Source organism: Microbacterium binotii, from assembly GCF_021398715.1.
GTDB classification, from domain to species: domain Bacteria; phylum Actinomycetota; class Actinomycetes; order Actinomycetales; family Microbacteriaceae; genus Microbacterium; species Microbacterium binotii_A.
In genome coordinates, this window is the sequence record NZ_CP090347.1 from 2,601,733 (window position 1) to 2,717,075 (window position 115,343).

Genomic DNA, 115,343 nt, shown 5'->3' on the forward strand with positions numbered 1-115,343 from the left:
CGCCCAGCGTCCCGCCGTCATCGGCTCGCCCAGCACCCACCATCCGATGAGGAACTGCAGCACCGGCGCGACGAACTGGACGATGCCGAGCAGTGTCAGCGGCGCCCGACGCGCGCCGGCGGCGAACAGCAGCAACGGAACGGCCGTCACGACCCCCGCCAGCGCCAGCGCCACCGTGGTGCCCGCCCCGGCGGACGCGAAGCCCAGCCCGGTCGTCAGAGCCACCACGACGAGCTGCACGAGGGCGAGAGGGGTGAGCCAGAGCGATTCCAGGGTGAGCCCGCTCACCGCATCCACGGAGGGGCCGATCTTCTTCTTCACGAGTCCGTAGAAGCCGAACGAGAACGCGAGGATGAGCGCGATCCAGGGCATGGCGCCGTACCCGATCACGATCACGACGACCGCGGCGGTGGCGAGCCCGATCGCGACCCACTGCGTCGGACGCAGCCGCTCGCGCAGCACGAGCACGCCCAGCAGGACCGTCACGATCGGATTGATGAAGTAGCCGAGGCTCGTCTCGATGACGTGGCCGCTCAGGGTGCCGATGAGATACGTCTGCCAGTTGACGTAGATCAGGATGCCGGCGAGCACCGTGAGGGCGACGAGCCGACCCTGGCGCAGGATCGCGCCGAGACGTCGCCACGAGCGCGTCACCGCGATCAGGAGCGCACAGAAGACGAGCGACAACAGGATCCGCCACGCCACGATCTCGAACGCCCCCACGGGCGCGAGCAGCAGGAAGTACAGCGGCAGCACGCCCCACAGCAGGTATGCGGAGAAGGCGTACAGGCCGCCGGCGAGGCCCTGCTCGGTGGGAGTGCGTGGGTTCACCGATCCAGCCTAGAACCGCGGGCAGGGTGCGGGGCGCGCCCGCAACGAACGAAGCCCCCGGCCGAACGGCCGAGGGCTTCGAGCAGGCGATGTCAGCGGACGACGACCGCGAGCACGTCGCGCGCGGAGAGCACGAGGTACTCGTCAGCGCCGAACTTGACCTCGGTGCCGCCGTACTTGCTGTAGATCACGCGGTCGCCGACGGCGACGTCGAGCGGAACACGGTTGCCGTTGTCGTCGATGCGGCCGGGGCCCACGGCCACGACCTCGCCCTCCTGGGGCTTCTCCTTGGCGGTGTCGGGGATGACCAGGCCACTAGCGGTGGTCTGCTCGGCCTCGACCTGCTGGATGACGATGCGGTCCTCGAGCGGCTTGATGGAAACCGACACGGTCTACCTCTTCTTTCTCGCTTCGTGAAACGGAAGACTCAGTTAGCACCCTCACACCGAGAGTGCTAATGGCAAGTCTAGAGGCGTCCTGGCACTCGTGCAACGCGAGTGCCAACACGACGTCACGCCTAGGCTGGAGCGATGGAGATGAGCGAGCTGCGCGCCCTTCTCACCCCCGAAGGCCTGCGCCTGCTGGATGAGACGGGGCCGATCGAGTCGACGGCCGCGGTCGCCACGGCCGTGAGCAGGCTCCGCGCCGCGGGACACGGTCCCGACCTCGTCTCTGCCGTGGTCGGTCAGGCGCGACTCCGCTCCCGTGCCGCGGCGAAGTTCGGGCCCTTCGCCGGGCGGATGCTCTTCACTCCCGCGGGCCTCGAGCAGGCCACGCGCCTGAGCGTGGCGGCCCGCCACGCTGGACGATTCCGGGATGCGGGACGGCGCCGGATCGCGGATCTCGGATGCGGCATCGGCGGCGACGCCCTGGGGTTCGCCGCCCTCGGGCTCGAGGTCACCGCCGTCGACGCCGACGAGCCGACCGCGGCCGTCGCCGCCTACAACCTGGCGCCCTTCGGCGACACCGTCACCGTCTCGCACGCCCGCGCGGGGGACGTCGATCTCGCCGACCGGGATGCGGTGTGGCTCGACCCCGCCAGACGCCCGGTCGGCGGCTCACACAACGATCGCCTGCGGGCCGACGAGTACAGCCCTGCGCTCAGCTGGGCGTTCGAGGTCGCGGCGCGCATTCCGACCGGCATCAAGCTCGGTCCCGGCTTCGATCGCGACAGCATCCCCGACGATGTGGAGGCGCAGTGGATCAGTGTGGACGGATCCACGATCGAGCTCGTGATCTTCTCCCGGGAGCTGGCCCGCGACGGAGTCCGACGTGCAGCGCTCGTCGTCCGCGGTGACGAGGTGCACGAGATCACCTCCGGCCACGACGCCGAGGACGTCGCGCCGCGCCCGCTCGGTGCCTTCCTGCACGAGCCCGATGGCGCCGTCATCCGCTCCCGTCTGATCGGCGACGTGGCGCGGTCGCTGGATGCGGGCACGCTCGACGAACGCATCGCGTACCTCACCTCGGACGAACCGATCACGAGCCCGTTCGTGCAGAGCTTCCGCGTACGCGAGCAGTTGCCCGTCGACGAGAAGAAACTCGCCAGGGCTCTCCGCGAACGCGGTATCGGCACGCTCGAGATCAAGAAGCGCGGCGTCGACGTGGACCCGGCCGGCCTGCGCACCCGCCTCAAGCTCAAGGGCGACCGATCGGCCACATTGCTGTTGACGCGGATCGGTGACAAGCGGACGGCGATCCTCGCGGACCGCGTCTGATCAGCCCTCGCCGACGGCCGCGCGTCTGCGGAAGACGGCCGCCGCGCACACGAACGCGGCGACAGCCGCGATCACGATGCCGCCGGCCGCGACGACCGCCGCCGCCCCCAGCAGCGGATTGTCTGCGAGAAAGGCCGATACGGCGATGAACACCGCGCTCGGCACCAACATGCAGGCCAAAACCCCGGCCGTGATCACGACCACAGGGTTGATTCGTCCCCACTCGATCCCCATGTCTGCGAACCTATCAAGCCCGTCGGGACCGAGAGCGTGCTCGCGGGGTGAGAATCAGCCGATCCACCCCGATTGGATGCCGGCGTACATGAGCCATCCCGCGCTGTAGACCAACGAGAGGGCACCGAGCGCGACACCCCACGCCGCGATCGGGCGGCTTTCCACGCGCCCGCGCAGGGACATGACCCCGAGCGTGACGGCGCCGACGCCGATCGGGAAGCCCCAACCAACCACGATGGCGACGATGAGGGCGACCACCGCGAAGCCGAGGGAGAGCGTCGCGAAGTTCGCGGGCGACGCGGCATCCGTCGTCCGCAGGGTCGCGGTCGTCGCCGGAAGCTCCTCGTGCTGGGCGAGCTGCTCCCGCACGTCCACGGGCGCCGTCGGCGGGCGGGTGAAGCCGCCGCGGTGTGTGCCCGGGAGGTCGGCGGCCTGCGTCGGAACGATGACGTCGTCCGAGGCAGACTCGACCCGGGCGACGACCGGCCGCGGCTCGACGACCGGCTCCTGCGGCGAGGGGTCCAGCGCCGCGGCGGCGGCCAGCAGCGGCTGAGCGGCCGCGTCGTCCGGCCCGAACGCCGACGACAGCGCCCCCGGCTCCTCCGGTGCGTCCTTCCCGTGTTCGCGGTTCACCGCTGCTCCGCCACCTGGATCTCGGTGACCGGCAGCGTGGAGTCCGCGCCGAAGCGGAGCGTCGACGGCGCGCGACCGGCGGAGATGAGCTCCGCAGCCAACGCCGCGATCATCGCTCCGTTGTCGGTGCACAGGCTCAGCGGCGGGATGCGGACGGCGACGCCGGCCGCCGTGCCGCGCTCCAGAGCCACGTCGCGCAACCGGCGGTTGGCGATCACGCCGCCGCCCAGCAGCAGTCGCGGCACGCCGTGGCGCTCGCACGCATCCAGCGCCTTCGTCACGAGCACGTCGACGACCGCCTCACGGAAGGATGCGGCGACGTCGGGCACGGCGGCGTCCGGCGTCTGCTCGAGGTAACGCGCGACAGCCGTCTTCAGCCCTGAGAAGGAGAAGTCGTAGCGGTGCTCGGCCATGTCGGAAGCCCGAGAGAGCCCACGCGGGAAACGGATGGCGGTCGGGTCTCCCTCGGCGGCGGCGCGGTCGATCTGCGGGCCCCCCGGGTAGGGCAGACCCAGAATGCGGGCGACCTTGTCGAACGCCTCCCCCGCCGCGTCGTCGACCGTCTCGCCGAGCAGCTCCACATCGCTCGTGAGGTCGCGCACGAGCAGGAGGGAGGTGTGCCCGCCGCTGACGAGCAGCGCCACCGTCGGGTACTCCAGGGGCTCCGCATCCGCGTCGAGGATGTCGGCCGCGATGTGGCCGACGAGGTGGTTCACGGCGTAGAGCGGCTTGCCCAGCCCCACGGCGAGCGCCTTCGCGGCCCCCACGCCCACCATGAGCGCGCCGGCGAGTCCCGGCCCCGAGGTGACGGCGACCGCATCCAGGTCGTGGAGGCCGACTCCGGCCTCGGCGAGCGCCGCGTGGATCGCGGGCTGCAGGGCTTCGAGATGCGCGCGCGCCGCGACCTCGGGGACGACGCCGCCGTAGCGGGCGTGCTCGTCCATGCTGCTGGCGATCGTGTTCGTCAACAGCTCGCGGCCGCGGACGATGCCGATGCCGGTCTCGTCGCAACTTGTCTCGATGCCGAGCACGAGAGGTCCGCTCACGAGCACCATCCTCCGTTCACACCGGATGCGACCGCATCCTCGCCGCGGGCCGCCGCCCACGCCGGCACGTCCACGCGCATGACGATCGCATCGACGTCGTCGGGCTGGTAGTAGCGCGGACGCCGGCCGGCCTCCACGAATCCCTCCGAGGCGTACAGCCCACGGGCGACGGGGTTGTCGTCGCGCACCTCGAGGAACACCTCGCGGACGCGTCGTTCGTGGGCCTTCGACAAAAGCGTGCGCAGCAGCGCCCGTCCGAGGCCGCGTCCGCGGGCCGACTCGTCCAGGGCGATCGTCTGGACGTCGCCGTCACGCGCTCCCGCGGGCGCACGCAACCCCGCGTAGCCGGCCAGTCGACCGCCGTGCTCGAGCGCGACGTAGTACCCGTGCGGTGAGGCGAGCTCTTCGCGCATCATGGCGTCGCTCCACGCATCCGTGGGAAAGCTCGCCCGCTCCAGGCGCATGATCGCATCGAGATCGGCGGGCGTCGCCGGGCGGATCACGAGCTCACCCGCTTGGGGGCGTGGGGACTCGTGACGTCGGGCGAACGCAGATACAGCGGCTCGTCCGCGGCGATCGTGCGGCCGGCGGCGACGGCACGTGCGCCGCACAGCGCCAGGACCGTCGCCGGGATCGCACCCGCATCGATGCGGGCGGCGCCGAGCGCCGCGAGCCGGTCATCCAGCTCGTCGCGCGGGCTGAGAGCGGGACCGGCGAGCCGTTCGGGCAGGCCGTCGTCGTCGAGGCCGCGGTACACCGTGTACGCGAACTCCCGACGCCGGGCGTCGGTGACGACGGCGAACGTGCCGGCGTCCGCATCCTCCATCGCCGCAGCGAGGAGCACGCCCAGCGCGACGGCGTCGTGACTGGCCACGGGTACCACCGGCACGCCGCGGGCGAGCGCGAAGGCGCGCGCGGCGGCGATGCCGATCCGCAGCCCCGTGAAGGGACCGGGCCCCATACCGGCGACGACATGCGTGATGCGCGCGTCGTCGGCCGCGCCCAGCCCCGAGCCGTGGGCGGCTGTGGTGCGCGCGGTCTCCGTCACCGTGAGCAGCAGGTCGCCGATGACCTCGGCGTGACCGAGCGGGTTGTCGCTGGAGACCTCGGCGCGCACGACGCCGTCGGGATCGATGACGGCGAGCGCCGTTCCGAGCGAGGTGTCGATGCCGAGGAACACCCCTCCAGGGTAATGCGGCAGGCCCGCCGTGCTCAGACGGCGTGGTGCGTGATCGTCACCAGGCGCGGGGTCTCCGCATCCAGATCGTCGTTGTGGCGCTGGTACGTGCCGCAGGCGCTGTCGACTCCGCGACCGTCCCACTCGCGGTCGAGCTCGACCTCCCACCAGGAGTCGGCGATCGCCTCGATGAGTCCGTGGCCCCATTCCACCACCACGACCGAGCCCGGCAGATCGATGTCGAGGTCGTCGAGTTCCGCCGCCGACCCCAACCGGTAGGCGTCGACGTGCACCAGGGGCGCTCCGCCCGTGAGCGAGGGATGCGTGCGGGCGATCACGAACGTCGGGCTCTGGATCGGACCGCGCACACCGAGACCCGCCGCGATCCCGCGGGTCAGGGTGGTCTTGCCCGCCCCCAGCGCGCCCGTCAGCACGACGACGTCGCCCGCGTGCAGGCGCTCCCCCATCTGCCGACCCAGCTGCTCCATGTCCTGCGGCGAGACGATCTCCCGTTCACCGAGCAACTCGTCCATCGCCCGCTCACCGACCTTGTTCGTCATGCCCTCTGGAACACCGGCGGTGCCGGATTCATGCCCGCTCACGAGGCGATGTGGTGCCGCGGCACGCGCGCGCCGATCCGCGTGACGATCTCGTAGTTGATCGTGCCGGCAGCGATCGCCCAGTCGGTCGCGGAGGGCACTCCGAGGGTGGGATCGCCGAAGAGCACGACCTCGTCCCCGACGTTCACCTCGGCGTCGCCCACGTCGACGACGAACTGATCCATCGCGATGCGGCCGGCGACACGGTGACGTTCGCCCGCGATGCGCACGGGCCCCGCTCCGGAGGCCTGGCGCGGCACTCCGTCGGCGTACCCCAGCGGCACGAGGGCGAGGGTCGTGTCTCCGCTCGCGCGGTAGTCGTAGCCGTACGAGACGCCCTGCCCCGCACCGACGCGCCTGACAGCCGCGACGCAGGCCCGCAGCGTCATGGCCGGCCGCAGGCCCAGGTCGGCGGAGGAGCGGTCGTCGAAGGGCGACAGGCCGTAGATGCCGATCCCGATGCGCACGCAGTTCAAGCGCGTCTGCGGCAGGGCGAGTGCGGCGTGGGTGGCGGCGATGTGCCGCAGGCGGGGGGTCAATCCCGCGAGGGACGCGGCGGCGACCGCATCCTCGAAGCGTGCGAGCGCTGCCAGGTCGTCCTCGGCGGATGCGTTGGAGAGGTGGCTGAAGATCCCGATCACGCGCACCCGGCCCAGCCGTTCCCACCGGGCGGCCTCCGCGAACAGCGCGGCGTAGTCGGCGGGCGATGCGCCGTTGCGCCCCAGCCCGGTCTCGAGCTTGAGGTGCAGCACGGCGGGTCGATCACCGCTTCCGGCGGCGGCGGCCGCGTTCAGCTGGTCGAGGCGGGAGATGCCCAGCTCGATGCCGCGCTCGACCGCTTCGCCGAAGGAGGCGCCGGGGGCGTGCAACCAGGCGAGGATGGGCGCGTCGATCCCGGCGCGCCGCAACGCCAGCGCCTCGCTGATGTCGGCGACACCGATGCGCGTCGCGCCGCCGGCGAGCGCCGCCGCGGCAGATCGCGCCGCTCCGTGCCCGTACCCGTCGGCCTTGACGACGGCGATGATCTCGACACCCGTCAAGCGCCGCAGGTGACGCACGTTGTCGGCGATCGCCTCGACATCGATGACCGCTTCTCGCATGACCCCGGCCGGCAGCGTACTCATGGGACCTCCCGTCGCCGCATCCACGGTACCGGGTGGCGCAGGACGCTCAGCGCCGCCACTTGGGTGCCGGCGGCTCCCATGCCGCGAATCCCGCGAGCAACGCCGCCGGGTCTGCGGCGACTCCGAGGGTGTCCCGGAAGGCCGCGGTGAGAAAGCCGGACTCGACCATCCCGTCCAGCATCGCGCCCAGGGGCGCCCAGTAGCCGTCGACGTCGTAGAGCGACACCGGCTTGCGGTGCAGGCCGAGCTGCAGCCAGGTCCACGCTTCGAAGAGTTCCTCGAGAGTGCCCGCGCCGCCCGGCAGGGCGACGAACGCATCGGCGAGCTCCGCCATCCGCATCTTGCGCTCGTGCATGTCGGCTACGATCTCGAGCCGGGTGAGGCCGGGATGGGCGAGCTCCGCATCCACCAGAGCCTGCGGGATCACCCCGTGCACCTCGCCGCCGGCGGCGAGGGCCGCATCCGCGACGATCCCCATGAGTCCGGCGCGCCCGCCGCCGTACACGAGCCCGAGACCGGATGCGGCGAGCGCCTCCCCCACGGCGGCGGCGGCCGCGGCGTAGGCGGGCGAGGCGCCGAGGGCGGAGCCGGTGTAGACGGCGATGCGGGCGATCATGCCGGCGCCGCCTCGGCGACGACGTACGCCGTCGCGAGCCCTGCGTCGTGACTCATCGACAGGTGCAGCGCCACGATGCCGCGCGCCGAGACGACCTCGGCCGTCGATCCCGTCAGCGCGAAGATCGGCCGGCCCGAGGGCTCCGATGCCACCTCGATCTCGACCCAGTGCACGCCGTCCGATCCGCCGAGCGCCTTGATCAACGCCTCCTTGGCGGCGTACCGCGCGGCCAGCGACCGCGGCTTCAGCACGCGCTCCGCCGGCGAGAACAGGCGGGTCAGCAGACCCGGCGTGCGCGCGAGCGTGCGCTCGAACCGCGGCACGTCGACCAGGTCGACGCCGACTCCGACGATCATGTGCCCTCCCGGATGCGGCTGCCCACCGCATCCGCCACCCTATCCGCGCCCCGGATACCCGAGTTGCGTCGCCTTTGCGCATCCGCCACAGAAATGCGCAAGCGCGCCTGTCGATCACAGGCGCGCTTGCGCAGAAGTGTGGCTCTTACTCGACCGTGACGGACTTGGCGAGGTTGCGCGGCTGGTCCACATCCAGCCCCTTCGCCGTCGCGAGGCCCATCGCGAAGATGTGCAGGGGGACGACCGCGAGCAGCGCCTCGAACAGGGGGCCGGCGAGCGGGATGTGCAGCACCTCGTCGGAGAACGGCAGGACGCTCGCGTCACCCTCCTCCGCGATCACGATGACGCGCGCACCGCGCGCGCGGATCTCCTGGATGTTGGAGACCACCTTGTCGTGCAGCACCGACGATTCCCGCGGCGACGGCACGATCACGAACACCGGCTGACCGGGCTCGATCAGCGCGATGGGTCCGTGCTTGAGCTCGCCGGCGGCGAAGCCCTCCGCATGGATGTAGGAGATCTCCTTGAGCTTGAGGGCGCCCTCCAGCGCGATCGGGTAACCGACGTGACGACCGAGGAACAGCACCGAGCGCGTGTCGGCCATCCAGTGCGCGAGCTGCGTGATGCGCTCCTGCTGCGTCTCGAGGATGGTGCTGATCTTGCCGGGCACCGACTCGAGCTCGCGCACGTGGTCCGCGATCTCGGCGGCCGTCAGCGAGCCGCGCACGCGAGCGATGTGCAGCGCGAGCAGGTAGATCGCAGTGATCTGCGCGACGAAGGCCTTGGTCGAGGCCACGGCGACCTCGGGGCCGGCGTGCGTGTAGACGATCGCGTCCGACTCGCGCGGGATGGTGGCGCCCTGCGTGTTGCAGATGGAGAGCGTGCGTGCGCCGCGCTCGCGGGCGTACTTGACCGCCATCAGGGTGTCCATGGTCTCGCCCGACTGGCTGATGGACACGACGAGCGTGCGGGGACCGATCACCGGGTCGCGGTAGCGGAACTCGTGCGCGAGCTCGACGTCGACCGGGATGCGGGTCCACAGCTCCAGCGCGTACTTGCCCGTCTGCCCGGCATAAGCGGCCGTTCCCGCGGCGATGATGACCACGCGGTCGATGTCGGCGAAGAGCTCGTCCAGACCGTCCAGCTCGGGGACGACGACGGCGCCGTCGCGGATGCGGCCGCGGATCGTGTTGGCGACGGCCTCGGGTTCCTCCGAGACCTCCTTCGCCATGAACGAGGACCATCCGCCCTTCTCGGCGGCGGCGGCGTCCCAGGTCACTTCGAACGGCTCGGGCTCGACGACGTTGCCGTCGAAGTCCGTGACTTCGACGCCCTCGGGCGTGATGGCGACGATCTCGTCCTGGCCGATCGCGAGCGCGTTGCGGGTGTACTCGACGAAGGCGGCGACGTCGGATCCGAGGAAGTTCTCACCCTCGCCGAGGCCGATCACCAGCGGCGAGTTGCGACGGGCGGCGACCACGAGGCCCGGGTGGTCCTTGTGCATCGCCAGCAGCGTGTAGGCACCCTCGAAGCGGCCGACGGTCGAACGGAAGGCGGCGATCAGGTCGCCGGATGCCGCGTACTCCCGGCCGATCAGGACCGCGGCGACCTCGGTGTCGGTCTCGCTGCGGAAGGTGTAGCCCTCGCTGACGAGTTCGGCCTTGAGGGCCGCGAAGTTCTCGATGATGCCGTTGTGGATGACGGCGAGCTTGTCGTCATCGGCCAGATGCGGATGCGCGTTGGCATCCGTCGGACCGCCGTGGGTCGCCCACCGCGTGTGGCCGATTCCGGTCGTGCCGTCCGTGAGGGGGACGCGTGCGAGGTCGTCGCGCAGCACGCTGAGCTTGCCCGCGCGCTTGCGCATCCCGAGGTCGCCGTCGGCGTCGATGACAGCGATGCCGGCCGAGTCGTACCCGCGGTACTCCAGACGGGCCAGGCCCGAGATCAGGATGTCCTGGCTCGGCCGAGGGCCGACGTATCCGACGATTCCACACATGGGTTCCATCGTAGTTGCGCCCAGCAGTGAAGCCGCCCGACGCCCGGCCGTGCAATCGAGGCCCCTGCCGCGGTGCTCGGTGCGCGTCTTGTGCCCCGCTCGTGTGCCGTCCGCGTGCCGTCTCGTGTGCCGCCAGCAGGAGCGACAGTTCTCCGCATCCGCGCCAGTGAATGACTGTGGCGGATGCGGAAAGGTGCGGCATCTGCGCAACTGCGACGCAACTCGGGTACCGGGCACCCGCGAAGCGGGCCGTCGCGTCAGAGCTTGCGCAGGAGCACCGTCTCGACGGCGTGCGAGGCGCCCTTGCGCAGCACGAGCGAGGCGCGGTGACGCGTGGGCAGCACGTTCTCGATGAGGTTCGGCAGGTTGATGCTGTTCCAGTAGTACGCGGCGCGCTCGCGCGCATCCTCGTCCGAGATGTCCGCGAGCCCGCGGAAGAACGAGTTCGGGTTGCTGAAGGCTGCGTCGCGCAGCGCCAGGAACCGGTCGGTGTACCAGCGCTGGATGTGCGCGGGGTCGGCATCCACATAGATCGAGAAGTCGAACAGGTCGCTCACCGCGACGTCGTGCGGAACGGGCGGCGGCTGCAGCACGTTGAGGCCTTCGACGATGAGGACGTCCGGCCGGTGCACGCTCGTGTGCGCGTCGGGGACGATGTCGTACCGCATGTGCGAGTAGTACGGCGCGTGCACCTCGGCGGCCCCCGACTTCACCGCCGTGAGGAACGCGATCAGCGCGCGGCGGTCGTAGGACTCGGGAAAGCCCTTGCGGTCCATCAACCCGCGCCGTTCCAGCTCCGCGTTGGGATAGAGGAAGCCGTCGGTGGTGACGAGCTCCACGTGCGGCGTGCCCGGCCAGCGACTCACGAGCTCGCGCAGCAGCCGCGCGATCGTCGACTTCCCGACGGCGACGGAGCCGGCCACGCCGATCACGAACGGCGTGGTCTCGTCGGGCTCGCCCAGGAAGGTGCTCTCCTCCGCGCCGAGACGCTTCGTGGCGGAGGCCCGCAGAGACAGCAGCCGACTCAATGGCACATACACCTCGCGCACCTCGGTGACGTCGAGCATGTCGCCCAGGCCCCGCAGCTGCACGACCTCGGCCTCGGTCAGCGGCTGGTCCATGCCGCGGGCCAATCGCGCCCAGTCGGCGCGCTCGATCTCGCGGTACAGGGACTCGGCTGACGCCGCCGACAGGGTGGTCTCCTCTGGCACCCGCCCATCGTAGTGGCGACGCACCGACGCAACGATGCCCCGGCCGCTCTCGCCGGGGCATCGTTGGGCGGGTCAGGCGGAGCGTCGACGCCGAATCGTGAGTGATGCGACACCCGCGAGCAGCAACGCACCACCGAGGACACCGAGTGCGACCGGTGCCTCGCTGCCGGTGGCCGCAAGCGCCGCGGGCGCCGACGTGATCGTGACAGCGGCGCGCGCGATCTCGACGCCGTCGACGAGCACGACGACCGCGTGCGCACCGGCGGGCGTCGCCGTCGGGACGACGGCCTGCAGACGGAAGCTGCCGTCGGCGGCGACGTCGTCGGTGCCCAGCGTCTGCGGCACGGAGTGCAGCTCGACGGTCACCCTGGTGTCGGCGGGGAGATGGGCCCCGGTGACCACGATGCTCCCGCCCGGACGAAGATCCCCCGTCACCGTCACGGTCGGCTCGAGCACCGGCTCCGGGCTCGGAGCCGCGTCCGCGACCGTGACGACCGAGGCGGCCGACGTGGTCGCCCCCACCGCATTCACAGCGCTCACGGTCACGTTGTGCGCTCCGGGAGTCACGTCGCGCAGCGTCAGCGTGGTCACCTCGGGCGCCACCTCGATCGGCTCTGCGCGGTCGAGGCTCACGCCGTAGGCGGTGATCGGCGAGCCGCCGTCGAACGGTGCCACCCAGCTGACCGTGATGTCACGCCCGGAAACAGTCGCCGACGGCGCGGCGGGCGCGTACGGCGCGGTCGCCGCCGGCGGCTGCTCGTCGTCCGCGAAGAAGAGGTCGATCTTCGCGACCGCCTCGTCCGCGAAGGCCCAGTTTGCAGCCTGACGAGCCGGCCACGCCTCCTCGGTGACGTTGTTCGGGCGCTTGCCGGGAAGGCCTGCCACCCACCAATACTCGGTCATGTACTCGGTGAACGAGCCGTCGCCGTTGTCCCGGATCCAGTCGTCCACGATTCCGCCCCGGTCCTTGTCGTAACGGACCAGATAGGGCACCTGAAGCTTCTGCGCCGTGGCGCGCGCGACGGTCGTATCGCCGCCCGGGTAGTAGTCGACCCGCTGACCGGCACCCGCCGCCGGCACGTACTGCGTACGCAGCACGGGGAAGTGCTCCGCCACGAGGTCGCCGTACAGGTGCGCGAAGGCGGAGTTCGTGTCGCGGATGTGCGCCTGCCCACCGCTCCAGCCGTCCAATCGCAGATCGAACACGTAGACGGTCTTGTCATCGGATGCGGCGGCCGCCCGGTCGATCTGGCTGATGACGGCACGGGTGTTGTGGCACCACGTGCCGCCGAACAGGATGACGTGTTCGCCATCGGATTCGAGGAGATGCACGAGCTCCGGGTAGGTCATCGACTGCAAGGCGAACCCGTCGCTGTCCTCGCCCGTGAAGATGTCTCCGCCGTACAGGCTGGCATCGGCGTACGTCGCGGAGTGCCGCGCGTTCACGGCGTTCGAGAAGAACTCGAACGAACTCTGCGTGTCGGCCCCGCCGTCGCCGAGACCGTCGAACACCTGCGCCACCTGGGCGCGGTACCCCGCGACGTCGGCGTCATCGTCGAGCCCGGCGGCGCTCACCGTGCCGCCGAGCGAGGTGACGATGCGGTCCTCGGCACCGCCGATCGTGTGGTCCTTGTCGTAGACGAACAGGTAGGGGTCCGTCGTGGGCACTCCGAACTGGGGCGTCGTGTCCTTGTTGAGGAAATTCGTCGTCAGGCGCGGATAGAGCGCGGCGAGCTCCGCATTGCCGGTCGTGCGGATGTCGAGGCTGTCGCCGTCGAGCCGCGGGTCGAACACGTAGACCTCGTCGACACCGTATTCGGCGGCGACCGCGTCGATGTGCGTCGCTGCGGCGGCGATGGTCGCATCCTCCGGCCCGCCGATGAGGAACGCGAAGCGCCCCGACGAATTGAGCAGACTCTCGAAACGCTCGAAGGTGACCGGGGTCAGCACGGAGCCCTCGCGGAGCCCCGGAATCGTGTCGGCGAAGTAGTCGAGGGCGCCACTCGGAGTCGGTGCCGCGTGAGCGGCGGGTGTGATGGCGACGGCGCCGCCGAGGCCGATGGATGCGGCCACGAGGGCGGCCGCGAACCTGCGAGGTCTGGTCATCTGTGTTCCTTCTTCGGAGTCGTCGTACGGGAGATGTCAATCGGCGGTCGCGACGGCGTGGCGCCGGCGGAGCCACCACAGGAGCGAACCGCCGCCGGCGGCGAGGAGGAGCACGACCGCGGCGATGCCGCCGGCGACCGGCGCCGCATCCGTCTCGTTCGACGCCGACGAGGCGTGGAGCACCGATGCGCTCGCACTCGGCGTCGGGGTCGCCGAGGCGGAGATGACGATGCCGGCGACGGCCGCGGTGGGCTCGGAGTCGCCGAGCGCATTGGTCGCGTAGAGCTGGGCCTCGTATTCGCCGGGGCCGAGCGTGATCTCGTACGATGTCGCATCGGCGCCGACCGCCAACGGGGTGCCGTGATTGATGACGAGCTTGTAGCCCGTGAGCGCCGACCCGCCGTCGGCCGGGGCGCTCCACGTGAGCGACAGCACACGGCCCGACACCGACGACGCCAGCCCGCCGGGAGCGGCGGGCACCGTCGCGGCGACGGCACCCGTCGCCGGCACCGTACCCGACGGCGCCCCGGAGTTGCTCGCCTTGCTGCCCGAATCGTTCTGCGTGGCGACCCCGGGCTGAGCCGGTTGGGGTTGAGCGGGCTGCGGTTGAGCGGGCTGCGGTTGAGCGGGCTGCGCGGGTTCGGGCTGCTGCGGGGGTGTCACGCCTCCGCCGGACACCGCTGGCGGCGCCGCTTCAAGAGTGGAGTCGTACGGCCAGCCCCCGATCGCGTCGCAGGCGTTCGGGTCGAAGTTGATCGAGCACAGATCGCAGACGTCTCCGGCCGCGTGCGCCGGCTGCGCAACGACGATGGGGGCGACGAGGACGACTCCGGTCAGAACGAGCGCTGTCGCCCAGCCCCGGGATCGCACCCGCAGGAGATCGATGAGTGGATGTTTCGCTGTCATGGAGTCCTCGATGCTCGGGAGACGGGTGGGATCTCGCACTGGCCGATGAGCGCGTCGTCGGGCAGTGGGATGGCTTCGGTTTCGGCGCCCGACTGGCGCGCGCTGGCGCGTGTGGGGGCGACCGGCACGGTCTCGGTGGGCGCGTCGAGCACCGCCGTATCGGCGGCCGGCACGGAGGAGCCGGCGGCCTCCGCGCGCGCTCCCGGACGCCGGTCTCCGGGCGATGCTCGGAAGACGGCGTCATCGAGCACGCCACGGCGACGAGCGACGATCGTCGCCACTGTCGCCGCGGCGCTGACGTTGGCCATCGTGCTCGCGGTTCCCGCTACGGCGCTGATGGGCACGAGGATGACGAGGATCTCGACGGGCAGACCCACGGCGGTGAGCACCGCCGTGGCCGTGATGATGGCGGTTCCCGGTACACCAGCCGTGCCGAGCGACACGAGCAGGCACAGGGCGGCGAGCACGAGATAGTCGGTCAGCGAGTAGTCGATGCCGAGAACGTTGATGGAGAAGACGGCGACGATGATCGGCCAGATGCCTGCGCATCCTGGCATGCCGATCGTGGTGCCGACGGGCGCGGCGAACGCCGCGACGTCCTCCGGTACTCCCACCTTGCGCACGAGGGTGGGGATCGTGATCGGCAACGTGCCGACGCTCGACTGCGTGGTGAATGCGGTGTACTGCGCGGGGGTGAGCAGGCGGAACCAGCGGAGGGGATTCACATCCGCCACGAGCCGCAGCAGGAGCCCGTTGACCACGTAGGCGTCGAAGAAGGTCACGGCGAACGCCACGATCAGCACCGCGAGCAGTGACAGAACAGTGTCGATCCGTATCAGGGCGACGGCCGTCGTCGAGGCCACGAGTGCCAGCACCGCGTAGGGCGTCAGCTCCACGACGAAGCCCACCGCGGTCATGACGACCTTCTTCGTTCCGTCGACCACGTCCTTGAATGCGCGAAGCTGCGGATCCTCGCGATGCGAGGCGACGATCCACGCCACGGCCAGGACGAGGGCGAAGAGGATGATCGGCACGATGTTGTTGCCGACGAAGTCTCCGGCCAGGTTCGCGGGGAACAGCCCCAGCAGGACGTCGTCGAGAGGCCGGAGCAGACCCGTCAGGGAGTCGGCGCCGCTCTGCGCGAGATCGAGCTGCACGCCTTTGCCCAGTCCGATCGTCAGCACGACAGCGAGTGTCAGGACGATCGCGATGGCGTTCGTCGCGAGCAGCCACAGCGTGCTCGAGAGCCCGATCGTGCGCAGCTTCGCGACAGAGCCGAGGGAGGTCACACTGGAGAGCACGGAGATGAAGATCAGCGGGGCCACGACTGCAGTGATCAGCTGCACGTAGATGTCGCCGAGGAACTCGACATACGAGAGGTGACCGCCGAAGGCGGCACCGACACCGACACCGAGTAGCAGCGCGATCAGCACCAGGCTCGTGAACCCCAAGCCGCGTCGACGGAGCACGACGAGCCCCCCGAAAGCGACGAGCACGAGGCCCAGGGAGACCGCGGCGAGCGGGTCGAAGTCAGCGAGCATCAGGAACCTCTGGGTCGGGGATGCCGCGAACCTATCAACGCCCTAAGAGATCACTATGAGCGCGTCACGACGTGACATCGGGTGACGGCGGATGACGACACGCATTGACGCACCGGCGCGGCGTTGCCCCTCGCAGCGCGCGCAAAGCCGGACGCCGCTACTCTCATCGGGTGCGGCTCGGAGTTCTCGACATCGGTTCCAACACCGTGCATCTGCTCGTCGCGGATGCACACCCCGGCGGAAGGCCTCTCGCGACGACGAGTCACCGCACCGTCCTGCGCCTCATGCGCTACCTCACCCCCACGGGCGCGATCAGCGAAGAAGGCGTGCGCGCGCTCGAGGATGCGGTCGCCGAGGCGCGGGAGACGGCGCGGCGCGAGGGCGTCGCGGAGCTGCTCGCGACAGCGACCTCCGCGGTGCGCGACGCCACCAACGGCGAGCTCGTCATCGCGCGGATCGAGGAGGCGCTCGGCCAGCCTCTCCAGGTGCTCGGCGGGGAGGACGAGGCGCGCTTCACGTTCCTCGCAGTCCGGCGCTGGCTCGGCTGGTCGGCGGGCCAGATCCTGCTGTTCGACATCGGCGGCGGCTCGTTGGAGATCGCCGCCGGTTCCGACGAGCTTCCCGAGCGCGCCGCATCCGTTCCTCTCGGCGCCGGTCGGATGACCGTCGGCTACCTCCCCGAGGATCCTCCGGGAGAGGAGGCGGTCGAGCGCCTGCGGGCGCACGCCGCGGAGGTGCTCTCCCCCGTGGCGGCCGGGTTCCAGGCACTGCCGCGACCCGACCACGTGGCCGGGTCGTCGAAGGCCATCCGTTCGCTCGCCCGGCTCGCGGGCTATCCGGCGCCGGGGTGGTCCGGGAGCGAACGGCTGCTCCTGCCGCGGCAGGCGCTGGGTTCCTGGATCCCGCGCCTGGCGCGCCTGCCCGCCAGTGCACGCCAGGAGCTCCCGGGAATCACCCCCGATCGCACGTTCCAGATCGTCGCGGGCGCGGTCGTGCTCCACACCGCGATGCGCACGCTGGACATCGACGAGCTCGAGGTGAGCCCGTGGGCGCTGCGCGAGGGCGTGCTGCTGCGCTACATCGAGGCCATGGCCTGGGGCTGATCGCCCATAGCCCGCATGGCCGGGGCGACCATAGACTGACCGCCGTGATCCGCGGGGGGTCATCTGCACCCGGCCCGCGGATCACGGTACCGACGTCCCCCCATTGGCGGCCGCCGTCAACTCGAGAGCAGGACCTTCCGTCGGTAGGAACGAAAATATGCCAACTCAGGACGAACAACAAGACTCTGGACGCAGAGTCCATAACGATTCGTCACAGACGGGCCGCGCGCGACGCATCCCTCGTGACGAGCTTCGCCGTCGCGTTCTGGATGCGGCGGCCGACCTGCTCGCGGACGGTGCCGTGAGCGTGGGGCTGCATCAGCTCAACATGGAAGAGCTCATCCGGCGCGTCGGTGTGCCGCGAAGCTCGGCGTTCGCGGCGTTCGGCGGCAAGGACCAGCTGCTCTCCGCGTTGATGCTGCGCCTGCTGGAGCCGCGCGGGCCGCATCCGATCGGCTACTCCGCCGCCACCATCCAGATCGCGACCGCGGTCTTCGAGCAGTATGCGGACCACCTGGTCGATGCGAAGGGTGAGCCCGACCCCGTCGGCATCGAGCGGGTTCTGAAAGAGTCCGTGCGCCGAGCCATCGGACAGAACGTGCTCGACACGATGGCCTCCACCGAGTGGAAGAACTACATGGCGCTCTCCGTTTCGGTGAGCTCGCTTCCCGCCGACCAACAGGCGGAGGTGCGCCGTGCGCTCGCGGCGAGCGAGACCCGATTCCTTGCGGAGATCGCCGACATCTATCAGCGGGTCCTCGCCCGCGTGGAGCGGGAGCCGGTTCCCGGAGTCACCTGGCTGCAGATCGCCGCGGCCGGAGCATCGCTCATCGAGGGCATGGCCAGCAAGCGTCTCGTCGGTATCGAAGGAATCGACGACGTCGTGCTGCGCGAAGGCATCGACGGCGAAGAGGTCCCGTGGGAGCTGCCCGCACTGGCGTTCTGGTCGCTGCTCATGGGCCTGACCCGTGCCGTGGGAGAACCCCGTCATACGGCCTGAGCGCATCCGGGTGAGCCGATAAGATACGGGGGCGCCCATCCCCACCATCCGTGCGCACACCCATCTGTCTGCGAAGGAACACCCGTGGCGAGACTGCGCATCGCACTCGTCGAGGACCAGCCCCTCTACCGCGACATGCTCGTGGGTCTCCTCCGCGCCGTCCCGGACTTCGACCTCGTCGTCGCCGCCGGCTCCGCTGCGGAGACCGCCGCCTTCCCCCGCGATCTCGACATCGCGCTGCTGGACATCACCCTCCCCGACGGCGACGGCATCGAGGTGGGCCGTCGGCTGCAGGAGCGCCAGAGCTCCCTGTCGATCGTGCTGCTGTCGGCCGTGGACCGCCTCAACACCCTGCTCGACGTGCCGGAAGAGCAACGCCGCCGATGGAGCTATCTCTCCAAGACCTCCGCGCTGTCGGCGCCGTCGCTCGTCTCCGCCCTCCGCGCAAGTGCGGGAGGGCGCAGCGTGCTCGATCGTGAGCTCGTCGAGCGTCGCCGCGCGCGCCCGCGCGGTCGCCTCGCGGGCCTCAGCAACCGTCAATTCGAAGTGCTCACACTCCTGGCCGAGGGGTTGACGAACACCGCCATCGCCCGCCGCCTCAGTCTCGCCGACCGCTCCGTCGACAACCACGTCAACGCCGTCTACAGCGCCCTGGGCCTCGGCGGGGACGCCGAGCGCAACCCCCGCGTGAGCGCCGTGCGCATCTTCCTCGAGGAGAGCGCGTGAGCGGAGATCCGCCGAGCGACATCGCTCTTGTGGATCGGGCCGCCGATCAGCGGCAGTTCTCCTTCGTCGCCCTGGCCCTCGGCGGCACCCTCTCCCTGGCCATCAGCGCCCAGGCCGTCCTCCTGCTCGGGATCAACGCCGTATCCCTGCGCGGCACGGACGCATCGCCGTTCGGCGATCTCGTCATCCGGGTGACCATCAACCTCTGCGGCGTCGCGATCGCCACGCTCCTCGCAAGCCGCGCACGCCTGATCTTCCGCACCGGGATCGTTCGCATCGCGGTGCTCGTCGGCTGCGCGGGGTGCGCGGCGGCGTGCCGAGCCGCCGCGCAGATCCTCGTCGGGATCTATCCCTCCGTGGCACTCGCGCTCGCTGATGCGGCCATTGCGACGCTCCTCATGTCGGTGACCTTCGTGTTCGCGCTGCAGAGCGTCGGGTCCCGGCGCCGCGCGCGCGAGTCCGAGCGGGCCCGCCTCGCGCAGGCGGCGCAGGCGACCGCGGCATTGGCCGCGCTGCACGACGAGGAGCTCCACGTCCGACGGGAGATCGCGGACACCCTCCACGGCACGCTGCAGGGGCGCGTCGTGATGCTGCAGGCCGACCTGCGTGATGTGGCCGCCGCGCTCGACGGCGATCAGCGCAGCAGGATCGAGCGGATCCGCGAGGAGTTGGACGCCCTGCGCGAGAACGAACTGCGCGCCGTGAGCGCGACTCTCTATCCCGAAGGCATCGACCGCGGAGTGGTCGCCGCCCTCCGGGCGCTGGTCTCCCGCATCCCGGCCGCGATCGACGCGTCCTTCACGATTGTCCCCTCGGGGGCCGAGCCCGAACTCGACCTCGGCCGTCGGCTCGCGCTCGTGCGCGTCGCGGAGGAAGGGGTCTCGAACGCGCTGCGGCACGGGCTGGCCGCACAGATCGACGTCGTCCTGCACGTCGGGCCCGACGAGGTGAGACTCAGCGTGCGCGACGACGGCATCGGAGTGGACCCGACCGCCGCGCTGAGCGGGCTGGGCCGCCTGACCGACCGACTGGAGGGGTTGGGCGGATGCCTGGTGCTGACTCCGACGGAGCCCGGAGCCGAACTCGTCGCCCGGGTGCCGCGAGGCTGAGACGCCTCAGAGAGCGAGACGCTCGCGCACGACCTCCGCCAGCCTCTCCGCGATCCGCTGGGCCTGCTCGGCATCCTCCGCCTCGACCATGACGCGCACGAGCTGCTCGGTCCCTGACGCGCGAAGGAGCACGCGTCCGCTGGATCCGAGCTCTGCTTCCGCCGCAGCGACGGCCTCCGCGACACCCGGATCGGCGACCCGGGTGCGGTCGACGTCCTTGACGTTGATGAGCACCTGCGGGAAGACGGTCATCACCGAAGCGAGCTCGGCCAGCGAGCGCCCCTGGCGAGCCATCTCGGACATCAGGTGCAACCCGGTCAGCAGTCCATCGCCCGTCGTGGCGAAGTCGCTCATGATCACATGACCCGACTGCTCGCCGCCCAGCGCGTATCCGCCGGCGTTCATCTCCTCGAGCACGTAACGGTCTCCGACGGCCGTCTGCAGGACACGGATGCCGTTGGCCGCCATGGCCCGGTGGAGCCCCAGGTTGCTCATCACGGTGGCGACGAGGGTGTCGTCGCGCAGCACGCCGCGATCACGCATCGACACGGCGAGGATCGCCATGATCTGATCACCGTCGATCACGCGGCCCGCCGCATCCACGGCGAGGCAACGGTCGGCGTCGCCGTCGTGCGCGATGCCGAGGTCGGCACCCGCCCGCAGGACCTCCGCCGCCAGGTGATCGAGATGCGTCGAGCCGACGCCGTCGTTGATGTTGAGCCCGTCGGGATCGGCACCGATCACGGTGACGCGCGCGCCCGCATCCCGGAACGTCTCGGGAGAGACACCGGCGGCCGCGCCGTGCGCGCAGTCCAGCACCACGTGCAGGCCGTCCAGGCGGTGCGGCAGAGACTGCAGCAGGTGGACGACGTAACGGTCCTCCGCGTCGGCGAAGCGACGGATGCGGCCGACCGCGGCTCCCGTGGGCTGGAGCTTCGGACCCGCGAGCGCGAACTCGATGCGCTGCTCGACGGCGTCGGGGAGCTTCACACCGCCGCGCGCGAAGATCTTGATCCCGTTATCGGGAGCGGGATTGTGCGACGCCGAGACCATCACTCCGAAATCGGCGTCGATGTCGCCGATGAGGAAGGCGGCCGCCGGCGTGGGGAGCACACCGGCGTCCAGGACGTCGACTCCCGAGGAGGCGAGGCCCGCGGCGACCGCCGCGGCGAGGAACTCTCCCGAGATCCGCGGGTCGCGCGCGACGACAGCGGTGGGCCGCTTGCCCGCCGCACGCCGGGCTTCCGCGGAACGGCCCTGGCCCAGGACGACAGCGGTCGCCTGGGCCAGGGATAGCGCCAGATCGGCGGTGAGGGGGCCGTTCGCCAGCCCCCGCACGCCGTCCGTACCGAACAACGCCATTCGGCGTGTCAGCGCTTCGAGTACTGAGGAGCCTTGCGGGCCTTCTTGAGACCAGCCTTCTTGCGCTCCTTCACACGAGCGTCGCGCGAGAGGAAGCCGGCCTTCTTGAGGGTCGGGCGGTTGTTCTCCTCGTCGATGCCGTTGAGCGAGCGGGCGATGCCCAGACGCAGCGCACCGGCCTGACCCGACGGGCCACCACCGTGGATGCGGGCGATCACGTCGTACGCGTCGGTGAGGTTGAGGATCGTGAAGGGGTCGGTCACGAGCTGCTGGTGCAGCTTGTTCGGGAAGTAGTCCTCGAACGTGCGGCCGTTGATCGTGATCTTGCCGGTGCCGGGAACGATACGCACGCGGGCGATGGCCTGCTTGCGACGACCCACGGCGGCGCCGGGGACGGAGAGCACGGGACGCTCGACGGCCGCAGCCTCGAGGTCGGCCGGAGTCTCGGTCGAGTAGTTGGTGGTTTCTTCGATGTTCGCCACGAGAGTGTCCTTAGTCTGAGCGGCGCTTACTGGGCGACCTGGTCGAAGGCGTAAGCCGTGGGCTGCTGCGCGGCGTGCGGGTGCTCCGCACCGCGGTAGACCTTCAGCTTCGAGAGCTGCTGGCGGCCCAGGCTGTTCTTGGGGAGCATGCCGCGAATGGCCTTCTCCACGGCGCGGACGGGGTTCTTCTCGAGCAGCTCCGAGTAGGTGACGGACTTGAGGCCGCCCGGGTAACCGGAGTGGCGGTACGCCTTCTTCTGCTCGAGCTTCTGCCCGGTGAGGGCCACCTTGTCGGCGTTGATGACGATGACGAAGTCACCGGTGTCGACATGGTTGGCGAAGGTGGGCTTGTGCTTGCCGCGGAGGAGGGTGGCCGCGTGCGAGGCGAGGCGTCCGAGGACGACGTCGGTCGCGTCGATGACCAGCCACTCACGCTGGATCTCGCCAGCCTTGGGGGTGAAAGTGCGCGTCACGTTAGTGCTGCTTTCTTGATCGAACGGAGAGGTTCGTGAATCCCGCTCCGGGGTGCTTCTCATGAGAAGACGCCAGTGGAGGGCTCACGTTCGCGGCACCGACCAGCAGGGATGCGGCACCAAACGAGAAGCCTAGCACGCCGAAGCCCCCACCCCCGCATCCGACCCCGCTTCGCAGCTACCGGGTTGATGCACAGAAGTTGTGCAAAGGAACTGTGTATGGCTAGAGTCGCGGCATGGACGAGCCCCGCACCGACAGCACCATCCGCCTCGACAGTCGCGCCGTGCGCGCGCTCGCCCATCCGTTGCGCTCGCGCATCCTGAGCCGGCTGCGCACCCACGGCCCCGCCACGGCGACCGAGCTCGCGAGCGCTCTCGGCACCAACTCGGGCGCGACCAGCTACCACCTGCGCGCCCTCGGCGAGGTGGGACTCGTGACCGACACCGGAGAGGGCGAGGGACGCCGCCGCGAGTGGCGTGCGGCGAGCGAGCGTCACTCGTGGGTCGACTCCGACTTCGCCGGCGACGAAGACGCCCGGACCGCGCTGGCGTGGCTGAGCCGCGACTACGTGCGTCAGTTCGCGGCGGGGGCCGAGCGCTGGCTGGATGCGGCCGAGCACTGGCCCGCGGAATGGGTCGACGTGCTGGGCCTGTCCGACGGCTTGCTGACCGTCACACCCGAGCAGGCCGCCGCTTTCTCCGCCGAGCTGGCGGAGCTCATGGCGCGCTACCGCGATGCGGGCGCGGCAGACGCACGGGCACGCCGCATCCACGTCACCTCCTTCGCGCGGCCCCTCGACCTGGACGACGCGTGATCGACGCCGCCGGCGCCCAGCGCCGGCTGCTGTGGCTGACCGCGCTGCGCTGGCTGCCGGTCGGAGTGACGTTCGGACTCACCGCGCTCCTTCCGCTGGAGCGCGGTCTCAGCCTCGTCGAGGTCGGCGCGATCCTGTCGCTGCAAGGGATCGTCGCGCTCGTCCTGGAGCTGCCGACCGGCGGACTCGCCGACACGCTGGGGCGCCGTCCGGTGCTGCTGATCGCCGCGCTGATCGGACTCGCGTCGACCGTGCTGTTCGTGCTCGCGCAGGATGTGGCGGCCTTCGCCATCGCGATGCTCCTGCAGGGCGTGTTCCGCACGCTCGACTCCGGCCCGCTCGAGGCCTGGTACGTCGACGCGGCGCACACCGCCGATCCCGACGCCCCCGTGGAGCAGGGGCTCGCCCGCGCCGCCACGGTGCTCGGCGTATCGATCGCGGCGGGAGCGCTCGGCGGCGGACTGCTCGTGGCGTGGGCGCCGCTTCCCGGCAGCTCCGCACTCGTGCTGCCGTTCCTCGTGAGTCTCGCGCTGTCCGCCGTGAGCGTCGTCGTCACGGCGGTCCTCGTCGTCGAGCCGGCACGCCCCCGCCGTCGTGTGCGCGGCGCGTCCTCCGGCACGTCGGGACTGCTCGGGGCGCTGCGCCTGGTCCGCCGATCCCCCGTCCTGCGGGCGCTGCTGGCGGTGGAGGTCTTCTGGGCCGTCGCGATGGTCGCGTTCGAGACCCTCACACCGGTGCGGCTGGCGGAACTCGCCGGCGGCGAGGATGCTGCGGGCGCGCTGTTCGGGCCCGCATCCGCCGCCGCCTGGGGACTCTTCGCTCTCGGCTCGCTCCTGGCGGGGCGTGCGGCCAGGCGATGGGGCGTGGCGGTCACCGCGGCGCTCGCCCGCATCCTGAACGGCGCGTTCGTGGTGGTCATGGGCGTCGTCGCGGGGCCCGTGGGCCTGCTCGCCGCGTACGGCGCCGCGTACCTGTCGCACGGAGCCGCCAGCCCCATGCACAACACGCTGCTGCACCGCCAGGCCGACGCGGGCACGCGGGCGAGCGTGCTCTCCGCCAACGCGATGGTCTCCGGCGGCGTCTACAGCGCGGGCCTGCTCGCCCTGACCGTGCTGGCCGAGCACACCGGTACGGGCATCGCCTTCGCGGTCGCAGGCGCCTTCAGCGTGTTCGGTGCGCTCTGCTATCTGCCGGCCTGGCGGGCCGAGCGCGCGGCCGGCCGAACGTGAGAGCCATGGACTCTGCGTCCACAGATCGACCCCGGCGCGGCCCGGGCACGCGGCCATTCCGTAACGTAAGGCTGTGATGCCCGACGCCGTCGCCCCCGTCCGCGCGTTGCGCACCGTCCCCTTCCTCGCCGCCGTCAACCTCGCCGCTCTCGGAGCGTTGACCGCTCCGGCGGTCGTGGGACTCCCGGTGCGGGTGGCGGCGCTGGTGCCGGCCGCCGATCGCGCGGGCACGCTCGCCGTGGTCATCGCCGCCGGCGCCCTCGCCGCGATCGTGGCCAACCCGCTCGTCGGGTTCCTCTCGGACCGCACACGAGTCGGGTGGGGCAGACGACGCCCCTGGATGCTGGCCGGAGCGGTCACCGGGCCGCTGGCGACCTGGTGGCTGCTGGGCGCGGGCGACCTGTTCACCCTCGTGCTCGCGTGGATCGGGATGCAGGTCTGCTACAACGCGGTGCTGGCCACGGCGGCCGCCCAGCTCGCCGACACGGTCGAGGAGAGATGGCGAGCGGGGGCCTCCGGGATCTTCGCGGCGGCCGCCTTCCTCGGCACGGTCCCCCCTCTCGTGATCGCAGCGACCCTCCCCAGCCAGCTGGCGCTCGCCTCGGCGATCATGCCCGCCGCTGCGGTGATCGCGGTCGTCCTGTGCGTCCTGTTCGTCCCGGATACCGCCGTCGCGACCGTCGGTCCCCCCTCCCGCCCCTCGTGTCGTCCTCGCTTCACCCTCGCCCCCGGCTTCGCCGTCGTATGGGTGCAGCGGCTCCTCCTGCAATCGGCGTTCTCACTGACCACCGCCTTCACCCTGTACTTCGTCATGGACCGCATGCTGCGCGATCAGGCGTCGGCCACGAGCATCACCTCTCTGTCCACCGTGCTCGGCGGCGGCGCCATCGTCGTCGCCGCCGTCACGATGGGACTGCTCGCCGGTCGCCGCGGCGACTACCGGCCGTTCCTCGCGGCCTCCATCGTCGGTCTCATGGCGGCCTCTCTGCTGCGCGCCTTCGCCGCGGAGCCGATCCAGCTGTGGACGAGTGCGCTCGTGGGCGGCCTCGCCATGGGCACCTTCTTCGCCGTCGACTTCGCCCTCGCGCTGCGCACGATCCCCGCCGAACGCACGGGCGCCTACCTCGGGATCCTCAACGCGACCGAGACCATCCCCCAGGTCGTCGGCCCGCTGGCGGCTGCGGCGCTTCTCGCCACGGGCGGCGATGCACTCGGCGGGCGCGGCGGCAACTACGTCGCCCTGTACGTGACCGCGGCGGCGGTGGCGCTCCTCGCGCTGGTGCTGCTGCGCCTCGTCGCTTCGTACGCGCGCCGCCCCGTCAGTGCTCCGACCCCGGCAGATCCAGCGCCGCGAGCGCACGAAGGGCGTCGACACGCGAGCTGACACCGAGTTTGCGGTAGAGACTGCGCAGCTGGGATTTCACGGTGTTCGGCGAGACGACCAACGCCGCCGCGATCTCGGCGACCGTTTCGCTGCGGGTCAGCTCGTCGGCCACCGCGATCTCGCGAGGCGTCAGCTGCACACGACGACGAGTAGCCGGGATCATGCCGATCCGCCCGGCACGCGCGATCAGCTCCTGCACATCGGGATCGACCGCGATCTCTGCGATGGCCTCGAGCGCGTTGGCCGGCACCATCGCCAGCGGCACCAGCAGGGCGCGCTGTTCGAGCACCACCGCGAGACGATCCAGCATCCGCCGGGCTCCGTCCGGGTCGGTGCCCCCCAGAGCGAGCGCGCCGACGGTGAGCGCGAGGTGCTCCGACTCGATGCGAGCGGATGCGGCCATGCCCGCCGAGGCCTGCAGCACGCGCACGGCACCCTCCACGTCGCCGGCGGCCAGCGCGATGCGTCCCAGGCTCACGCCGCGCCGCACGGGATCCTTGTCCTTCGCCACGACCCGCTCCGCCCCGGCGGCATCTCCCGCCGCGAGCAGCACGAGAGCGCGCGTGTGGCGCAGCCTGCTGAGCGTCAGCTCGGACGTCGCGTGACGCGCCTGCTGGGTGCGCAGCGCGTTCGCGAGCACGGCGTGCGCTGAACCCACCCGGCCCTGCGCCAGGGCGATGAGCACGTCCAGGTGCGTCAGCAGCGGCCAGTGCTCGATCGTCGCACGGTGCGCGTCCAGAATGCGGAGGGCGGCGTCCGCCGCATCCGGATCACCGCCTTCGAGGGCGGAGAAGCCGCGCGCGAGTTGGAGGAAGCTCCCCGGATACCCGTCGATCCAGCGCTCGGGCCATGCGCGCGAGAGCGCTTCGTCGATCACCTCTCGTGACTCGCCGACCTCGCCGGTCACGGCGAGCGCCCCGGCGGTCAGCGCCAGTCCCTGCAGCCCCGCGAACAGACCCTTCGCGTCGCTGACGGCCGTCGAACGGCGGAAGCAGTCGAGCGCCTCGGCGGTGAGGCCCCCGTAGAACAGCGACGTGCCGATCTGGTTGTACACGGTGGGCTCATTGCGTCCCAACCGGTCCCGTTCGGCCGCGTCCATCTCCTGCAGTGCGCGGTAGCCGTCGCGGGCGGCGGCGAGCGCACCGGAGCGCCCGGAGACGCGGTAGGACGTCGTCTCGATCGCCCGGAGCAGCACGCGGTCGGCGGGCGGTGCGCTGGCCCGCTGCATCCTGGCTCCGTAGATGGCCAGGCCGAAGTACTCGAGCGCGCGCAGACGCTGGGTGCCGCTCGCGTTCGCGACGATCGCCAGCACCATCGCCACGAGCGGCCGGGTACGCAACGACAGCAGCGGCACGTGAGCGAACAGCTCCGTCAGACGACCGCGGTACGTGAGCAGCTCGTTCCAGTGCCGCCGCAGGACCTCGTCCACGAGCGATGCATCGTCGATCTCCGCCGCGCGTCGCAACGCCGAGAACGCCAAGCCCCGCTCGAGCTCCCAGCGCGCGACCCGTCGGATGATCTCGCGCACCTCGGGTCGCGAACGCTCGCGACGCAGACTCTCCTCCGCGGCCAGACGGAGGAACGGTGAGAAGACGAACACGGCGGTGGAGTCTCTCGGACCGGGTGTCTCCCAGGAGCCGAGCCCCTCCGCCTCCGCCGTCTCGAGGAGTCGCAGCGCGTCGGCTCGGCCGGAGATCGCCTCGGCCAGGCGCACGTCGAGCGCGTCGGCGACGGCGACCGTCTCGAGGAACGCCACGAACGCATCGTCCCAGTTCCCGCCCCGCAATCGCAGCAGGGACCGGGCGGCCTGTTCGACGTTCACCCCTGGGGCACCGACGTCGCCGAGCGTGAGCATGCGGGCGAGAGCGGGCACGCCGCCGCCCGCGACGATCTGGTCCGCGGCCTGGGCGTCGCCGGTGAGCTCGAGCGCCTCGGATGCGGTCAAGGACAGCTCTCCCCTGCCCACGATGACGGCGTCGACGAGGACCGCGAGGCTCGGCTCGGTGAAGAGGGAGGCGCGACGGACCGTGACGCGCACGAGCAGCTGGGGGACGTCCGCGAGGAGGTCGATGAGCCCTCGGACGGTGACGTCGGAGAGCCGGTCACCATCGTCGAGGGCGACCACGAGCAGGCCGGGCCGGCGCCGGAGCCCGCGAGCGAGCAGACCCCACGGATCGTCGTCGACGGCGAGGGTCTCCGCGGCCGTGCGGAGCGGGTTCCCGTCGTCGAGGAGCCCGGCATCCACGAGCTGCGCGGCGAGCTGCTGGACGAAGGGTCGCGGTTCGCCGCCGCCGTCGCGCACCCGCATCCAGACGCCGCGGTGCGCGGTGCCGCGCGCCCACTGCGCCATCGCAACCGTCTTGCCGTACCCCATGGGGGCGTGCAGGACGACCAGCGGAGCGGCGTCGTCGAGCGCGGCCACCAGTCGGGGTCGCGCGAGGACGCCGACGCCGGCGCGCGGCACAGCGGACAGGCTCATCGGGTCGTCTCCGGCGACGTGCCCGGGTGTCGAGCACCCCGCCGCCGACTCCACCCTACGACGCCACCCGGACGTCGGCCCGATACGGCGGGCGGCGGCACGCCGATGCCCCCGTCCGCATCAGCGGACAGGGGCGGGCGTGCGCTCACCGAGTGCGGCATGTCGGCTCCGCGTCGCCACCCCGCACGTGACGGAGTGACGACGCGGGGATCAGGCGCCGGCCCGGCGTCGTCCTCGTCCGACCAGCACGACCATCAGGCCGATCGTCATGAGCAGCAGTGCCGCGAGCACCGCACCCGTGATCGACAGGGTCAGTCCCGTCATCGCCAGCGCTTCGGGTGCGTAGGCGTGGAACGGATCGCTGTCGGTCAGTCGCACGGGAGCTCCCGACGCATCGGTCACCGGGACGGGCTTGCCCGACCCGTCGACCTGCGGCTGCCCGGTGGGCACGCCATCGCTGTCGGCGGCAGGCACGAGGGGAGTTCCGCCGACGCTGACCGTGTCCGCGTGGGTGACGCCTTCGCCGAGGCGCAGCGTCCCCTCTGCGAAGAAGGACGCACCGGGCGGGATCATCCCGTGCCAGGTCCCGCTCGCGACGAAGTCGTACGCCGCCGGCCCGCCGAACGCCGACAGGTCGGCGGTCCAGCGCTCCACGTCGGGACCGGTCGCGGTGACGTCGGTCAGGTCGATCGCGGTCAGCCACGTCGAACCCGTGTTCGTGACCACCCAACGCACCTTGTGCTCGCTGCCCGCCTTGTACTTCACGGCGTGAGCGCGGTCGTTCGCGTCCTGGGCGTCGTCGACGAGGGGCTTCGTGGGCACCACCCAGTCGCCCGAGGCGTCCTTCACCGCAGGATCGGCCTTGTCACCGTCGTACTTGATGACCTGGATGCCGGACGTGAACGCGTTGTAGTCGTCACGATCCGTGACCGGGATGCCGCTGGCGACACCCTCGGCCTCGACCACCGCGCGGTCGACATGAGGTTCTCCCCCGTCGAGCGTGAGGGTCGCGGATCCCGTGATGACCTCACCCGGGCGCCAGACCGCATCGCCCGAGAACGTCTGCTCCCAGCGCGCGCTCCAGCCGGAGTCCTGCTGGGTGGCAGGCAGCGTCGAGCCGTCGGGCAGCGTCCACACGAGGGACTGGATCCCGGCGCCCGAGAGGTTCTCGTCGCTCAGCACCACGCGGTGCAGATCCTCATCGCCCGTGTTGGTGACGGTCAGCACGATCGTGCGGGTCTCGCCGTTCTCGTAGTTCTGGCCGTCCGCCATCGTGTCCGCGTCGTTCGCGATCGTCGTACCCTCGCCGTCACCCTTCTCGATGTCGACATAGGGGCCGACACCCGTACGGGCGTGGAAGGGGTCGTCATCGGTCAGCACGAACGGGATGCGCTGGGTCGGATCCGACGGGTCGGGCACGGTGGCGCGCACGGCGTCTCCGTCCACGATCAGCGGCTGGCCGTTCGGGGTCACCCCGTCGGCGGCGACCGCGGGGATGACGACGGTACCGGCGACGTCGACCGTGTCCGCGTGGGACTGCTCGGCGGGCAGGGTCAGGGTTCCCTGCGCGAAGAACGAGGCGCCGGGCGGCAGCAGGCCCCGCCACGGACCGCTCTCGGCGAACGAGTAGTCCGCCGGTCCGCCGAACGCCGACAGGTCGGCTGTCCAGTCGGAACCGATGGCAGGACCCGCATCCGTCGTGTCCGTCAGCGTGATGTCGGTCATCCAGGTCGTTCCGGCGTTGGTGACCACCCAGCGCACCGGCTCGGCCACACCGACCGGGTATTCGACGGCGTGGTCGGCGTCGTTCGCGTCCTGCGCGGGATCCGCCAGGGGCTTGGCGGGCGTGACCCACGCTCCCGCGTCGTCGGTGATGGCCGGGTCGGGCTTGTTGCCGTCGTACTTGATCACCTGGATCGCACCCGTGAACGCGTTGTAGTCGTTCGAGTCCGTGACCGGGATGCCGGAGAGCTGACCGACGGCGTTGACACTCGCGCGGTCCACGTGGACCTCGGAGGCGGTGCCCAGGGTGAGCGATGCCGTGCCGGTGATCACGTCACCGGGCTGCCATGGCCCTGCCCACGACGCGGACCAGGTACCGGTGGCGGGGTCCTGCGTCGCCGGCAGCGGTGTGCCGTCGGGCAGGGTCCAGCTCATCGAGACCACGGCACCGCCTGCGATCGTGACGTCGCCGAGCTCGACCGAGACGAGGGGCTCGTCACCGGTGTTGGTGGAACGGAACACGATCGTGCGCGTCTCTCCGGGCGTGTACGCCTCGCCGTCGGTCATCGTGTCGGCTTCGTGGGCGATGGCCGTCCCCGATCCGTCACCCTTCTGGATGTCGACGATGGGGCCGACCCCGGTCTTGGCGTGGAACGGGTCCTCGTCGGTCACGGTGAAGGGGGTGCCGTCGTCGCGCTTCGCCGTGACCGGCGTGCCGCCGGAGGTGGCGGGTTGATCGGTCGGCTTGCCGTCCGCATCCGCTTCGGGCACCACGACCGTTCCCACCACGGTGACCTGGTCGGCGTGCGTGGTCGATGCCGGCAGCGTCAGCGTGCCCTCGGCGAAGAACGAGGCGCCGGGGGCGAGAAGCCCCTGCCAGTTGCCGTCCTTCGTGAACGAGTAGTCCGCGGGGCCGCCGATGCCGGAGAGGTCCGCCGTCCAGTCGTCGCCCACGGCGGGACCGTCCTGGGTGAGGTCGACCAGCGAGAGGTCGGTCAGCCAGGTGTCACCCGTGTTGGTGACGACCCACCGCACCTTCTGCGGCGTGAGCACCGGGTAGGTGACCGCGGTGTCCTCGGTGTTCGCGTCCTGCGCGGCCGAGAGCAGCGGCTTCGCCGGCACGATCCAGTTGCCGGTCGTGTCCTTCACCGCAGGGTCGGGCAGGTTGCCGTCGTACTTGATCACCTGGATCGCCCCCGTGAAGGCGTTGTAGCCGTTCTCGTCGTCGACCGGCTGGCCGGAGAGCGCGCCCTCGGCCGTCACCGTGGCGACGTTCTGGTGCGCGCCGTCACCGACGCCAGGGGTCAGCACGGCCGTACCGACGATCACGTCGCCGACGGCCCACTCGGTCGTGCCCGGCGCGAAGGTGTTGGCCCACTCGGCCGTCCAGACGCCCGTGGCGGCGTCGTAGTCCGCCGCCGTCGTCGATCCGTCGGGGAAGGCGAAGTTCAGCTGGGTCACGGCGCCTCCGGCGACCGTGGCGTCGGTGAGTGCCACCTTGCGCAGCGGCTCGGGACCGGTGTTGACGAGCCGGAAGACGACCGCGCGAGACTCATCCGGGCTGTACGCCTGGCCGTCCGTGACGCTGTCGGCTTCGTGGACGATGGCGCCCGTCGCCCGGTCTCCGTCTCCCTTGCGGATCTCGACGGAGGGCGTGACGGTGGTGGGATTGGTGACCACGACGGCGACGGTCGTGGCGTCACCGATCGTGAGGGTGGCCCCGTTCGCAGCGGGCGTGCCGCCGATCGTGAGCGTGGGCGTGCCCCAGGCGGCGCCCGAAGGCAGTCCCGTCGTCGGCGCGACCTCGGTCACGGTCACGACGGTCCCGGTCGGCAGGGCCGGCGAGGTCGCCGTCTCGCCGTCGCGCACGGTGAGGGTGCCGTCACCACCCGACCAGGTGTAGTCGATGTCGAACGTGGTGCCGGGGTCGAGGAGCGTCGCACCCGGTCCCGTCACGTCCTTCGTCACAGAGAACTGGCCGTTGAGCGGCGTGGTCGGGTTCTGCATGGTCACCTGCACGGTCGTGCCGTTGCCGATGGTCACCGTCGCGGTGCCGTCGCCGTTGTCCACGACACCCGTTCCGGAGAAGGCGACCGCGCCCCAGGCCACGTCGGGCAGGGTCGGCGGTGTCTTCTCGCGCACCAGAACCGTCGATCCGGTGGGCAGCGCCGCGGGTCCCGTGACGGTCTCGCCGTCGGTGACCTCGGCGAGGTCGATCCAGGTCGTGCCGCCGTCGGTGGAGTACTGCGCGACGAACGCCGTCGCCGCGGGCACCCGCGGTTCTCCGGGCCCCGTGACGTCCTTCGTGACCGAGAACGTACCGGTCAGCAGTGTCGAGGGGTTGGTGAGCGTGAGTGCGGTGTCGGTGCCGTCACCGACGGTCACGGTGGCCGTGCCGTCGCCGTTGTCGCCGGAACTCCACGCGGGCGTCGCGAAGGAGACGCTCGGGTCGGCGCCCGTGATGGTGGGCTCGCTCAGCGTCACCACCGTGCCGTAGGGCAGCGGAAGGCTCGTCGCCTTCCAGGCTGCACTCTTCAGTTCGAGCGTTCCGCTGCCGGCGGCCGAGGAGTAGGCGACCGTGAAGACGGCGTCCTCGAGCTGGTCCGAGGCCAGCGTGAAGTCGCCCGTGACCTGCTTGGTCACCGTGATCGTGCCCGGCGCGAACAGGGTGTTCGTCACGACGAGCGCGAGGGTCGTGCCGGTGCCCGTGAGCGCACGGTAGCCGTCGGCATCCGCCGCGCCGGCCCCGGTCACCACGTACGACTTCACCTTGGCGTCGCTCTCGGAGAGCTTGATGCGGGTTCCGACGGGCACGGTGAACGTGCCCGAGACCTCACCCGCTTCAAGGGTCACGCTGTTCTGAGTGAGCGGGGGCGAGAGGGATCCGCCGCGGAAGTCGCGTGCGGCGAGATCGATCGTGAACTCCTGTCCGTCAGTGGCAGCACCGCCCGAGGCGTCGATGTCCTTCTCGACCGTGAACGGCACGTTCGCGACGAATCCGGCGTCGATCGTGTGGTCGTTGAAGCCGGCTCCTGCGATCGTCACCGAAGCTTGGCCGGATGCGTCGGCGTTGGAGTCGATCGCCCGGTCGCCGCCCTGGGCGGTCTTCGTGAACGACGCGTCCTGCCAGCGCACGGCACCGAAGCTCGTCGCGTTGGGCCCGCGCAGGTCCATGGTGCCCGAGGTGGGCTTCACGAACGTCACCGTGTAGGAGCCGGAGGTCGCGAAGCCGTCGGCGTCGGAGCGGAAGTAGTACTCGCCGTTCTCGTCCGTGACCTTCGTGGCGACGACGGTTCCCGTGCTGTCGCGCAGCTCGACCGTCACCCCCTCGATCGAAGGCTCATCGGCATCCTGGATGCCGTCCTGGTCGGCATCGAACCACACGCGGTTGCCGATCTCGACCGGCGCCTCCCGGGCGGCGAGAGAGACGGCGCCGAGGCCGCCGCCCTTCTGGAATGTCCCGTCGGCCGACGCGCTGCCTCCGCCGTCGGCGGTCTGCTCGTAGCCGGAGAGGGAGCGGCCGTTGCTCTGGTTGAACCACTGGAGGCCTGCCAGTCGGATCCCGCCGAGCGGGTCGTAGGTCGTCGCGACGACCTCACCCGTGCCACGCATGCCGATGACGGAGCCGAGCGAGGTCTCGTGGTGGAAGCTGCCGGAGCCGAGGTTCTGGCGGTCGTCGTAGAACTCGCGTCCGCCCGGGCCCTCGGGCGTCGCACCCACGGCCGCGGTACGGGTGCCCACGACACCGTTGTTCTCCATGACGAAGCCCGCGCCGTTGGGAGCGGCGATCAGCAGGTCGCCGCCCGAAGCGGTTTCGTAGAAGCCCGTGCTGACGGTGCCCCAGTTGCGGTTGCCGCCCTGGACGGCCGTGCGGTCGAGCAGTCCGAGGCTGAGGTAGCCCTGGTCATCGAAGTACATGCTCGAAAGGATCGGCTGGGGGTAGATGTGCCAGCCGCCGTTCGCCTCGCTGACCGAGCCGCCCGACCACGTCCACGTGTCGGTCCAGCTGTTCCAGCGCTTGGCCTGGGTGCTCAGCGCGCCGAGCGCGACGTCGCCCTTGGCGTAACCGAGCGATGAGGAGAGCACCTCGGTCCACGTTCCCGGCGCACCTGCGGGCGTGGAGAGCACGTGAAGCGACATGCCTGCCGCGGCGGCGGAGAGCCCGGGCCGCGGACCGGACGCGGTCTCGCCGGAGTCGACGTAGCCGACATAGATCGAGCCGCCATGCACCGTCACGGCCCAGGGACGCTGGCCGTCGCCGAGCCCCAGATCCCAGGACGTGTAGCCGGTCGGCGTGACGGAGGGGTCGGAGACGTCGATCGCGTAGAGCTTCTTGTCGTGGAGGTTGATGAAGAACAAGGTCGAGCCGTCGGCGGAGAGGGCGACGCCGCCCACGCCGATCTTGCCCGCCTTCTCGAAACCGTCGACGTCGTGGGTCGCCGTCGTCCCGGAGGTGAGCCCGCGGGAGGCGTTCGTCGCGGCCGTGCCGAGATCGATCCCCAGGTCGGTCAGATCGAGCCACGGCGTGACAGACCCGGCGGCCGAGGGCTTGCCGTCGGCGCCGAGCACATCGCTGACCCGGTAGACGCCGCCGATACCGAGAGACCCGAGCCCGCTCTGGCGCTTGTAGGTCGCGAAGGCGAACACGCTGTTGGACTGCGGCTGATAGACGACGCTCGAGACCGCACCGACCTCGCCGAAGGTCGCGAGGGTCGTGAGGTTCGCGAACCCGGCCGGCTGCGCGCCCCGGTAGCTCGCCTCGTACGGGAGTGCCGTGATCGCCGCTCCGTTGATGGCTGCCGGCGAGCCGCCCTGCGCCGCTGTCGGGGCGCCCGCCCGCTGGATGGAGGTGACGATCGGCGCCTTGGCCTGCGAGTAGTCGCCGGGCTGGTTGAGGGCGAAGTCGACGCCGGACTGGCCGACCTTGGCGAACTGCACGCTCGTGCCGTTCGTGCCCGCGGCGCTCGTGCCACTCGGCTCGTACGCGGTGGGCCAGTCGGAGAACTCGACGCGCACGTCGGAGCTCAGCGCGTCCGATGCGTCGATCGCGTAGGTGCCATCCGCAGCGGAGGTCGTCGTGCCCAGCAGCGTGCCGGCGCCGTCGACGACGGTGACCGTCACGCCGGCGAGCCCGCGGTCGTTCGCCTGCCCCGTTCCCGCGGCGTTACCGGTGTCGAAGAAGCCGTTGCCGTTGAAGTCGCGGAAGACGGTTCCCCGCACCTCGTCCTGCGGCGCAGCGGATGCGGGTGCCGCGGCGGCGAGGCCTGCGCCGGTGAGGGCGAGCGTCCATGCCATCGCCGCGCCGAGCAGGCGCCGGCGAGCGTGTCTAGGGCGGGCAAGGGCAGTGGGCATGACGATCCTCCGGCGGACTCTTGGGCGGTCTCGGGCGGGCGTGCGAGAACAGGGGATGTCCTCCCTCGGGCAGGGAGGACATCTCAGGCTCTCGTTCGGACCGAGCGTCCAGCCGGGTGAGCCGGGTATTTCACCCGCCCTTTCACCCGCATCCGATGCCGACGCAGGCACCTGCGCCGTGCACGGTTAGTATCCGGTCATGCCTGCTTCCTCGAGGGGCCGTCTCGCGGCCGCTCTCGCTGCCCTCGCCCTGGCCGCATCCGCCCTCGCCGCCTGCGCCGCCGAGCCCGCGGCGCTTCAGACGGTCGCCGTGCCGGCGGATGCGCCCACGATCTCCGAGGCCGTGGCGCGGGTCGCCGAAGGCGGGCTCATCCTCGTCTCCCCGGGCGTCTACCCGGAGCAGGTCCTCATCGACAAGCCGGGGGTGACCGTGCGCGGCCTCGATCGCAACGACACCGTCGTCGACGGCGAGGGGCAGCGTCCCTACGGAATCGTCGCGATCGCCGACGGCGTGAGCGTCGAGAACCTGACGGTGACGGGAGCCACCTTCTACGGCGTGCTCGTCACGGGACTCCACGACGAGAACGGGCCCACGGCGCACGGCGGCGGCGGATACACGCACCTGGACCCGGAGAAGTTCCCCCCGGTCCAGCGCTTCTCGATCGATCACGTCACGGCCTACAACAACGGTCTGTACGGGCTCTACGCCTTCGACGCCCAGCACGGCGTCATCTCCAATTCCTACGCGTCCGGCTCCGCCGACAGCGGGATCTACGTCGGGCAGTGCCGGGACTGCGACATCACCGTCAGAGACAACATCGCCGAGAACAACGCCGTCGGCTTCGAGAACGCGAACGCCTCCGACAGCGTGTACATCGTGGGCAACCGCTTCAGCCGCAACCGCGTCGGTCTGACGCTGATCTCCAACTACCAGGAGGCCTTCGTCCCGCAGGCGGGCAACACCGTCGTCGGCAACCTCGTCTCGGACAACGTCGAACCCACCTCCCCCGTGCAGGCAGACGGCGGGTTCGGGATCGGGATCGGGATCAGCGGCGGCACGGACAACGACATCCGCGACAACCGCATCACCGGCAACGCGCGCGCGGGCATCCTGCTGGCGGGCACAGAGGATCTGCGCGCGCAGGGCAACGTCTTCACAGGCAACGCCTTCGAGGCCAACGGCGTCGACACCGCGAACATCTCGGGTCCGCGCGCGCCCGCGCAGGGGAACTGCGTGGATGCCGCCGCTGTCACAGTGCTGCCCGCGACCCTCGCCGCGGATTGCGCGAGCGGCGTGGATCAGCCGGCCGCGGCGTCGGCGGAGCTTCCCTCGTCCGTCGCTCCGCCCGGCGTCAGCTTCCGCGCCGTGCCGCCGCCCCCGCCGCAGCCTCAGCTTCCCGACCCCGACGCCCCCGCGCGCTCGCTCCCCGCCTCCCTCGGCGCCCCCGACCTCAGCCGCTATACACTTCCGGCGGCCGATCTGCTCGCCGCCGGGGCTCGCGGATGAGGGGCCGTCTCACCGCCGCACTGGTGGTCGCCGCCGTCGCGATCGCGACCCTCTCCGGATGCACCGCGGCGGCCTCCGACGACTTCGCCGCCGGCGACGCGCGCCCGCTCACGAGCGAGGAGGCCCAGGACCTCGCGACGATGCGGCTGCGCAACCAGGACACCGGCGCCCGCGCGATCTCGTTCTCGCTCACCGAGAAGGGCAGCGAATCGCGCTTCGACGGCTGGTACGACTACGCCTCGGTCATCGGCTACGGGCGGTGGCAGAGCATCGATCCGCAGCTGCTGCTGTGGAACACGCAGGTCGCGGGCACGCATCCGGCTTCGACCGCGACCCCGGAGGCCGGCGACGGCCCCGCGCCGCTACCCATCCCCGACGCCGATCAACTCGACACGGCGTGGGCCGGCGGGGCACTGGATCCCAGCGGTTCCCGCCGCGACGCCCTCCTGGCGGTCATCGCGCAGCTCGGCGCCGATCGCCCGGACAACCCGCTGCTGCTGCAGCAGGGCGGAGCGCTCTGGCTCGGCACGCGAGAGGTCGACGGTGAGACCCTGACGGTCTACGCGGGGCCCGAGAGCGATCAGGTCGCCGCGACACCCGCCGCCGACCCCGCCGCAGCCACCGTCCGCTACTGGCTCGACAGCACGTCACTCCTGCGCCGGCTCGATGTGCGCCTGGGTGGAGCCACGGAGTGGACGACCGTCACGTTCGCGGATGCCGACGGCGTCTCGCTCCCCGACGTGTTCACCGCGGCGGCGGGAACGACGCCGTGAGCGGGACACCCGCATCCGGGCTCAGCCGGCGCGCACTGCTGCTGGGCGGCGGTATCGGACTCGGTGGCGCGGCACTCGGCGCCGCGGGCGGGTGGGCGCTCGCGCAGAGCGCGGCGCCCGTTCCCGATGCTGCTCCGACGGCCGGAAGCGCAACCGTTCCCTCGCGGGGGCGCACGCAGGCGGGCATCGCTCGTCCGGCCACGCCGCAGCGCAACGGGCTGGTGGTCGTCGCAGACACCCCCGAGATCACCACGGCGGACGGGGTGCTCGCGATGCTGGCATCGCTCGGCGATCGCATCGACGCTCTCACCGATCCCGCAGCCACCGAGCGCATCGTGCTGCCGGACGGCCCCGGCGACCTGACGATCACGATCGGCCTCGGTCCTCGACTGGTCGCCGCGATCGACACGTCGCTTCCGGGAGCGGCGACGCTCCCGCGCTTCGCGAGCGACGCGTCACTGTCCGACGACATGCGCGGCGGGGACCTGCTGATCTCGGCCTATGCGTCGGATGCGGGTGCTCTGCACGCGAGCATCGCCGATGTCCTCGCCGCCGCAGGCGGAGCCGTCCGCCGGTGGACGCAGCCCTGCGTCCGAGGCGCCGGCGAGGGCACCATCGTGCGCAATCCGTTCGGGTACCACGACGGGATCATCGTGCCGCACACAGGCGACGAACTCGACGAGAACGTCTGGATCGCCGACGGCCCGGCAGCCGGAGGGACGATCGCGGTCATCCGGCGCCTCCGACTCGACACCGCCGGGTTCGGCGCACTGCCGGGCGAGCGGCAGGATGCGGTCGTCGGCCGCGTGCGCACCACGGGCGATCCCCTGTCCGGCGGTGGCCCCACGGCCGAGGCGGACCTGACGGCGAAGAGCCCGGACGGCAGCTATCTCGTGCCGTCGCGCTCACACGTGCGCGCGGCCCACCCCTCGTTCACGGGCAGCCGGCTCATGCTCCGGCGCGGGTACGCGTACAGCAATGCCGCAGGCCCCGGGCAGGAGCCCGACGACGGCCTGCTGTTCATGTGCTTCCAGCGGGAGCTCGACGATTTCGTGCGCACGCAGCATCGCCTCGACGAGACGGACGATCTGATGACGTTCGCCACGCCGACCGCATCCGCGTCGTTCCTCATCGTTCCGGGGCGGACGGACGGCGCCCTCGGCGCGAGCCTCGGTCGCTGAGAGTCAGAGCGGAAGGGTGCCGCGCATGACGGCGATCGCGCAGAGCAGGACGCTCGCCGCGAGGACGAGCGTCAGACCGAGCATGGCCAGGCGCACAGCGGCGCGGGAGGAGCGGGGCATGGGGGCCTCCGGGCGGTGAGGGTGCGGCGCTGTCGGAGACCGACGGCCGAGCGTCGATCTCCGACAGACGGGATCGGGTGAACAGACGCTAACCTCGGCGCACGGTGCCGCGAACACCCCGGCGCCGGGTTTCACCCGCGGCTTCACCCCGGCCCGTTCAGGCCGCGACGATCCCCCCGTTCAGACCCGCGAGGGTGCCGACGACGGCGAGCGCGACGAACGAGCCGTTGAAGACGATGTGGGCGACGAGCGCCGCCCAGAATCTGCCGGTCACCAGCACCAGCACGGACGTCGCGAGTCCGAACAGCGCGATGGATGCGGCGCCGGCCGCGCCGTCGGACAGCGATCCCGTGAACTGGTGGAGCAGCAGGAAGATACCGGTGCTGATCAGGGCCGCCCCCGCGCCGGCGACGGACGGCGAGCGCGTGAGGCGACGGAACACGGTGTACAGCGCGACCAGCAGGAACCCGCGGAAGAAGAACTCCTCCACGACGGGCGAGATGACGACGGGCACGACGGCGTCGACGAGCCAGTCCACACCCGAGAGGCCGCCGTTGGTCGTGGACAGCGCAGGCCAGAGCGCGGTGCCGCGCTCCGCCTGCTCGAACCAGCCGCTGATGACGCGCAGGCCGAGTCCGAGGATCAGCCCGAAGAGCAGGTCCGTCGCCCGGAAGCGCAGGAGGCCCCGCGGCACCGAGCGGGAGTAGGCGATCACGACGGGCACGATCATCGAGGCCCAGAGCACGAGGCTGCCGACCCACCCGCCCAACGTTCCGCCGATCAGCGTCGACGCCGCCGTCGCGATCAGCAGACCGGCGCCGAGCCCCATGAGTGCGCCGCCCACCAGCAGCCAGCTCCACCGCTGCGTCGTGCTGCCGCCCTGCAGCCAGACACGCGGTGCGCGTGGACGGCGCCGGCGGGGACGACGCTCGGGTTCCGGCTGCTCGTCGATCTCCGCCTCGACGAGACCGAGGTTCTCGAATCGTCCTGCGCTCGCCGCTGCGTCCTCACGGCGAGCGGTCCAGGCTCCGTCCGAGGCGCGCTCGAAGCGCGAGGAACGATAGGCGCCGGACTCGCCGCGGTCGGGCTCGGTAGGATCGCTCACAGGGGCCAGGTTACCGGGCAGGGCCCGGCGGACAGGAGACACCCGCGATGCTCGAGGTTCTGACGGTGTGCACCGGCAACATCTGCCGCTCGCCGTTCGCCGAGGTGATCCTCCGCGACGAACTGGGCCGGGTGGGCGTCACGGCCGCGAGCGCCGGAGTGAAGGCACTCGTCGACCAGCCCATGACGCCCGAGGCGGCGGCGCTCGCCCAGGCGTACGGCGTCCCGCAGGATCTGATCGGTGCGCATCGCGCGCGCTGGCTGAACGAGAGCCATCTGCGCACCCCCGCACTCGTGCTGGCGATGACGCGGGAGCACCGCAGAGCGGCCGTGGAGCTCGCTCCCGCGGCGACCCGGCGCACCTTCACCGTGCGCGAGCTCGCTCGCCTGGCCGCGCACGTGTCCGACGAAGACGCCCGCTCGGTGGCCGACGCAGCGGGTTCCGACCCGCGCGCGCGGCTGGATGCGCTGCTCGCACACCTCGTGTCGGTGCGCGGCGAGATCGAGGCACCAGCCGATCCCTCGCTCGACGACGTCGTCGACCCGTACCGGCGGGAGTGGGAGGTGTACGAGCAGATGGCGTCCGAGCTGATGCCTGCACTGGGGGAGACGGTACGACTGCTCGCCCTCGCGACGCGTACGTGAGACTTCATGAGAGTTTTCACCCGTTTGTGTCAAGTGCTCTGTGCTGACTCCCAGACTTCTGCCAGAGTGGTGCGGTCAATCCGTCTCGAGCAAAAGGACTCTTCATGACTCAGCAGCCCGCTCCCGGCGTCGACTACCCGGGCAAGACTCTCGGCGTCGTCGGCCTTGTCGTCGCGATCTTCTTCAACGTCATCGGACTCATCATCTCTGCCATCGCCTTCAACCAGTCGAAGAAGGCCGGCTACAAGAACACCCCCGCCCTCGTCGGCATCATCATCGGCGCCGTGCTCTTCGGCCTGGGTGTCATCCTCTGGATCATCGCCATCGTCGCCGGCGTCGCCGCGGTGAACATGAACAGCTACTGAGACCCCTGAAAGACGAGGGGCCGCGGCCGTTCGGCCGCGGCCCCTCGTCTTTCCTCGGTGCGGTTGACGGCGCTCGCATCCCGCCTTCGTTATTCACGGTCCGCGGCGCGGATCCGCGCCGCGAAAGGGAGTTGAGTAGGGCACGTGGACGCAGAGAGTGCGACACGGGTGCCGGTGGAGACAGACCCCTGCGGTGGGTTGGCGGTCTCTCTCCCCGACACGCCTTCCGTGTCGTGACGTGTTCGTCGGTTCCCGCACAAGCGCAGACGTCGGGACCGGCCACGATCTGCACCCGCACTCGGACCGCTGCGCCGCGTTTCGACGCTGACGCAGCGGTCCGAGTGGTTCGATGTCGAGCCGGTCGTGTCGCGGTGGGGCGGGCGGGGCTCGGGATGCCGATCGCCCCCCTCACCGCGAGACGACCGGCCCGCGGGCGGCGTCAGGATGCGGCCAGACTCCCCACACCGCCGTCGTGATAGACGAGCGGCGCCGTGCCGCGGTGGCTCGATCCGCCGAGCACCTCCAGCACGACCAGCCGATGATCGCCGAGGGGCTCATCGCTGTGCACCCGGCACTCGAGCCACATGCGCGCGCCGTCGATGAGGATCGCGCCGCCGTCGGTCTGCGCCGTGACGAGGCCGGCGAACCGATCGCCCGCGCGCGACGCGAGCGTGCGCACCGCCGCCGCGTTCTCCTCACCGAGCACCGAGACCCCGATGCGGGAGGCGCCGGAGATCAGCGGCCACGTGCGCGAGGACTGCTGAGCGGAGAAGAGCACGAGCGGCGGGTCGAACGAGATGCCGAGCGCGAACGAGGTCGCCACCATCGCCTGCGGCCCCTCCGGCGTGAGCGCACAGATCGCCGCGATGCCGGTGGGATGCTGCGCGAACATGTCGCGCACCGCATCCGCATCCGTGGGAGCTGCGGGAAGGACGGTACGGGCGATTCCGTCGGGTCCGGGGACGATCTGCGCCCACGGGTGGTTCCAGGTCATTGCGGCTCTCCTTCACACCCGTCCAGCGCAGTCCGCGGGCGCACCGCCACGCTACGAAGCCGGTGTTACGCGGGTTTTACGCGGGAGTGAAGATACCTGACGACGATCATTCGATTACCGACAGCTATCGTCACGCCGCGGGACGCGCCGCGTAGTCGCGTACCGAGCCGTCGCCGGCGGCGTGCCGGTCACCGGCGGCTCGGATGTCGCGCACGGCCGAGCGGGGCGCGTCGCCCGGTGCGCGTCCGCCGTCGCCGTCGACGGGGAGCGTGATCGTGGCCGTCGTGCCCTCACCCACCGTGCTGCACAGCAGCACCTCGCCGCCCTGGCGTTCGATGAGCGCCTTCGTGCTCGCCAGTCCGATCCCGGTTCCGCCGTCGTCCGGGTTCGACAGCCGACCGCGTTCGAGGGGGTCGAAGATGCGCTCGAGGTCCTCCGGGGCGATACCGCGTCCACGATCCGAGATCGCGATGCGCGCCTGGGAACCGTCCACCTCCACCGATATCTCGATGGGTCCCTCGCTGTACTTCGCCGCGTTGTCGACGAGATTCGCGATCGCGCGCCGCAGCGCCACCGGGTCCGCCTGCACCGCGACCGAGCGCGGCGATCGATAGCGGATGCGTCCGTACGCGTCACCGGGGAGCACCAGCTCGGCCGCCTCCCGCACCGTGACGGAGGCATCCGCTCGGCTCCGCGCCTGGCGCGGGCGGGAGGGCACGAGCCGCGCGGACAGGTCCTGGATCATCGTGGCGAGGTGGTCGGTGACGGCGGAGATGCGTTCGACCGCGGCGACCGTGGCGCCACCGGGCTCGGCCATGAGGTCCACGTAGCCGCGCAGGGCGGTGATGGGCGAGAGGAAGTCGTGCGCGAAGGCTCGCAGGAAGTCGAGCTCCGCATCCTCCCGCTGTTTGGCGGCCGTGAGATCGGAGACGATCTTCACGAAACCGGCGACCTCACCCGCGTCGTCGCGCAGCGCCGTGATGATGACGTGGGCCCAGAACAGCGAGCCGTCGGCACGCACCCGCCAGCCGTTGTCCTCGACCGATCCCCGCGTCGCGGCGATCGCGAGCAGGCGCAGCGGCACGCCGCGCAGCTGGTCCTCCTCGCGATAGAAGCGCGTGAAGGAGGAACCGAGGATCTCCTCGGGCGTGTACCCCTTCAACTTCTCGGCACCCGGATTCCACCCCACGACCCGGCCCTCGACGTCGAGGTGCACGATGGCCACGGAGGTGACCTGCGCGGTCCAGTCCTGCACGAGCGCGCCCGTCGCGGCGTCCGCGGGGACGGCGGTGACGGGAACGGGCAGGCCGACACCGGATGCGGGCGCGGCCGCGACCGGCGCCTCGTCGATCGACGGTGCGGCGGAGGATTCGGACTCGGAGATATCGGCTCCCATCGGGACGTCGATCAGTTCATCGCTCGTCGGCTCGGCGCGTCGGGTACGCGTCATCTGGATTCTGCACTAAACATGCCCGCGCCGCATCCGCTCGACGGCTCACGACGTCAGTCTGCGTAGGGCCGCTCCCTTGTGAGCCGCCTCGGCACCGGTCTTCTCCGAGGCGACGATGTACGCGGGTTCTTCGGCGGAGGCGGTGAAGTGCTGTCCGTCGAAGGTGAAGTCACGGGTACGCGTGTCGACGATCCGCCCACGCGTGCGCCCCTGGGACGTGTTCCAGCTCACTCGATCGCCCACACTCAGCCGCTCGCCCATGTCGTCCATGTTGCGTCGGCGTCTCGTCGCCCGCAGCCGGGTTGACAGCACTCCACTCCGTACGCGTATCACATCCGCTCTCGCCGAGGAGGGCCCTCGACCGATCGGATCGACGCGCGTGACGATGGCGACACGCATCCGCAGAGGAGGAGACGGACATGTCCGAGAACGCACACGAAGAGCTCGCCGGTCTGATCAAGAAGTTCCGGTTCGCCATGGTCACCACCACCGAGGCCGACGGCAAGCTCGTGGCCCACCCGCTCACCGTGCAGGAGGCGGAGTTCGACGGCGACCTGTGGTTCATCGTCGGCACGGTGACCTCCGCCGCCGTCAACGTCGCGCGCGAGTCCCGCGTGAATGTGTCGCTCAGCAGCGACGACACGTGGGTGTCGTTGTCGGGGACGGCCGCGATGGTCGATGACCGGGCGAAGCTCGAGCAGCTGTGGAGCCCCGCCGTCGACGCCTGGTTCGAGGGCGGCCCGGCAGACCCCGCTGCGGGTCTCCTGCGCTTCCACGCCGACAGCGCGGAGTACTGGACGGCGCCGGGCGGCAAGATCGTCCGCGCCGTCGCCGCCCTCACCGGCCACCGCGTCGAAGGCGAGAACGAGACCGTCGAGCTCTGAGGCATCGCGCCCGGGCCTTCGAGGGTCCGGGCGCGACGGGTCACCTCGCGAACACCGCCTCGCCGTCCACGAGCACCAGCCGCACGTCGTCTGCGCGGGAGGCCAGGACGATCCGCGCCTCCGGCGACATCGCCGGGCCGCCGGAGGCGGCGCGAACGACCAGGTCGGCGCGCTTGCCCGGCTCGAGAGAGCCGATGACGTCAGACATGCCCAGCACCCGGGCCGCGTCGATCGTGGCGTGAGCCAGCAGCTCGGCTGCGGTGACCCGCCCGGCGCCCGTTCCGGCCGCCCGGTCGAAGGCGAGTGCGTGTCGCATCTCGGCGACCATGTCCGCGGGCGTGTTGAGGCTGCGATTGTCGAGACCGAGGCCCACCACGATGCCGGACTCCCGCAGCTCCCCCAGTGCGCTGCGGTGGGCGCCGGAATACATGGAGGAGGCCGCGCAGTGCACGCCGCCGCATCCGTGAGCCGCCAGCAGCTCCCTGTCGTCCGGATCCGTCGCGCTGAGGTGGGCTCCGACCAGGCTCGGACCCAGCAAGCCCAGCCGCTGCAGGCGGGCGACCGCCCGCTCGGGCCTTCCCGCGTGAACGGGGATGCCGGCCGCGCCCGCCTCGGACGCGCACAGGTGCGTGGTCATGCCGGGCGCGTCGAGAGCACCCAACCCCACCAGCAGCGCGTCGGAGGCCATCTCGGGCAGTTCCGTGCAGGCGAACACCGACACCCGCCCCGATCCGGCGTCCAGCGCCGACGCGGCGAAGCGCAGCGCCGTCTCCGTGGGGGCGACAAGAGCCTCACGTCGGAAACCACCCGCACGTTCGGCGGCGTCGAGCCACGGGTCCCACTGCACGGGGAGGCGGTCGGAGACCATCGGCGCCAGGACCCACCGGATCCCGGACCCCCGCGCGGCCCTCGCGCTCGCCGCGAAGGCGTCGTCCGCGCGCCGCGTGCCGACGTCGCCGACGCCCCAGCAGTCGAGCACCGTCGTGATGCCGGCGCGCGCCGCATCAGTCGCGAGGCTGCGCACCGCATGCGCCGCATCCGCCGGGGTGAGGGCGAGGACGGTGCGGTAGTACGTTCCGAACAACCAGTCGAAGAACGGCACGGACGCATCCAGCGAGCCGGCCGCGGCCGCATCCATGGAGTGCGTGTGTGCGCTGACGAACCCGGGGTGCACGATGCCGCCGCGGGCATCGATCCGCTCGCGCGCCGCCGGCGCGGGCCCCTCGCCCACGGCATCGACGATGCCGTCGCGGATCGCGATCCACCCCCGGGCGACGCGCCGCGCCGCATCCATCGTGACGACGAGGGCGTCGTCGATGACGGTGTCGACCACGCTCACGTGCGCGGGAACACCGGAATGCGGCCGAGCACCGCGACGCGGTCCTCGTATGGCGCGAGCGCCGCAGGCCACCCCTCCCCCTCGGCCAGGAGCGCACCGATCCCGACGATCTCGGCACCCGCCCGCTCGAGCAGGCGCAGCGCGGCGCCCGACGAGGAGCCGCTGGAGATCACGTCATCGACGAACAGCACCCGCTTGCCCGCGACCGCCGAAAGGCGCGCGCGGTCCAGGAGCAGGGCAGCGCCCGTCGTGCTGGTGATGGCGTGCACGGGTTCCTCCAGCGCGTCGCCGAGGTGCACCTTGCGGGTCTTCTGCAGGATCACGTAGTCGTCGAGGCCGAGCGCGCGAGTGACCTCGATCGCGACCGGGATCCCGAGCGTCGCGGGTGCCACGACGACATCGACGCCCGCATCCGCGAAGTGCTCGGCCAGCTCGCGCCCGGCGGTCTCGGCGAATCGCACCCCGTGATCGATCACCATCATCAGCGCGATGGACAGGTCGTCGGAGACGGGGATGATCGGCAGCGTGATCTGCTGGCTGCCGACCTGAGCGAGGTAGGTGTCTGCGGGCATGCCCGGAGGCTACGCCGCGCGTGTGTCGCCCCGGTTTCGTGCCCTGGTCTCGCGCCCGCCCCTTCCCGGTGCCCGAACTCCTGCAGAACCGCCACCCGCAGCCGAATACAGCCCCGAAGCGCCCCATCTGCAGGAGTTCGGGCACGCCCGACGCCGCACCCGGGGGACGGATGCCGAACGCGACCCCGGCCGCACCCCGGGCTGCGTGCCGCCGTCTGCCACCCACCCCCGGCAGCCCGAACTCCTGCAGAACCGGCACCCGCAGCCGCATCCAGCCCCGGACCGCCCCATCTGCAGGAGTTCGGGCACGCCCGACGCCGCACCCACCCGAGTCAGGGAACGGCGCAGGCGCTCTCGACCGGCACGCGGATCGGGCTCGCGGCCCGAGTCATCCGCGGAGGGCTGCGATGGGCTCGATGCGCGCGGCGCGCCGCGCAGGCAACCAGCCGGCGGCGAGCCCCACGACGGCGCCGAGGAAGGCCCCACCGACGGCGACCAGCGGGTTGATCACCGGACTCCACCCCGCGATCACCGAGACCAGGACCACCGAGAGCACCGCCACCGCCGAGCCCATGATCCCGCCGAGCATTCCGATGATCGCGGACTCCGCGATGAACTGCCCCGCGATCTGCCGCGGGGTCGCGCCCAGCGCCCGCCGCAGTCCGATCTCGGGCGTGCGCTCCATCACCGAGAGCAGGGTGACGTTGGCGATGCCGAGCCCTCCCGCGAGGAGCACGATGACACCGAGCGCGATGAAGACGACGTTCACGTCGGCCTGCACGTTCTGGCTCAGGTCACTGCGTCCGCTGGGAGCGGCCACCTTGATCTGGTCCGGGGCGTCGGGGGCCAGGGCGAGCGGGGCCTGCTCGCCGATCTGCGGCCCCGCCCCCACGACGACGCGTGCCTGGATGCTGCCGGGAGCCGCCAGCGAGAAGTCGGCGCGCGCGGTGCCGACCGGGATGATGACCGCGTCCTGCAGGTCCGCGCGCCGCTCGAAGGAGTCGACGATGCCGATGACGGCATACGCCAGCCCGTCGATGAAGATCGAGGGCTGGCTGTCGACGCGATTGATGGCGAGCCGGTCCGCCTCCCGCGCCCCGAGCACCGCGACGCGGTCGCCGCGCACATCGTGCCCGCCGTCGAACATGCGCCCCTCGACGACCCGGCCACCCAGCGCATCGAGCAGACCCGAGGATGCGGCGACGACCGGAGCGGGTGCCGAGGATGCGGCAGAGGGGTCGTACACGGGCACCGCGGTGATCGCGGAGCCCGCCGGAAGCGTCACCTCGGCGAGGGTCGCTGCGGCGACCACGCCCGCGAGTCGCTCGACGCGCTCGGCGCCGTCCCAGGGCAGGCGCGCGGTGGCGACGGAGGCGCCGGACTGCGTGCGTGCCTCGGCCGGCGTGATCTCCACACGTGTGGCCGCCGCCTGATCGAACTGGCGAGCGATCTGACCCGCGGCCGTCTGCGCGAACCCGAGGGTCGCGACGAGGGCGCCGATGCCGAGCACGGTGCCTGCGATGGTCATGATGAGCCGCGCGGGGCGCGAACCGATGTCGGCGGTCGCCTCGGCGACGAGGTCCTGCGACGTGAAGCGGTCGGCACGGGGCGTGGGCGGCACCAGCGCGCTGAGGTCGACGCGCTCCCGGGCGGCGGCACGGTGGCGTCTCATGCCACCTCGCTCAGGCGGCCGTCGGCGATCCGCACACGGCGGCTCGCCCGCGCGGCGACGGCGTCGTCGTGCGTGATGACGATGAGGGTGAGCCCGTCGGCGCGGAGCTCGTCGAAGAGGTCCATGACCTCGTCGGAGGTGCGGCGGTCGAGGTTGCCCGTGGGCTCGTCGGCGAGCAGCAGGCTCGGCCGACTGACGACCGCGCGCGCCACGGCCACGCGCTGGCGCTCACCGCCGGAGAGCAGCCCCGGCAGGAAGCCGGTGCGTCCGCCCAGCCCCACCCGGTCGAGCGCGGCACGCGCACGATCCTCGCGCTCACCGCGCGGCACGCCGCTGTAGAGCATCGGCATCAGCACGTTGTCGAGCACGGTACGCCGCGACATGAGGTGGAAGGCCTGGAACACGAACCCGATCCGGCGCGCCCGGACGGCGGCTCTGCTGTCCTCGTCGAGGGATGCGGTGAGCACGCCGTCGAGGTGGTACTCCCCGACGCTCGGTCGGTCGAGCAGGCCCAGGATGCTCAGCATCGTGGACTTTCCGGAGCCGCTGGGACCGACGATGGAGACGTAGTCGCCCCGCTCGACCGTGAGGTTGATCCCCTTCAGCGCCTGCACCTCCGGAGGGCCGGGGAAGGACCGGGTGACATCGCGCAGCTGCACGAGCGGCGCCGCCGAGCCCGAGTCGATCCCGGCCGCATCCGTCACGACCGTGGTCTGAGTCATCGTCCGACCACGACCAGGTCGCCCTCGCCGACGGCGCCCTCGAGCGGCGAGATCTCCACCGCGCCGCTGGCGGCGAGGCCCGTCTTCACGGTGACCAGGCGGGTCTTCGCGTCGGGGTCGCGGGGGTCGCCTTCGACGACCTCGACCCGCGCCTCGCCGCCGGGCCCCGCCGTCAGGGCGGCGACCGGCACCGAGAGGACCTCGCCCTCGGTCGCGCCCACGGGGATCGCGACGCGCACGTTGGATCCCTGCATCTGCTGGATCTGCTCGGGCGTCAGCGGGTCGGGCTCCAGCTCGATCGACCAGCGCCCCGACGAGTCCTTGCTGGTGCTGGGGGCGAGAGCGGTGATGACAGCGCGGTGGGGCGTTCCGTCGGGCAGCTCGAAGCTCGCCTCGCCGCCCACCTGCAACAGGGCCGCATCCGCTTCGCCCGCCGACCCGGTGAGGCGCACGGTGGCGCCGGAGACGGTCATCGCGGCGCCCTGCAGCACCGCGCCGCGGGTGACGTTGACCGTATCGACACGACGCGGCAGGCCCGTCAGGTACAGCACCTCGGACGAGGGCAGGAAGGCCATGGAATCCTCGCGCGCACGCTGCAGATCCTGCTGCGCCTGCTGCACCTGAACGTTCGCGGCGTCGATGGCCGCGCGCTGCGCGGAGGTGTCCGCGGGCGCATCCAACTGCTGACGCTGCAGCTGAGTCAGCGCGAGCTGATCCTGTGCCGCGGCGATCTCGGATGCGTTCCCCTTGGCGATCGCATCGTTCACCGCGCGCTGCGCCGCCGCCACCTCGTTGTCCGCCTGCTTGATCGCGACAGGATCGGCTCCCGACTGCGCCTTGCGCAGATCTGCCTGCGCCGCGGCGACCGCCTGCTGGGCCGAGCGCACGCCGGCTTCGGCGGCGCTCACGGCCTGGGCGGCCCCCTCATCCCCGGAGGGCGCCGGGTAGCCGACGGCGGCGTACAGCGCCGTGATGCCGGCGGATGTCTGGGCGTCGAACACGTTCGAGGCGGGGTCTCCGCCGTCGATGCCGACGCTGCGCAGCGCGTTCTTGAGCTGCACGACATCGGGCCCCGAGACGCCGAAGCGCAGGCTCCGATACGCGGGCAGGTCGCCGGGCAGCACGATCACGGGACGCCCCGCGACCTCCAGCGCGATCGACAGCGCGTTCAGCTCGGTGCCCACCTCGGGCACCTGACCGGTGACGACGGCGGGCCCCGACAGGGTGGCCGTGTCGATGGTCACCTCGACCGCGTCCGCATAGCCGACATCGGCTCGGATCGTCACGTCGTTGCTCAGCTCGCCGAACTCCACCGGAACCGTGATGAGTCCGGGCTCCGGCGCGTCGGCGCGGGATGCGGCCTCCACCGGTGAGACGACGAACGTCCCCACGAGCAGTCCGATCACGAGGCTCGCCACCGCGACGGCGGAGGTGATCCACAGCGGACGGTTGCCGCGGAACACGCGCCCCCACCCGCGCAGGGCGGCGAAGCGCCCACGGGCACCTCCCGCATCCTCCGCGTCGGTCGCGGCCGCGGCCGCGTCCTCGCCGAGCAGCTCGCGCGTGAGCGCGGAGTCGTCCGAGGCGTCGTCGGAGGCGGGATCGAGGTCCTTTCGCGCCACCTCGGTCAGCTCGCCTGCTCGGCGGCCGCCTTGAGGGCGTCGAGGTCGGCCTTGTTGTCGGCGATGAACTGCTCCTCGAGCGCGAACTGCACCTTCTCGTACGCGTCTCGGTAGTCCGTCTTCTCACGGCAATCGAGGTCGGCGAGGGCGAGGGTGATCTCCTCTTCACCGAGCTCCTTGAGCTTCGGGTCGTCCTCGACGTACGCGGTCTGTCCGCTGTAGTACTCGTTCAGCTTGTCGGACATGCTCGTCTGCGCATCGCCCTGCTTGGCGAAGCCGGACTGGCCGGCGTCGGCCATGCAGGAGGCCCACTCGGCGTCGATCTTCGCGAAGCCCGGGTCGTCGGCCATCTTCGTGTAGAAGTCGTTGATGGCGTCGTTGATGCCCTGGAATTCCTCGTCCATCATCGGGTTGGCGCCGGACTCGTGCTGCGCCCAGCCCTGACATCCGGCCTTCGTCCAGTCGTACTCGTAGGAGCCGTCCTCGTTCAGCTCCTCCTCCGTGGGGGACGGACCGTACAGTGCCTCGTAGAACGCGGTCTGCTCCGACTCCGACAGGCTCGAGACGTAGTCCTGGTTCGGGTCGACGTACTGCTCCTGGTCCGTGGGCGTCTCGTCGCGGCCGGGGTAGTTGATCATTCCGTAGCCGTACTGGGTCACCCAGTCGCGGTCGTCCGGCTTCCACTCGACGTCGCTGCTGCTGCTGAAGGACACCGATTGGATGTTGGGCGTGTAGTCGAAGCCTTCCTCCGACATGCACTGCGCCACGAGCTCCTCGGACTTCTTCTGCTGCTCGGTGAAGCGCGCTTCCTGCTCCTCGGTGGACAGATCGCCGCCCCAGATCGAGGAGAGGTAGGCCGACAGCGGCGACTCGGGGCGGTCATCGCCCTTGTCTCCGTCCGCGGCCGAGCAGGCCGTGAGAGCGAGCGCCGCGACAACGGCGAGCGGCGCGATGGCGAGCAGGCGTGAACGAACCATGATTCCCCCATAGGATCACCGGCGCCGATGCGACGACGCACATGCTCAGCTTAGGGATCGCATAGCGTCTTCCCATCTGGGAAGACGCCGCGCATCCTTCCCACACCATCGGATAGGGTGTCGCACCGCTCAGATCAGGGGCAGTCGCGCGCGCAGAACCGCGCCGCCGGTCGCCCCGGCGGCGAGCTCGAGCGCGCCCCCGACGACGTCGAGCTGCTGGTGCAAGCGGGCGAGTCCCGACAGCCGGACGTCCGCGGCGGGCGAGGCGCCGTCGCTGACGACCTCGAGCAGCAGCACTCCGCGCATCACGCGCGCGGCGAGACGGATGCGGCGCGCACCGCCGTGGCGCAGCGCGTTGGTCTGCCCCTCCTCCAGCACCCGCACCACGACGACCCGCATCCGCTTGTCGATGCGCGCACCCAGCACGGCGAGCAGCGGCGACGCGTCGTCGATGATCTCAACGTGCGCGGGAGTACGCGCCGCGAGCGCACGCACGGCGGGCGCCAGCCCCCGGTCGAGATCGACGGGGTACAGCCGTTCGCTCAGGGCACGCAGCTCGTGCTCGCGCAGGCGGGCGAGCGTGTCGGCCACCGCGACGATGCGCTGCGGCATCGGAGCGGCGGCAGCGATGTCGCGCAGCTCCGCCTCCAGCACGACGAAGGTGCCCTGCACGGAGCCGTGGATCGTGGCGGCCACGTCCTTGCGCACGCGCAGTTCCTCGGCGCGGACATCGTCCATGAGGGTCAGCGCCCGCTCCTGCGCCTCGATGCGGGTCAGATCCGCCTCGCGCGCGCGACGCCAGACGTCCGCGAACTGGAGTCCGCTGCCGAGCGCGAGCAGCGCCAGGAGGAAGGTCATCGCCGTCTCCAGGCCGACCACGCGCACGGCGCCTTCGGACGCTGTATCCACCACGCCGCTGAGCACCTGCAGGAGGGATCGGCTGAGGGCTGCGACGACTCCGAGCGAGAGCACGATGGCGGACCGCGCGCGCGTGCCGCGCCGTTCCGGATGCAGCAGGAACGCCCCGCCGACCACGATCGCGACGGCGGTGAAGTTGTACGCCCACCGCAGCACGATCTCGGAGAACGGATCGGGGGCGAGCTGGCGCATGTCGTCGGAGACCACTCCGAGCACGAGCACGGCCTGCACGCTGGCGAGCACCGCACCCAGACCCGCCACCAGGGCGGTCGCGCCGACCATGATGCGCGAGAGCGCGCGCTCTTCGGATGCGGCCGCCCGCGCCACCGGGGAGATGCTCACCGATCCGACGCGGCGGGCACGGCGGATCCATCGGTCGGAGGTGGGCGCGATCACTCTCGTTCGCGACGCCCGCGCACGACGATGATCACCAGCGTGGCGAATCCGAGCACGCCCAGCGCGCCCCACACCCACGGCAGACCTTGTGTCGCCGTGGCCGCCCATGCGGCAGCATTCGCGAGAGACATCGCACGCCCTTCCCCAGACAGGCGACTCCCCCAGGAGACCGCCGTGACGAATCTAGCCTCGACGCGGCCGGCAGGAGTGTGCGGCTGAGTAGTTTCCCCCGGCACCGCCGACATCCGAGAAGTCCGATGAGCGTTATCGTTCACCGGCCCGAAATAAGGCCTGTGGCAGGATGGTGCGCGATACTCCCGATCTGAGAGGCACCATGGAACTCAGCGACTACATCCGGGTTCTGCGGAAGAACTGGCTGATCATCGTCGTCGCAACTCTCGTCGGGCTGGGGGCGGCCGCCGGATACTCGCTGACCCGCACGCCCCTCTATGAGTCGCAGGCCTCGGTGGTCGTCTCGACACAGTCCAGCGGCAGCGTGCAGGAGATCTCGCAGGGATCGAACTTCACCCAGCAGCGCGTGGCGACCTATGTCAACGTGGCGACCAAGCAGCTCGTGCTCGATCCCGTGATCCGCGACCTGGGACTCGACATGAGCGCCGGAGCCCTCGCCAAGAACGTGAGTGTCAGCAGCGTGCTGAACACCACCTTCATCACGATCGCGGTGACCGATGCCGACCCGGTCAAGGCCGCCGACATCGCCAATGCCGTCGCCGCCCAGCTGCCGCTCGCGGTCGAGGAGATCGAGCCGTCCACGGGAGGCGAGAGCCCGGTGCGCCTCACGACGGCGAGCACGGCGGTCCCCACGAACGTTCCGGTCAGCCCGAACGTCCCTCTGAACCTCGCGCTCGGTGCACTCATCGGTCTCGCCGTCGGCATCGGTATCGCCGTGCTGCGGACGGTGCTCGACACCCGCATCCGCACCATCCGCGATGTCAACCAGATCACCGACCGCCCGATCCTCGGCGCGATCCCGTTCGACGCGAAGGCGGCGGAGCGGCCGATCATCATCCAGGCCGACCCGTACAACACGCGCTCGGAGTCCTTCCGGGCCCTGCGCACCAACCTGCAGTTCATCGAGATGGACGGCGGTCACTCCTTCGTGATCACCTCCTCCATCCCGAGCGAGGGCAAGTCCACGACGACGGTGAACCTGGCGATCGCCCTCGCGGATGCCGGGAAGCGCGTCGCTCTCATCGACACCGATCTGCGCAAGCCCAAGGTCGCCGAGTACCTCGGTATCGAGGGCGGCGCGGGCCTCACGGATGTGCTGATCGGTCGCGCGAAGGTCGGCGACGTGATGCTCCCCTGGGGCAAGCGCCCGCTGTTCGTCCTGCCCGCGGGCAAGGTGCCGCCGAACCCCAGCGAGCTGCTCGGTTCGCGCCAGATGGCACAGCTGCTCGAGGCGATCAGCCGCGACTTCGACGTGGTGCTTCTCGATGCTCCCCCGCTGCTGCCGGTGACGGATGCGGCGATCCTGTCGCGCGAGACGACGGCGGCGATCCTCGTCGTCGCCGCCGGTCGCACGACGACGGGTCAGCTCACCGCGGCACTCACGGCTCTCGAGACGGTCGATGCGAAGGTCGGCGGCATCGTCATGAGCATGGTCCCCACCCGCGGACCGGATGCGTACGGGTACGGCTACGGATACGGATACGGCGGCTACGGGACGTACGGCACGGCTCCGGAGCCGGCTCCCGCGAAGGCGAAGAACTCACGCAAGCGGGCGCCGGAGGACGACGCCGGCCTCGACGAGCTCGTGAAGGGCTCCTGAACAGAGAGGCGTTCGTGCGATGTCCTCACGTCGTCGCCCGATTCATCGCTCCACCCCCGTCAGCCGCGCGCTGACGGGGGTTCTCGTTTCCGCGCTGGCGGTCGCCGCCATCGCGCTCGCGGTGTTCGCGCTGACACCGCCCACCCCGCCCGAGACGCGCCCGCTTCGCACGACCACACCGTCCCCCGCGCCGTCCGCTTCGCCGTCGATCTCGCCGTCCCCCGCCGCGTCGGCCTCGTCTGCACCGCTCGCGCCGGTTGCGGCGCCCGGCGCCGCGGAGCGGTTCCTCGCCGTGGGCGAACAGGCCCTGTGGCGCGCATCCGCCGGCGACTGCGGGACGACCGCACCCCTGCTGGAGCGATCCACCGACGGCGGCCAGACCTGGAGCGACGTCACGCCGCGCTATCTCGGCATCGGCGAGATCCTGCACGTCGAGGCGTTCGTCGGAACGGAAGCGCGCATCGTCGCGCGCATGGGTGCCGCCTGCGAGACGCAGGGGCTGCGCACCTTCACACAGGGACGCTTCTGGGAACAGGATGCGGCGACTCTGGCCGCGGCGACCTACATCGACCCCGCGGCCCCCGCCGCGATCGTGACGCCGTCGGGTCGAGTCGAGGCGCCGTGCCCCGAGCCCTGGGGCGCGCAGGGCGACGCGGGCGCACTGACCCTCGTGTGCGAGGGCATCGCGCAGCAGTGGGACGGCGGCGGGTGGCAGCCCGTCGCGGAACGCGCGGTCGCCGTCATCGCGACAGCCGACGGCGCGCGCACCGCGCGCACGGACCCGTCCTGCGCGGGCCTCCTCGTGGGCGATACCTGCCTCGCGGACGCTCCAGCCGGCCCCGCCGCCTTCGCCGCGGCGTCCGACGCCCTGTGGCTCTGGGCCGGCGACACCGTTCGCGCCGTCGGCTGACCCAGCCGCATCCGGTCCCGGCGAGGTACGACCGAACTCCTGCAACACCCGCCACTCAGCGCCCTCCGCCTACCCCAGACGCACATCTGCAGGAGTTCGGCACGCCACGGAAGTGGAGGGCGCACCGATCTCGCCCTCCACCTCCGCCCTCGCTCAGTGCTCGGTAGCACTCCGGCGACGTCGAGCGATCAGGATGCCGCCCGCGACCAGCAGGAGTGCCGCCAGCGCTCCCACACCCCACGCGATCTGACCGCCGGTGTTGGCGAGCGGATCGCTGCTCGGAGCACCCGGAGCCGCCGCACCGCCGGCGGCGGTGACCGCGAGGTCGGCACGCAGCTCCACTCCCGCGACCCGCACGACGATCTCGTGCGATCCCACGGGCGTTCCCGCCGGGATGGTGACCGTGGCCGTCAGCGCACCGTCGGCATCGGTCGCCGCGTCAGCGAGGAGCACGGGATCGGAGTGCAGCCACACCTCGGCCGCGGCGGATGCGGGCAGCCCGCTGCCGGTGACGGTGATCCTCCCACCCTGCGCCACCGTCGACGAGGACAGCGACATCGCGGGGTCGACCCCCGGCTCCGGTACCACCACCTCGACGGTGAAGGTCGTGGTGAACGAGCGACCGGCGATCTCGGCGGCGACGGTGATCGTCTTCTGCCCCGCGGTCGTCGACTCGAAGCCCTGCAGAGAATATGCGTCCTCCGCCAGCGGGATGATCCGCTCGCCGTCTCGCACCGCCACCGCGAGCCCCTCCGCGGCGAAGACCTCGCCGATGACGTACCGCGTCTTGACCGGCGGGGAGACCACTTCCAAGGTGGCGGACTCCGACGGCGGTGCCGGCACGTTCGTCACCGCGAGCGAGAGCGGCGCGAGCGCGACCCAGTCGAGGTTCGGAGCGTACGACGTGGCATTGCCGAGCACGATGTCTCCGCTCTCGGTCGAGAGCGTGACGGGCATGCTGTGCGTCCAGAACCCCTTCCAGGAGTAGTTGTGACGGAAGGATCCCCGCGCCGTCTCCCCGCCCACCTCGCTGACGTCGAGGAACCGCGTGATGATGTCGGCGTTGTAGGCGTGACCGGTGTTCTTCTCGGCGTTGGAGTAGCGCACCTGCAGGTCGTAGTCGCCCGCCGGCAGCGCGTCGCCGCGCGCGATGGTCGCCGTGTTGGCGGCACCCCCGCCGAGCCAGCCGATCTGCTGACCGCTGACGTTCGTGGGTGCGGAGACGTTCTCGCGTCGGACACCGCCCGCGAGCGTCACAAGCTCCGCGTCCTCGACCTCGATGCGCGTCACGGCCTCATCCGCTTCAGCGACACGGGTCGTGCGGATACCCGCGAGCTGCGCCGCATCCGCCGTGACCGAGACCTGGTTGATCCCCTCCCGCAGGTGCACCCGCAGGGTCGAGGTCCAGCGCCCTGCGTACTCGGCCGCAGCGCCCTCGATGGCACGGCCGTTGAGCGAGACCTGCACGGATGCGGGCCCGTCGGTCTCGTAGCGCACGTCGACGTCGTGGTAGCCGCTCTCTCGTGCGGACACGAAGAACGTGGCCCCGGCGTCGGACGCGAGCGGAACGGTTCCGGATGCGGCGGGCGCCGCATCCGTGCGCGCGAGGAAGGCGGGGTAGTCGTGCGTCTCCGCGCCGTCGACCCGCTCGAGCTCCAGTCGGTCGAGCGACACATCGGCGCCCGGCAGCACCGAGGAGCCGTCACTGCTCGCACGCACCGAGATGGTGTGCGCCCCGGCATCCAGCGTCAGCATCGCCTCCGCGCGACCGCGGTAGGTCGTGTTGAAGCCGGGCTCGTATGCGAGGGTCGCGGCCGGTTCGCCGTCGACGAAGAACGCGTGGCTCCCCGGACCGCCGACGCCGACGATCACGGCGAAGCGGTAGGCGCCGTCTTCGGGCACCTCCACGTCCCAGCTCACCGACGCGTCGGCGCGGGTGAACCCGGTGACGTCCTTCTGACCTGATGCAGCGAACACCCACGCGTCGTTGGCGGGGCGGTCGTTCACCTGCAGCGAGCGCAGCTCCGCGTCCTCCGCCTCGATCTCGGTTCGCCAGGTGTCGTCGACGACCGGCTCCTCGCCGAGCGCGGGGGTGATCACCACCTGATACGCGGACTGCCTGTCGTCGTTCGGCACGGTGACCGCCAGCGCGTCGTCGAGCGTGACCCGCTCCGCCGCGACGACTCGCGGCGCCTGGGCCTCGCCCTCCTGCCCCGTCCAGCTGCTCTCTCTCACCTGCACATCGACGGTCGGACCGAACACATCGGGGTCCAGTCCCGCGAGGTCGAGCTGGATGTCGGAGGAGCCGCCGCCGACCAGCACGGTCGCCTGCCGGCGCTCGTCGTCGATCGTCGCGATCCCCTGCACCGTGTCCACCGCGTTGAGCTGCGGCGGTGTCAGCTGGACGGTGTCGCCCGAGAGATCCCCGTACCACTTGAGAAGCCACCAGGCGCCGTTCGCGGCGCCACCCTTGGCCATGTTGTCGTTGAGGTTGCCCGCGAACGTCCAGTACGCGGTCTGGGCGTCAACCTTCGCGTCTTCGAACATCGCGAGCCACTGCACGATCTGGCCGGGAACGGACATGTCCCGACGCATCGCGTACTCGGTGATGTTGACCGGAAGCGGCCCGACCCCGACCTCCTGCTCGATCTGACGGAACTCGGCCAGATGTCCGCGGAAGGTGCGGAGGTTCTCGACGCCGAGCTCGTGCCAGGTCCAGATGTCCGGCAGGGTGCCCGAGGCCTTCGCCGACTGCAGGATCTCCCGCGTGCTCCCGCCGTGCCACCAGGCGTCGCCCGGACCGGCGATACGCGCCTCCGGCATGATCTCCTTGATCGTGCGATAGGCGGCGTCCCAGTCGGAGAAGAAGTGATCCTTCATCTGGTCCCACTGACCGTACCAGTTGATGCCGTCGGGCTCGTTGAACGGGGTGAAGACGTAGCGCTCCGGATAGGCGGAGTTGTCGCGGATGTCGGTGACGACGGTGCGCACGATGTCGAGGTACGACTCGAAGTCCTCGGGGCGCTTCCCGCCGTTGTAGGGCCAGTCCGGGTAGTAGTCCTGGATGTTGACCATCAGGTAGTCGCCGCCGTTGCGGAAGAAGGAGCCCTCCACCTCCAGCGGGTCTCCGTTCGGGTGCTGCGCACCGCGCGGGGCCTTCTGTGTGACGTTCGAGGGACGCGCACCCGCGATGATCGCGTCGGTGGGCACGCCCTCGTCGCCGAGGCCGTAGAGCATGCCGGAGGCTCCACCGCGGAACTGGCCCGTGCGTTCGCTGAAGTCGATCTGAACCGTGTCCGCGGATGCGGCGGCGGCCGGTGTGGCCACGACCGCGCCCGTGAGGGCCAGGGCGGCGCACGCGGCGGTCGCGACCGCCCGGCGGAGGGAGCGCCCGGCGCGGCTGCGCAGGCGTGGTGAGGCGAGTGTCATCGTGACGTCCTTGTCGTGAGGGGATGCGGAAGAGGGGTGGGCGCCGCGTGCCGCGGCGCCCACCGGGTTGTCATCGGAACAGTGCGTTGATCTGGTCGTTGGCGCTGGTGAAGGCGCCCGCGTCCGAGCCGCCCTTCAGGAACGACTCGATCGTCGCGGTCATGGTGTCGTTGACGTCCGACCAGTGGTCGGCGATCGGAAGGAGCTTGGTGGTGCCGTCGGTCACCTGGACGGTGAAGCCGCTGACGTCCCAGCCCTTGTCGGCGAACGCGGTCTCCGCCTTCTCGGTGGAGCTCTGGATCGCCGGGAACACGACGGCGGCGGCGGCCACGACGTCCTGGCATGCGCTGGAGCCGAGGTAGCTGACCCACTGCCATGCCGCATCCGGCTTGCTGGTTCCCGCCCAGATGCCATCCGAGAGCCCGTTGAAGACGCTGGCGCGTTCCCCGTCGGGGCCGATGGGCGTCGGCACGACCAGCGTGGGCGTGTCCGTCTGCCCGAGGTACGAGGCCGTCATCCAGCTGCCGTCCGTGACCATGGCGTAGCGACCCGCGAGGTAGCCGTTGAGCGGGTCCTGCTCGGACAGCGCGATGTCGACGCTGGGCATGTAGCCCTTGTCAGCGAGGCTCTTGTACCAGGTCATCGTCTCGACGAACGACGGGTCGTCGAAGTTCCAGGTAGTGGTCCAGGGCGTCTTGTCACCGAAGTACCAGTCGTTGCCGAGAGCGTAGGGGGCCCAGGTCTGCTGACCGCTCGCGTTCAGCCCGTTGCCGCTCAGCGCGAGTCCGTAGACCGCCACCTTCGACTTGTCGAAGCCGGGCTCGTCGCCGTGGACGCCGTTCGCGTCGACCGTCAGTCGCGCGAGCGCGGCCTCGAAGCTGCCGCCGTCGGCGGGGTTCCACTCCAGCGATCCCAGTTGCTCGGCGGTCAGGCCCGCATCCGTCGCCATCTGCTGGTTGTAGAAGGTGGCGACGGTGTCGAAGTCCTTCGGCAGGCCATAGCGACCGCCCTCCTGGTCGGTCCAGAGCTCGGCGAGTCCGTCCTGATAGATGTCGAGGTCGATCGAGTCGGCTTCGACCCTGTCGCTGATGTCGAGCAGCTGACCCTGGGAGACGAACTGTGGGAAGTAGGAGAGGTGATCGGCGAACACGTCCGGCGCGGTGCCCGAGGCGAAGCCCGTGGTCAAGCCCTGCCAGTAGTCCGCCCAGCCGAACTGCTCGATCTTGACGCTGATGCCGCTGGTCTGCTCGAAGTCGGTCGCGCACTGCTGGTAGGCGGCCTGCTGGTTGCTGTCCCACAGCCAGTACGTGATGGAGTCGTCGGAGCCTGCCGCGTCACCGCCCCCGGCGCATCCGGCGAGGGCGAGAGGGACGGCGACGGCGACCGCGGTGACCGCAACGGTGCGGCGCACACGAGGAGAATGACGCATGACATGCCTTTCGTGAGGGTGTTTCTTCGGGTCGACCGAGCGACGGCGCCGTCGGTCAGGCGTACAGCGGCTACTTGATGCCCGAGTAGCCGAGGTTGTCGACGAGCTTTCGTCCGAAGAGGACGAACAGCACGAAGATGGGCAGCGCCGCGACGAGGGTTCCCGCCATGAGTCCCGCCCAGTCGGGCCCCGTCTGCGGTGTCTGCGAGCGGAAGATGCCGAGGGCGACGGTGAGCACACGGGATTCGTCGGCGCGGCCGACCAGCAGCGGCCAGAAGTACTCGCCCCAGGCAGTGATGTAGGTCAGCAGCGCGAGCGTGAAGATCGGCGTCGACGACATCGGCAGCACGATGCGGAAGAAGATCCGGAAGTGGCCCGCGCCGTCGATCTTCGCCGACTCCTCGACCTCGCGGCTGATGCCGAGGAAGAACTGCCGCATGAAGAAGATCGCGAACGGCGTCATGAAGAAGAACGGCAGGATGATGCCGGCGAGCGTGTTGAGCAGCCCCAGGTCGCGGATCAGGATGAAGTTGGGGAGCTGCACGAAGATCGGCGGGATCATCAGCGCCGTGAGGAAGAGGAAGAAGACCGCTTCCCTCCCCCGCCAGTGCAGTCGCGCGAAGGCGTAGGCAGCCATGGACGAGAACAGCACCTGCCCGAGGGTGATCACGGTGGCGACGATGACGGTGTTGCGCAGGTACAGCCAGAAGTCGATCGAACCGGTGGTTCCCCCCTCTGCCGCCGCCTGCTCGGGTGTCGCAAGCCCCAGCACACGTGCGAAGCCGCCCCAGCTGAAGTCCACCGGGAGCAGACTGCCCGCGTTCGTGTACAGCGCGGTGTTCGTAGACAATGCCGTGCGCAGCATCCAGTAGAACGGGAAGAGCGTCACGACGAGAAGGACTCCCAGGGCCCCCCACGCGAGGATGCGCCCCACGGGCAGCGGCTTCCGCGGTCGGCGTCGGACGGGGGATGCGGGTTCGGTCGCCGCCGGGCGCGGCGTCATCACAGCGGTCATGGCGGCTCCTTAGGCGAGGTCCGACTGGTTGGAACGCATGATCTTCAGCTGCGCCCACGCCACGGCGGCGAGGACGACGAGCAGGAAGACCGACATCGCCGACGCGTATCCCAGGTCGAAGCGTTCGAAGGCCTGTTGGTAGATGTAGTAGTAGATGACGCGCGTCGCGTTGACCGGGCCGCCCTGCGTGGTGACGGCGACGGTGTCGAAGATCTGGAACGAGCCGACCACCGTGATCACCAGCACGAGAGCGAGCACGGGACGCAGCAACGGCAGCGTGATCGAACGGAACATCCGCGTCTCCGATGCGCCGTCGAGTGCCGCGGCCTCGTACAGCTGGGTGGGGATGGTCTGCAGCCCCGCGAAGATGAGCAGCGCCGTGTAGCCGACGTAGCGCCACACGTTGATCAGGGCGATCGTGGGGATGGCCAGCTGCTCGCTGCCGAAGAACGCGACGCGATCGGTCCCGAGCCAGTCGAAGACGACGTTGATGATGCCGGTGGAGTAGTCCATCATCCAGAACCAGACGAGGGCGACGACGACGTTCGCGACCAGGTACGGCAGCAGGATGATGCCGCGGATGACGGCGGAGCGGGTCAGGCGGTGCATGAGCACGGCGATGCCCACCGCCAGCACCGTCTGCACTCCGATGTTGATGACGACGTACTCCGCCGTCACTCCGAGGGCGTTCCAGAACAGCGGGTCCTGGAACATCCGCTCGTAGTTCTCCGTGCCGATGAACTCGCCCGCGCCGATGAGGTTCTGATCGGTGAAGCTGAACCACACGCCGCGCAGCGAGGGGATCAGGTAGAAGGCCAGGAAGCCGATGGCTGCGGGCGCGATGAACAGCATGGCGACGCGGAAGTCGCCACGATGCCGGCGGCGCGACCCGGGCGCGATGATCGCACGGGTGTCGAGTGCGCGGGTCGTGATGCTCCGACTCATGACAGTGCCTCCACGTGCAGCAGGGCGACCTGGTCGGGATCCAGAGCGGGGACATGCACCCCGACCTCGGCCAGCGCCGCGCCCGTCAGAACCGTGCCGTCGATCCACCAGGAGGGATGGATGCGCTCGTCGTACGGTTCGAGCGCGGGCCCGGAGGCCCGCAGCCGGTAGCGCCGTCTGGGGTCCAGGCCGGGCAGACGGACCCGCCCCACGGGCCAGGTGATGTGACGCTCCCGCAGCGTCACGAGGTAGAGCGCCTCGTTGAGGTCGGCGGCGACCGCACCGTGCAGCCAGAGGTCACCGTCTTCGAGCGCGCGGCGCACGGTGGTTCCGCCGTGGATGAGCGGACGCATCCGCTTGTAGTACGCGACCCACTCCGCCAGCTCGTCCCGTTCTTCGGGCGTCGCGGTGCTGAGGTCCCATTCGATACCGAAGTGCCCGAAGAGCGACGTCGCCGCGCGGAAGGAGAGGTCCAGACGTCGACGCGTCGTGTGCGCGCGGTCGGCGCCGATGTGGCTGCCGACGAGCTCCGGCGGCAGCAGCTGCGCCGTCCACCGCTGGATCTGCTGACGCTCGCGCGCATCGATGCAGTCCGAGGCCCACACCCGGTCGGTGTGCTCGAGGATCTCGAGGTCCACGCGCGCGCCGCCCGACGAGCACGACTCGATCTCGAGATCCGGTACAGCCCGACGGATCTCATCCAGCAGCCGATACGCGGCGTGGGTCTGCGCGTGCACCCCGGCACGACCCGTGCGCGTGGAGCCGGCGTCGATGAGGTCGCGGTTGTGGTCCCACTTGATGTAGGAGATCCCGTACTCCTGCACGAGCGCCACGACCTGATCGCGCACGTGGACGAACGCGCCCGGATGCGTCAGATCCAGCACCTGCTGATGGCGGAAGGGGATGGGCAGCCTTCCGGGCACCTGCAGCATCCACTCCGGATGTGCGCGCGCGAGATCCGAGTCCGGGTTCACCATCTCGGGCTCGAACCAGAGTCCGAACTCCATCCCGCGAGCGCGGACGCCGTCGACGAGGTGCCGGAACCGGCCGTCTCCCCAGACCTGCTCCCCCAGCACCCAGTCGCCGAGGCCGGAGGTGTCGTCTCGACGGCTGCCGAACCAGCCGTCGTCGAGCACGAACCGCTCCACTCCGACGCTCTGCGCGAGATCCGCGAGCTCGAGCAGCCGGTCGAGATCGTGGTCGAAGTACACCGCCTCCCAGACGTTCATGACGACCGGGCGCGCTGAGCGCGGGTGATGCGGTCGGGAGCGGAGATGGGTGTGGAAGCGTGCGGCGACCGCATCCAGGCCCGCGCCGTATGCGGCGTAGATCGCCGGAGCGGCGTAGGACTCGCCCGGCGCGAGTTCGATCTCCCCGGGCAGCAGCAGCTCGCCGCCGAGTAGCAGCCGCTCGCCGGAGAACGCGCGTTCGGCGAGCGTGCGGTGGTTGCCGCTGAACGCGACATGCAGCCCCCAGGCCTCCCCGCGGTCGAAGTCGAGGTCGGGTGTCCCCGCCATCAGCACGAGTGCCGCATCCGCTCCCGTGCGACCGTGCCGACCCTCGCGCAGGTGGGTGCCGACCGTGAACGCACGCGTCTGGGGAACCCGCTCCTTCGCCCATCGCCCGGCGAGATCGAACAGCAGATCGGCACGGGTGGGCACCGGCATCGCGGAGGTCAGGGCGTCGAGGGTGTACGCGTCGGCGCCGACGTTCTTCAGCTCGGACGCGAGGCGCACCAGTCCGCTCGGGAGCAGCTCGATCGCGAGCCGCAGTTCGAGACCGACGAACTCGTCGCGGGCGACGACCAGGATGCGTCCGCCCTCGGGGCGATGCTCGATCTCCGTCGAGACCGGGACGAAGGACGGCGACCACGCGCGGCCGGCGCGGTGACCGGACACGCCCGGCGTTCCGGTCCACCCCGCCGAGTTCTCCGGGACGAGCGATACCCGCACCGGCACATCGGCGCCGTTCGTCGCCCGCGGCGGCGCGGCATGGCGGGCGAGCTCGTCCGCATCCGCGTCGTCGAACGCGTCCGAACCCCAGTGCACGATGCGCGGCAAGGAGCGGGAGGGAAGGGACACGACGAGCCCGACACCCCCCGCGACGAACCTGACGTCTTCGCCCATCGAGATCGGAGCGGCGTCGCCCTCGTCGGTTGCCTGCATCGTCACAGCGTCTTCGCCTCTTCCCACCATTGGTCTGCAAACGTTGGTCAGAACGTAGCACGCAGCGGCGAGCCTCTGCAAACGTTGGTCAGAATCGTGTCAGCGGGCGCGCTACAGCACCCCACGACGTCGAGACGCGCGAGGTCGGCGCTCAGCGGGCGCTTGCGGCACTCTCGCGCACGACGAGGCGCGGGAGCACCGCAGAGTCCTCCGGCGCGCGCCCGCTGAGCATCCACTCCTCCAGCAGGGCGAAGGTGCGCCGTCCGAGATCGGTGAAATCCTGCGCCACGGTCGTCAAGGCGGGCACCCACATCTGTGCGAAGGGCTGATCGTCGAAGCCGACGACGCTCACGTCGTCGGGCACCCGGCGTCCCCGCTCCTGCAGCGCCCGTGCTGCACCGATGGCCAGCTCGTCGTTGCCGCACAGGAGGGCCGTGACGGCGGGGTCGTCCGCGATGGTCAGCGTGGCCTCGTAGCCCGACATCGGCGAGTACGCCGCGCGCACGACGGCGGGGACCGGCGCGCCTGCCTCCTCGAGCGCGCGTCGCCATCCCCACTCGCGTCCGGTGCCGGCACGGGTCGCGGGGATGGCCAGATGGTGCACCGTGCGGTGCCCGAGCGAGAGAAGGTAGCGCGTCGCCTCGTACCCGCCGGCCTCGTCGTCGAGGAACGCGTGCGGCCGGTCGCCCCGAGCCCGCCGCGCACCCGCGGCAGCCACGACCGGGAGATTCTCGGGCATGGCGTCGAGGGTCGCGACACCGACCTCGTCGAACTCGATGACGATCGCTCCCGCGAGTGGTTGCGACAGCGTCGATGCGATCGCCCGCTGGATCGCAGACTCGTCGTCGCTCTCCACGACCGCGATGAGGATGACGTAGTCCGCCGCCCGCGCGGCCTCCTCGATGCCCTGCAGTGTCGCCGCGTATCCGAACCGGATCGTGTTGCGCGCCAGCACGGCCACAGTGGACCGCTTGCCGCTGACCAGCGCCTGCGCCGCGGCGTTCGGCCGATAGTCCAGTTCCCGGACGGCGGCCATCACCTTCTCGCGCAGCCGCGCGCTGACGGGCGTGCGCCCCGAGATCACCCGCGACACCGTCGAGACGCTCACGCCGGCGCGTGCAGCCACGTCGATGAGGCCGGCCGGGCGATGCTCGAAGGTCATCCCCACAGGCTAGCCACGTGGATCGGCGCCGACCGCATCCGCGCCGGTGCGGATTCGGCGGCGCCGGCGGGCACGGTGCGCTGCCGACTGCGGTCGGGCCGCGCCCGAACTCCTGCATATCGAGCCCCCGCGCCGCCCGCTAGCCCGACCCGCGCCGCATGCACAGGAGTTCGGGCGCCGCGACAACGCCGCCCGCCCGGCAACGCCGCCCGCGCGGCACCCTCCCCGGCAAACGGCACCTGCGACGCAGCTCGGGTACTCCGCCCGGGCACGACGAAACGGGGCGGGCCCCGAAGGACCCGCCCCGCCCGTTCCGCACGACTCAGGCGCGGCGGCGTGTCCGGGAGACCAGCAGCACCAGCGCCCCCACAGCGAGCAGGCCCGAGGCCAGCAGAGCCCAGGGCAGCGGGTTCACACCCGTCGCGGGCAGCGACGCGGTCACCGGCGCACCGGGCGCGGCCACGACGAGCGCCGAGGTCGCGACGGCGGTGGACCCGTCCAAGCCGAAGCCGATGGCCACCAGGGTGTGCTCACCGGGAGCGAGGTCCGTGGGAACCGTGACCGGGAACGAAGCGGTGCCGTCGGCATCCGTCACCGCCGCACCCAGCAGGGTGGGCGTGGAGTACGCGAAGGCCTGCACGTTCGATCCCCCGAGGAAGCCGGAAGCCTCAACGGTGACCTTCTGCCCCGGCGTGACCGAGCTCACGAGGTTGCCCGACGCGTCCACGAAGCGCACGCTCGTGCCTGCGGTCGCCGCGGGCACCGTCTCGGGCGCCGCACTGGAGAGCACGGATGCGGATGCGGACACCGCCGGCTCGGCCGATCCGACCGACGTGGACGCCACGACCGAGAAGGTCATCGCTCCGGCCGGAAGACCCGTGATCACGCACGAGGTCTCGGTGGTGGTGCAGCTCTGGCCGCTCGGCACAGCGGTGACGGTGTAGCTGACGGGACCCGCGCCGCCGTCGTCCTCGGATGCGGGCCACGAGACGAACGCCTGGAAGGCGCCCGGCACCACGTTCACGGTGCCGGGGGCCGAGGGCGCGACGGCGTCGATGCGGATCTTGACCGTCGACGTCGCGGTGCCCGCCTCGGCACCGGTGGCGGTGATGGTGAAGGTCGTCTTGTCGATCGCGTCGCCCGTCGGGGTTCCGCTGATCACGCCGGTGCTCGCGTCGAGCGACAGTCCGGCGGGCAGGGAGGGCACCACGGTGTAGGCGACGTCACCGGCGAAGCCGGTCGCGGTCAGCGCCGACGTCGGCTCGATGGCCTGCCCGTGCACGGCGGCGAGCGGCTGATCGGACGGAGAGAGCCCCGCCACCACGATCCCGAACTGCTGCGACGCGGTGAACGTGCCGTCGCTCGCGATGAGCGTGAACACGGTGCGCTCGATCGCCTCACGCGGCGTTCCGAAGATCACGCCGGTGGCGGCGTCCAGCGTGAGGCCGTTCGGCAGCGCCGGCTCGACCGAGTAGGCGACGGAGCCCGGGAAGCCGGATGCGGTGGGGGCCGGCGTCGCATCGATGGCCGTTCCGCGCGTCGCCTGGACGATGGACGTGGCCAGCGCGAGGGCGGGCTTGATGGCCACCGAGATCGTCGCCGTCGCCGTGGCGTCGCCATCCGTTCCGGTGATCGTGTACTCCGTCGCCGCCTGCGCGGTCGTCGGCGTGCCGCTCAGAACGCCCGTGGAGCCGTTGAAGGTCAGTCCCTGGGGTACGGCCGGGGCGATCGTGTACGTCACCGTGCCCTCGAAGTTCTCCGCCGTCAACGCGGAGGATGCGGGCATCGCCCTGCCGACGGTAGCGTTCAGCGTCTGGGTCGCGGGCGAGATCTCGGGCCGTGCGACGAGCGAGATGACGGACACAGTGCTGGTGTTCTGGCTCCCGACATACGCGGTCGTGCTGTCGGGCGACACGGCGAGCTCGTAGGGGCCGGAACCGACGAAGACGGTGGCTCGCGTGTCGGTGTCGGCGGTGTCGATGACGGTCACGGTCGACGCGACGTAGCTGGCCACGAGCACGTGAGCCCCGTCCGGCGTCACCGCGACGCCGTAGGGCAGCCGGCCCACGGTGAGGTCCGCGGTCTTCGTCAACGCGACGGTGTCGATGACGCTCAGGGTGTCGGTGCCGCCGTTGGTGACGTAGGCGCGGGTGTTGTCGGGGGAGATCGCGACGCGGCGGGGGCCGTCTCCCACGGGGATCCGCGCGATCTCCTGCTGCGAGGCGAGATCGACGACGGAGAGGTCCTCGGACTCGTGGTTCACGACGTACAGCCGCTTGCCGTCGGGAGAGACGGTGACGCCCCAGGGCAGGGAGCCGGTGAGCGTCGGAACCGTGCCGATCTGCGCGTTCGTCGCGGTGTCGATGACCGAGACCGAGCCGCCGTTGGCCGTGTACACCCGTGAACCGTCGGGCGAGATGGCGATGCCACGGGGGCTGTAGCCCGTGTAGCCGGTCACGTTGCCGATCAGCGTGTTGTCGACGAGGTCGAAGACCTTGATGGCGCCGCCGCTCCAGTCGGCGGTGTAGGCGCGAGTGCGATCGGGGGTGACGACGATACCCATCATCGCCGCGCCACCGGCGATGGTGGTCTGCAGCTTCTGCTCAGCGGTGTCGATGATCGACACGCCCTGCGACGCGTAGCTCGCGGTGTAGACGCGCGACCCGTCGGCCGAGATGGTGAGCGCAGTCGGCGTCGAGCCGACGGCGATGGTGGCCGTCACCTCGGGGGCGAGCCCCGCGGCGTACGCCGGAGTCGCCGCGAGCGCGGCGGATGCGGCCAGAGCTGCCGTCGTGACGCCGGCCGCGACGCGCCGCCATGCGCGGCGCCGAGGGGCGCGCGCGAGCACGCCGGGAAGGGGTGTATCAGTCATTGGAGCCTCTCGATCCCGGGCGCGCGTGTAGGAAGAGAAGTGCGCGCAGGGTGTCTTCCGACACTACGAGCGAGTTGCTCCGCGTCCGTCACCGGCGGCGAGGCATCGCGTAGAACTGCTCAGTCCACCCGCTGTCCACCTGCGGTTCACCGTGCCGCACGATCGCCGACGTCTGCACGACCGATCGCCCACGGCATGCCTCAGCATCCACACGGAGTCCCACCCGCACCACCGATCGTGCAGACGTCGCCGCATGGCTGCAAACCTGCCCGGACCCGACGGGCCACACTTCTCCGCATCCGCCACAGTCATTGCCTGGCGCACCTGCGCAAACGCGTCGCATCTGCGCACGTGCGACGCAATTCGGGCACCCGAGAGGGGTGCCCCCGACGCAGCACCTACCCGACGAGCGGGCCCCCGAGCTTCCAGTACCCGAGGAACGAGACACGATCCTTCGGCACCCCGCGCTCGGCGGTGAGGTGGCGACGGATGCGGGTGACGGCCCCCGCCTCGCCTGCCAGCCACACGTACTCGGCGTCCGCCACCGCCGTCTCCCGCACGGCCGCCTCGAGCGCCTCGCCGGCGACCGCCGCGCGCGGCACGAGCCGCACCTGCGCGCCGGCCGGCGCCTCGGCGCTCACGATGTCGTCGCGCACGTCCGCCGCCTCCAGCAGCACGTCCGCGCGGCCTCCCTCGGGCAGGGTGCGCAGGATGTTGGCGATCGCCGGGAAGGCGGTCTCGTCACCCGCCAGCAGCCACCGCGTGGCCCCGGGAGGCGGCTGCCAGTGCAGACCGTAGCCGGTCCATCCGTTGCGCCGGTCGGGTCCGGTGATCCACAGGCGCTCCCCCGGCGCCACTCGCGCAGCCCACGCGGATGCGGGACCGGGCGGCTCGTGCAGCAGCACATCCACGTCGATCTCGCCCTGCTCCGGTCGGATCGCCGACGGCGTGTACGTCCGCAGCACGTTGCGCTCGGCCTCGGGCAGCGCCTTCCAACGGGCGTACCACTGGGACGGATGCGGGGTGGGCTCCGCCATGAGACCGAAGTCGGCGAGTCCCCCGTCCGGCAGCGGCAGCACGAGTTTGATCCGCTGATCCAGGCCCCACGGGGCGAAGTCGCGGAGCTCGGGCGCTCGGAGCGTGAGCCGCCGCCACGCCGGCGTGATCGCGCGCGCCTCGGCCACGGTCACGGCGAAGGCGCTGTACTCCCAGGGCCGCATCATGCACCCCCGAGCGGCACGACGAGGGGTCCGCCGGTCACCGGGTCGGCGATCACCATGTTGGGCAGGCCGAAGACCTGCTCGACCCGCTCACTGGTCACGACCTCGGCGGGCGTCCCCTCGGCGACGATGGCGCCGTCGCGCATGGCGACGATGTGGCTGGCGTAGCGGGCGGCGTGGTTCAGATCGTGCAGCACGGCGACGATCGTGCGCCCCGCGCGGTTCAGCCGCCCGAAGAGCTCCATGAGCTCCACCTGATGCGCGATGTCGAGGAAGGTGGTGGGCTCGTCGAGCAGCAGCAGGTCCGTCTGCTGCGCGAGCACCATCGCGACCCAGACCCGCTGGCGCTGCCCGCCCGAGAGCTCGTCGACCGGGCGCGGGGCGAGCTCGCGGGTACCCGTCGCGTCGAGCGCCTCGTCGACCGCGCGCTCGTCCGCATCCGACCACCGCCGGATGAGGCCCTGATGCGGGTAGCGTCCGCGGGCGACGAGGTCGGCGACCGTGATCCCCTCCGGGGCGATCGCGGTCTGCGGGAGGAGCCCCAGCCGCCGGGCGACCTCTTTCGCGGGGTAGGCGGAGATCGCCCTCCCGTCGAGCACGACGCTTCCGGACTGCGGCGCGAGCAGGCGCGAGAGCCCCCGCAGCAGCGTTGACTTGCCGCACGCGTTGGGGCCGATGATCACCGTGAACGAGCCGTCGGGAATGCTCACGGTGAGATCGGACAGCACCGTCCGGCGGTCGTACGCGAGACTCACCCTGTCGGCTGTGAGGCGAGGGTCGGACGGATGCGGGGACTCAGGCACGGCGACGGATCTCCTGGATGATCGTGACGACGAGGTAGATGCCGCCCAGTGTGACGGTGACGACACCGGCGGGCACCACGACGGGAAGCAGATGCTGCGCCATCACGTCGGAGGCGAGCAGCAGCAGCGCGCCGACGAGGGCGGCGAGCGTCAGAGAGAGGTAAGGCGTGCGCGCGAGACGCCGCGCGATCTGCGGCGCCGCGAGCGCGATGAAGGCGATGGGGCCGACCACGGCGGTGGCGATCGAGACGAGGCCGACTCCCAGCAGAAGTGCCGCGCTGCGCACGAGGGCGGGGCGCGCCCCGGTCGCGGCGGCGACGTCGTCGCCGAGGTCGAGCTGGCGCAGACGGGGCACGAGCACCGCGGCGCCGACGAGCAGCGGCACGGCGCAGGCGAGCGCGCCGCCGAGCGGCGCGGCGGTGATGCCGTTCAGCGAGCCGGCTCCCCAGGCGGACGCGAACATCGCGGTCTCGAGCTCGACCTGCAGCAGCATCCACGTGTTGAGCGAGGCGAGCATGGCCGAGATGCCGATGCCGATCACGATGAGCCGGAAGCCCTGCACGCCGCCGCGTCGGGCGAGCCCGCCGATCACGAGCGCGACGCTCACGCCGCCGACGACGGCACCGATGGTCAGCGCGGGCCAGCTGCTCGAGACGAGGGTCAGGGTGAGCAGCATGCCGGCGAACGCGCCGTTGGACAGGCCCAGGATGTCGGGGCTCGCGAGCGGATTGCGTGTGACGGTCTGGAAGAGCGCGCCGCTGACGGCGAGCAGCGCCCCGAGCGCGACGGCCGCGAGCGTGCGCGGCAGCCGCCACTCGAGCACGACGGTGCGATCCAGTTCCGTCCCGCCGCCCGCGAACGCGGTGAGCACCTGCGCGGGATCGAGCGCGTACGAGCCGAGACCGACCGAGACGACGGCGAGCAGGGTCACGGCCGCGGCGAGCGCGATCCCCACGACCACGCTCCGCGCGCGCAGGCGGATGCGGTATCCCCCGAATCCGGCCTCGAACCGGCGGTAGCCGGCATCCGTGAGCGCACTCATCCGAGCCCGCTCACGCGGCGGCGCATCGCCAGAGCGATGAGCACGGGAGCGCCGACGAAGGCGGTGACGATGCCCGCGGGCATCTCGGCGGGGGCGATGAGCACGCGCCCGAGCACGTCGGCGGCGAGCACGACAACGGGTGCGAGCACGACCGAGACGCCGAGGATGACGCGCTGGTCGACGCCGAACACCCACCGTGCGACGTGGGGCACCATGAGCCCGACGAACGCGATCGGTCCGACGAGCGCCGTGGCCGAGCCCGCGAGGAGCGTGACGGCGATGACCACGAAGACACGGATGCGGCGTACGTTCGCTCCGTGGGACCGGGCCACGTCGTCGCCGAGGGCCAGCGCGTTGAGCCCCGGCGCGACGGCGAACGCGATGACCAGTCCCACCCCGATGAAGGGGACGATCGCGACGAGCGCGTCGGCTCCGGCGCCGAGCAGGCTCCCGGCGTGCCAGCTGCGCATGGCGTCGAAGGCATCGGGATTGCTGAGCGTCATCCCGGTGACGAGCCCCGAGAACACGGCGCCCAGCGCGACGCCGGCCAGGGTGAGGCGGATCGGGTCGGCGCCCCCGCGTCCCGACGATCCGATGACGTACACGCCCAGCGTCACGACGAGCGCCCCGGCGAAGGCCAGCCAGACGAAGGATGCGGGATCGCGCATCCCGAGGAACGCCACGCCGAGCGCGACGGCGAACGCCGCCCCCGCGTTGACGCCGAGGATGCCGGGGTCGGCGAGCGGGTTGCGCGTGAAGGCCTGGATCAGAGCCCCTGCCACGCCGAGAGCCGCCCCCGCGGCGAGGCCGGCGAGGGTGCGCGGCACCCGCAGCTGCCACACGATGTACTGCGACTCGGGGGTGCCGCCGCCGGCGAGGGTGTCGACGACGACGCGGGGTGACAGGGGGTTGGCCCCGAGTGCCAGCGACAGCAGGACGGCGGCGGCGAGGGCGCCCACGAGCGCGAACGCGCCCACGGCGACGCGCAGGCTTCGAGGCCGTGCGCGCCGCCGTGAGCGGGCTGCGAGAGTGAGGGTCACCGAGCGTTCGAGAGGTACTTCTCGATGTCGTCGAGCACCTTCATCGCGCCCTTGGGACCGACGCCGGAGACCCAGTAGCTGGTGTCGACGAGCGTGACGTCGGGGAACTCCGCGGCGTTCTGCGCGATGGCGGCGGGGATGAGCGAGGTGTCGGCGACGTCGGTGGCGGTCACGAACACGTGGTCGGCCTTAGCCTGCAGGATGTTCTCCGGCGAGATGTCGGCCTGGATGCCGTCGGCCCAGTCCTGGTCGGGAATGGTGAAGCCGACGCACTCGAGCAGGCTGCCCGCGAAGGATGTGGGACCGTACAGGCTCAGCGTCGTCTCGTCGCGGGGACGGATCAGCTGCGCGGTCTGGCCGTCGACGGCGTGCTCCTTGCCGATCTCGTCGCAGCGCGCGTCGACGTCGCCCAGGAGGGTCTGGACCTCGTCCTTGTGTCCCAGCGCGTCGCCGATGAGCAGCGCGTTGTCGCGCCACGGGTCGGCCTGCGTCGCGATGAAGACGGTCGGCGCGATGGCGCTGAGCTGGTCGTACAGCTTCGAGTGACGCGCCTCGGTGCCGAGGATGAGGTCGGGCTTGAGGGCGGCGATCGCCTCCAGGTCGGGCTCCGGCACGGTGCCGACCGGCTCCACGCCCGAGGCGTCGAGGTAGGCGGGGATGCCCGAGACGTTGCTCGCGACGGCCGCTCCGACGGGAGTGATGCCGAGGGCGACGGCCGTGTCGAGCTCGAGCGGCTCGAGCGTCACGACCCGCTGCGGGTCGGCGGGCACCTCGGTCGTGCCGCGGGCGTGCGTGACCTCGTGAGTGGAGGCTGCGGCGGGAGCGGATGCGGCGGGCTCGGCGGATGCGGCCGAGCAGCCGGCGAGGCCGAGGGCCGCGACCGCGGCGAGCGCGAGGGCTGCGAGGGAACGGGGACGAGCGGGCATGCGGCCGCCTTTCGGGTGGTGCGTTCGGGAACCCGCCGCCGCGCCGCGACGAGCAGGTAAGCACAGCCTAACCAACCTTGCCGTCGTCTCTCGACCCGTCCACAACCCGCCCCGCGACGTCCGCACGGCCGCTCGCTCGCCGGACGCCCCATGAGGCCCTTGCGCTCCCACCCGCCCCACCCGTCGTGCAGCTGTCGCGACGCTCGGCCGGTTCCGGGCGAATCGGCGGGTGAAAACGCGGCGCCAGCCGCATCCGCCCACGTGGCGCGGAGATAGGTTCGCGTCGCCGGATGAACCCGACGCACCGGCCCAAGATTCGCTCCGGACTGGGGGCAGTGGGGTGGGGCAGCGACGCCCCACCCCACTGGACTCGTCGACCCCTCCTCCTCCGACGGCCAGACGATGCGAGACAGCCATGACACCGGATGCGGCGACCCGAGCGCAGCCCGTCTCCGCGTACGAGGCGGCGGTGCGCGCGCTGCTGTCTCCGCTACCGGGGGAGCCGATCCTGACGGCATCCGATCGCGAGGCGCTCTTTGCGGCGTCCGCTCTGCCGCCCGGCATCCCCGGGGCGCGCTTCGTCGTCTCCGCCGGTACGGTGATCGCCCTGCTCGGGAGCGGTCGCCATGGTCGCGCCGCCGAGACGGCCGCCAAGCTCGCCGCGGAAGCAGACGAGCTGCGGGTGCACACGGCGCCCTCTCTGCTGCCGGACGTGTACAGCGCGATCGGCGACGGCCTGCTGGCGGTCGGCGAGACGCGACGCGCGCACCGATTCGCCGACGCAGCGGCGCGTATGGCGCACGAGCACGGCCGCGAGGCGTCGGCCTATCGCGCACACGGGATCGCGGCGCTCGCCCTCGCGATGAGCGGCGAGCACGCGGCGGCGACGGATCTGGTCGCGACCGCCTCCGCCCTCGCCGACCGCTACGGCTGGCCGCGCTCCGAGACCGCGTACCACCTGCTGCTCGCGCACGCCCTGCGCGCGGAGGCGCGGGGTGACGCGGCGGAGCTGCAGACCGTGGCGGAAGAGATGCGGGACTCGGCGTCGGATGTGCGCTGGCTGCTCTCGTCGTGGGCGGTGTCGGCGGTCGCGGCATTGCTCGACGGCGACAGCGCCACCGCCATCGCGCACTCGCGCCAGGTGACCTCGACGGTCGCCGCCGGCAGCGCCCCGCCCGCGCTGCGCGGCTTCGCCCTCGGCGCACACGCCGATGCGCTCGTGCTGCGCGGAGAGCCCTCGCGGGCGCTCGCGATGCTGGACGGCGAAGCCTCGACGATGGATCACTGCGTGTGCCTCGACGGGCTGCGCGCGGGCGCCTACCTCCACCTCGGAGACCTCTCGGCCGCGCTGCGCGCCACGGCGCCGTGCATGCGAGGCGCCGCGCACCACTCGCACCGGACGCTCGGTCGCGTTCTGCTCACACGTGCGCTGGTGTTCGAACGGCTCGGAAGACGGGATGCGGCGCGGGCATCGCTCGAAGACGCACTGAGCGTGTGGACCGACCCGCGGGAGGCCTTCGTCTCCCCCCTGCTCCCGCTGCGGGAGGTGGCACCGGTGGCGGCGGCGCTCGTGCGCAGGCCCGCGCTCCAAGAGCGATTCGCGCAGATCCTTGCACGTGCAGACGCCGGTGTCCGCGCCTCCGTGCGCGCGGCGACGCCGCCCCTGCTGCTCACCCGCCGCGAGCGCGAGGTCGCCTACGCGCTTCGCACGAGCAGCCATGCGACCAACGCGGAACTCGCCGCATCCCTGCACGTGTCGGTCAACACGCTGAAGACGCAGCTGAAGACGCTCTATGCCAAGGTCGGTGCCCACGAACGCCGCGGCGCAGTGCGGATGCTGGAGTCCGTCGGCTTCTACGACGTGCCCTTCGACGCGCGCTGACGCCGCCCCTCCTCATCCGACACGGCCCTCACGCGCGCGGCGAGGCCGCCCCTCGCACCCTCCGGCCGCGCGGCGGGCACGTCGCGCGCGCCCGAACTCCTGCACAATCCGCCCGGGCCCGCCCGTCCATCCCCGACGCGCCCGTTCTGCAGGAGTTCGGCCCGGCCCGGGCCCCGCACCCGGGTTAGCCCGCGGGTGAACCCGGCACACCGCATCCGCCGCCTCCCTCACCCGCCCTCACCCGATCGGCAGCGCCATCGACGCATCGCGGATACCCCAGGTGACGGGCCGGGTGATCTTGCCGAGCGACCCGATGGATGCGGCCGGCGCCCCGGCAGACTGCGAGCCGGACGGCGTGTACCCGGCGTGCGTCTGCCCGGCGCCGACGCGTTCCCCGAACGCGCGACGCCGGATTCCGTCCTGTGTGAAAGGCTCGCGATGCGATCACCCTCCCCCCGTTCCGCCGCCGTGCGGCTCACCGCGGGCACCACCGCGGTGGCCGTCGTGGCGGCGCTGTGCACGTTGGCCGGCGCGAGCGCCGCGTCGGCGGCCGGCTCCACCTCCGGCACCGTCAGCGGCCTCGCGTTCCGCGACTTCGCGGCCAACGGCGTGTACGACACCGGTAGCTCGGCCGGCAGCGGCCTGGCCAACGACCTGCCTCTCGCCGGCGTGGGCGTCACCGCGGTCGACCGCGACGGCACGGTCGTGGCCACGGCCACCACCGACGCGTCGGGTGCGTACACGCTGGCGGTCTCGGGGGCTGCGACAGACAGCGTCCGCGTCGAGTTCGCCCTCTCCCCCGCGCAGCTTTCGGAGGGGTACTTCCCCGGCGCCCATGGCTCGGACAGCGGCACCAGCGTGCAGTTCGTGCAGCTGGGAGCGACGGATGTGGACTTCGCGGCCCTCGTGCCCGAGGACTACGTCCAGCCTGCACCGCAGGTCGCGGTGGCCGCACAGATCGGCGGCGACCCGTCGGGCCGCGGCAGCGCCGACTACAACGGCATCGTGAGCGTCGATTGGTGGGCGAGCTCTTCCGCCTCGCTCGCCAAGATCGATGACACGACCGCAGCCGGGACCGGCACCGGCGCGATCTGGGGCCTCGCGTATGACGCGAAGAAGGACGTCGTCTACTCGTCCGCCGTGCTGCGCCGGTTCGCCGGCCTCGGCGAGGGCGGGCTCGGCGGGGTGTACGCGACGGATCGCGCGACCGGACAGACCACCCTCCTGGCAGACCTCGAGCAGCTCGGCGTCGACGTCGGCGCCGCCGACCTCAACGCGGCTCTCGGTGTGGCGCCGACGGCGGATGCGGCTGATCAGAACGCCGCGAGGGGTCTCGTCTCCGACCCCGACGTCGCCACGTACGATCACGAGGTCTACGGCCTCGTGGGCAAGACGGGAATCGGCGGGATCGCTTACTCGGCGGAGCTGGGTCGCTTGTTCGTCGTGAACGTGCACGAGAACACGCTCCTGTCGATCGCACTTCCGGCGGGCGGCGGCGCCCCGACGGCGTCGGACGTCACGACGATCCCCTTGCCCTCGCCCGCGGCGGCGGGATCCAGCTGGCATCCGTGGGCGGTCAGCGTGCATCGCGGGCTCGTCTATGTCGGCGGCGTCACGAGCCCGGATGCGGGCACGGACCGCTCCGGGCTGAACGCGCTGGCCTACACCTCGCCCGCCGCCTCGGCGGGGACCTGGACACCGGTTCTCTCGGCGCCGCTGGATTACGCGCGCGGCTCTGCGTTCGGCGACGGCAACGGCGGCCCCAACGCCACCCACTGGAACGTGTGGCAGGACGAGTGGGATGCGAGCCTGATCGCAACCAGCGGTGACGCGATCACCTTCCCGCAACCGATCTTCGCGTCGATGAGCTTCAACGCGTACGGCGAGATGGAGCTGGGTTTCAGCGACCGGTTCGGCGCGCAGAACGGGCAGAACAACTACCGCCCCGACCCGACCGAGTCCGACCCGGCCACGTACCGCACCTACTCGGCGGGTGACGCTCTGGTGGCCGCCCCCGATGGCACGGGTGCGTTCGTCCTCGAGTCCGACGGCACGGTCGGCGGGCGCTCGGCCGCCTGGGCGGGCCCCGTCTCGGCCGGTGTCGGAAACGGGCAGGGTCCCGGCGGTGGCGAGTTCGTGCAGGACTACGCGATGGGTCACGGCGCGGGCGCCACCGACGCGCAGCAGGAGATCATGTCGGGGGCCACGGCGGCCGTTCCCGGTCTCGGACTCACGATGCGTACGATCGTCGACGTCCCGAACCTCTCCGGCACCCCGCCGTACGAGTTGCAGGACGGGACGTCCGGCCTAGGGTGGTCGCGCGCCTCGGACGGCAGCATGAGGCAGGCCAACGTCGTCGAAGGTGTGGGCTTCGCCAAGGCGGGCGGCCTCGGCGGCGTGGCGGTGCTGGCGCGGCTGGCGCCGGTCGAGATCGGCAACCGCGTGTGGTTCGACGCCGATCAGGACGGCATTCAGGATGCGGACGAGCCTGCCGTCGCGGGCGTGACGGTGTCGCTGACGGATGCGTCGGGCAACCCGGTCACCGATGCCGACGGCAACCCGGTGGCACCGGTCGTGACAGGGCCCGGCGGCGAGTACTACTTCACCAACCTGGTGCCGAACCGCACCTACACGGTGACCTTCGCGACACCGACCACGGGTACGTGGGACGGGGGTTCGACGTTCGGCGAGGTGCCGTGGACGGCGATGTCGTTCACCGACCAGGCGCAGGGATCCGACCCGTCGACCGACTCGAACGTGAACTCCTCCGGTGTCGCCACGGTCGCCGTGGGCGGACCCGGTCAGAACGATCACACGATCGATGCCGGTCTCGTGGCCGACGTCACGTTCACCGTCACCAAGCGCATCGCGGCGGGAAGCCCTGCGCCGCTGGCGGGGCAGACCTTCACGATCGATGTGGCCGGGCGCGACTTCCGCGGTCTCGACTACGCGGTCGCACCGGCATCCGTCGACCTCACGGCCGACTCCACCTCCCCCGCGATCACGGTTCCGATCGGCACGAAGGTGCGGGTCAGCGAGTCGGGCGACGATTCGATCGCCTCGTACGTGGCGACGTACGGCACCCAGACCCCGGATGCGGACGGCTATGCGCTCGTGGTCGGGACGGGTTCCGCTCCCACCGCCGTGGAGGTGACCAACACGCTCCGCCAGCCCGGGACGTTCTCGATCGCGAAGGCGCTCGACGACCCGTCGGTGTCGCTGAGCGAGCTGGGCGCCACGACGTTCACGGTCGCCGTGGGCGTCAACGGGACCGCGGCCGGCACGGTGCAGTTGTCGTCGGCGAACGGCTTCGCCTACTCCTCCGGCGCCTACCCGGTGGGCACGCGCATCACCCTCACCGAGACCGGCGAGACCGGCTCCCCGGTGTGGGCCGACTGGGGCAACCCGTCGTGGAGCACCGGTGACGCCGATGGCGACGGCACGGCCGAGATCGTCGTCGGCGAGGGGGCGAACGCCGCCCTCACCCTGACGAACGACATCACCGTGCTGACCGGCGGCTTCGACGTGCTGAAGGACGTCACCGGCTCCGGCGCCGATCGAGTGCCGGACGACTTCACCTTCACGCTCGAGTACAGCGTCGACGGCGGCACCACGTGGGCGCCGCTGCAGCTGACCGACGGCCAGACGGTGGACGGTCCGCAGGACCTGCGCGTCGGCACCGTGGTGCAGGTGCGCGAGGTCGCTCCGACCGGACCCGCGGACGTCACCTGGCAGACGCCGGTGTTCAGCGGGACCGGCGTGACGCCCGGTCAGCCGGCGACGCTCACGATCGGCGCGGCGGGCGAGGTGCATGTGCTGCTCGAGAACCCGACCGAGCCGAGCAACGGGCAGTTCTCGCTGCTGAAGGAGGTCACGGGTCCGGGCGAGCCGCTGCTCGCTCCGGGCACGGTGTTCCCCGTCACCTACAGCTACCCGGGTCAGCCCGGCGGAGCCCAGACGGTGAACCTCACCAACGGCACCCCGTGGTCCTCCCCCGCCCTCCCGACGGGCACGGTCGTCACCGTGACAGAGGGCGCTCCCACCGGCGGACTGCCGGACGGCGCGAGCTGGGGCACGCCCTCGCTCGAGATCGACGGCGTCGACGCCCCTAACGGCGCGACGCTCACGATCGGCGCCGACAGCACGGTGGCCGTGGTCGTCGACAACCCCACCGACGTCACCCCGAGCGTGGAGCTCACCAAGGGCGACGGGGATGCGGGTTCCGCCACGATCGTGCACGAGGCCGACTCGGTCGACACCGGTGAGGCGTACCGTCCGGGCGAGACCCGGTCGATCGTGATCCGGGTCACGAACACGGGCCCCGAACCGCTGCGCGAGGTCGACCTGAGCGATCTCACGACGGCGGGCGGCGCGATCGCGTCGCTGCGGTGGAACTTCCCCGACCTCTCGTCGACGGATGCGGTGTGGGACGCCGCATCAGGAACCTGGAGCGCGGCGTGGGGCGCCACCTTCGAACCGGGCACGGCGACCTGGGCCGTGGGCGACGTCATCGTGGGCACCGCGACGCTGACCATGAACGGCTCGGACGATCCGCACCAGGACATCGCGTCGGTGTCGGCGAAGGGCGCGTTCTCGGGCAAGACCGTCGGCGACGACAACCCGTACAACGCGTTCACGGGCGGCATCCAGGTGATCAAGTACGACGGGCAGAAGCCCGACCCGCTCGTGGGGGGTCCCGGCGGCTGGATCACTCCGACGAAGCCGCTGGTGAACGAGGCGCAGGACGCGAACACGCCGCAGACCGCGGTCGCGTACCCGGTCGACAAGGCGCAGAAGGTGCGCTGGGTCGTCACCAACACGGGCAAGACGTGGCTGACGAACCTGACGCTGGTCGAGGTCACCTCCGACGCGCCCGCCATCGGCAGCGACTGGACGGCCGATCTGTCGGCCTTCGGCGGACCCTCGGACTACTCGTTCGTGAAGGACGGGGCGTGGGCCGGGCTCTTCCCGCCGGGAGCCTCCTTCTTCGCGGAGGGGACGCTGAAGATGCCGGGGAACGACACGCACGCCGACACGGTCACGGTGACCGGGACGCTCGTCGTCCCCAAGCCGGACCCCACGACGGGCCTGCCGACCGGCGAGCCGCTGCTCGACGACTCCGGCAACCCGGTGATCGCGAAGGACGGCTCCGGCTCGCCGATCGTCTTCATCGACGACGACCCGTTCCACGCTCGCACTCCCGCGCCCCCGCTGGCGATCACGGGTAGTGAGGTGCCGTGGGCGGCCGGCGGTGTGGCCGCGGTGATGCTCCTGCTGGGCGCAGGAATCGTCATCCTGGCCGGGTGGCGTCGCCGTACCCGAAGCGGCCACTGACCCACCCTCCCTCATGCCCGCAGGCGCCCTTCCCAGGGCCCTGCGGGCGTGACCCGTTCCCGGCGAGCGCAGCGAGCCGAAACGCCGGGCTCAGCCCCAGAGCATGGCCTCCACGTCGTCCACGAGCGCCGGCGCACCGCCCGCCATCGCGATCCGCTCGCCGATCCGACGGGATGCGGCGGCGTACCGCGGATCCGCCAGCACACGGTCGACGGCACGGCCGATCTGCGACGGCGACGGCCGGCCGGTGCCGAGGCTGACGCCGGCGCCGGAGAACTGCACACGCGCCGAGGTCTCGACCTTGTCCTCGCTGTCGCCGGCCACGACGATCGGCACCCCGTGACGCATGGCCTGGTGCAGGCCCCCGTACCCGCCGTTCGTGACGAAGACGTTCGTGCGAGGCAGCAGGCGGTCGTAGGGCAGGTAGTCCGCGGCGAACGCGTTGCGCGGCAGCGGCGGCAGATCGGATGCGGCCCGCCCGCCGGCGGTGAGCACCACCTGCACCGGGCGGTCGGCGAGAGCCTGCAGTGACGGGCCGATGAGCTCGGAGAAGTCCGTGTTCGCGACGGTCCCCTGTGTCACGTGCACGACGGGCACGTCCGGGTCGAGGCGGTCGATGAGCTCCCCCGCGGATCCGCTGGATGCGGCGGGCGCCGCCATCGGCCCGTAGAAGCGGAGGTGCGCGGGGGCGTCGCTGCGCGGGTACTCGAACTCGGCGACGGTGAACTGCGCGAGCAGGTCGCTGCGCGCGAGCACGTCCATGAAGAAGGCGCCGTCGAGTCCCGGGGCGTCGAGTCGGGCGAGCAGGTCGTCGAGCGCCCGGTGGGCGCCCGACAGCACCCAGCGGGCGGAGCGGTTGAGCACCGCATCCCGCATCCGTCCGACGGCTCGCCGGCGCGCCGGGACGATACCGAGTCCGTAGGGCGGGCAATCCCGGCTGGAGAAGCCGGCGGGGCCGACGCCGCACATGACGACGAGGGGGCGTTCGGATGCGGGGCGCGCGAGCAGCCCCTGCACGCCGAGGAACGTCATGTCGTGGAAGACGACGTCGACGGGCTCTTCCTCGAGGAGGGCGTCGAGCTTCTGCGCGGCGGGCAGCGCCGGGCGCACGAAGGCCTCCTCCACGCCGGCGTTGATCGTCGCGATGCCGCGGTTGCGTCCGGCGGCACCCACGGAGTCGAGCGTGTCCGCCTCCGCCGGGAGGGCGACGAACTCGACGCCCGCAGCCCGCACGCGATCCGCGTGGCGCGAGCCCGTCAGCATCCGTACCCGCCACCCGCGGCGCCGCAGCTCCCGCCCGACGACGAGCATCGGGTCGACGTGGCCCACGGCGGGCATCGCGCAGAGCAGCGCGGACCGATTCGTAATTGACATGTTCGCCACACTAATGGATATTGAGGCACACCAACAGATCCGGGGAGGACCGATCATGAGCACAGTAACCACGCGGGCGACCACGAAGCATCCCGCCTTCGCCGAGACGGATGCGAGGGCGTGGGCACGATGGGGCGGCGGTCTGATCGCCGTGGGCGGCGCGACCCTGGCTGCGGCGACCGTGGTCGAGGTCGGGCTCCGCACCGATCCGACCGGCCCGAACCTGCCGCTGCTCGCCGTGCTGTTCCTGGCGAGCGCGGCGATCCTCGCCGTGGCGATGCTGCCCCTCGCGCTGGGCACGATGGCGGCGAACGGGATCACGGGGAGCCGGGTGCGGGGCACCTTCGCGCTACTCGGCTTCGGGGCCGTGTTCTTCGCGAACCAGCTCGTCTACTACGTGATGACCTACGGCATGCAGGGCCGCGCGGATGCGACACTGGGATGGCTGCCGCTCACCCTCGGGATCGTGCAGCTCGTGCTCCTGATCGTCGGCGCTGTGGGGGCCGTGCGCGCCGGGATCGCGACGGGTGCGGCGCGATGGGCGCTGCTGGCACTGGCCGCGGTCGTCGCGGTCGCGGGCGGCATCGCGTCGGCGAGCGACGACGCGGCGACCGTCACGATCGCGCTTCTGTCGTCGTGCGTGGCGCAGATCGTCGTCGGCGCGGTGTTCCTCGCTGCGCGTCCGGCCGCGAGCGGCGGTACGGTCTGAGGATGCCCCGCGCGTACCACTCCCCCCGCCGCGAGGCCGAGGCGGCGGCGACGCGGGCCGGCATCGTGGCGGCGGCGGCGAGGCTGTTCATCCGTGACGGTTACGCGGCGACGTCGATGAAGGCGATCGCCGCGGAGGCGGGCGTCTCGGCGCAGACGGTGCAGTTGCACGGACCCAAGCACGCGCTGCTCATCGCCGCGTTCGAGACGTCGTTCGCCGGCGACGAGGGGACGCACTCGCTCACCGAGCGTCCCCTCATCGCCGAGATCATGGCCGAACCGGAGTTCGAGACCGCGCTCGAGCGCTATGTCGCATTCCTCACCGAGGCGAATCGGCGATCGGCGGCGATCGTGCAGGCGATGATGGCGGCGGCGGATGCGGATGCGGCAGCTCGCGCGGCCTACCTCGAGCTCGAGGAGCGACGCCAGCGCGACATGCGACTGAGCGCGGGGTGGTTCGCCTCTCGAGGCCGCATCCCGGAGGCGTCGGTCGACGTGGCGGCGGATGTCCTGGGGCACCTGACGGGGCCGGCGACCTACCTCCACTTCACGCACGCGCGCGGATGGTCCGACGAGCAGTACGCGGCGTGGGTCACCACTCAGCTCACCCACCTCGCCGAAGCCCTCCCGCCCGTCGAGGCGTGAGCAGCACGCAGAAATACTCACCCGCGGCGAGATTGCAACACGTCGCCATTCCGCGCCAGATCAGGACAGTATGTGTTTGTCCCCCATTCGGTGGACTGTGTCCAACGAACTGGTCAACGTAACATCGCACGCAGAGACGCGCCACATGAATCCAGATGAATCACCCGACACATCACCGTCACATTCACCTGCTAACGTGCGGCCCGTCAGCAAGGCACGACTGATGAAGGGGGAGGATGTGTCGACCGATTTCGAGGTCGACGCGACGACGGAGTCGCGGATAGCGAAGAACGCGTCACCGTCTCTTCCCGACCATTTCCTGCTCCCCAAGACTCCGGCAACGTCTCCGCAGCCCGTCATCTCGGATGCGGCCCGTCAAGCCCTCACGACCGGCCCGATTCAGACCTCCGCCCGAGCGCCGAAGAACTGGCGCCGCGGTTATCAGCGGCGCCTGTGGATCAGCGACCTGCTCGCGGTCGTGTGGGTGGTCTTTGGAACCCAGATCGCATGGTTCGGCCTCGGCAATGCTCAGGTCACCATCGCTCTGGACCACCGCTGGAGCGATCTGTCTTATTGGGTCTTCTCCGCCATCCTCGTGATCGCATGGATGGGTGCCCTGTCGTGGAGCGACTCCCGCAGCCCCAGAGTGTTCGGCACCGGCTCGTCGGAGTACGTGCGCGTCGCGGATTCGAGTCTGCGCCTGTTCGGCGCGGTGGCGATCGTCGCGTTCCTCTTCCAGATCGACCTGGCGCGCGGGTTCTTGCTCATCAGCCTGCCGCTCGGCATCCTCGTTCTCCTCACGGTGCGGTGGCTCTGGCGGCAGTGGCTGATCGCGCAGCGCTCCGTGGGCGAGTACGCGGCCCGAGTGCTGCTCGTCGGCTCGGTCGAGTCGGTGACGAACATCGCGCGCGAGCTCGCCCGCACGCCGAGCGCCGGCTACAAGGTGGTCGGCGCGTGCACGCCCACCGGCAAGGTCGGCGCACTCGTGCCGGGAACCGACATCCCGATGATGGGCAGCGTGAATGCGGTCGACCGGGCGATGGAGCGCGCGGGCGCCGACACGGTCGCGGTCACCAGCACCGACGAGCTGCCCCCGACCAAAGTCAAAGAGATCTCCTGGGGGCTGCAAGCCGGCCGCCAGCACCTGGTGCTCGCGCCGAGCATCGTCGATATCGCAGGCCCTCGCCTGCACACCCGCCCCGTCGCCGGACTCCCCCTGATCCACGTCGAGACGCCGCGCTTCAGCAAGGGGCAGCTGTTCCTGAAGCGCACGGTCGACATCCTCGCGAGCACGATCGGCGTGATCCTGCTCAGTCCTGTTCTCGCCTTCCTCGCCATGAGCATCCGACTGTCGTCGGAGGGCCCCGTGCTCTTCCGTCAGACGCGCATCGGACGCGGTGGTCGCGAGTTCACGATGCTCAAGTTCCGTTCGATGGTCATCAACGCCGAGGAGCTGCTCGAAAACCTGCAGCGCCAGCGGCGTGAAGAGGGCATCGATTCGGGCAACGAAGTGCTGTTCAAGATGAAGAACGACCCGCGCGTGACGCCCATCGGGCGCATCATGCGCAAGTTCAGCCTCGATGAGCTGCCGCAGCTGTTCAACGTGATCGGCGGTTCGATGTCGCTCGTCGGCCCCCGCCCGCCGCTGCCGAACGAGGTCGAGCAGTACGCCACGCACGTGCACCGTCGCTTCCTCGTGAAGCCGGGTATCACCGGCCTCTGGCAGGTGAGCGGCCGCTCCAGCCTCTCGTGGGAGGAGACCGTGCGTCTCGACCTCTCCTACGTCGAGAACTGGTCGCTGCTCGGCGACTTCGTCATCCTCACCAAGACCGCCAAAGCCGCGCTCGCCCCCGGCGAGACGGCGCACTGATCCGTCCGCCTCAACGCGCTGAGCCCCCCACCCCCTGACGAAAGTCGATCACTGAATGACTTCTCCCCTGGAACGCGTCGTCGAGAACGGCATGTGTGTCGGATGCGGCGGATGCGGGGTCGCCACCAACGGGCGCATCCCGGTCACGCTACGACCTCGGGGCTACTACGAGGCCGATCTCACTGGCGCCTCCGCCGATGACCTCGCGGTGGGAGCCCGAGCGTGCCCGTTCTCGGGCATCTCGAAGAATGAGGATGAGATCGCCGAAGCAATCTTCCCTGATCTCGAGTCGGACAAGCGCACCGGCACGTACCGGTCGATGTTCGCGGGGCGCCTGACCGATGACTCCGTCCTCCCCGACAGCAGCTCAGGCGGTCTCACGACCTGGATCATCCGCCGGCTACTGAAAGAGGGAGACGTCGACGGGGTCATTCACGTCGCTGGGACCGAATCGCCTATCTTCGGGTACGTCGTTTCCCACACCGACGAGGAGATCCTCGCCGGGCGCAAGTCGAAGTACCACCCCGCGACCTTCGCCGAGGCGCTGAACTCCGTGCGGGGCAACGGAAACCGCTACGCCATAGTCGGGGTGCCCTGCGCGATCCGCAGCGCTCGTCTTGTGGCCGCCGAAGACCAGGTGATTGGCGATCAGCTGAAGTACTTCATCGGCATCGTGTGCGGTCATCTCAAGTCCAGTGCATACGCCGAGTCGTTCGCCTGGCAACTGGGAGTGGAGCCCGACGACCTCGAGACGGTCGACTTCCGCATCAAGGATCCTGGGCTCACGTCTCGGCAGTACTCGTTCGGAGCGAAGAGCCGCCGGACGGGTGAATGGGTCACCAAGCAAACACTCTCGCTGGTCGGGGGCAGTTGGGGTCACGCGGTGTTTCAGCTCAACGCCTGCAACTACTGCGACGATGTCTTCGCCGAGACCGCTGATGTCGTCGTCGGTGATGCGTGGCTGTCGAAGTACGAGGTCGACTGGCGCGGCACGAACGTCGTGATCACGCGGAACGAACGTATCGACGCGCTCTTCACCGAGGGCGCCGCCTCTGGGGAATTCGTGTGCGACGAACTCGACGTGGATGCCGTGGCGCGCACGCAGGGCGGCAACTTCCGACACCGTCGCGAGGGCCTCGCCGTTCGCCTGGCCGATGACGACAAGGCCGGCCGCTGGCACCCGGAGAAGCGAGTCGCGCCCGGGTATGACCACGTCACCCCCGAGCGCATCGAACTCATCCGCAACCGTCGGCGCATCTCGGAGGTCAGCCACGACGCATTTGCCGAGGCAAAGGCCGCCCGCGACCTCAAGGTCTACCTCAACGCCATCCAGCCCTTGATCAGCGACTACCAGAACCAGACGAAGATGCCGTTCCGCATCCGTCTCCGAAACAAGATCCAGCGCGAGCTCTGGAAAGCCGTCGGCCGCGTGCGACGCACGCGTTGAGAAGAGAGCATTCATGACAACCCCTCCCCACGTCTTCGTCATCCTGACGGGAGTCAGCGGCAACCTGGGTGACGCTGTCATCCGCCGACGCGTCCTCGAGTGGTCTCGCGGACTCGGCACCGTGCACGCGTATGTCGGCCGCACAACCGACGGCTGGGTCGAACAGCTGCAGATGAGGGCTGATGAGACCGTGTATCGCGCGAGCCGTCGACGCGAGTGGCTCAAGCAGCTCGTCTTCGGGCGCGGTCGGAGAGTGCTCGTTTTCGATCCGGGCGAGGTGCCGCTGGGAACGGAACACCTGAAGTCAGAGCTCATGTTCCTTGCGATCGTGATCGCGGTGCGCCTGCGGGGCGGCATCGTTTTTCGCCCGCCGCGCGCGGTCGGTGACTACAGCCCATTGGTCGGTGCGATCTACCGCCTATCGTCGCGGTTCTCGCAGATCACGCTGTGGCGTGATGGAGACTCGATGTCGCGCATGCGCGTCGGCGTCCTCTCCCCCGACACCGCATTCGCCGAGCCGAACTCCAGTGACCCCGAGGTGTCTCGCGACGTTCTGCTCGTGAGCATGCGAGGAAAGCGGGCGCTCCCGTCCGACCCGTGGTTCGACGGAATCGCGGCCTTCGCGCGCGAAGCGGGACTACGCATCGTGGCCGTCAGCCAGGTGGACGAGGACGAGCAACGTTCGGCGGAGATTGCGACGCGGTTCGGTGCCGACCTTGCCGACTACGAGGCGTGGGGCGACCGGAGCGACCTGCAGCAGGAGCAGCGAGTACGTGAGCTGTACAAAAGGTGCGCGATCGTCGTCAGCGACCGGCTGCACGTGCTCATCCTTTCGGCACAGGCAGGAGCCGTGCCGACCGAGCTCGCACCGACACCCAAGGCGAAGGTTCGTACCCACTTTGCCACCATCGGCTTCAATGACGTCTCGCTCGACACCTCGTCGGCCTCGGCGGAATACATCGCGGCGTTTCTGCGGGTGCAGGCTGGCCGAGCAGACGAGCTGGCGACGAAGCTCGCCGCCGCACGGAATGATCTAAGCCAGGAGGTACGCCGGTTCCGCGAGCTCGTCAGCGCGCGGAGCGCGTGATGGTTGATGTGAGCGTGATCGTGCCAGTGCATAACGGCGCGGCGTTTCTGGATGAGACCGAGCGGCAGCTGACCGCGCTCTTGGAAGCGTCTTCCCTGTCGGTCGAGATCATTGCAATCGACGACCACAGCACCGACACATCGCTGGAGATCATCTCGGCGTGGCCAGGGCGGATGTCGGCGGTGCGGATACTCCACGCTGAGGAACGGGGCGTCGCCCGCGCGCGAAACCAAGCCGTCGCGGTGGCGCGCGGAGACTACGTCTGGTTCACCGATGCCGATGACGCCTGGAGCCCGTTCGTCGTCGATGCGCTCTTCGCGGCCGCTACCCATTCGGGCGCGGACCTCGTAGTGGCGAACGCGACGAAGGTGCTAGCCAACGGGGACCTCGCTCTCATCGAGGATGCTCCTGAGGAGGAGAGCTACGACGCCAGAGAGACGTTTCGACGCGTTCTCGAAGGACGCGTACAAGGGCACTTATGGAACAAGCTCTTCTCGCGGGAGCTCCTGGGCAGGGACCCGTTTCCCACCACCCGCGCGCACTCCGACCTGGGCGGGGTGCTTGGAGTCATTCCGCGCGTCACTCGAACAGTCGCGTTGCCCGAATCGCTCTACCGGTATGTCATTCGCCCGGGGTCAATCCTCAACACATCGAGCTATCGCTGGCAAGATCTGCATGACTGCCTTGCCATTGCCCAGGACGTGAGCGAACGCCTGGGCCAACCGTCCGCGCGAGCGCTCGCGCTTTTCGCCGGGCAGAACGTTGCGATTCCCGTCGCGAACGAGTGTCTGCGTCGACGCGAGTGGATGGATTCCGGGACAGTTGCCGAGGCGATGCGGCGAAGCCGAAAGCTCATCACGATTCCGGTGATCGCGGCCTTCGTTCAGGCTCGAAAGCTCAGCTTGGCAGGACGCCTAACTTTGCTGAGGTTCGCCCCCTCGGCATACGCATACGTCTATCGACGGGCCTCGCGAGCCTCCTCGATCGTGACCGACCTACCTTCGCACTAGTGTCGCCATCGCAACCGACCGCGCTGCCGTGCAGCACCAGCCGCTAACAATTGCTCGGGCAGGCGCTCGGGGGCTCTAGATGGCACCTGGGGTCATGACGATGCCCTTTGGCGCGCGCCCGCGGCACGGCGCGCGAACTGATTCTTCAGCGTGGGAGATCCTCGCGAACGGGCAAGAGAGCCGCCCGCTGCCGACGTGCGAGCAGCGCACGGATGCCCTTACGAGCCGGTTCCTCCACGAGGTGATAGCAAGCCGCACCGGCAGCCACGGCAGCCGCGTAGTACCCCGACATCACAACTACTCGAACCGAACGGATCCAGCCGCGAGTTCACTGCCGACGGGATGGGCGTGACAGCCACGCGAACCCAAGCGATTGAGAGTCGGCGTCGGCGTCGGTGAGCAATACGAAGTTGTCAATACACGACTCCGTTGCCCTGATGTTGAGCGTCGCTGCTCAGGAATCCGCCGACATCGTGGTCCCCAACGCAGTAATATCGCCGCCCTACGGGGCGAGAATCGGGTGACCGTAGCGAAAATAGGCTCGGTATGAGTCCGGCGGATCAGTAACTGCGCAATTGTCCGCCTTGTTCACCTGCCGAAACGTCGTGATTCCATCGATTCACGCACTGCTAAGGCGCCGGCGAACCCTTCCGCGCGCTGTCCACCGACAGGAGATCGGCGCGACTCGGCGCTTACGAGTCGGAGAGTCATCGCTCTCGTTTGGAGGAGCGGCCGACGTTGGCTTGCGTTCCGACGGCCGCGATCACCATTTCAGTGAGGTTCTCTAGCGTTGCGCTCCGACTCAAAGCGGCACTGTTCGCCTTATCTACGAGCATCGACTAAGTGTTCCGTTCGCGCAACAGATCGCTTTTGAGATCCTGTCGCGCCTCGGTGCCGTGCAGCGCGTTTGCTCAGCACGAGAACCAGCAGCGCAGGCGCAAGCGGGAGCAGAAGGCGCTGAGCGTTGTACGTGAACGTTCCCCGCATGAGCGCGAAAGTGTAGCCCGCCGCCACTGCGTACACGAAGAAGGCAGCGAACGACGCAGTCTGCGCGCGGCGTGCAAGCATACCGAGAAGCAATCCGAATACGAGCATGACTACGGCCACACCGATGAGGCCGAAATTGACGTAAGGCTCACTGTAGGTCGAGAAGGCAAACCCGATCCCCTTCTCAGCAGTCACGGGGAAGAGAACCTGGTTGAGATAGGTATCGGTCGGGAGAGGTTTGTCCTCCCAGAACGCACGCGGGAGCGGCGCAACAATGAAACCGAGGTAAGAACGACCGAGCAAGAGCCCCAGGCTACCCGATTCTTGTGCACTTACTTGGACAGCGAGAGCGTCCACCATCGCCGTGTCCAGGCCACCCAGGAACCCTCCGAAGAACTGCGAGGGGGACAAAGCGTCACCAATAGCCGCGCTAATGCTGCCGCCAGCTGACAAGGAGTCTCTCCAGATGCGGGGAGCGATCACGCCGAGAATGAGGACGAGCGGGACGATGAGCACCATACGCAACGGCGACACAAGCTTCGACCGGGTCCTCACAAGCAGGAGAATCAGCGCCACGACGACAGGCAGAAACGCGGACCGGCTTCCCGAGAGCAAGCTCGGCACAAGCACCAGCACGACAAGTCCTCCGAACCCGAGGGCCGCTCGCCTGCGCCCGAACGTGATCGCGTAGAGCAGACCAACGAGCGCGGCTCCTAGCGCGAAGGTGAGGCCAGAGTAGAAGTAGCCCGCCGTCGATGAGACGGCTTCCCTCAATTCATCGTTCCGCCCCGCGACGATGGAGTTCAGGTAAGCACCCACACCCGTCTGCGCCACGTAAACGCTGTAGAGACCAAGCCCGCCGACGAACACGACCAGCGACCACCGCCTTGCCGCGATCCATCGCTGCTCTGGCCAAGGCTCGAGCGCGGGCATGTCAGAGGCACTGCGCTCTCGTCCTACCCCAATCGCGTATCCGAAGCTGATGGCAAGCAGCCCAATGCCGCTTACCACCTCAGCCATGACGAAGGCCTCGTCGTATGGCGCAGACGTGAAGATACTTCGCGCGCCCTCGAAGGCAATCGCGTAGGCAGGTCGGCCTATGAAGAGAACCGCGTGGCTGATGACAAGAAACCCGATCAAAGAAAGCCAACGGAAGCGTCCCGTCATGGACGCGATGATTGTTATCGACAGCAAAACCGCGACGATCCCCACCGCGACGCCGCCAGCAGCTTGCGACGACGACGCAACCGCTGAGACACACAGAGCGATGACCACCGTCAACGCGATTGCCGCCCACGCCCAGACTGAGCCTCCGCTGCGATTCACGTCGCGACCTCCTCGCCCGAGCGCGCGAACCCGATTCGATAGTAGATGTGCGCAATGATCGCGGATGCGATGATTGCAGCCGTGAGCCAGGCGATCCCGCCTGCTGCGCCGAGCGCGATCAGCCCGAGATACAACAAGTTAAGCGCTGCCATCGCGATTGGGAAGCTCGTACGGACACCGTTCGCGTACTCCCAAGCAAACAGACACTGATTGATCGCAGACACACCGACAACGAAGAAAGCACCCACCGCCACGGGCCAACCCGAAGCGAACTCCGTGCCATACAGGAACGGAAGCGCCCAGGGGGAGACAACAGACAGTACGAGCAACGCTGCGGCGTAGTAGGTCGTCAGGCGCACGGCCTTCTGGACGAGCGGCTTGCTGGCTACTCCCTTGTTCTGACGGTCTGCTAGTTCCGGCACGAGACTCTGAATGAGCGAACTCGTCAAGAGCACGAACGGAGACACCAGCTTGGTGGCAGCGGAATACAGGCCAGCCAAGGCGGTCCCGCCGATCGCGCCGACAAGGACGACATCAAGCTGCTTGATGTTGTCCGCGATGCTTGTTGCCGCGTAACGCCAGCGGCTGGAGATGAACCTGATCGGGTTCACCGGCTTCGCTAGGTGCCGGAGGATGGCAAATCCACCCCCCATGAAGTTGACTGCTCCCGCGAGCCCAACTACCCAATAGCTCATAGGGGCCCCGTTGAGGGCCGCAAACCACCCCGCCGCAGCCAATGCCAGGGTGAGAACGCGTCGCGTGAGCAGAATAGCCACAGCGAGCCGTTCGCGGTAGAGGCCGACTAGCAGGTTCTGAATGAGATTCGCCCAAGTCTCGCCAACTGCAAACACCGCAACAGCAAGAGCTATCGCCATCCCCGCGTCGAAGACGAGCCCCCAAAGGAGCACAACCGACGAAATGATCAGGACATTGGTCACCGCCCTGACCGACAGCATCGTCGAGACGATCCTCTCCGGCTCCGCTTCCTTACTTATCCTCAAGCTAATCGACCCAAAGCCAAACTCGAATGCCGACATACATACGAGCGTCAGCGCGTAGCCGACAGAGAACACACCGAAACCCTCGAGCCCAAGCACCTGCGCGAGCAGCGCGAAGAAGACGGCCTGGAGCGCCGCCGCTATCATTTTGCCCACCGTGAGCGTCGCGAATCGCTTCCCGGTAGCCGATCCGAGCCGTCTGATGAACCACTTCATGCGCCGGACGTTGCTCTCGCGTCGAGATAGTCCGCGACCGCAGCACCGTAGTCGGTCCAACTCCAGCCGTCCCGCATAGTAGCGGAGGCTAGCGTCGCGCTGCGGGCACGAGCGGATTCATCCTTACCCCACTCGAGAAGCACATCAGCAATTGCAGAAGCGTCGCCGGGTGGCACCAGGCGGGCGCCCCCCGACTGAAGAAGACCGAGATCCGTCGCCCCACAACGTTCGGTGACGATTGAGGGCAGTCCGATCGCCGCTGCCTCCGCGAGCGCGTTGCCAAACCCATCCAAGATCGTGGGAAAAGCGAAGACATGCGCCGTTCCCATCAGCTGCCAGAGCTCTTCCTGCGCTACGCGCTCGACATGCTTGATGTCCGCCGACGGATATCGCCTGCGGAGCATGTCGACCATTCTCAAGCTGTCGCTTCCCACCAGTATGAGTTCAGTGGGAATGAGTGCGCTCACCCGCTCCACGGCCTCTGCGAGATAAGACAACCCCTTCCGCTGGTTGATCTGCCCTGCATAAATCAACTTCAGAGGCTCCTCGGGGAGCCTTGGGCGCTGTCGCAAAGCAGCACCCCGAATACCCAACCTCGTCAGCTTCTCCAAGTCGACGGCGAGCGGCACAGCACGAACATCGAGCTCATCCCATCTCGAATAGGAGAGAGCAGTGAAAGAGCTGTTGGCCACCACTGCCTCGGCACCGCTTACGTCAAGATCAGCTTCGAAAGACGGCGCCTCGGGAATGACGCCCAGATATCGCGACCAGCGCTCGTTGACGGCGGCCTCTTCTTCGAGAATCTCTCGGCAGTATGCTGCATCCGGCAGCGGCGTGTAGAGCACATAGGGCACCGACTGTCGCCTACAAAAACTCTCTACGCCCGATGCAGTTTCAGTCGGCAACACCAGTGTCGGCAGCGGGCCACCACTGCGCATCAGCCCGCGGATGTAGCGCTCTAGCGCGCGTCCGGTGAGTTGATTCCTAGGCTTGAGCAACTTGTTGCGGAGCTCCGAGAAGCCCATTGCCATGAGTCCAGTCGAGAGGGCGTCCAGAGCGGCGGCTGGCCTTCGGACATATCCGCGAGAAAGCGCCCTCGGCAGCGCACGGTTCGAGACCTCCGGACGAAACTTGCCGACCGCGCGAAGCATCGGGTCGTCAGCGGCGAACTGGAGCCCGGTCCAGTAGCTATCCAACTCGCCTCGCTGCGCGAAGGCGCTCGCGATCCACCGAGGCGCAGGATGCGAGCCCGGGTTCAGAACAATGTACTTGGCGGTCACTGCACGCCCCGAATCGCACTGTCGAATACACCGGCGAGTTGTTCTGGCGTGTGAGCGAGTATTTGCGGATTCGCAATATGTCCCGCCCACTGCTCGCGCGACTGACGCATGGCGAGCGCTATCTCTCCTGGCGCGGTACCAGTCACGAAGACTCCGTCCATGGCCGAAACGGACGGGGCCACGCCCGACACTTCCGAAACGACCACATGCATCCCTGCAGTCAGAGCCTCGTTGACAACAAGTCCCCAGACCTCTTCGGTGGATGGAAGCACGAGCGTGTCGTGCCTATGCATGATGGCTGGAAGTTCCTCGTACGCCTGCGCCCCTCGCATGATGATGTGATCGCGGAGTCCATGGCGATCGATGGCTGCCTCAATCGCAGCGCTGAGCTCTCCCTTGCCTACGAGAGTGAGCCGGTCGTGTTCCCTCCGCGCCGCAGCAAAGGCGTCGACGAGAGCGAGAACGTTCTTTCGTGCGATTAGCTGACCGACATAAAGGAACGCATGTCCGTCGTCGGCGGCTCGTGACGACCCGCTGTCACGCACGAAAGCGGACGTATCTATGGCGTTAAAGCCCACGAAGATGCGGCGCTCATCTACGCCCATCGCCCGCACCGCTTCTCCTGCCGCTACTCCCGGGACGACAACGGCATCCAAGCGTCTGAAAAAGTTGGCGCGCGCTCTCGCCACCAACCCTGACCTATGTCGGGACGTCGCGAGGGTGGACTCATAGAATCCAATCGTGCGCACCCCTCGACGTGTTGCCGCCCGCAAGAGTTGCCAGTAGGCGGGTTGCTCCCATCCGCCCAGGACCACCGCGTCAAGGGACTCCTCTACAGCGCCTGAAGCGCGTTCCGCCAAGAAGAACCATCGCCGCCCCCTTACCCGGAGCATGCGGGTGCGGGCTGCTGCCAGCTCAGCATTACCGAGACCAGCGGAGTCCACCCTCCAGTCACGGCCTCGATTGCCACGTTGCTGCGCCTTCTCGAACTGGGAATCGCTGTGCAAGACCCGTACGTGAAGATCGACACCGTCAGCGAGCGCCGCCCAGACAGGTCGACGGTAGGGCGCAGCCATGTTCGTAACCCAAAGCACACGTGGCCGAAGTCCGCACTCCAAGAACGTCTCTTCTCTCGAGTTCATTCGTCGATAGCACCCGCCTGGCCCTGATTCGCCATGTAAACGGAAGCCAGGTCCCCTGCCACCGCACCGATGCTCAGTTCAGCTCGGAGGTACCTCTCCGCCCCAGCTCGCAGCTCTACGGCGACCGCCGGTTGGGTCATGATGTCGCGCACACCACGGGCCAGTTCCGCTGGCGTACCGTCAGTGATAACGGCTGCTGCGTACCGTCTCGCAGCCGGAGCGATCCCTAGGGAGGAGGTCGCCACGACCGGAGTCCCTGCCCGGAAGGCTTCGAGCACTGACATTGGGAAGACCTCGTTGAACGACGGCAGGACATACGCGCGGGCAGAAGCGATGAGAGCGTCTGTCCGCGAGGGGTCAACGGGACCGATCCACTCGACTCTGTCACTCATCCCGCTTGCCGCGATTGCCTCTACGACGGCGGGGGCCTCGCCTTCGTCCGGGCCTGCCAGAACGAACCGCGTGTCGGGAAGCGCGTCGCGAAGCAATCGCGCCATCTCGACAAACTCCACAGGACGCTTCCGCGGCGCAAGCCGTGCAAGGAACAGGACGACGTTGCGGCGATTCTCGTAAGGTTCCTGCCTCTCAAAGTGGATGCCGTTCCGCACTGTTCTCGTCGAGGCAGAGGGCTCTATGTCCGTGATGTCCGAGTTCTCCTGCTCGGTCAAGGTGAACACCGTTCGCGCGTCTCGCAGAAGGCGCTTCGTCGCGAGGGCATCGAGGGGCGGGGCCAACGGATTTCTTGAGGCGTCGATCATCCCGTGCGTCTGTAGAACGTACGGCACTCCCATAGCACGAGCCTTCAAAGCCGCGGGGATCGTAACAAGATCGCGAGCCATGTGGATGTGAACGACGTCCATCTCTGCGAGTTCCTTGCTTAAGGCTCGCTGCAGAGAGGGCGAGAAGAGCGCGGCGAAGCCCCCGATCGGCGCAAGGCGCCGAGCGCGATATGTCTTCAGCATGAAGCCGGCCTCGTTGCGGATTCCGATAGTCGATTCGGGAGCCGCCCCGTACACCGTGACCTCGTGACCAAGCTCCGCGAGGGCCTCCGCCTGCGCCAGAGCTACCCGCACCGGCCCTCCGAAGGCGCCGTCCGGCGACACATAAGTCACCACGTGAGCGATTCTCACGAGCCAGCTCTCATTGAAGGGAAACGCTGCCCAAGGACTTTAGGATCGCCAACTCCGACCACAGTGTTTGGCTCGACCAGTCCCGAAACAACTGTCGTGGGACCCACCAGCGCCGATCGCCCGATACGGGACCCGCCGAGGATGACGCAGCGACTCGTCACCCAGGCGCCGTCCTCGATGTGGATCGGCCGCGTGATCAGCGCCATGTCCTTGCGATGGCGGTGGCTGCCGGTGGTGAGAAAGGTCTCTTGTGAGACGACGACATCGTGACCGATGTAAACGTGATCTTGGTTGTGAAACCAGACCCCCTCACCGATCCAGCTGCGGTCCCCGATGTGAAGCTTCCACGGGAACTTCACGCGGGTGCGGGGACGGAACACCACGCCCTGTCCGATCTCGGCTCCGAACATCCGGAGCACACGGATCCGAAGGCCGGAACTGATCTGCCAGGCATTCGTCACGAAGAGCAGTTCGCAGATCGCCCACGCGTAGATCTTCCAGGTCGGCTGATCCCAGGCCGCCCGCTCTCCGGGAGCCTTCGAGAGGTCGATCACCGGGATGTCAGACACCGTGCACCTTTCGAAACGAGCGGGTAACCATTGCCGCTATATGGTCGGGTGCATGTCGAACGTTGCCCCCGCTGTCACTGTAGTCGGGCTCAACTTCCCGCCCGAGCCCACCGGCATCTCTCCCTACACGGGAGCCATGGCCCGCGGCCTGGCCGAGCGCGGAGTCCGCGTCCGAGCCATCACAGCGCACCCTCATTATCCGGAGTGGCAGGTTTCGGCAGGTTACGGACAGTGGTCGCGGAAGGAACTTCTGGCGGGAGTTCACGTACACCGGCTGCTCCACTACGTTCCCAAGCCGCCCACCGGCATCCGGCGATTGGGCTCGGAGATCACCTTCGGGCTGCGCGCGTCGGCCGCCCGATGGGGTTCGCCCGATGCCGTGGTGTTCGTTTCCCCCGCGCTCTTCTCTTCGTGCATCGCGATGCTGAAAGCACGTAGTTTCCACCGTCGCCGGCCCACGATCGTCTGGGTGCAGGACCTCTACAGCCTCGGCCTCTCCGAGACGGGCCAGGGTTCGGGGTTCGTCGGCAAGATCATGCAGCGTGCCGAGGGCTGGTTGCTGCGCCGAGCCGACAGGGTCGTCGTGATCCATGACCGGTTCGCCCGCCGCGTCGCGGAGGACTTCGCGGTCCGGCCCGAACGCATCGAGGTCGTCCGGAACTGGACCCACCTGCCGCCCACACCCGTGGTGGACCGCACCGAAGCGCGGCGAGCACGCGGCTGGGGTGACGAGACCGTCGTCCTCCATGCCGGCAACATGGGCGTCAAGCAGGGACTGGACAACGTCGTGGCGGCAGCACGCCTGGCCGACGAACGCGGAGAAGACGTCCGGTTCGTACTCCTCGGTAACGGCGGTGAACGCGATCGACTGCGCGCGTCCGCGGACGGTATCCGCCGCATCGAGTTCATCGACCCACTCCCGGACGCTGAGTTCACGCAGGCTCTCGCCGCGGCCGACGTGCTCCTGGTGAACGAGCTTCCGGGCGTCGCCGAGATGGCGGTCCCCAGCAAGCTCACTTCTTACTTCTCGACCGGCCGCCCCGTCCTGGCCGCCACGGACGAAAGCGGAATCACCGCCGAGGAGGTGCGAACCGCGGGCGCCGGAGTCGTGGTCGCGGCGGGCTCGCCCGACGCGCTGCTCGACGGCGCGGTACAGCTCGGCAGCGATCCGACCGCGTCGGCTGACCTCGGCGCGAATGGAAAGCGTTACCGAGAGACGGTGCTCGACGAAACATTCGCGATCGATCGATTCGCTAATCTACTCACGCTGCTCACCAACGGGGGACGTGAGCAGCCCGAAGCGCACCGAACTTCGCTATAGCCCCCTGAACGGAGCTCTACCTTGACCAAGCGCGCCCTCATCACTGGCATCACCGGTCAGGATGGTTCGTACCTCGCCGAGCTCCTGCTCTCCAAGGGCTACGAGGTCCACGGGATCATCCGCCGCGCGTCGACCTTCAACACCCACCGGATCGACCACCTGTACACCGATCCGCACAATCCCGAGACGCGCCTCTTCCTGCACTACGGCGATCTCTCCGACGGGTCCCGGCTTGTGACTCTTCTCGCCGAGATTCAGCCCGACGAGGTCTACAACCTTGCCGCGCAGTCTCACGTTCGAGTGTCGTTCGATGAGCCCGAGCACACCGCCGACACCACCGGCACGGGCACCATCCGCCTGTTGGAAGCGGTGCGCCTGTCCGGTATTTCTACGCGGTTCTACCAGGCGTCGACGTCGGAGCTTTACGGCGCGACTCCGCCTCCGCAGTCGGAGACGACGCCGTTCTATCCGCGTTCGCCGTACGCGGCCGCAAAGCTCTACAGCTTCTGGATCACGAAGAACTACCGCGAGGCGTACGACATGTTCGCCGTGAACGGCATCCTCTTCAATCACGAGTCCCCTCGTCGAGGTGAGACGTTCGTCACCCGCAAGATCACTCGCGCGGTCGCCCGCATCAAGGCGGGCGTGCAGAAGGACATCTACCTCGGCAACCTCGACTCGATCCGCGACTGGGGCTACGCCGCCGAGTACGTCGAGGGTATGTGGCGCATCCTGCAGGCCGACGAACCCGAGGACTTCGTGCTCGCGACCGGCGTCGGCTACACGATCAAGGACTTCCTGGAGACCGCGTTCGGTCATGTCGGGCTGGACTGGCAGGAGTTCGTGAAGTTCGACGAGCGGTACCTGCGGCCGACCGAGGTCGACGCGCTGATCGGCGACCCGACGAAGGCCGCCGACAAGCTCGGATGGGTTCCCACGATCGACGGGAAGGAACTGGCCAAGCTCATGGTTGACGCCGACGTGGAAGCACTGGACAAGGGCTCGGACTGGATCGACACCGTGAAGCTGGCTTCGTGGGGCACGAAGTGACGACTGCGGTCGACGGCGTGCAGTACACGCCCGGGGAACTCGACCGTGATGCGACCTTCTACGTTGCAGGCCACCGGGGGCTCGTGGGTTCGGCGATCTGGCGCAGGCTGGAAGCATCGGGCTTCGAGAACATCGTGGGCCAGACCTCCGCTGAGCTCGATCTGAAGAACCGGGACGCGGTCTTCGAGTACATGGGCAAGACGAAGCCCAAGTATGTCGTGCTCGCAGCGGCGAAGGTCGGCGGCATCATGGCCAACTCGACCTTCCCCGTCGACTTCCTCAGCGACAACATGCGCATCCAGGTGAACGTCCTGGATGCGGCGCTGGCGAACGATGTCGAGCGAGTGCTGTTCCTCGGATCGTCGTGCATCTACCCGAAGTTCGCGGAGCAGCCGATCCGAGAGGATTCGCTGCTCACCGGTCACCTCGAGCCCACGAACGATGCCTACGCGATCGCGAAGATCGCCGGCATCCTCCAGACCCAGGCGGTGCGGCGTCAGTACGGGCTGCCGTGGATCAGCGCGATGCCGACCAACCTCTACGGACCGAACGACAACTTCTCTCCGAAGGGTTCGCACGTGCTGCCCGCACTGATCCGTAGGTATGACGAGGCGGCGAAGGCGGGGGCGTCCTCCGTGACCAACTGGGGAACCGGTACACCGCGGCGTGAATTCCTGCATGCCGACGATATGGCGGACGCGGTCCTGCACCTGATGGAGCACTACGACGGACCCGACCAGGTCAACGTGGGCACCGGCTCCGACGTCACGATCCGTGAGATCGCTGAGACCATCGCCACGGTCACGGGGTTCTCGGGTGACACGGAGTGGGACACCACGAAGCCGGACGGCACGCCGCAGAAGCTCCTCGATGTCTCCAAGCTCGCCGAAGCAGGATGGACCTCGAAGATCGGCCTCGAAGAGGGGATGGAGCGCACCGTCGCTTGGTACCGCGACCACGTGGACTCCATCAGGGAGTAGCCGGTGTTTCGACACATCGTGCTGTTCCGCGTCCATGACGACGTAGCAGACGAGCGAGTGGCCGAAGCGATCGACGCGCTTCGGTCACTCGCAGTTTTGCCGGGTGTCGCGCAATGGCGCATCGAAAGATCGCTCGACGCGCGCAAGGGACGCGTGATCGTGGAAGATGCGACATTCGCGGATCGCAACGCATTCGACGACTTTCGCGTCCACCCTGAGCACATGCGCGTCGCCGAGCAGATGTCCCGCATCGCCGATTGGTGGAATGGCGACTACATCGCCTGAGCGGTGATGACTCCCATGCGCTGAAGAAGCTCGGCGCAACCCGGCCACAGCGGCGACGGCAGCGAGCTCGCGGGAAAGTACTCAAATCTGAGCGCCTCGTTAGCCGGGCGCGTATCGGTCGGAAGTTCCACGACGAAAGACAGACCGATCGCCTGCTTGCGGGGGTCGTCACCGAATACGGTGCCGTCGGTCGGCGCAAGCTCTGCGGGAAACCACTCGTACACGTAGTCCGGCTGAGGGTTGAGGGAGAGCTCCGGCGCCACCCCCACGGTCTCTGTCGCGTGGCGACGAATGGCGTCTGCGATCGTTTCTCCGCGTTGGATCCGTCCGCCGAGATGGCACCACACCTGCCCGTGGGGCGACTCCCGGAGAATAAGTCCGATCTCGCGCGATCCTGCGCGGCTCGTGCGCACGGGAACGAAGTCGACGCATGCGATCGGAACCGACTGCTCGATGCGGTCGTAAAGCTCTCTCGGGAGGAAAGTCATCGTGCGTCCTTCGTAACAGGCCGTATACGTGCATCTGGTAGACAGATTGAGCGCGCGAGCCCAGGATGATTCGTCCTCACCACGGCCGCGAGCCAAATCTACGGGGAGATTCATGAAGCTTTCGGTCATCGGTTGCGGGTACCTCGGCGCCGTTCACGCGGCAGCAATGGCATCCATCGGCCACGAAGTGGTCGGCATCGACGTGGATCAGCGCAAGATCGACGCGTTGTCGAAGGGCGAGGCCCCGTTCTTCGAGCCCGGCCTCCAGGAGATCCTCGCCGAAGGGATCGCGTCCGGCAATCTCAGCTTCACGACCGACATGGCCGCCGCACAGGGGGCGAAGGTCCATTTCGTCGGTGTCGGCACCCCGCAGCAGAAGGACGGCTACGCAGCCGATCTCACCTACGTGAACGCAGCGGTTGACGGCCTGCTCCCCTACCTCTCCGAGGGCGACATCGTGGCGGGCAAGTCGACCGTTCCGGTGGGCACTGCCGCCGGGCTCGCCCCGCGCGTGACCGCCACGGGCGCGACACTCGTGTGGAACCCCGAGTTCCTCCGCGAGGGTTTCGCCGTGCAGGACACCGTCGATCCCGACCGCCTCGTCGCGGGCGTGCCCGCCGGCGATGAGGGCGAGCGCGCGGCATCCGTGCTGCGCGAGGTCTACCACCCCTCCGTCGCGAAGGGCACGCCCTTCATCGTCACCGACTACGCGACGGCTGAGCTGGTGAAGGTCTCGGCGAACGCGTTCCTCGCGACCAAGATCAGCTTCATCAACGCGATGGCCGAGATCGCCGAGGTCACGGGCGCCGACGTGACGCAGCTGGCCGACGCCATCGGACATGACGCCCGCATCGGGCGACGCTTCCTCGGCGCCGGCATCGGCTTCGGCGGCGGCTGCCTCCCGAAGGACATCCGCGCATTCAGCGCACGAGCTGAGGAGCTCGGGCGCGGCGAGTCCGTCGCGTTCCTCCGCCAGGTCGACGAGATCAACCTCCGCCGCCGTGAGCGTGCTGTGCAGCTCGTGGTCGAGGGCCTCGGCGGGTCGGTCTTCAAGAAGAACGTCACCGTGCTCGGTGCGGCGTTCAAGCCGCACTCCGACGACATCCGCGACTCGCCCGCGCTCGACGTCGCCGTCCGCCTGCACGGTCTCGGTGCCTGGGTGACCGTGACCGACCCGGCGGCGATCGAGAACGCCCGTCGTGTGCACCCGCAGCTGAACTACGTCGAGGATCGCGACGAGGCCCTGCGCGGCGCCGACGCGGTCATCATGGTGACCGAGTGGGACGAGTATCGTCGCGAACTCGACCCCGAGCACGCGTCGACTCTGACCGAGGGACGAGTCGTCGTCGACGGCCGCAACGGACTCGATGCGGCTGCCTGGCGCGCCGCCGGATGGACCTACCTGGGCATGGGACGCCCATAGAAAACCTCACCGAGCTCCGGATCACCGCGACACTCAAGAGGAATCGGCGATGCGTGCCCGTCGGCGCTCCCCTTGGTGGAGGAAGCTGATTCGACTCTTAGCGTTCGGGCTGAGCGTGATCGGCGCCTTCATCGGCGCTGGGACAGTGATCTACGCGCTGCCTCCCGCTGGCGACCCAAGCGATGCCGACCTGGTGTATGTCATCGGCCCTCCCACAGCCGCACGCATAACCGCCGCGGAACAGTTGATGTCCTCGGAGGGGATCAAGAACGCACTCATCTCCGTCTCGCCGCCAGAAGGCGATGCGAACTTTGGTGAGTCCTCGCTAACGTTCTGCAGACGAGAAGGTGTGCAATGCTCGACTCCTTCGCCGTTCACGACCAAAGGCGAGGCTCACATGCTCTCCGCCTACGCCAAAGAGCACGAAGTCAAGAAGGTCGTCGTTTTGACCGTTACTCCGCATGTCGCCAGGACGCGCTACATCTTCGCTCGATGTGCACCTGAGATCGATGTAGAAGTCGTCGCCGTCGAACGTGATCTCCCCCTCCTCGAGTGGGGTCGGCAATTCTTCTACCAGACAGGCGCATTCATCAAGGCTCTCGGCACCCCATGCGCCGACCATTCAGAGTGAGTCGGTGCGTTCTCGCTTCGCCGCTGAAGGACGTCACACGCGCGTAACTCGCGGCTGGCACTATGCGCTCATGACACCACGGCTGGCGTCGTGGTCAACGGGGGACGACGGCATGCTTCGTGAGCTGCTTTGGGGGCGAATAGGACGATGACGAATCGCATCACGCCGGACATTGAGAGGCGGACAAGCCGCTCAGGTCGAGCCGACCGCCGGGTCGCCAACAGGAACGTCGAGATGACGCCGTTCAGCGGGTTCCGGGGCGACATCGGTGGTCTGCGCGGCGTCGCGGTTCTATTGGTACTCACATCGCACCTCAACTTGGGATTCGACAACGGATTTGTCGGAGTTGACGTATTCTTCGTGATCAGCGGATTCCTGATCACTGGACTGATGCTCAAGGAGTACGGAGCGTCGCTGGAAACCGGCCAGGGGGGTCGGGTATCGCTGAGCAGCTTCTACGCGAGACGCGCAAGGCGAATACTGCCCGCCGCCGTCCTCTGCCTGGTGCTGACAGTTGCCGTGGCCAACGCCATTCTGAACAGCGGGGCCGCCGCCGAGGTCGAGCGGGACGCTTTGTGGTCGTTGCTCTTCGCGGCGAACATCGACCTCATCGCGTCATCAACGGACTACTTTCAGCAGGGGTTCGCCGTCTCGCCCCTTCAGAACTTCTGGTCGCTCGCCGTAGAAGAGCAGTTCTATATCGTCTGGCCCACCCTGATAGTTCTGGTGCTGGCACTGCACGGACTAACGGTGAGGCGCCGTCAGTTCCGGTGGAGCACCCGCGTGCTCACCCTCGTCTGCATCCTTGTTGTGGCTTCATTTGTCTGGTCAGTGATCAGTGCGACGACAGAGCCACAGGTGGGGTACTTCTCTACTCTGACGCGAGCGTGGGAACTCGGCATCGGGGCGGGAACGGCGTGTCTTGTGTTTATGACCAGGCGAGCCCCATCGTATTGGTGGGGGGTCGTCGGCGCGATGTCGATCATCGCGACGCTAGTGTTCATGCCAGCGGGAATGCCCTTCCCAGGCTGGGTGGCGATCTTCCCCGTAGTCGGGACGGCGCTCGTCCTGGCATCGGGTGCTGCACGACAAGGGCCTGTGTACGCCGCCCTCAACATTGCGCCCCTTCGATTCTTCGGCCTGGTTTCGTACTCGCTCTATCTGTTCCATTGGCCGATCATCGTCCTGTTCTCCAGACTCATGCCTGACTGGGACATGTGGCCACGCGCATTGGTTCTCGCTGCAGCATCCGTTGGCGTAGCGACCGTCTCCTACTACCTCGTCGAAAAGCCCACCCTCGCGCACCTTCCGAAGTTCTCGTTCGAAGCGTCGAAGTCAACGTCAGGGCCCCTCGCACCTCGCTTAACTGCGATCGCATTTAGCTCTGCACTCGCGTTGGCGGCAGTCGTAGTCTTCGCTCCTGTCGCGTATGAACAGACCGCCTACGCGCACGGCCTCTCGCTACGTGCTGAACCGGCCACCTACACGCCGCCCCCCCAACAACTCGACCGCGTCGAATGCTCCCGTGACGCCGTCGGCTGAAGAACTCGGTGTTCTCGCAGACGCTTGGCGAACGCAGGTACGTGCATCTGTGGGCCTGACGACCATCTCCTCCTCCCTCAGCCCCTCGCTGCTTGAACTTGCGGACCGCAAGGGCGAACAACCCGGCTCCTGCAGCGCACGTGAGTGTACGACAGGGCATGGTCCGCTGAATGCGCTGCTGATCGGCAACTCGTTCGCCGACATGATGTACCCGATGGTGCAACAAGCGTTTCCCGGGCAGGATTGGACGGTTCGGATCAAGTGGCGATCAGGGTGTCAGCTTGGGGCCGCTGATGATTGCCCCCAGATCTTCGATATCACCGGGGAGCAGGTTGATCTGCTGATCATCAGCGACTACGCCTATATCGACCAGAACATCGACCGCAAGACTCGCGATTGCAACATCGCGAGCGAACTGGCGAGCTACACGTCGCAGGTCCGACACGTTGTCTATCTCGGTCAGGTCCCAGGGGTAGAGAAGGCTCTGATCGATTGCGTGGATGCGTCAGGGAGCTTTGGGCCCGGCTGCGCGTCGGACCGGGAGAGGGTGGCCACCATAAACGGGTTGAAGGCTGCGGCAGCCTCCGCGGCCGGCGCGGTCTTCATCGACCCAACGGATTGGGTCTGCGACGGGAATGCCTGCCCCGTCGTCATCGGGGATGCACCGACCTATGTCGACACACAACATCTGACGTCTTCGGTGGCATCGGCTCTGGGCCCCACATTCCGGCTCAGCATTCTTCCGCTCGTCGAGCCTCTTGAGGCAACAATTGCGAGCGACTGACCTATCGCGAATCGCGCTCCCACTCTTGGAGGCATGCCGCCCCCGCACTTCAGGCTTCACCCGACGTGGACGGACTTGGGGCTGCGGTGGATCTCGGCTATCACGTCCCTCTCGGCCCCGCGCCCTGAAGACCTCCTGTGCACCCCTCGCGTAACCCGCGCCTGTGGCACGACGAGGTGGCCCCGGGTTGACGCCGGCCACGCCCAGACTTCGCTCGCTCCTCGGGCAGAGCGGCGGTGACCGAACGGTCGACCGCATCCATGTGATGCTTCGACGTCACCGCGACGTGTAGCCGCGAGGCTGGCACCCGTACGCATGCGATGCGCTCCTGCGCGGAGTCATCGTGCCGCCCGACGAGGTCACGGGCACCGACGCCGTCCGTCCCGCGGAGCCGGATGAGGTCGGTTGCGAGCGACGGCCGCGGCTCGGCGGCGGGCAACGGGATGTTGGCGCACTCTGCAACGCGCACGTGGTCGCCCTCCTGCGCCGGCATCGTGACGAGCGCATCCCGGGATGCGGCGGCGTTCCCGCCCCGGCGCACCCGCGTTCATAGGCGGTTCACCGAGTGCACACCGTCGACGACCCTCGCCCGGATAGACCTTTTCTCGGCCCGTCCCGAGGCCGCCGAAAGGATCTTCACAGCTCATGAAGCACCCGACCCGACGCGTGTGGAGCGTGGCCGCCGTGGCCGCTGCACTCGCGCTGATCTCCGCCGCCGCGGCCGCGCCGTCCGTCGCCGAGACACCCTCGCGCACGGTGGTCATCGACCCCGCCGCCGCATCCGGCACAGCGCCCGCGTGGCCCGCGATCGACCCCGCAGCGATCGATTCGACCGCGACCGACTCCGGCCGGGCCAGCGAGCTCGCCGCATCCGTCGTCGCGACCGCCCGCACCGGCGCGCAGGCCCTCGCGGGGAACACGCTCCCCGCCGCCGCGAACACCGTCCGCGCGCACTTCGCCGACTTCATCCCCGCCGGCACCCCGCTGCTCGCGTCCTCCGACGAGACCACGCTCATCGCCCTCGCCGGCAACACCGCCACCGTCGTCTTCGCCAACACCTCCAGCGCCCAGGCGACCGTCGAGATCGACGTGCGCTCCTTCGCCGATCACACCGCCGCGGCCACCACCGTGCACACCACCAGCGCGGCAGGCGAGCTCGTTGCCGCACCGGCGACGCCCGTTCCGACCACCGGCCTGATCACGGTCGCCGCCCCCGCGCACTCCATCGTCACCGCCGTCACAACCGGGCTCATCGTCACCGCCACCCCGGCAGCGTCCACCGCACGGGTCGCGCCCGCATCCGCGCTCGTCGGCGAAGGCCAGCTGCGCCTCATCGAGTCGTCCTACGCGCCCGGCAAGGTCATCGAGCTCGGCAACCCCGCCGCCCAGCCCACCGGCCCGGCGGGAGCGACCTACCCCGCCCGCGCCGCCGTGTTCACGATCTCCGGCGTCGCCGCCCTCACGCAGAAGCAGGCCGTCGTGTTCTCCCCCGTCACCGCCCGGGCCGACACCTACGTCATCTCCACCCAGGACGGCCGCGTGCTCTCGCGCCGCGACAACGCCGCGAGCGACTTCCGCTACCTGCAGCTCACCGAGCGCACCATCGACGACGCCGCCACCGACCCCTACGCGCAGTGGACCGCCGTCGACGCCGGAAACGGCGAGGTCTCGCTGCAGAACGTGCAGCGGGATGCGGGCGGCGCCATCGCGGCCCTCGACCTCTACAACTGGAAGACCGCCGACGCCTCCGAGGTGCAGACCTACACCTTCAGCGGCGCCGCCGTGCAGAAGTGGAAGATCCACCCCCTCGCCGCCACCGTCGCATCCGACACGGTCATCGTCCAGCCCGGCGCCGCACCCCAGCTGCCGACCCTGCTGCGCGCCGTCTACGGCTGGGGCACCCGATTCGAGATGACGACGCTCACCTGGAACCTGCCCGACGAGAACGTCTGGAACACCGACGGCACGGTCACCGTGACCGGCACCGGCATCGGCTACTTCGGCGAGCAGGTGCCCGTCGAGGCCCGCTACCTCATCGGCTCGCTCTCCGACGGCGCCGACGCCGCCTACACGACCTTCGCCGGCGTGCTCGTCAAAGAGCTCCAGATGCGCGCACCCCGTACCGTCGTCCGCGGCGTCTCCGGCTCCGAGGCCACCGTCGACGCCCCCGTCACCTGGGACTGGTCGCGCGTCACCGACGCCGACTTCGCCGCCCCCGGCACCGTCACCGTGCCCGCCTCCACGAAGAGCGGGTTCACGGCCAACCTCGTCATCACCGTGGCCCCCGCCGCCACCACCAACGTCCTGCGCGGCACCGGCGTGCACCACACCGTCACCCACATGGACGGCTCGAACTTCCAGCTCACCGACGGGGTGCGTAACGTCTCGGGCTTCTCCGACTGGCGATCGGGCGGCGCAGCCAACCGCGTGAACCGGAACACGATCACCTTCTACCTCGACGAGCCCCAGCAGGTCACCGGAGCCTCGGTGTTCGACATCGCCGGAAAGCAGAACATCGGCACCGTCACGGTGCAGTACCGCACACTCACCGGCGGCTGGGCGAACCTTCCCGGCACCGACTGGCCGGTCACCAACCCCACACCAGACCTCAGCCTCGAGGTCGCAGGCGAACCGGTCGTCGCCACCGGCGTGCGCGTCATCATCACGAACAAGTCCGCGAGCACGTGGATGACCCTCTCCGAGATCGAGGTCTCGGGCCTGACGGCGGGAGACGCACGATGATCCGCTCCGCTGCGCCTCTCACCGCCACATCCACCGAGGAGTCCTCGTTCATGTCACGAACGACCCGCCGCGCCGTCACCGTCGCGACCATCACCGCCATCGCCGGCTCCGTGCTGCTGGGCGGCACGGCCGCATCCGCTGCGACGCAGGGCACCACCACCGCACCGACCACGGCCGGATCCGACGCCACCGGCGAACGCTCCAGCTTCGTTCTGCCGGTGCTGCCCGACACGCAGTTCTACTCCCGCTACAGCGCGTCGCAGTTCGTGCCCCAGTACGGCACGAACCCCTTCGAGGTGCAGACGCAGTGGATCGTCGACAACCAGCGCGAGCTCAACATGCCCTTCACGGTGCACGTGGGCGACGTCGTCGACCAGCAGGGGCAGAGCGGCGAGTGGGATGCGGCCGCCAAGGCCATGAAGATCCTCACCGACGGCGGCATGGAGTACTCGGTGCTCCCCGGCAACCACGACGTGAGCGACATGAACGCCCGCTCCTCCGTCGGCATCTCGGGCAGCTACCTCGCCCGCTTCGGCGAATCCCAGCTGCGTGCCCAAGCGGGCGACGGCCTGATCGGCACCTTCCAGAACGGGCTCTCCTCCGCCTATCTCTTCGAGGCCGAGGGGCACACGTGGATGTCGCTCGCGATCGCGTGGAACGCCTCCGACGACACCTTCGCGTGGGCGCAGGGCGTGCTCGACGCGCACCCCGGCATCCCCGTCATCCTCTCCTCGCACGCGATCATCGGCATCGCCGAAGACCAGGTGTCGCCGGCATCCTGGTGGTGGGGAGAAGAGCTCTGGAACCGCCTCATCAAGAGCAACGACGAGATCATCCTCACCGTCAACGGTCACTTCCACGGCTCCACGTCGCAGACCCGCACGAACGACGCCGGCCACCCGGTGTACCAGGTGCTGACCGACTACCAGATGGCCGCCGACGGCGGAAACGGCATCATGAGCCTGTTCGAGTTCAACCTCTCGGGCGGCGACATCACCCTATCGACGATCTCGCCGTGGGTGCCCAAGAAGCACGCGAACTCCGTCACCTCGACCGACGCTCCGGTGCTGACCGGCTCCGGGCAGAGCATCACGATGCCGCTCGACTTCCGCTCCCGCTTCGGGTGGACGATCGATGCGTCGCAGGAAGACGACGTCGACCTCTCGGCGCGCGCGAAGGCGATCGTGTCGAAGGGCTGGAACGGCTCGAACGGCGGCACCGCTCGCGCCGTCGCCGGCGCCTCCAACGACTACGTCCACGTCGACGGCACCGTCGCGCATTGGCGTTTCGGCGGAGTGCCCGAGGGCGTCGTCGACGAGAACTCGGTGGTCCCCGACGTCGCCGGCGACAGCCCGATGTACCGCAACGCGATCGATGAGACCGACGCGAACGAGGCTCTCGACGACGTGAAGGTCTCGCATGAGAACCACGCCTACTACTCGTCCGACTTCGGCGCGGTCTGCTTCAGCAACGTCTACCGCAACGCCTCCGGACCCGACAACCTGTCGTTCCTGTCGACCGAGTACGGCGCGCCGGCGACCTTCGCCGACCTGACCGCCTCGACCGGCTACACGCTGGAGAGCTTCCTGCAGCTCGACGAGGGCTGGACCGAGACGGCCAACCGGTGGGGCGCGGCGATCACCCGCGGTGGTTCGCGCGAGTGGACCGGCATCCGCGATTCCGCAGACCCGGGCGCCGGCGCCGCCTGGCTCGGCATCTCGAGCCTGCGCGAGTACCAGTTCTCCGCCGGAGACACCACGACGGGCAACTCGTACACCAACTGGTCGGGCGAGATCATGCCGGGCTCGTGGCACCACGTGGCGATCGTCAACGACCCCGACGCCCGCACCGTGATCATGTACGTCGACGGCGTGCCCGTCCTGCGCAACGCCTCGAACGTCGGCGGGATGATGGCGGCCGACTTCATGCCCTGGATCATCGGCACGTCGACGTGGGACACCGAGCCCGACCACGGCTGGAACGGATGCGTCGGCGAGACCCGCATCGTCGATCACGCCCTCTCGCAGAGCCAGTTCCTCACCGAGCGCGTCGACATCGACGGCACGGGCGCGAACTTCGCCCTTACGACCGACACGGGCACGGTGCTCGCACACGACGCGAAGATCACCGAGTTCACCGGCACCGGCTTCCCGAGCGCGAAGATCACGGTCACGGCGGGACAGGCGCGCCTCGGCGAGACCGTCGTCGCGCCGGACGGCACCTGGAAGGCGACTCTCGACGCACCCGTCGCAGGCTCGGGCGCACACGCCTTCGCCTTCACGCAGGCGATCGGCACCCGCTCCGGCTCGCCCTTCGAGGCGACCGTGACGATCGGTGAGAACTCCGCCTGGAGCCCCGTCGAAAGCGACCTGACCGACAGCCTCGAGGGCCTCATCACCGTGACGCCCGAGAACTTCGTGCCGGGCCAGGCGATCAGCGTGCGCGTGCCGGAAGGACACGAGGGCGAGAAGCTGTCGGCCTTCCTCTTCTCCCAGCCGACCGGCCTCGGGCTGGCGACGGTCGACGGCGGATCCCTGCGCCTCGTGACGCCCGCATCCCTCCCGCTGGGCGTGCACCGTCTCGCGGTCTACACCGCGGACGGCACGATCCTGGGCTGGAGCAACGTGCTCATCAGCGCACCCGTCACCGGCACCGACCCCGCACCCGTCACCGACCCGACGGCTCCGATCGCCGCGGGGCCGGGAGCGTCGGGCGCGCTGCCGACCACCGGAATCGAGGCCGCATCCCTGGTGCTCCTGTTCGGGGCGGGGCTCGGGGCGCTCGTCTTCGGCGTCGGCGCGGTGCGTCGAGCTCGCCGCCGCTGAGCGGACCTCGTGGGGCCCCTTCCGCATCTCGCGGGAGGGGCCCCACGAGCACGTGTCAGCGTCCTTCGCCGCGCCCCCGCACGATCGCGGTGTCGAGGTAACGACGCAGCGAGACCTCCCGCACGTGGTTCCAGCCCGTGCGGACGCGCACCATCGTCACCCCGCGTGCACGCATCGCCAACGCGACGTCGTGAGATAAGCGCACCCGATCGTCGACCGGGCGCCAGGCCATGCCAACATATTCGTCAAGCACCCGCGCCCCGTCGATCTTGTGAGATGCACCGGCCATGGCGACTCCATCCGAGCTCGCACGAGAACTGCTCTTTCACACCATGTATACATGGCGTGAAAGCGGTCGGGCAAATGGACGTGACCAGCACAGAACCACCGCAATCTCCCGCACCGACGAGCGACCTCGCCGCCCGATCCCGACCCGGAAGAGGATGACCGCCCATGCGCGACTACTTCGGCGGCGACGACCACGAACTGTGCCCGGCCTGGTGCACCGGCGATCATGAACTGTCGGACGATCTCCGCCTGGCGCACCGCAGCGAGGCGACGTCGGTACCCGCGGTCGAGCGCGTCGACGATCCCGTGGGCAACGCACCTCAGGCCGCCACCGTGAACCTGATCGTCGGACTCGAGAAGTCGGCCGCCGAGCTCTGGGTGTGGATCGGCCCCGAAGACGACGCGGGACGCGGCCTCACCCTCAGCGCCGAGAGCGCCCGCCGCCTGCAGACCGCCCTCGGCGACATCCTGCACACAGCCCGCACCGGACGCGCGCGCGGCGGAGACTGATCTCCCCCACCCGGCGCGTCCCCATGTACCATGTAAACATGGTGTCGCGGCGGTCCGGCGGCACAGCGATGGTCACTGGACGTGGGAATCCAGGGACGCGTTGCGGTCTCCGTGGGGCGCAACGCCTGGCTCCCCTTCGCGCGCTCACCCCCTCGCACGGCGAAGGGGAGCCAGCACAGGCTCACGCCTTGCCCGCAGCGCCTTCTCCACAAGCAGTTTCCTCGTCCGCGTGAATGGTTCAGAGTTGATCCATGACGATCACCACGGCCGAGCAGTGGACGCAGTACTGCCGGATGCTGGGCGAGAATCTCTCGACGGCGCGCGCCGCGCGAGGCCTCAGCCAGGAGCAGGTCGCGCGCGCTGCCGGTCTGGCGACATTCACCTACCAGAAGCTCGAGAAGGGCGAATCCAACCCGGGCAGCCCCGCGAACCCGCGACTGCACACCCTCGTCTCGCTCGCCCTCGTGCTGAACCTGGAGCTCGCGACGATGCTCCCCTCCGCCGCGCTCGCGAAGGCCTGACCGCCACCCTCGCACGGTCGCGCTCTCACGGATGAGGCGCCTCGGGCGCATCCATACACTGACACCATGCCCGCATCCCGCATCACACCGACTGCGGCCATGCTCGATCTCGCGGGGCTGACGGGACCGGTCTCGCTGCGCGAGGTGAACGAGTTCTATCGACGCACCGGGGTGCCCGTGGCCCGCCGCTGGTGGTCGGTCACCCTCACGATCGCAGCACTGCTCGCCGCCGAGGCGATCTTCTTGAAGGTCATGATGCCGGCGTTCGGACTCGACGCCGCGCTGTCCGACGCCGTGTACGGCGGCTTCCTCGTCTTCACGGGCCTGTACGCGCTGGGACTGGGCGCCGTCATCTGGCGCAACGCCGCGCGCCCCGCGCGCATCTTCCGCACCGCCGGCGCGAACCACCTCGCCTACAGCGACCGCGGCACGGTCGGCCTGCGCTTGCCCGGCTCCGTCATGGCGAGCCCCGACGCGTTCGTCGTGACGGCCGATGTCCTGAGCGGGGGACCGCCCGACAACGACCTCCCCCGTTTCATGGCCGCGACCCTCGCCCCGCACGTCGCGGGCACCCGCCGTCGCCACGGCATCGCCGCCATCGCCCTCGACCGGCAGACTCCCCACATCGTGCTCGAGAACCGGCGCGCCCGCGTGCTGCGCACGACCGGCCGACGATTCCGAGGCGAGCAGAGACTGCGCCTGGAGGGCGACTTCGACCGCACCTTCACCCTCTTCTGCCCGCGCGGTTACGAGACCGACGCGCTCTACATCTTCACGCCCGACCTCATGGCGCTCATGATCGATCTCGCATCCGACTGCGAAGCCGAGCTGATCGACGGCTGGCTCGTGCTCTACAGCGGACACCCCTGGCGCCTCTCGACGCCGCGCGGCTTCACACGACTCATCTCGCTCGTCGACCTCATCGGACGCAAGATGCGCTCGCGCACCGAGCTGTATCGCGACGAGCACGCGGATGCCGGAACCGCCATCGCGATCCCCGGTCGCCGCCTACGCGCCCGCCCCTCCTGGGGAGCGGTCGCCTCGACGATCGTGCCGGCCGCGTTCATCGCGCTCGGGCTCGTGTCGATGATCCTCGATCTGCTCTGAGGGATGCGGAGAGAAACCTCCGTCCGTGAGCACGTCTTGATTCGAACATTAGTACTATACATGAGGCTCACATCGCGTTAGAATACGAACATGTCTTCTAACGCGTATCGCCCCGTCGGGTTCTCCGACGCGGATGCGGCGACGCTCGCCGAGATCGCCGCGGCGGTCGAGAAGACCCAGGCCGATCTCGCCGCCCTCCAGGCGCGCATGACCCGCGAGCTCGCGCGGGCAGAAGAGCTCGCCTGCCGCCAGTCGTCCGGGGCGACGCGCAGTGCCGCCGCCGGCGACATGGCGCACCGCGCCATCGCCTCCGAGCTCGCCACCCCGCTTCGCATCGCCGACCGCACCATGCAGCGGCGCATGACCCAGGCCGCCGAGATCGCGCACGAGTACCCGGCCACACTCGATTCCCTCGCCGCCGGTCGGATCACCATGGGGCACGTCCACGCCATCGCCGACGCGGGCGCGCATCTTCCCCGCGAGGCGCGCGCAGAGTTCGAGGCGGCAGCGCTCCGCAAGTGCGAGAACGACACCGTCGGGCGCGTGCGCCCCGCCCTGCGCATGCTCGCCGAGCGTCTCCACCCGCGCACGCTCACCGAACGCCACATCGAAGCCCGCGAGACGCGAAGCGTCACCCTCGACCCGCTCGACGACGGCATGTGCGAACTCACGGCGATCCTCCCCCTCATCCTCGGCGAGGGCATCCACAACCGACTCACCCAGCAGGGCACAGCCCTCCAAGACGAGCGGATGCGGGCGGTCGAGCGCCTGCGCGAGTCCCGCGCGGCGGACCGGCCCGCATCCGAGGCCGACGAGGTCCTCGCCTCCGACGGCCGCACCATGGATCAGCTGCGCGCCGACATCTTCGCCGACATGCTCCTCACCGCTCAGCCCAGCGCCGACCCCACGCGCACCGACGACCGCCCGGGCGCGCTCGGCGCGATCCGCGCGCACGTGCAGGTCGTCGTGCCGGTGCTCGCGATCGCGGGAACGCACGAGCATCCCGCCGATCTCGCCGGTCGCAGCCCGGTCGACGCCGAGACGGCCCGGCAGCTGGTCGGCGCAGAGTCCGGCTGGGATCGCATCCTGACCCACCCCGTCAGCGGCGAGATCCTCGCGACCGACCGCTACCAGCCGACCCCCGACCTCCGCCGCCGGCTTCGCGCCCGCGACGCGCACTGCCGCTTCCCCGGATGCCGGGTGCCGGCCATCCGCTGCGAGCACGACCACACCGTCGACTTCGCACTCGGCGGCAAGACCCGGCTCGACAACCTCTCGGGGCTCTGCCAGCGACACCACTCGATGAAGCAGTTCACCGCGTGGAAGGTCACCCAGATCGGTGACGGGATCCTCGCCTGGACCTCACCGCTCGGACGCCCCTACCTCGACCATCCGCCCGCGCCGACGGTGCACTTCGTGCCCGATGAGATTCCCCTCGGCGTGCCATCGCGCTATGACGATGACGACGACCCGCCGCCCTGGGAGAACGCCGCCTGAACCCGGCCGGCAGCATCCCCGCTCATCGCGATCACGTAGAACTGCTCAGTTCTCACAGCGGGTGCGGGGTCGATCCGCGCCCGCGGGCACTCCCGCACGACACCGCCTCGGCGCGAACATCATGCCCACGTGACTGCCCGGTGAGAACCGCTTTCTTGATGAAGCGTTCGCCCCGCGCGCGTTCCACGAAGCACCGGGCGAAACCTCGCCACTCCCAGCGGAAACACAAGGGACACATAGCGATGACACGGTGAGGCCGCTCCACCGACACCGTCACCCGAACGCTCCGGCAGCAAAGGTCTGTACATCCATGCCCGATTCCCGCGCCCGCCGCCCCCGCAGCGGCCCCCGCCTCCGACGACCAGTGATCATCGCCGCGCTCGTCGGCCTCGTGATCGCCCCCCTCACTGCCACCGCCGTCGCCACCGCGGTCTCGGCCAACGCCAAGACCACCGCGATCGCGACACTGTCGGCTACCGAGGGCGTCGTGGGCGACGCGCTCACCCTGACGCTCGACACCGCCGACGCCGACGATGTCTACGCCGCCGCCGTGAGCCTGAGCTTCGACGCGTCTCGCCTGACCTTCGACGAGGAGGCCGTCACCAGCGACTTCCCCGGCATGTACAGCGTCGTGGGCGAGATCGTCGGCGACGAAGGCCACCTCGACTTCACGCTCACCCGGCTCGGCACCTCGAGCGGAGCCGTCGGAGACTTCTCACTCGGCGAGCTCGGCTTCACCTCGGCCGCGTGGGGCGACGCCGCGATCACGATCGACGCCGTGACCCTCGTCGACAGCGAGCTCGGCCGGATCGAGCAGAAGCCCGGAACGACCCTCACGTTCCGAGTTCCCGCACCCCCCGAGCCCACGGTTCCACCGACGGAGCCGACGGAGCCGACGGAGCCGACCACTCCGCCCATCGAACCGACCACTCCCCCCACGGAGCCCACGACGGCGCCGACCGAGCCGACGAAGCCGACGACACCGAACCCGCCCGCGACTCCGAGCAGCCCCACGGTCATCTC

General features: G+C 69.7%; 93 protein-coding genes (2 of these 93 only partly in view). 39 read left to right on the forward strand and 54 right to left on the reverse strand.

The window, feature by feature from the left end; genetic code table 11:
• Positions 1 to 831, reverse strand: the 5' portion of a protein-coding gene (rarD, locus tag LXM64_RS12780) for an EamA family transporter RarD (protein WP_234073522.1). 123 nt of this gene lie to the left of the window's left edge; the window shows 831 of its 954 coding nt (coding positions 1-831); its start codon is at positions 829 to 831; its stop codon lies beyond the left edge, outside the window.
• 92 nt (positions 832 to 923) lie between these two features.
• Complete coding sequence (groES, locus tag LXM64_RS12785) at positions 924 to 1,220, reverse strand: co-chaperone GroES (protein WP_047543013.1); 297 nt, start codon at positions 1,218 to 1,220, stop codon at positions 924 to 926.
• 141 nt (positions 1,221 to 1,361) lie between these two features.
• Between groES and LXM64_RS12790 the strand changes: the two genes are divergently transcribed.
• Positions 1,362 to 2,549, forward strand: coding sequence for a class I SAM-dependent methyltransferase (locus LXM64_RS12790; RefSeq protein WP_234073523.1), 1,188 nt, complete (start codon positions 1,362 to 1,364; stop codon positions 2,547 to 2,549).
• Here LXM64_RS12790 and LXM64_RS12795 read toward each other — a convergent pair whose 3' ends face one another.
• The 14 genes from LXM64_RS12795 to LXM64_RS12860 all read right to left on the reverse strand — a co-directional run bounded on the left by LXM64_RS12795 (position 2,550) and on the right by LXM64_RS12860 (position 16,094).
• Positions 2,550 to 2,783: a hypothetical protein gene (locus LXM64_RS12795; RefSeq protein ID WP_234073524.1), complete on the reverse strand. Its 234-nt coding sequence runs from the start codon at positions 2,781 to 2,783 to the stop codon at positions 2,550 to 2,552.
• Between the two features lie 54 nt (positions 2,784 to 2,837).
• Positions 2,838 to 3,416, reverse strand: coding sequence for a hypothetical protein (locus LXM64_RS12800; RefSeq protein ID WP_234073525.1), 579 nt, complete (start codon positions 3,414 to 3,416; stop codon positions 2,838 to 2,840).
• Positions 3,413 to 4,471, reverse strand: coding sequence for a tRNA (adenosine(37)-N6)-threonylcarbamoyltransferase complex transferase subunit TsaD (tsaD, locus tag LXM64_RS12805; protein ID WP_234073526.1), 1,059 nt, complete (start codon positions 4,469 to 4,471; stop codon positions 3,413 to 3,415). Before tsaD ends, LXM64_RS12800 begins: the two co-directional genes overlap by 4 nt.
• A complete protein-coding gene (gene rimI / locus LXM64_RS12810) occupies positions 4,459 to 4,965 on the reverse strand; it encodes a ribosomal protein S18-alanine N-acetyltransferase (protein ID WP_326490527.1) in 507 nt (168 codons plus the stop codon). The genes tsaD and rimI overlap by 13 nt, the downstream gene beginning before the upstream one ends.
• Positions 4,962 to 5,642 (reverse strand): tRNA (adenosine(37)-N6)-threonylcarbamoyltransferase complex dimerization subunit type 1 TsaB, encoded by a 681-nt coding sequence (tsaB, locus tag LXM64_RS12815; protein WP_234073527.1) that lies wholly within the window; start codon positions 5,640 to 5,642, stop codon positions 4,962 to 4,964. Before tsaB ends, rimI begins: the two co-directional genes overlap by 4 nt.
• 32 nt (positions 5,643 to 5,674) lie before the next feature.
• Positions 5,675 to 6,199: a tRNA (adenosine(37)-N6)-threonylcarbamoyltransferase complex ATPase subunit type 1 TsaE gene (tsaE, locus tag LXM64_RS12820; RefSeq protein WP_234073528.1), complete on the reverse strand. Its 525-nt coding sequence runs from the start codon at positions 6,197 to 6,199 to the stop codon at positions 5,675 to 5,677.
• 38 nt (positions 6,200 to 6,237) lie between these two features.
• Complete coding sequence (gene alr / locus LXM64_RS12825) at positions 6,238 to 7,362, reverse strand: alanine racemase (protein ID WP_234073529.1); 1,125 nt, start codon at positions 7,360 to 7,362, stop codon at positions 6,238 to 6,240.
• A 46-nt stretch (positions 7,363 to 7,408) separates the two neighbouring features.
• Positions 7,409 to 7,978, reverse strand: coding sequence for a TIGR00730 family Rossman fold protein (locus LXM64_RS12830; protein WP_234073530.1), 570 nt, complete (start codon positions 7,976 to 7,978; stop codon positions 7,409 to 7,411).
• Complete coding sequence (locus LXM64_RS12835) at positions 7,975 to 8,334, reverse strand: holo-ACP synthase (RefSeq protein ID WP_234073531.1); 360 nt, start codon at positions 8,332 to 8,334, stop codon at positions 7,975 to 7,977. The genes LXM64_RS12830 and LXM64_RS12835 overlap by 4 nt, the downstream gene beginning before the upstream one ends.
• A 145-nt stretch (positions 8,335 to 8,479) precedes the next feature.
• Positions 8,480 to 10,330 (reverse strand): glutamine--fructose-6-phosphate transaminase (isomerizing), encoded by a 1,851-nt coding sequence (gene glmS, locus LXM64_RS12840; protein ID WP_234073532.1) that lies wholly within the window; start codon positions 10,328 to 10,330, stop codon positions 8,480 to 8,482.
• A gap of 257 nt (positions 10,331 to 10,587) precedes the next feature.
• Entirely contained in the window at positions 10,588 to 11,541 is a 954-nt protein-coding gene (coaA, locus tag LXM64_RS12845) for a type I pantothenate kinase (protein WP_234073533.1), read from the reverse strand.
• Positions 11,542 to 11,613: 72 nt separating this feature from the next.
• On the reverse strand, positions 11,614 to 13,647 hold the full coding sequence (locus LXM64_RS12850) for a fibronectin type III domain-containing protein (RefSeq protein WP_234073534.1): 2,034 nt from the start codon (positions 13,645 to 13,647) through the stop codon (positions 11,614 to 11,616).
• A gap of 36 nt (positions 13,648 to 13,683) precedes the next feature.
• Positions 13,684 to 14,553 carry a fibronectin type III domain-containing protein gene (locus tag LXM64_RS12855; RefSeq protein WP_234073535.1) on the reverse strand — a complete coding sequence of 290 codons (870 nt, stop codon included), beginning with the start codon at positions 14,551 to 14,553 and terminating at the stop codon, positions 13,684 to 13,686.
• A complete protein-coding gene (locus LXM64_RS12860) occupies positions 14,550 to 16,094 on the reverse strand; it encodes a dicarboxylate/amino acid:cation symporter (RefSeq protein WP_234073536.1) in 1,545 nt (514 codons plus the stop codon). Before LXM64_RS12860 ends, LXM64_RS12855 begins: the two co-directional genes overlap by 4 nt.
• Before the next feature lie 170 nt (positions 16,095 to 16,264).
• On the opposite strand from LXM64_RS12860, the gene LXM64_RS12865 reads away from it, so the two are divergent.
• From LXM64_RS12865 to LXM64_RS12880, 4 genes are all read left to right on the forward strand, one after another.
• Complete coding sequence (locus LXM64_RS12865; RefSeq protein WP_234073537.1) at positions 16,265 to 17,197, forward strand: Ppx/GppA phosphatase family protein; 933 nt, start codon at positions 16,265 to 16,267, stop codon at positions 17,195 to 17,197.
• A 307-nt stretch (positions 17,198 to 17,504) separates the two neighbouring features.
• Complete coding sequence (locus tag LXM64_RS12870; protein WP_234075483.1) at positions 17,505 to 18,197, forward strand: TetR family transcriptional regulator; 693 nt, start codon at positions 17,505 to 17,507, stop codon at positions 18,195 to 18,197.
• Positions 18,198 to 18,281: 84 nt separating this feature from the next.
• Complete coding sequence (locus LXM64_RS12875; RefSeq protein WP_234073538.1) at positions 18,282 to 18,923, forward strand: response regulator; 642 nt, start codon at positions 18,282 to 18,284, stop codon at positions 18,921 to 18,923.
• The gene (locus LXM64_RS12880) at positions 18,920 to 20,032 is read left to right on the forward strand and encodes a sensor histidine kinase (protein ID WP_234073539.1); all 1,113 of its coding nucleotides are present in this window, start codon (positions 18,920 to 18,922) and stop codon (positions 20,030 to 20,032) included. Before LXM64_RS12875 ends, LXM64_RS12880 begins: the two co-directional genes overlap by 4 nt.
• Positions 20,033 to 20,038: 6 nt before the next feature.
• Here LXM64_RS12880 and glmM read toward each other — a convergent pair whose 3' ends face one another.
• Genes glmM through rplM form a run of 3 tightly spaced genes read right to left on the reverse strand, consistent with a single transcriptional unit; the run spans position 20,039 to position 22,349 of the window.
• Complete coding sequence (gene glmM, locus LXM64_RS12885) at positions 20,039 to 21,394, reverse strand: phosphoglucosamine mutase (RefSeq protein WP_234073540.1); 1,356 nt, start codon at positions 21,392 to 21,394, stop codon at positions 20,039 to 20,041.
• A gap of 8 nt (positions 21,395 to 21,402) precedes the next feature.
• Positions 21,403 to 21,876: a 30S ribosomal protein S9 gene (gene rpsI, locus LXM64_RS12890; RefSeq protein ID WP_307319820.1), complete on the reverse strand. Its 474-nt coding sequence runs from the start codon at positions 21,874 to 21,876 to the stop codon at positions 21,403 to 21,405.
• A gap of 26 nt (positions 21,877 to 21,902) precedes the next feature.
• Positions 21,903 to 22,349, reverse strand: a complete 447-nt coding sequence (gene rplM / locus LXM64_RS12895) for a 50S ribosomal protein L13 (RefSeq protein WP_137419039.1) — start codon at positions 22,347 to 22,349, stop codon at positions 21,903 to 21,905.
• A gap of 236 nt (positions 22,350 to 22,585) precedes the next feature.
• On the opposite strand from rplM, the gene LXM64_RS12900 reads away from it, so the two are divergent.
• From LXM64_RS12900 to LXM64_RS12910, 3 genes are all read left to right on the forward strand, one after another.
• Positions 22,586 to 23,164, forward strand: coding sequence for an ArsR/SmtB family transcription factor (locus LXM64_RS12900; protein ID WP_234073541.1), 579 nt, complete (start codon positions 22,586 to 22,588; stop codon positions 23,162 to 23,164).
• Positions 23,161 to 24,393: an MFS transporter gene (locus tag LXM64_RS12905; protein WP_234073542.1), complete on the forward strand. Its 1,233-nt coding sequence runs from the start codon at positions 23,161 to 23,163 to the stop codon at positions 24,391 to 24,393. The genes LXM64_RS12900 and LXM64_RS12905 overlap by 4 nt, the downstream gene beginning before the upstream one ends.
• Positions 24,394 to 24,469: 76 nt before the next feature.
• Entirely contained in the window at positions 24,470 to 25,777 is a 1,308-nt protein-coding gene (locus LXM64_RS12910; protein WP_234073543.1) for an MFS transporter, read from the forward strand.
• Here the strand turns inward: LXM64_RS12910 and LXM64_RS12915 are convergent.
• Positions 25,713 to 28,256: a LuxR C-terminal-related transcriptional regulator gene (locus LXM64_RS12915; RefSeq protein ID WP_234073544.1), complete on the reverse strand. Its 2,544-nt coding sequence runs from the start codon at positions 28,254 to 28,256 to the stop codon at positions 25,713 to 25,715. The two genes, LXM64_RS12910 and LXM64_RS12915, sit on opposite strands and share 65 nt — an antisense overlap.
• Positions 28,257 to 28,466: 210 nt before the next feature.
• Positions 28,467 to 35,330 carry an SdrD B-like domain-containing protein gene (locus tag LXM64_RS12920; RefSeq protein WP_234073545.1) on the reverse strand — a complete coding sequence of 2,288 codons (6,864 nt, stop codon included), beginning with the start codon at positions 35,328 to 35,330 and terminating at the stop codon, positions 28,467 to 28,469.
• Positions 35,331 to 35,529: 199 nt separating this feature from the next.
• Here LXM64_RS12920 and LXM64_RS12925 point away from each other — a divergent pair, with 199 nt between their 5' ends.
• From LXM64_RS12925 to LXM64_RS12935, 3 genes are read left to right on the forward strand one after another with little or no spacing between them, the layout of a single operon-like run.
• Positions 35,530 to 36,837, forward strand: a complete 1,308-nt coding sequence (locus tag LXM64_RS12925) for a right-handed parallel beta-helix repeat-containing protein (RefSeq protein ID WP_234073546.1) — start codon at positions 35,530 to 35,532, stop codon at positions 36,835 to 36,837.
• Positions 36,834 to 37,610 (forward strand): hypothetical protein, encoded by a 777-nt coding sequence (locus tag LXM64_RS12930; protein ID WP_234073547.1) that lies wholly within the window; start codon positions 36,834 to 36,836, stop codon positions 37,608 to 37,610. Before LXM64_RS12925 ends, LXM64_RS12930 begins: the two co-directional genes overlap by 4 nt.
• Positions 37,607 to 38,791, forward strand: coding sequence for a Dyp-type peroxidase (locus LXM64_RS12935; RefSeq protein WP_234073548.1), 1,185 nt, complete (start codon positions 37,607 to 37,609; stop codon positions 38,789 to 38,791). The genes LXM64_RS12930 and LXM64_RS12935 overlap by 4 nt, the downstream gene beginning before the upstream one ends.
• A gap of 277 nt (positions 38,792 to 39,068) precedes the next feature.
• Here the strand turns inward: LXM64_RS12935 and LXM64_RS12940 are convergent, their stop codons facing one another.
• Complete coding sequence (locus tag LXM64_RS12940) at positions 39,069 to 40,016, reverse strand: CPBP family intramembrane glutamic endopeptidase (protein ID WP_234073549.1); 948 nt, start codon at positions 40,014 to 40,016, stop codon at positions 39,069 to 39,071.
• A gap of 47 nt (positions 40,017 to 40,063) precedes the next feature.
• Here LXM64_RS12940 and LXM64_RS12945 point away from each other — a divergent pair, with 47 nt between their 5' ends.
• Together LXM64_RS12945 and LXM64_RS12950 are read left to right on the forward strand one after the other, a co-directional pair.
• Positions 40,064 to 40,660 (forward strand): low molecular weight phosphatase family protein, encoded by a 597-nt coding sequence (locus LXM64_RS12945; protein ID WP_234073550.1) that lies wholly within the window; start codon positions 40,064 to 40,066, stop codon positions 40,658 to 40,660.
• A 104-nt stretch (positions 40,661 to 40,764) separates the two neighbouring features.
• A complete protein-coding gene (locus tag LXM64_RS12950) occupies positions 40,765 to 41,025 on the forward strand; it encodes a hypothetical protein (protein WP_137419029.1) in 261 nt (86 codons plus the stop codon).
• A gap of 439 nt (positions 41,026 to 41,464) precedes the next feature.
• Here LXM64_RS12950 and LXM64_RS12955 read toward each other — a convergent pair whose 3' ends face one another.
• From LXM64_RS12955 to LXM64_RS12965, 3 genes are all read right to left on the reverse strand, one after another.
• Positions 41,465 to 42,019 (reverse strand): flavin reductase family protein, encoded by a 555-nt coding sequence (locus LXM64_RS12955; protein ID WP_234073551.1) that lies wholly within the window; start codon positions 42,017 to 42,019, stop codon positions 41,465 to 41,467.
• Positions 42,020 to 42,149: 130 nt separating this feature from the next.
• The gene (locus LXM64_RS12960; protein ID WP_234073552.1) at positions 42,150 to 43,469 is read right to left on the reverse strand and encodes a PAS domain-containing sensor histidine kinase; all 1,320 of its coding nucleotides are present in this window, start codon (positions 43,467 to 43,469) and stop codon (positions 42,150 to 42,152) included.
• Positions 43,470 to 43,514: 45 nt separating this feature from the next.
• The gene (locus LXM64_RS12965; protein WP_234073553.1) at positions 43,515 to 43,730 is read right to left on the reverse strand and encodes a DUF2945 domain-containing protein; all 216 of its coding nucleotides are present in this window, start codon (positions 43,728 to 43,730) and stop codon (positions 43,515 to 43,517) included.
• 158 nt (positions 43,731 to 43,888) lie between these two features.
• Between LXM64_RS12965 and LXM64_RS12970 the strand changes: the two genes are divergently transcribed.
• Complete coding sequence (locus LXM64_RS12970; protein ID WP_234073554.1) at positions 43,889 to 44,353, forward strand: pyridoxamine 5'-phosphate oxidase family protein; 465 nt, start codon at positions 43,889 to 43,891, stop codon at positions 44,351 to 44,353.
• 40 nt (positions 44,354 to 44,393) lie between these two features.
• Here LXM64_RS12970 and LXM64_RS12975 read toward each other — a convergent pair whose 3' ends face one another.
• From LXM64_RS12975 to LXM64_RS16065, 8 genes are all read right to left on the reverse strand, one after another.
• The gene (locus LXM64_RS12975) at positions 44,394 to 45,692 is read right to left on the reverse strand and encodes an amidohydrolase family protein (protein WP_234073555.1); all 1,299 of its coding nucleotides are present in this window, start codon (positions 45,690 to 45,692) and stop codon (positions 44,394 to 44,396) included.
• On the reverse strand, positions 45,689 to 46,264 hold the full coding sequence (locus LXM64_RS12980) for a phosphoribosyltransferase family protein (protein WP_234073556.1): 576 nt from the start codon (positions 46,262 to 46,264) through the stop codon (positions 45,689 to 45,691). Before LXM64_RS12980 ends, LXM64_RS12975 begins: the two co-directional genes overlap by 4 nt.
• Before the next feature lie 388 nt (positions 46,265 to 46,652).
• Positions 46,653 to 47,936, reverse strand: a complete 1,284-nt coding sequence (locus LXM64_RS12985; protein WP_234073557.1) for an ABC transporter permease — start codon at positions 47,934 to 47,936, stop codon at positions 46,653 to 46,655.
• A complete protein-coding gene (locus LXM64_RS12990) occupies positions 47,933 to 48,658 on the reverse strand; it encodes an ABC transporter ATP-binding protein (RefSeq protein WP_234073558.1) in 726 nt (241 codons plus the stop codon). The genes LXM64_RS12985 and LXM64_RS12990 overlap by 4 nt, the downstream gene beginning before the upstream one ends.
• Positions 48,655 to 50,280: a DUF1090 domain-containing protein gene (locus tag LXM64_RS12995; RefSeq protein ID WP_234073559.1), complete on the reverse strand. Its 1,626-nt coding sequence runs from the start codon at positions 50,278 to 50,280 to the stop codon at positions 48,655 to 48,657. Before LXM64_RS12995 ends, LXM64_RS12990 begins: the two co-directional genes overlap by 4 nt.
• A gap of 5 nt (positions 50,281 to 50,285) precedes the next feature.
• Positions 50,286 to 51,257 (reverse strand): hypothetical protein, encoded by a 972-nt coding sequence (locus LXM64_RS13000; protein ID WP_234073560.1) that lies wholly within the window; start codon positions 51,255 to 51,257, stop codon positions 50,286 to 50,288.
• Between the two features lie 129 nt (positions 51,258 to 51,386).
• Entirely contained in the window at positions 51,387 to 52,517 is a 1,131-nt protein-coding gene (locus LXM64_RS13005; protein ID WP_234073561.1) for a hypothetical protein, read from the reverse strand.
• Positions 52,518 to 52,567: 50 nt separating this feature from the next.
• On the reverse strand, positions 52,568 to 52,702 hold the full coding sequence (locus LXM64_RS16065; protein WP_267955106.1) for a hypothetical protein: 135 nt from the start codon (positions 52,700 to 52,702) through the stop codon (positions 52,568 to 52,570).
• 203 nt (positions 52,703 to 52,905) lie between these two features.
• Here LXM64_RS16065 and LXM64_RS13010 point away from each other — a divergent pair, with 203 nt between their 5' ends.
• Together LXM64_RS13010 and LXM64_RS13015 are read left to right on the forward strand one after the other, a co-directional pair.
• The gene (locus LXM64_RS13010) at positions 52,906 to 54,363 is read left to right on the forward strand and encodes a polysaccharide biosynthesis tyrosine autokinase (RefSeq protein WP_234073562.1); all 1,458 of its coding nucleotides are present in this window, start codon (positions 52,906 to 52,908) and stop codon (positions 54,361 to 54,363) included.
• A 19-nt stretch (positions 54,364 to 54,382) separates the two neighbouring features.
• Positions 54,383 to 55,273, forward strand: a complete 891-nt coding sequence (locus tag LXM64_RS13015) for a hypothetical protein (RefSeq protein WP_234073563.1) — start codon at positions 54,383 to 54,385, stop codon at positions 55,271 to 55,273.
• A 153-nt stretch (positions 55,274 to 55,426) separates the two neighbouring features.
• Here LXM64_RS13015 and LXM64_RS13020 read toward each other — a convergent pair whose 3' ends face one another.
• The 12 genes from LXM64_RS13020 to LXM64_RS13075 all read right to left on the reverse strand — a co-directional run bounded on the left by LXM64_RS13020 (position 55,427) and on the right by LXM64_RS13075 (position 73,321).
• A complete protein-coding gene (locus LXM64_RS13020) occupies positions 55,427 to 58,702 on the reverse strand; it encodes a bacterial Ig-like domain-containing protein (RefSeq protein ID WP_234073564.1) in 3,276 nt (1,091 codons plus the stop codon).
• Between the two features lie 70 nt (positions 58,703 to 58,772).
• The gene (locus tag LXM64_RS13025) at positions 58,773 to 60,113 is read right to left on the reverse strand and encodes an ABC transporter substrate-binding protein (protein ID WP_234073565.1); all 1,341 of its coding nucleotides are present in this window, start codon (positions 60,111 to 60,113) and stop codon (positions 58,773 to 58,775) included.
• Positions 60,114 to 60,201: 88 nt separating this feature from the next.
• On the reverse strand, positions 60,202 to 61,146 hold the full coding sequence (locus tag LXM64_RS13030) for a carbohydrate ABC transporter permease (RefSeq protein ID WP_234073566.1): 945 nt from the start codon (positions 61,144 to 61,146) through the stop codon (positions 60,202 to 60,204).
• 9 nt (positions 61,147 to 61,155) lie between these two features.
• Positions 61,156 to 62,091: a carbohydrate ABC transporter permease gene (locus tag LXM64_RS13035; protein WP_234073567.1), complete on the reverse strand. Its 936-nt coding sequence runs from the start codon at positions 62,089 to 62,091 to the stop codon at positions 61,156 to 61,158.
• Complete coding sequence (locus LXM64_RS13040) at positions 62,088 to 64,256, reverse strand: alpha-galactosidase (protein WP_326490528.1); 2,169 nt, start codon at positions 64,254 to 64,256, stop codon at positions 62,088 to 62,090. Before LXM64_RS13040 ends, LXM64_RS13035 begins: the two co-directional genes overlap by 4 nt.
• Positions 64,257 to 64,407: 151 nt before the next feature.
• Positions 64,408 to 65,418: a LacI family DNA-binding transcriptional regulator gene (locus LXM64_RS13045; protein WP_234073568.1), complete on the reverse strand. Its 1,011-nt coding sequence runs from the start codon at positions 65,416 to 65,418 to the stop codon at positions 64,408 to 64,410.
• A 322-nt stretch (positions 65,419 to 65,740) separates the two neighbouring features.
• Positions 65,741 to 68,290: a putative Ig domain-containing protein gene (locus tag LXM64_RS13050; protein WP_234073569.1), complete on the reverse strand. Its 2,550-nt coding sequence runs from the start codon at positions 68,288 to 68,290 to the stop codon at positions 65,741 to 65,743.
• 398 nt (positions 68,291 to 68,688) lie between these two features.
• Positions 68,689 to 69,513 carry a siderophore-interacting protein gene (locus tag LXM64_RS13055; RefSeq protein ID WP_234073570.1) on the reverse strand — a complete coding sequence of 275 codons (825 nt, stop codon included), beginning with the start codon at positions 69,511 to 69,513 and terminating at the stop codon, positions 68,689 to 68,691.
• Positions 69,510 to 70,313 (reverse strand): ABC transporter ATP-binding protein, encoded by an 804-nt coding sequence (locus tag LXM64_RS13060; RefSeq protein WP_234073571.1) that lies wholly within the window; start codon positions 70,311 to 70,313, stop codon positions 69,510 to 69,512. The genes LXM64_RS13055 and LXM64_RS13060 overlap by 4 nt, the downstream gene beginning before the upstream one ends.
• Positions 70,306 to 71,355 (reverse strand): FecCD family ABC transporter permease, encoded by a 1,050-nt coding sequence (locus LXM64_RS13065; protein WP_234073572.1) that lies wholly within the window; start codon positions 71,353 to 71,355, stop codon positions 70,306 to 70,308. Before LXM64_RS13065 ends, LXM64_RS13060 begins: the two co-directional genes overlap by 8 nt.
• The gene (locus LXM64_RS13070; RefSeq protein WP_234073573.1) at positions 71,352 to 72,395 is read right to left on the reverse strand and encodes a FecCD family ABC transporter permease; all 1,044 of its coding nucleotides are present in this window, start codon (positions 72,393 to 72,395) and stop codon (positions 71,352 to 71,354) included. Before LXM64_RS13070 ends, LXM64_RS13065 begins: the two co-directional genes overlap by 4 nt.
• Positions 72,392 to 73,321, reverse strand: a complete 930-nt coding sequence (locus LXM64_RS13075; protein ID WP_234073574.1) for an ABC transporter substrate-binding protein — start codon at positions 73,319 to 73,321, stop codon at positions 72,392 to 72,394. The genes LXM64_RS13070 and LXM64_RS13075 overlap by 4 nt, the downstream gene beginning before the upstream one ends.
• A gap of 415 nt (positions 73,322 to 73,736) precedes the next feature.
• Here LXM64_RS13075 and LXM64_RS13080 point away from each other — a divergent pair, with 415 nt between their 5' ends.
• Positions 73,737 to 75,203 carry a helix-turn-helix domain-containing protein gene (locus LXM64_RS13080; RefSeq protein ID WP_234073575.1) on the forward strand — a complete coding sequence of 489 codons (1,467 nt, stop codon included), beginning with the start codon at positions 73,737 to 73,739 and terminating at the stop codon, positions 75,201 to 75,203.
• 438 nt (positions 75,204 to 75,641) lie between these two features.
• Positions 75,642 to 80,537, forward strand: a complete 4,896-nt coding sequence (locus LXM64_RS13085) for a DUF5979 domain-containing protein (protein ID WP_234073576.1) — start codon at positions 75,642 to 75,644, stop codon at positions 80,535 to 80,537.
• Between the two features lie 90 nt (positions 80,538 to 80,627).
• On the opposite strand, the gene LXM64_RS13090 is transcribed toward LXM64_RS13085, so the two are convergent.
• Complete coding sequence (locus LXM64_RS13090) at positions 80,628 to 81,911, reverse strand: glycosyltransferase (RefSeq protein ID WP_234073577.1); 1,284 nt, start codon at positions 81,909 to 81,911, stop codon at positions 80,628 to 80,630.
• Positions 81,912 to 81,966: 55 nt separating this feature from the next.
• On the opposite strand from LXM64_RS13090, the gene LXM64_RS13095 reads away from it, so the two are divergent.
• The 6 genes from LXM64_RS13095 to LXM64_RS13120 all read left to right on the forward strand — a co-directional run bounded on the left by LXM64_RS13095 (position 81,967) and on the right by LXM64_RS13120 (position 88,678).
• Positions 81,967 to 82,620 (forward strand): hypothetical protein, encoded by a 654-nt coding sequence (locus tag LXM64_RS13095; RefSeq protein WP_234073578.1) that lies wholly within the window; start codon positions 81,967 to 81,969, stop codon positions 82,618 to 82,620.
• 2 nt (positions 82,621 to 82,622) lie between these two features.
• Positions 82,623 to 83,264: a helix-turn-helix domain-containing protein gene (locus LXM64_RS16120; RefSeq protein WP_326490529.1), complete on the forward strand. Its 642-nt coding sequence runs from the start codon at positions 82,623 to 82,625 to the stop codon at positions 83,262 to 83,264.
• A gap of 223 nt (positions 83,265 to 83,487) precedes the next feature.
• Positions 83,488 to 85,134, forward strand: coding sequence for a sugar transferase (locus LXM64_RS13105; RefSeq protein ID WP_234073579.1), 1,647 nt, complete (start codon positions 83,488 to 83,490; stop codon positions 85,132 to 85,134).
• Between the two features lie 55 nt (positions 85,135 to 85,189).
• Complete coding sequence (locus tag LXM64_RS13110; protein ID WP_234073580.1) at positions 85,190 to 86,581, forward strand: Coenzyme F420 hydrogenase/dehydrogenase, beta subunit C-terminal domain; 1,392 nt, start codon at positions 85,190 to 85,192, stop codon at positions 86,579 to 86,581.
• A 13-nt stretch (positions 86,582 to 86,594) separates the two neighbouring features.
• Complete coding sequence (locus tag LXM64_RS13115) at positions 86,595 to 87,668, forward strand: polysaccharide pyruvyl transferase family protein (protein WP_234073581.1); 1,074 nt, start codon at positions 86,595 to 86,597, stop codon at positions 87,666 to 87,668.
• Positions 87,668 to 88,678, forward strand: coding sequence for a glycosyltransferase family 2 protein (locus LXM64_RS13120; protein ID WP_234073582.1), 1,011 nt, complete (start codon positions 87,668 to 87,670; stop codon positions 88,676 to 88,678). Before LXM64_RS13115 ends, LXM64_RS13120 begins: the two co-directional genes overlap by 1 nt.
• Positions 88,679 to 89,500: 822 nt before the next feature.
• Here LXM64_RS13120 and LXM64_RS13125 read toward each other — a convergent pair.
• From LXM64_RS13125 to LXM64_RS13150, 6 genes are read right to left on the reverse strand one after another with little or no spacing between them, the layout of a single operon-like run.
• The gene (locus LXM64_RS13125; RefSeq protein ID WP_234073583.1) at positions 89,501 to 90,991 is read right to left on the reverse strand and encodes an O-antigen polymerase; all 1,491 of its coding nucleotides are present in this window, start codon (positions 90,989 to 90,991) and stop codon (positions 89,501 to 89,503) included.
• A complete protein-coding gene (locus tag LXM64_RS13130; protein ID WP_234073584.1) occupies positions 90,988 to 92,205 on the reverse strand; it encodes a lipopolysaccharide biosynthesis protein in 1,218 nt (405 codons plus the stop codon). The genes LXM64_RS13125 and LXM64_RS13130 overlap by 4 nt, the downstream gene beginning before the upstream one ends.
• Positions 92,202 to 93,485, reverse strand: a complete 1,284-nt coding sequence (locus tag LXM64_RS13135; RefSeq protein ID WP_234073585.1) for a glycosyltransferase family 4 protein — start codon at positions 93,483 to 93,485, stop codon at positions 92,202 to 92,204. Before LXM64_RS13135 ends, LXM64_RS13130 begins: the two co-directional genes overlap by 4 nt.
• Positions 93,482 to 94,627 (reverse strand): glycosyltransferase family 4 protein, encoded by a 1,146-nt coding sequence (locus LXM64_RS16125; RefSeq protein ID WP_326490530.1) that lies wholly within the window; start codon positions 94,625 to 94,627, stop codon positions 93,482 to 93,484. Before LXM64_RS16125 ends, LXM64_RS13135 begins: the two co-directional genes overlap by 4 nt.
• Complete coding sequence (locus LXM64_RS13145; RefSeq protein WP_234073586.1) at positions 94,624 to 95,742, reverse strand: glycosyltransferase; 1,119 nt, start codon at positions 95,740 to 95,742, stop codon at positions 94,624 to 94,626. Before LXM64_RS13145 ends, LXM64_RS16125 begins: the two co-directional genes overlap by 4 nt.
• An 11-nt stretch (positions 95,743 to 95,753) precedes the next feature.
• Entirely contained in the window at positions 95,754 to 96,326 is a 573-nt protein-coding gene (locus LXM64_RS13150) for an acetyltransferase (RefSeq protein WP_234073587.1), read from the reverse strand.
• A gap of 52 nt (positions 96,327 to 96,378) precedes the next feature.
• On the opposite strand from LXM64_RS13150, the gene LXM64_RS13155 reads away from it, so the two are divergent.
• The 4 genes from LXM64_RS13155 to LXM64_RS13170 are packed head-to-tail and all read left to right on the forward strand — an operon-like array spanning position 96,379 to position 99,962.
• Complete coding sequence (locus tag LXM64_RS13155; RefSeq protein ID WP_234073588.1) at positions 96,379 to 97,647, forward strand: glycosyltransferase family 4 protein; 1,269 nt, start codon at positions 96,379 to 96,381, stop codon at positions 97,645 to 97,647.
• Between the two features lie 21 nt (positions 97,648 to 97,668).
• A complete protein-coding gene (gene gmd, locus LXM64_RS13160) occupies positions 97,669 to 98,697 on the forward strand; it encodes a GDP-mannose 4,6-dehydratase (RefSeq protein WP_234073589.1) in 1,029 nt (342 codons plus the stop codon).
• The gene (locus LXM64_RS13165) at positions 98,682 to 99,677 is read left to right on the forward strand and encodes a GDP-L-fucose synthase (RefSeq protein WP_326490531.1); all 996 of its coding nucleotides are present in this window, start codon (positions 98,682 to 98,684) and stop codon (positions 99,675 to 99,677) included. The genes gmd and LXM64_RS13165 overlap by 16 nt, the downstream gene beginning before the upstream one ends.
• A gap of 18 nt (positions 99,678 to 99,695) precedes the next feature.
• Positions 99,696 to 99,962 (forward strand): Dabb family protein, encoded by a 267-nt coding sequence (locus LXM64_RS13170; RefSeq protein WP_267955145.1) that lies wholly within the window; start codon positions 99,696 to 99,698, stop codon positions 99,960 to 99,962.
• Here LXM64_RS13170 and LXM64_RS13175 read toward each other — a convergent pair.
• Positions 99,950 to 100,450 (reverse strand): DUF4916 domain-containing protein, encoded by a 501-nt coding sequence (locus LXM64_RS13175; protein ID WP_234073591.1) that lies wholly within the window; start codon positions 100,448 to 100,450, stop codon positions 99,950 to 99,952. The genes LXM64_RS13170 and LXM64_RS13175 overlap by 13 nt on opposite strands.
• A 112-nt stretch (positions 100,451 to 100,562) precedes the next feature.
• Between LXM64_RS13175 and LXM64_RS13180 the strand changes: the two genes are divergently transcribed.
• From LXM64_RS13180 to LXM64_RS13205, 6 genes are all read left to right on the forward strand, one after another.
• Positions 100,563 to 101,873 carry a UDP-glucose dehydrogenase family protein gene (locus LXM64_RS13180; protein ID WP_234073592.1) on the forward strand — a complete coding sequence of 437 codons (1,311 nt, stop codon included), beginning with the start codon at positions 100,563 to 100,565 and terminating at the stop codon, positions 101,871 to 101,873.
• Positions 101,874 to 101,988: 115 nt separating this feature from the next.
• A complete protein-coding gene (locus tag LXM64_RS13185; RefSeq protein ID WP_234073593.1) occupies positions 101,989 to 102,504 on the forward strand; it encodes a YdcF family protein in 516 nt (171 codons plus the stop codon).
• Between the two features lie 147 nt (positions 102,505 to 102,651).
• Positions 102,652 to 104,046, forward strand: a complete 1,395-nt coding sequence (locus tag LXM64_RS13190; RefSeq protein WP_234073594.1) for an acyltransferase family protein — start codon at positions 102,652 to 102,654, stop codon at positions 104,044 to 104,046.
• Entirely contained in the window at positions 104,030 to 104,830 is an 801-nt protein-coding gene (locus LXM64_RS13195; RefSeq protein ID WP_234073595.1) for an SGNH hydrolase domain-containing protein, read from the forward strand. Before LXM64_RS13190 ends, LXM64_RS13195 begins: the two co-directional genes overlap by 17 nt.
• A gap of 645 nt (positions 104,831 to 105,475) precedes the next feature.
• Complete coding sequence (locus LXM64_RS13200; protein WP_234073596.1) at positions 105,476 to 107,572, forward strand: hypothetical protein; 2,097 nt, start codon at positions 105,476 to 105,478, stop codon at positions 107,570 to 107,572.
• 50 nt (positions 107,573 to 107,622) lie between these two features.
• Positions 107,623 to 110,397: a LamG-like jellyroll fold domain-containing protein gene (locus LXM64_RS13205; RefSeq protein ID WP_234073597.1), complete on the forward strand. Its 2,775-nt coding sequence runs from the start codon at positions 107,623 to 107,625 to the stop codon at positions 110,395 to 110,397.
• 55 nt (positions 110,398 to 110,452) lie between these two features.
• Here the strand turns inward: LXM64_RS13205 and LXM64_RS13210 are convergent, their stop codons facing one another.
• On the reverse strand, positions 110,453 to 110,629 hold the full coding sequence (locus LXM64_RS13210; protein WP_234073598.1) for a hypothetical protein: 177 nt from the start codon (positions 110,627 to 110,629) through the stop codon (positions 110,453 to 110,455).
• A 221-nt stretch (positions 110,630 to 110,850) separates the two neighbouring features.
• Here LXM64_RS13210 and LXM64_RS13215 point away from each other — a divergent pair, with 221 nt between their 5' ends.
• From LXM64_RS13215 to LXM64_RS13235, 5 genes are all read left to right on the forward strand, one after another.
• Positions 110,851 to 111,195, forward strand: coding sequence for a DUF6907 domain-containing protein (locus LXM64_RS13215; protein ID WP_234073599.1), 345 nt, complete (start codon positions 110,851 to 110,853; stop codon positions 111,193 to 111,195).
• Positions 111,196 to 111,446: 251 nt separating this feature from the next.
• Complete coding sequence (locus LXM64_RS13220; protein WP_137418985.1) at positions 111,447 to 111,716, forward strand: helix-turn-helix transcriptional regulator; 270 nt, start codon at positions 111,447 to 111,449, stop codon at positions 111,714 to 111,716.
• A 66-nt stretch (positions 111,717 to 111,782) separates the two neighbouring features.
• A complete protein-coding gene (locus LXM64_RS13225; protein ID WP_234073600.1) occupies positions 111,783 to 112,823 on the forward strand; it encodes a hypothetical protein in 1,041 nt (346 codons plus the stop codon).
• Between the two features lie 90 nt (positions 112,824 to 112,913).
• Positions 112,914 to 114,320 carry an HNH endonuclease signature motif containing protein gene (locus LXM64_RS13230; RefSeq protein ID WP_234073601.1) on the forward strand — a complete coding sequence of 469 codons (1,407 nt, stop codon included), beginning with the start codon at positions 112,914 to 112,916 and terminating at the stop codon, positions 114,318 to 114,320.
• Between the two features lie 310 nt (positions 114,321 to 114,630).
• Positions 114,631 to 115,343, forward strand: partial view of a cohesin domain-containing protein gene (locus LXM64_RS13235; protein ID WP_234073602.1) — the 5' portion only. It continues 556 nt past the right edge of the window; 713 of the gene's 1,269 nt are visible here — the first part of the coding sequence; it begins with the start codon at positions 114,631 to 114,633; its stop codon lies off the right edge, out of view.

Coding starts and splice junctions, on each gene's coding strand:
- LXM64_RS12990 (WP_234073558.1), bottom strand. CDS start 48,658: ATGACTCAGACCACGGTCGTGACGGATGCGGCCGGGATCGACTCGGGC.
- LXM64_RS12830 (WP_234073530.1), bottom strand. CDS start 7,978: ATGATCGCCCGCATCGCCGTCTACACCGGCTCCGCCCTCGGCGCCTCG.
- LXM64_RS12850 (WP_234073534.1), bottom strand. CDS start 13,647: ATGACCAGACCTCGCAGGTTCGCGGCCGCCCTCGTGGCCGCATCCATC.
- LXM64_RS13205 (WP_234073597.1), top strand. CDS start 107,623: ATGTCACGAACGACCCGCCGCGCCGTCACCGTCGCGACCATCACCGCC.
- LXM64_RS13090 (WP_234073577.1), bottom strand. CDS start 81,911: ATGTCAATTACGAATCGGTCCGCGCTGCTCTGCGCGATGCCCGCCGTG.
- LXM64_RS13080 (WP_234073575.1), top strand. CDS start 73,737: ATGACACCGGATGCGGCGACCCGAGCGCAGCCCGTCTCCGCGTACGAG.
- LXM64_RS13020 (WP_234073564.1), bottom strand. CDS start 58,702: ATGACACTCGCCTCACCACGCCTGCGCAGCCGCGCCGGGCGCTCCCTC.
- LXM64_RS12900 (WP_234073541.1), top strand. CDS start 22,586: ATGGACGAGCCCCGCACCGACAGCACCATCCGCCTCGACAGTCGCGCC.
- LXM64_RS12945 (WP_234073550.1), top strand. CDS start 40,064: ATGCTCGAGGTTCTGACGGTGTGCACCGGCAACATCTGCCGCTCGCCG.
- LXM64_RS12910 (WP_234073543.1), top strand. CDS start 24,470: ATGCCCGACGCCGTCGCCCCCGTCCGCGCGTTGCGCACCGTCCCCTTC.
- LXM64_RS13075 (WP_234073574.1), bottom strand. CDS start 73,321: ATGCCCGCTCGTCCCCGTTCCCTCGCAGCCCTCGCGCTCGCCGCGGTC.
- LXM64_RS12795 (WP_234073524.1), bottom strand. CDS start 2,783: ATGGGGATCGAGTGGGGACGAATCAACCCTGTGGTCGTGATCACGGCC.
- LXM64_RS12920 (WP_234073545.1), bottom strand. CDS start 35,330: ATGCCCACTGCCCTTGCCCGCCCTAGACACGCTCGCCGGCGCCTGCTC.
- LXM64_RS13130 (WP_234073584.1), bottom strand. CDS start 92,205: ATGAAGTGGTTCATCAGACGGCTCGGATCGGCTACCGGGAAGCGATTC.
- LXM64_RS12925 (WP_234073546.1), top strand. CDS start 35,530: ATGCCTGCTTCCTCGAGGGGCCGTCTCGCGGCCGCTCTCGCTGCCCTC.
- LXM64_RS13065 (WP_234073572.1), bottom strand. CDS start 71,355: ATGAGTGCGCTCACGGATGCCGGCTACCGCCGGTTCGAGGCCGGATTC.
- LXM64_RS13200 (WP_234073596.1), top strand. CDS start 105,476: ATGAAGCACCCGACCCGACGCGTGTGGAGCGTGGCCGCCGTGGCCGCT.
- LXM64_RS12860 (WP_234073536.1), bottom strand. CDS start 16,094: ATGCTCGCTGACTTCGACCCGCTCGCCGCGGTCTCCCTGGGCCTCGTG.
- LXM64_RS12970 (WP_234073554.1), top strand. CDS start 43,889: ATGTCCGAGAACGCACACGAAGAGCTCGCCGGTCTGATCAAGAAGTTC.
- LXM64_RS12835 (WP_234073531.1), bottom strand. CDS start 8,334: ATGATCGTCGGAGTCGGCGTCGACCTGGTCGACGTGCCGCGGTTCGAG.
- LXM64_RS13000 (WP_234073560.1), bottom strand. CDS start 51,257: ATGGTTCGTTCACGCCTGCTCGCCATCGCGCCGCTCGCCGTTGTCGCG.
- LXM64_RS12790 (WP_234073523.1), top strand. CDS start 1,362: ATGGAGATGAGCGAGCTGCGCGCCCTTCTCACCCCCGAAGGCCTGCGC.
- tsaD (WP_234073526.1), bottom strand. CDS start 4,471: ATGGTGCTCGTGAGCGGACCTCTCGTGCTCGGCATCGAGACAAGTTGC.
- LXM64_RS13015 (WP_234073563.1), top strand. CDS start 54,383: ATGTCCTCACGTCGTCGCCCGATTCATCGCTCCACCCCCGTCAGCCGC.
- LXM64_RS13120 (WP_234073582.1), top strand. CDS start 87,668: ATGGTTGATGTGAGCGTGATCGTGCCAGTGCATAACGGCGCGGCGTTT.
- LXM64_RS12960 (WP_234073552.1), bottom strand. CDS start 43,469: ATGACGCGTACCCGACGCGCCGAGCCGACGAGCGATGAACTGATCGAC.
- LXM64_RS12980 (WP_234073556.1), bottom strand. CDS start 46,264: ATGCCCGCAGACACCTACCTCGCTCAGGTCGGCAGCCAGCAGATCACG.
- LXM64_RS13225 (WP_234073600.1), top strand. CDS start 111,783: ATGCCCGCATCCCGCATCACACCGACTGCGGCCATGCTCGATCTCGCG.
- LXM64_RS13210 (WP_234073598.1), bottom strand. CDS start 110,629: ATGGCCTGGCGCCCGGTCGACGATCGGGTGCGCTTATCTCACGACGTC.
- glmM (WP_234073540.1), bottom strand. CDS start 21,394: ATGGCGTTGTTCGGTACGGACGGCGTGCGGGGGCTGGCGAACGGCCCC.
- LXM64_RS13050 (WP_234073569.1), bottom strand. CDS start 68,290: ATGACTGATACACCCCTTCCCGGCGTGCTCGCGCGCGCCCCTCGGCGC.
- LXM64_RS13030 (WP_234073566.1), bottom strand. CDS start 61,146: ATGACCGCTGTGATGACGCCGCGCCCGGCGGCGACCGAACCCGCATCC.
- LXM64_RS13110 (WP_234073580.1), top strand. CDS start 85,190: ATGACTTCTCCCCTGGAACGCGTCGTCGAGAACGGCATGTGTGTCGGA.
- LXM64_RS13155 (WP_234073588.1), top strand. CDS start 96,379: ATGTCGAACGTTGCCCCCGCTGTCACTGTAGTCGGGCTCAACTTCCCG.
- tsaE (WP_234073528.1), bottom strand. CDS start 6,199: ATGACGAACAAGGTCGGTGAGCGGGCGATGGACGAGTTGCTCGGTGAA.
- LXM64_RS12965 (WP_234073553.1), bottom strand. CDS start 43,730: ATGGGCGAGCGGCTGAGTGTGGGCGATCGAGTGAGCTGGAACACGTCC.
- LXM64_RS13180 (WP_234073592.1), top strand. CDS start 100,563: ATGAAGCTTTCGGTCATCGGTTGCGGGTACCTCGGCGCCGTTCACGCG.
- LXM64_RS13220 (WP_137418985.1), top strand. CDS start 111,447: ATGACGATCACCACGGCCGAGCAGTGGACGCAGTACTGCCGGATGCTG.
- LXM64_RS13035 (WP_234073567.1), bottom strand. CDS start 62,091: ATGAGTCGGAGCATCACGACCCGCGCACTCGACACCCGTGCGATCATC.
- LXM64_RS12955 (WP_234073551.1), bottom strand. CDS start 42,019: ATGACCTGGAACCACCCGTGGGCGCAGATCGTCCCCGGACCCGACGGA.
- LXM64_RS16065 (WP_267955106.1), bottom strand. CDS start 52,702: ATGTCTCTCGCGAATGCTGCCGCATGGGCGGCCACGGCGACACAAGGT.
- LXM64_RS12985 (WP_234073557.1), bottom strand. CDS start 47,936: ATGAGACGCCACCGTGCCGCCGCCCGGGAGCGCGTCGACCTCAGCGCG.
- LXM64_RS13010 (WP_234073562.1), top strand. CDS start 52,906: ATGGAACTCAGCGACTACATCCGGGTTCTGCGGAAGAACTGGCTGATC.
- LXM64_RS16125 (WP_326490530.1), bottom strand. CDS start 94,627: ATGAACTCGAGAGAAGAGACGTTCTTGGAGTGCGGACTTCGGCCACGT.
- LXM64_RS13115 (WP_234073581.1), top strand. CDS start 86,595: ATGACAACCCCTCCCCACGTCTTCGTCATCCTGACGGGAGTCAGCGGC.
- LXM64_RS12950 (WP_137419029.1), top strand. CDS start 40,765: ATGACTCAGCAGCCCGCTCCCGGCGTCGACTACCCGGGCAAGACTCTC.
- alr (WP_234073529.1), bottom strand. CDS start 7,362: ATGAGTACGCTGCCGGCCGGGGTCATGCGAGAAGCGGTCATCGATGTC.
- LXM64_RS12915 (WP_234073544.1), bottom strand. CDS start 28,256: ATGAGCCTGTCCGCTGTGCCGCGCGCCGGCGTCGGCGTCCTCGCGCGA.
- glmS (WP_234073532.1), bottom strand. CDS start 10,330: ATGTGTGGAATCGTCGGATACGTCGGCCCTCGGCCGAGCCAGGACATC.
- LXM64_RS13045 (WP_234073568.1), bottom strand. CDS start 65,418: ATGACCTTCGAGCATCGCCCGGCCGGCCTCATCGACGTGGCTGCACGC.
- LXM64_RS13105 (WP_234073579.1), top strand. CDS start 83,488: ATGAAGGGGGAGGATGTGTCGACCGATTTCGAGGTCGACGCGACGACG.
- LXM64_RS13095 (WP_234073578.1), top strand. CDS start 81,967: ATGAGCACAGTAACCACGCGGGCGACCACGAAGCATCCCGCCTTCGCC.
- LXM64_RS13230 (WP_234073601.1), top strand. CDS start 112,914: ATGTCTTCTAACGCGTATCGCCCCGTCGGGTTCTCCGACGCGGATGCG.
- LXM64_RS12930 (WP_234073547.1), top strand. CDS start 36,834: ATGAGGGGCCGTCTCACCGCCGCACTGGTGGTCGCCGCCGTCGCGATC.
- LXM64_RS13085 (WP_234073576.1), top strand. CDS start 75,642: ATGCGATCACCCTCCCCCCGTTCCGCCGCCGTGCGGCTCACCGCGGGC.
- LXM64_RS13175 (WP_234073591.1), bottom strand. CDS start 100,450: ATGACTTTCCTCCCGAGAGAGCTTTACGACCGCATCGAGCAGTCGGTT.
- LXM64_RS13055 (WP_234073570.1), bottom strand. CDS start 69,513: ATGATGCGGCCCTGGGAGTACAGCGCCTTCGCCGTGACCGTGGCCGAG.
- LXM64_RS16120 (WP_326490529.1), top strand. CDS start 82,623: ATGCCCCGCGCGTACCACTCCCCCCGCCGCGAGGCCGAGGCGGCGGCG.
- LXM64_RS13040 (WP_326490528.1), bottom strand. CDS start 64,256: ATGCAGGCAACCGACGAGGGCGACGCCGCTCCGATCTCGATGGGCGAA.
- LXM64_RS13215 (WP_234073599.1), top strand. CDS start 110,851: ATGCGCGACTACTTCGGCGGCGACGACCACGAACTGTGCCCGGCCTGG.
- LXM64_RS12855 (WP_234073535.1), bottom strand. CDS start 14,553: ATGACAGCGAAACATCCACTCATCGATCTCCTGCGGGTGCGATCCCGG.
- LXM64_RS13190 (WP_234073594.1), top strand. CDS start 102,652: ATGACGAATCGCATCACGCCGGACATTGAGAGGCGGACAAGCCGCTCA.